At 62.4% G+C, this 113,743-nt stretch carries 99 protein-coding genes, 1 tRNA gene and 1 other RNA gene (2 of these 101 only partly in view); 43 read left to right on the top strand and 58 right to left on the bottom strand.

Going from position 1 to position 113,743, the window contains the following annotated elements; genetic code table 11:
- From LMJ30_RS09670 to LMJ30_RS09645, 6 genes are all read right to left on the bottom strand, one after another.
- On the bottom strand, positions 1-440 hold the 5' portion of the coding sequence (locus LMJ30_RS09670) for an ABC transporter ATP-binding protein (protein ID WP_229432140.1). 283 nt of this gene lie to the left of the window's left edge; only the first 440 of its 723 coding nucleotides appear in the window; it begins with the start codon at positions 438-440; its stop codon lies off the left edge, out of view.
- 1 nt (position 441) lies between these two features.
- Complete coding sequence (locus LMJ30_RS09665) at positions 442-1,212, bottom strand: ABC transporter ATP-binding protein (protein ID WP_229432139.1); 771 nt, start codon at positions 1,210-1,212, stop codon at positions 442-444.
- Between the two features lie 15 nt (positions 1,213-1,227).
- Complete coding sequence (locus LMJ30_RS09660; RefSeq protein WP_229432138.1) at positions 1,228-2,436, bottom strand: ABC transporter permease subunit; 1,209 nt, start codon at positions 2,434-2,436, stop codon at positions 1,228-1,230.
- A 24-nt stretch (positions 2,437-2,460) separates the two neighbouring features.
- Positions 2,461-3,390 (bottom strand): branched-chain amino acid ABC transporter permease, encoded by a 930-nt coding sequence (locus tag LMJ30_RS09655; protein ID WP_229432137.1) that lies wholly within the window; start codon positions 3,388-3,390, stop codon positions 2,461-2,463.
- Between the two features lie 287 nt (positions 3,391-3,677).
- Entirely contained in the window at positions 3,678-4,625 is a 948-nt protein-coding gene (gene ispH / locus LMJ30_RS09650; protein ID WP_229432136.1) for a 4-hydroxy-3-methylbut-2-enyl diphosphate reductase, read from the bottom strand.
- Positions 4,626-4,635: 10 nt separating this feature from the next.
- Complete coding sequence (locus LMJ30_RS09645) at positions 4,636-5,091, bottom strand: FKBP-type peptidyl-prolyl cis-trans isomerase (protein WP_229432135.1); 456 nt, start codon at positions 5,089-5,091, stop codon at positions 4,636-4,638.
- An 85-nt stretch (positions 5,092-5,176) separates the two neighbouring features.
- Here LMJ30_RS09645 and radC point away from each other — a divergent pair, with 85 nt between their 5' ends.
- The 3 genes from radC to rpmG all read left to right on the top strand — a co-directional run bounded on the left by radC (position 5,177) and on the right by rpmG (position 6,442).
- The gene (radC, locus tag LMJ30_RS09640) at positions 5,177-5,851 is read left to right on the top strand and encodes a RadC family protein (RefSeq protein ID WP_229432134.1); all 675 of its coding nucleotides are present in this window, start codon (positions 5,177-5,179) and stop codon (positions 5,849-5,851) included.
- Between the two features lie 172 nt (positions 5,852-6,023).
- The gene (gene rpmB / locus LMJ30_RS09635) at positions 6,024-6,260 is read left to right on the top strand and encodes a 50S ribosomal protein L28 (RefSeq protein ID WP_131429746.1); all 237 of its coding nucleotides are present in this window, start codon (positions 6,024-6,026) and stop codon (positions 6,258-6,260) included.
- Positions 6,261-6,271: 11 nt separating this feature from the next.
- Complete coding sequence (gene rpmG / locus LMJ30_RS09630; protein WP_197422130.1) at positions 6,272-6,442, top strand: 50S ribosomal protein L33; 171 nt, start codon at positions 6,272-6,274, stop codon at positions 6,440-6,442.
- Between the two features lie 234 nt (positions 6,443-6,676).
- Here the strand turns inward: rpmG and LMJ30_RS09625 are convergent, their stop codons facing one another.
- The 5 genes from LMJ30_RS09625 to LMJ30_RS09605 all read right to left on the bottom strand — a co-directional run bounded on the left by LMJ30_RS09625 (position 6,677) and on the right by LMJ30_RS09605 (position 11,729).
- Positions 6,677-7,882 (bottom strand): DesA family fatty acid desaturase, encoded by a 1,206-nt coding sequence (locus LMJ30_RS09625; protein WP_229432133.1) that lies wholly within the window; start codon positions 7,880-7,882, stop codon positions 6,677-6,679.
- Between the two features lie 126 nt (positions 7,883-8,008).
- Positions 8,009-9,283 (bottom strand): mechanosensitive ion channel family protein, encoded by a 1,275-nt coding sequence (locus LMJ30_RS09620; RefSeq protein WP_229432132.1) that lies wholly within the window; start codon positions 9,281-9,283, stop codon positions 8,009-8,011.
- An 8-nt stretch (positions 9,284-9,291) separates the two neighbouring features.
- On the bottom strand, positions 9,292-10,596 hold the full coding sequence (locus LMJ30_RS09615) for an RsmB/NOP family class I SAM-dependent RNA methyltransferase (RefSeq protein ID WP_229432131.1): 1,305 nt from the start codon (positions 10,594-10,596) through the stop codon (positions 9,292-9,294).
- 13 nt (positions 10,597-10,609) lie between these two features.
- Positions 10,610-11,227: a phosphoribosylglycinamide formyltransferase gene (purN, locus tag LMJ30_RS09610; RefSeq protein WP_229432130.1), complete on the bottom strand. Its 618-nt coding sequence runs from the start codon at positions 11,225-11,227 to the stop codon at positions 10,610-10,612.
- A gap of 103 nt (positions 11,228-11,330) precedes the next feature.
- Positions 11,331-11,729, bottom strand: a complete 399-nt coding sequence (locus tag LMJ30_RS09605; protein ID WP_229432129.1) for a barstar family protein — start codon at positions 11,727-11,729, stop codon at positions 11,331-11,333.
- Positions 11,730-12,121: 392 nt separating this feature from the next.
- Here LMJ30_RS09605 and LMJ30_RS09600 point away from each other — a divergent pair, with 392 nt between their 5' ends.
- The 6 genes from LMJ30_RS09600 to LMJ30_RS09575 all read left to right on the top strand — a co-directional run bounded on the left by LMJ30_RS09600 (position 12,122) and on the right by LMJ30_RS09575 (position 16,976).
- Complete coding sequence (locus tag LMJ30_RS09600) at positions 12,122-12,631, top strand: glycine zipper 2TM domain-containing protein (RefSeq protein WP_307729292.1); 510 nt, start codon at positions 12,122-12,124, stop codon at positions 12,629-12,631.
- A 95-nt stretch (positions 12,632-12,726) separates the two neighbouring features.
- A complete protein-coding gene (locus LMJ30_RS09595; protein WP_229432127.1) occupies positions 12,727-13,509 on the top strand; it encodes a spermine/spermidine synthase domain-containing protein in 783 nt (260 codons plus the stop codon).
- A 27-nt stretch (positions 13,510-13,536) separates the two neighbouring features.
- Positions 13,537-15,360, top strand: a complete 1,824-nt coding sequence (gene tfpB / locus LMJ30_RS09590; RefSeq protein ID WP_371872992.1) for a type IV pilus assembly ATPase TfpB — start codon at positions 13,537-13,539, stop codon at positions 15,358-15,360.
- Positions 15,361-15,426: 66 nt separating this feature from the next.
- A tRNA-Lys gene (locus tag LMJ30_RS09585) sits at positions 15,427-15,502 on the top strand.
- 287 nt (positions 15,503-15,789) lie between these two features.
- Positions 15,790-16,497, top strand: coding sequence for a hypothetical protein (locus LMJ30_RS09580; protein ID WP_229432126.1), 708 nt, complete (start codon positions 15,790-15,792; stop codon positions 16,495-16,497).
- Between the two features lie 5 nt (positions 16,498-16,502).
- Positions 16,503-16,976 carry a hypothetical protein gene (locus LMJ30_RS09575; protein ID WP_229432125.1) on the top strand — a complete coding sequence of 158 codons (474 nt, stop codon included), beginning with the start codon at positions 16,503-16,505 and terminating at the stop codon, positions 16,974-16,976.
- Positions 16,977-16,979: 3 nt separating this feature from the next.
- On the opposite strand, the gene LMJ30_RS09570 is transcribed toward LMJ30_RS09575, so the two are convergent.
- Together LMJ30_RS09570 and LMJ30_RS09565 are read right to left on the bottom strand one after the other, a co-directional pair.
- A complete protein-coding gene (locus tag LMJ30_RS09570) occupies positions 16,980-17,234 on the bottom strand; it encodes a DUF2164 domain-containing protein (RefSeq protein ID WP_229432124.1) in 255 nt (84 codons plus the stop codon).
- Positions 17,235-17,300: 66 nt separating this feature from the next.
- Positions 17,301-19,634 (bottom strand): DNA polymerase II, encoded by a 2,334-nt coding sequence (locus LMJ30_RS09565; protein ID WP_229432123.1) that lies wholly within the window; start codon positions 19,632-19,634, stop codon positions 17,301-17,303.
- Positions 19,635-19,725: 91 nt separating this feature from the next.
- On the opposite strand from LMJ30_RS09565, the gene LMJ30_RS09560 reads away from it, so the two are divergent.
- Positions 19,726-20,436: a hypothetical protein gene (locus LMJ30_RS09560; RefSeq protein ID WP_229432122.1), complete on the top strand. Its 711-nt coding sequence runs from the start codon at positions 19,726-19,728 to the stop codon at positions 20,434-20,436.
- On the opposite strand, the gene LMJ30_RS09555 is transcribed toward LMJ30_RS09560, so the two are convergent.
- Entirely contained in the window at positions 20,437-20,976 is a 540-nt protein-coding gene (locus LMJ30_RS09555) for a hypothetical protein (RefSeq protein WP_229432121.1), read from the bottom strand.
- A 142-nt stretch (positions 20,977-21,118) separates the two neighbouring features.
- On the opposite strand from LMJ30_RS09555, the gene LMJ30_RS09550 reads away from it, so the two are divergent.
- Together LMJ30_RS09550 and LMJ30_RS09545 are read left to right on the top strand one after the other, a co-directional pair.
- Entirely contained in the window at positions 21,119-21,508 is a 390-nt protein-coding gene (locus LMJ30_RS09550) for a cupin domain-containing protein (protein ID WP_229432120.1), read from the top strand.
- Positions 21,509-21,530: 22 nt separating this feature from the next.
- Complete coding sequence (locus LMJ30_RS09545; RefSeq protein ID WP_229432119.1) at positions 21,531-22,046, top strand: hypothetical protein; 516 nt, start codon at positions 21,531-21,533, stop codon at positions 22,044-22,046.
- A gap of 63 nt (positions 22,047-22,109) precedes the next feature.
- Here LMJ30_RS09545 and ypfJ read toward each other — a convergent pair whose 3' ends face one another.
- The 4 genes from ypfJ to LMJ30_RS09525 form a co-directional block, all read right to left on the bottom strand.
- Positions 22,110-22,985 carry a KPN_02809 family neutral zinc metallopeptidase gene (gene ypfJ, locus LMJ30_RS09540; RefSeq protein WP_229432118.1) on the bottom strand — a complete coding sequence of 292 codons (876 nt, stop codon included), beginning with the start codon at positions 22,983-22,985 and terminating at the stop codon, positions 22,110-22,112.
- A gap of 79 nt (positions 22,986-23,064) precedes the next feature.
- Positions 23,065-24,285, bottom strand: a complete 1,221-nt coding sequence (locus tag LMJ30_RS09535) for a permease (protein ID WP_229432117.1) — start codon at positions 24,283-24,285, stop codon at positions 23,065-23,067.
- 70 nt (positions 24,286-24,355) lie between these two features.
- Positions 24,356-24,667: an ArsR/SmtB family transcription factor gene (locus LMJ30_RS09530; protein ID WP_229432116.1), complete on the bottom strand. Its 312-nt coding sequence runs from the start codon at positions 24,665-24,667 to the stop codon at positions 24,356-24,358.
- A gap of 45 nt (positions 24,668-24,712) precedes the next feature.
- Complete coding sequence (locus tag LMJ30_RS09525) at positions 24,713-25,276, bottom strand: cysteine hydrolase family protein (RefSeq protein ID WP_229432115.1); 564 nt, start codon at positions 25,274-25,276, stop codon at positions 24,713-24,715.
- Positions 25,277-25,390: 114 nt separating this feature from the next.
- On the opposite strand from LMJ30_RS09525, the gene LMJ30_RS09520 reads away from it, so the two are divergent.
- From LMJ30_RS09520 to LMJ30_RS21760, 5 genes are all read left to right on the top strand, one after another.
- Complete coding sequence (locus LMJ30_RS09520) at positions 25,391-26,299, top strand: LysR family transcriptional regulator (protein WP_229432114.1); 909 nt, start codon at positions 25,391-25,393, stop codon at positions 26,297-26,299.
- A 205-nt stretch (positions 26,300-26,504) separates the two neighbouring features.
- The gene (locus LMJ30_RS09515) at positions 26,505-26,942 is read left to right on the top strand and encodes a hypothetical protein (protein WP_229432113.1); all 438 of its coding nucleotides are present in this window, start codon (positions 26,505-26,507) and stop codon (positions 26,940-26,942) included.
- A 90-nt stretch (positions 26,943-27,032) separates the two neighbouring features.
- Complete coding sequence (locus LMJ30_RS09510; RefSeq protein WP_229432112.1) at positions 27,033-27,815, top strand: YdcF family protein; 783 nt, start codon at positions 27,033-27,035, stop codon at positions 27,813-27,815.
- Between the two features lie 9 nt (positions 27,816-27,824).
- On the top strand, positions 27,825-29,252 hold the full coding sequence (locus tag LMJ30_RS09505; RefSeq protein WP_229432111.1) for a right-handed parallel beta-helix repeat-containing protein: 1,428 nt from the start codon (positions 27,825-27,827) through the stop codon (positions 29,250-29,252).
- A gap of 73 nt (positions 29,253-29,325) precedes the next feature.
- Positions 29,326-31,029 carry an FKBP-type peptidyl-prolyl cis-trans isomerase gene (locus tag LMJ30_RS21760; RefSeq protein WP_307729290.1) on the top strand — a complete coding sequence of 568 codons (1,704 nt, stop codon included), beginning with the start codon at positions 29,326-29,328 and terminating at the stop codon, positions 31,027-31,029.
- Here the strand turns inward: LMJ30_RS21760 and LMJ30_RS09490 are convergent.
- The 8 genes from LMJ30_RS09490 to LMJ30_RS09455 all read right to left on the bottom strand — a co-directional run bounded on the left by LMJ30_RS09490 (position 31,022) and on the right by LMJ30_RS09455 (position 40,597).
- The gene (locus LMJ30_RS09490; protein WP_229432110.1) at positions 31,022-31,801 is read right to left on the bottom strand and encodes a slipin family protein; all 780 of its coding nucleotides are present in this window, start codon (positions 31,799-31,801) and stop codon (positions 31,022-31,024) included. The genes LMJ30_RS21760 and LMJ30_RS09490 overlap by 8 nt on opposite strands.
- 14 nt (positions 31,802-31,815) lie before the next feature.
- Positions 31,816-33,189 (bottom strand): NfeD family protein, encoded by a 1,374-nt coding sequence (locus tag LMJ30_RS09485; RefSeq protein ID WP_229432109.1) that lies wholly within the window; start codon positions 33,187-33,189, stop codon positions 31,816-31,818.
- A 102-nt stretch (positions 33,190-33,291) separates the two neighbouring features.
- The gene (locus LMJ30_RS09480) at positions 33,292-34,077 is read right to left on the bottom strand and encodes an HDOD domain-containing protein (protein ID WP_229432108.1); all 786 of its coding nucleotides are present in this window, start codon (positions 34,075-34,077) and stop codon (positions 33,292-33,294) included.
- A 186-nt stretch (positions 34,078-34,263) separates the two neighbouring features.
- Positions 34,264-35,376 carry a BON domain-containing protein gene (locus LMJ30_RS09475; protein WP_229432107.1) on the bottom strand — a complete coding sequence of 371 codons (1,113 nt, stop codon included), beginning with the start codon at positions 35,374-35,376 and terminating at the stop codon, positions 34,264-34,266.
- An 84-nt stretch (positions 35,377-35,460) separates the two neighbouring features.
- The gene (locus LMJ30_RS09470; protein WP_229432106.1) at positions 35,461-36,120 is read right to left on the bottom strand and encodes a hypothetical protein; all 660 of its coding nucleotides are present in this window, start codon (positions 36,118-36,120) and stop codon (positions 35,461-35,463) included.
- Complete coding sequence (locus LMJ30_RS09465; protein WP_229432105.1) at positions 36,113-36,805, bottom strand: hypothetical protein; 693 nt, start codon at positions 36,803-36,805, stop codon at positions 36,113-36,115. Before LMJ30_RS09465 ends, LMJ30_RS09470 begins: the two co-directional genes overlap by 8 nt.
- 168 nt (positions 36,806-36,973) lie before the next feature.
- Entirely contained in the window at positions 36,974-38,641 is a 1,668-nt protein-coding gene (locus tag LMJ30_RS09460; protein ID WP_229432104.1) for a methyl-accepting chemotaxis protein, read from the bottom strand.
- A gap of 249 nt (positions 38,642-38,890) precedes the next feature.
- Entirely contained in the window at positions 38,891-40,597 is a 1,707-nt protein-coding gene (locus LMJ30_RS09455; RefSeq protein ID WP_229432103.1) for a DUF8614 domain-containing protein, read from the bottom strand.
- 157 nt (positions 40,598-40,754) lie between these two features.
- Here LMJ30_RS09455 and LMJ30_RS09450 point away from each other — a divergent pair, with 157 nt between their 5' ends.
- On the top strand, positions 40,755-40,940 hold the full coding sequence (locus LMJ30_RS09450; RefSeq protein WP_229432102.1) for a hypothetical protein: 186 nt from the start codon (positions 40,755-40,757) through the stop codon (positions 40,938-40,940).
- A gap of 191 nt (positions 40,941-41,131) precedes the next feature.
- Here the strand turns inward: LMJ30_RS09450 and lpdA are convergent, their stop codons facing one another.
- From lpdA to aceE, 3 genes are all read right to left on the bottom strand, one after another.
- Positions 41,132-42,934, bottom strand: a complete 1,803-nt coding sequence (gene lpdA, locus LMJ30_RS09445; protein ID WP_229432101.1) for a dihydrolipoyl dehydrogenase — start codon at positions 42,932-42,934, stop codon at positions 41,132-41,134.
- 13 nt (positions 42,935-42,947) lie between these two features.
- A complete protein-coding gene (aceF, locus tag LMJ30_RS09440) occupies positions 42,948-44,276 on the bottom strand; it encodes a dihydrolipoyllysine-residue acetyltransferase (RefSeq protein WP_229432100.1) in 1,329 nt (442 codons plus the stop codon).
- Between the two features lie 117 nt (positions 44,277-44,393).
- Complete coding sequence (aceE, locus tag LMJ30_RS09435) at positions 44,394-47,090, bottom strand: pyruvate dehydrogenase (acetyl-transferring), homodimeric type (RefSeq protein ID WP_229432099.1); 2,697 nt, start codon at positions 47,088-47,090, stop codon at positions 44,394-44,396.
- Positions 47,091-47,317: 227 nt separating this feature from the next.
- Between aceE and folD the strand changes: the two genes are divergently transcribed.
- The 6 genes from folD to LMJ30_RS09405 all read left to right on the top strand — a co-directional run bounded on the left by folD (position 47,318) and on the right by LMJ30_RS09405 (position 53,180).
- Positions 47,318-48,163, top strand: a complete 846-nt coding sequence (gene folD / locus LMJ30_RS09430; RefSeq protein WP_229432098.1) for a bifunctional methylenetetrahydrofolate dehydrogenase/methenyltetrahydrofolate cyclohydrolase FolD — start codon at positions 47,318-47,320, stop codon at positions 48,161-48,163.
- A 40-nt stretch (positions 48,164-48,203) separates the two neighbouring features.
- Complete coding sequence (locus LMJ30_RS09425; protein ID WP_229432097.1) at positions 48,204-50,288, top strand: M3 family metallopeptidase; 2,085 nt, start codon at positions 48,204-48,206, stop codon at positions 50,286-50,288.
- A gap of 25 nt (positions 50,289-50,313) precedes the next feature.
- Entirely contained in the window at positions 50,314-50,967 is a 654-nt protein-coding gene (locus tag LMJ30_RS09420; protein ID WP_229432096.1) for a glutaredoxin family protein, read from the top strand.
- Positions 50,968-50,971: 4 nt separating this feature from the next.
- Complete coding sequence (locus tag LMJ30_RS09415; protein ID WP_229432095.1) at positions 50,972-51,397, top strand: DNA polymerase III subunit chi; 426 nt, start codon at positions 50,972-50,974, stop codon at positions 51,395-51,397.
- Complete coding sequence (locus tag LMJ30_RS09410; RefSeq protein WP_229432094.1) at positions 51,394-51,756, top strand: DUF2486 family protein; 363 nt, start codon at positions 51,394-51,396, stop codon at positions 51,754-51,756. The genes LMJ30_RS09415 and LMJ30_RS09410 overlap by 4 nt, the downstream gene beginning before the upstream one ends.
- A gap of 281 nt (positions 51,757-52,037) precedes the next feature.
- On the top strand, positions 52,038-53,180 hold the full coding sequence (locus LMJ30_RS09405) for a branched-chain amino acid ABC transporter substrate-binding protein (RefSeq protein ID WP_229432093.1): 1,143 nt from the start codon (positions 52,038-52,040) through the stop codon (positions 53,178-53,180).
- Positions 53,181-53,281: 101 nt separating this feature from the next.
- Here the strand turns inward: LMJ30_RS09405 and LMJ30_RS09400 are convergent, their stop codons facing one another.
- Positions 53,282-53,590 (bottom strand): c-type cytochrome, encoded by a 309-nt coding sequence (locus tag LMJ30_RS09400; RefSeq protein WP_229432092.1) that lies wholly within the window; start codon positions 53,588-53,590, stop codon positions 53,282-53,284.
- Positions 53,591-53,781: 191 nt separating this feature from the next.
- Between LMJ30_RS09400 and LMJ30_RS09395 the strand changes: the two genes are divergently transcribed.
- Positions 53,782-54,009, top strand: a complete 228-nt coding sequence (locus tag LMJ30_RS09395) for a TIGR04438 family Trp-rich protein (protein ID WP_229432091.1) — start codon at positions 53,782-53,784, stop codon at positions 54,007-54,009.
- 342 nt (positions 54,010-54,351) lie between these two features.
- Here LMJ30_RS09395 and ilvD read toward each other — a convergent pair whose 3' ends face one another.
- The gene (gene ilvD / locus LMJ30_RS09390; protein WP_229432090.1) at positions 54,352-56,034 is read right to left on the bottom strand and encodes a dihydroxy-acid dehydratase; all 1,683 of its coding nucleotides are present in this window, start codon (positions 56,032-56,034) and stop codon (positions 54,352-54,354) included.
- A 126-nt stretch (positions 56,035-56,160) separates the two neighbouring features.
- Between ilvD and LMJ30_RS09385 the strand changes: the two genes are divergently transcribed.
- Both LMJ30_RS09385 and lgt read left to right on the top strand, forming a co-directional pair.
- A complete protein-coding gene (locus LMJ30_RS09385; RefSeq protein ID WP_229432089.1) occupies positions 56,161-57,066 on the top strand; it encodes a LysR family transcriptional regulator in 906 nt (301 codons plus the stop codon).
- Positions 57,060-57,869 (top strand): prolipoprotein diacylglyceryl transferase, encoded by an 810-nt coding sequence (gene lgt / locus LMJ30_RS09380; protein ID WP_229432088.1) that lies wholly within the window; start codon positions 57,060-57,062, stop codon positions 57,867-57,869. The genes LMJ30_RS09385 and lgt overlap by 7 nt, the downstream gene beginning before the upstream one ends.
- Before the next feature lie 107 nt (positions 57,870-57,976).
- Here the strand turns inward: lgt and LMJ30_RS09375 are convergent, their stop codons facing one another.
- The 7 genes from LMJ30_RS09375 to LMJ30_RS09345 form a co-directional block, all read right to left on the bottom strand.
- On the bottom strand, positions 57,977-58,780 hold the full coding sequence (locus LMJ30_RS09375; protein WP_229432087.1) for a sulfite exporter TauE/SafE family protein: 804 nt from the start codon (positions 58,778-58,780) through the stop codon (positions 57,977-57,979).
- Positions 58,781-58,893: 113 nt separating this feature from the next.
- Positions 58,894-60,522, bottom strand: coding sequence for an ATP-binding protein (locus LMJ30_RS09370; protein ID WP_229432086.1), 1,629 nt, complete (start codon positions 60,520-60,522; stop codon positions 58,894-58,896).
- Positions 60,523-60,578: 56 nt separating this feature from the next.
- Positions 60,579-62,048 carry an ATPase domain-containing protein gene (locus LMJ30_RS09365; protein ID WP_229432085.1) on the bottom strand — a complete coding sequence of 490 codons (1,470 nt, stop codon included), beginning with the start codon at positions 62,046-62,048 and terminating at the stop codon, positions 60,579-60,581.
- Positions 62,049-62,197: 149 nt separating this feature from the next.
- Positions 62,198-62,665: an EVE domain-containing protein gene (locus LMJ30_RS09360; protein ID WP_229432084.1), complete on the bottom strand. Its 468-nt coding sequence runs from the start codon at positions 62,663-62,665 to the stop codon at positions 62,198-62,200.
- Between the two features lie 88 nt (positions 62,666-62,753).
- A non-coding RNA gene (gene ssrS, locus LMJ30_RS09355) (6S RNA) lies at positions 62,754-62,934 on the bottom strand.
- 46 nt (positions 62,935-62,980) lie between these two features.
- Entirely contained in the window at positions 62,981-63,292 is a 312-nt protein-coding gene (locus LMJ30_RS09350) for a cell division protein ZapA (protein ID WP_229432083.1), read from the bottom strand.
- A complete protein-coding gene (locus tag LMJ30_RS09345) occupies positions 63,289-63,471 on the bottom strand; it encodes a DUF904 domain-containing protein (RefSeq protein ID WP_307729289.1) in 183 nt (60 codons plus the stop codon). Before LMJ30_RS09345 ends, LMJ30_RS09350 begins: the two co-directional genes overlap by 4 nt.
- Positions 63,472-63,842: 371 nt before the next feature.
- On the opposite strand from LMJ30_RS09345, the gene groES reads away from it, so the two are divergent.
- Complete coding sequence (gene groES / locus LMJ30_RS09340) at positions 63,843-64,133, top strand: co-chaperone GroES (RefSeq protein WP_223469673.1); 291 nt, start codon at positions 63,843-63,845, stop codon at positions 64,131-64,133.
- A 48-nt stretch (positions 64,134-64,181) separates the two neighbouring features.
- Positions 64,182-65,831, top strand: a complete 1,650-nt coding sequence (gene groL, locus LMJ30_RS09335) for a chaperonin GroEL (RefSeq protein WP_229432081.1) — start codon at positions 64,182-64,184, stop codon at positions 65,829-65,831.
- A gap of 100 nt (positions 65,832-65,931) precedes the next feature.
- Here groL and LMJ30_RS09330 read toward each other — a convergent pair whose 3' ends face one another.
- On the bottom strand, positions 65,932-66,522 hold the full coding sequence (locus LMJ30_RS09330; RefSeq protein WP_229432080.1) for a hypothetical protein: 591 nt from the start codon (positions 66,520-66,522) through the stop codon (positions 65,932-65,934).
- Between the two features lie 175 nt (positions 66,523-66,697).
- Between LMJ30_RS09330 and LMJ30_RS09325 the strand changes: the two genes are divergently transcribed.
- From LMJ30_RS09325 to LMJ30_RS09305, 5 genes are all read left to right on the top strand, one after another.
- Complete coding sequence (locus LMJ30_RS09325; RefSeq protein ID WP_229432079.1) at positions 66,698-67,108, top strand: GntR family transcriptional regulator; 411 nt, start codon at positions 66,698-66,700, stop codon at positions 67,106-67,108.
- A 9-nt stretch (positions 67,109-67,117) separates the two neighbouring features.
- Positions 67,118-68,035, top strand: a complete 918-nt coding sequence (locus LMJ30_RS09320) for an ABC transporter ATP-binding protein (RefSeq protein WP_229432078.1) — start codon at positions 67,118-67,120, stop codon at positions 68,033-68,035.
- A gap of 10 nt (positions 68,036-68,045) precedes the next feature.
- Positions 68,046-69,899, top strand: a complete 1,854-nt coding sequence (locus LMJ30_RS09315; RefSeq protein WP_229432077.1) for a hypothetical protein — start codon at positions 68,046-68,048, stop codon at positions 69,897-69,899.
- Positions 69,900-69,937: 38 nt separating this feature from the next.
- Complete coding sequence (locus LMJ30_RS09310) at positions 69,938-71,983, top strand: alpha/beta hydrolase family protein (RefSeq protein ID WP_229432076.1); 2,046 nt, start codon at positions 69,938-69,940, stop codon at positions 71,981-71,983.
- Positions 71,984-72,049: 66 nt separating this feature from the next.
- Entirely contained in the window at positions 72,050-72,529 is a 480-nt protein-coding gene (locus LMJ30_RS09305; RefSeq protein WP_229432075.1) for a hypothetical protein, read from the top strand.
- Positions 72,530-72,532: 3 nt separating this feature from the next.
- On the opposite strand, the gene LMJ30_RS09300 is transcribed toward LMJ30_RS09305, so the two are convergent.
- Complete coding sequence (locus tag LMJ30_RS09300; RefSeq protein WP_229432074.1) at positions 72,533-74,365, bottom strand: glucokinase; 1,833 nt, start codon at positions 74,363-74,365, stop codon at positions 72,533-72,535.
- A gap of 31 nt (positions 74,366-74,396) precedes the next feature.
- Positions 74,397-76,037, bottom strand: a complete 1,641-nt coding sequence (locus LMJ30_RS09295; RefSeq protein ID WP_229432073.1) for an alpha-glucosidase — start codon at positions 76,035-76,037, stop codon at positions 74,397-74,399.
- A 289-nt stretch (positions 76,038-76,326) separates the two neighbouring features.
- Between LMJ30_RS09295 and LMJ30_RS09290 the strand changes: the two genes are divergently transcribed.
- Positions 76,327-77,886: a POT-type proton-dependent oligopeptide transporter gene (locus LMJ30_RS09290; RefSeq protein WP_229432072.1), complete on the top strand. Its 1,560-nt coding sequence runs from the start codon at positions 76,327-76,329 to the stop codon at positions 77,884-77,886.
- A 140-nt stretch (positions 77,887-78,026) separates the two neighbouring features.
- Positions 78,027-80,753 (top strand): alpha-1,6-glucosidase domain-containing protein, encoded by a 2,727-nt coding sequence (locus tag LMJ30_RS09285; RefSeq protein ID WP_229432071.1) that lies wholly within the window; start codon positions 78,027-78,029, stop codon positions 80,751-80,753.
- On the opposite strand, the gene LMJ30_RS09280 is transcribed toward LMJ30_RS09285, so the two are convergent.
- Together LMJ30_RS09280 and LMJ30_RS09275 are read right to left on the bottom strand one after the other, a co-directional pair.
- Positions 80,713-81,351 carry a DUF6064 family protein gene (locus LMJ30_RS09280; protein WP_229432070.1) on the bottom strand — a complete coding sequence of 213 codons (639 nt, stop codon included), beginning with the start codon at positions 81,349-81,351 and terminating at the stop codon, positions 80,713-80,715. The two genes, LMJ30_RS09285 and LMJ30_RS09280, sit on opposite strands and share 41 nt — an antisense overlap.
- On the bottom strand, positions 81,348-82,271 hold the full coding sequence (locus tag LMJ30_RS09275) for an aldo/keto reductase (RefSeq protein WP_229432069.1): 924 nt from the start codon (positions 82,269-82,271) through the stop codon (positions 81,348-81,350). The genes LMJ30_RS09280 and LMJ30_RS09275 overlap by 4 nt, the downstream gene beginning before the upstream one ends.
- 210 nt (positions 82,272-82,481) lie before the next feature.
- On the opposite strand from LMJ30_RS09275, the gene LMJ30_RS09270 reads away from it, so the two are divergent.
- Complete coding sequence (locus tag LMJ30_RS09270) at positions 82,482-83,375, top strand: LysR family transcriptional regulator (RefSeq protein WP_229432068.1); 894 nt, start codon at positions 82,482-82,484, stop codon at positions 83,373-83,375.
- A 44-nt stretch (positions 83,376-83,419) separates the two neighbouring features.
- Here LMJ30_RS09270 and LMJ30_RS09265 read toward each other — a convergent pair whose 3' ends face one another.
- From LMJ30_RS09265 to LMJ30_RS09250, 4 genes are all read right to left on the bottom strand, one after another.
- Positions 83,420-85,276, bottom strand: coding sequence for a glucokinase (locus LMJ30_RS09265; RefSeq protein WP_229432067.1), 1,857 nt, complete (start codon positions 85,274-85,276; stop codon positions 83,420-83,422).
- 215 nt (positions 85,277-85,491) lie between these two features.
- Positions 85,492-87,156: an alpha-amylase family glycosyl hydrolase gene (locus tag LMJ30_RS09260; protein WP_229432066.1), complete on the bottom strand. Its 1,665-nt coding sequence runs from the start codon at positions 87,154-87,156 to the stop codon at positions 85,492-85,494.
- A gap of 30 nt (positions 87,157-87,186) precedes the next feature.
- Positions 87,187-88,818, bottom strand: coding sequence for an alpha-D-glucose phosphate-specific phosphoglucomutase (locus LMJ30_RS09255; protein ID WP_229432065.1), 1,632 nt, complete (start codon positions 88,816-88,818; stop codon positions 87,187-87,189).
- An 82-nt stretch (positions 88,819-88,900) separates the two neighbouring features.
- Positions 88,901-90,226 (bottom strand): MFS transporter, encoded by a 1,326-nt coding sequence (locus LMJ30_RS09250; protein ID WP_371873009.1) that lies wholly within the window; start codon positions 90,224-90,226, stop codon positions 88,901-88,903.
- A gap of 355 nt (positions 90,227-90,581) precedes the next feature.
- Here LMJ30_RS09250 and LMJ30_RS09245 point away from each other — a divergent pair, with 355 nt between their 5' ends.
- Positions 90,582-91,859, top strand: coding sequence for an MFS transporter (locus LMJ30_RS09245; protein WP_229432063.1), 1,278 nt, complete (start codon positions 90,582-90,584; stop codon positions 91,857-91,859).
- 21 nt (positions 91,860-91,880) lie between these two features.
- Entirely contained in the window at positions 91,881-92,735 is an 855-nt protein-coding gene (locus LMJ30_RS09240) for an alpha/beta hydrolase (protein WP_229432062.1), read from the top strand.
- Positions 92,736-92,862: 127 nt separating this feature from the next.
- Here the strand turns inward: LMJ30_RS09240 and LMJ30_RS09235 are convergent, their stop codons facing one another.
- The 3 genes from LMJ30_RS09235 to LMJ30_RS09225 all read right to left on the bottom strand — a co-directional run bounded on the left by LMJ30_RS09235 (position 92,863) and on the right by LMJ30_RS09225 (position 99,142).
- Positions 92,863-94,647: a DEAD/DEAH box helicase gene (locus tag LMJ30_RS09235; protein WP_229432061.1), complete on the bottom strand. Its 1,785-nt coding sequence runs from the start codon at positions 94,645-94,647 to the stop codon at positions 92,863-92,865.
- A 170-nt stretch (positions 94,648-94,817) separates the two neighbouring features.
- A complete protein-coding gene (locus LMJ30_RS09230; RefSeq protein ID WP_229432060.1) occupies positions 94,818-96,314 on the bottom strand; it encodes a tryptophan halogenase family protein in 1,497 nt (498 codons plus the stop codon).
- A gap of 83 nt (positions 96,315-96,397) precedes the next feature.
- Positions 96,398-99,142 (bottom strand): TonB-dependent receptor, encoded by a 2,745-nt coding sequence (locus LMJ30_RS09225; RefSeq protein ID WP_229432059.1) that lies wholly within the window; start codon positions 99,140-99,142, stop codon positions 96,398-96,400.
- 670 nt (positions 99,143-99,812) lie between these two features.
- Here LMJ30_RS09225 and LMJ30_RS09220 point away from each other — a divergent pair.
- Positions 99,813-101,657: a glycoside hydrolase family 13 protein gene (locus LMJ30_RS09220; RefSeq protein WP_229432058.1), complete on the top strand. Its 1,845-nt coding sequence runs from the start codon at positions 99,813-99,815 to the stop codon at positions 101,655-101,657.
- A 10-nt stretch (positions 101,658-101,667) separates the two neighbouring features.
- Positions 101,668-104,574, top strand: a complete 2,907-nt coding sequence (locus tag LMJ30_RS09215; RefSeq protein ID WP_229432057.1) for an MGH1-like glycoside hydrolase domain-containing protein — start codon at positions 101,668-101,670, stop codon at positions 104,572-104,574.
- Positions 104,575-104,660: 86 nt separating this feature from the next.
- On the opposite strand, the gene LMJ30_RS09210 is transcribed toward LMJ30_RS09215, so the two are convergent.
- The 8 genes from LMJ30_RS09210 to LMJ30_RS09175 all read right to left on the bottom strand — a co-directional run bounded on the left by LMJ30_RS09210 (position 104,661) and on the right by LMJ30_RS09175 (position 112,255).
- On the bottom strand, positions 104,661-106,172 hold the full coding sequence (locus LMJ30_RS09210) for an ATP-binding response regulator (RefSeq protein WP_229432056.1): 1,512 nt from the start codon (positions 106,170-106,172) through the stop codon (positions 104,661-104,663).
- An 18-nt stretch (positions 106,173-106,190) separates the two neighbouring features.
- On the bottom strand, positions 106,191-107,573 hold the full coding sequence (locus LMJ30_RS09205) for an ATP-binding protein (RefSeq protein ID WP_229432055.1): 1,383 nt from the start codon (positions 107,571-107,573) through the stop codon (positions 106,191-106,193).
- A complete protein-coding gene (locus LMJ30_RS09200) occupies positions 107,570-108,544 on the bottom strand; it encodes an ATP-binding SpoIIE family protein phosphatase (protein WP_307729288.1) in 975 nt (324 codons plus the stop codon). The genes LMJ30_RS09205 and LMJ30_RS09200 overlap by 4 nt, the downstream gene beginning before the upstream one ends.
- 38 nt (positions 108,545-108,582) lie before the next feature.
- Positions 108,583-108,999 carry an ATP-binding protein gene (locus tag LMJ30_RS09195; RefSeq protein ID WP_229432053.1) on the bottom strand — a complete coding sequence of 139 codons (417 nt, stop codon included), beginning with the start codon at positions 108,997-108,999 and terminating at the stop codon, positions 108,583-108,585.
- Between the two features lie 43 nt (positions 109,000-109,042).
- Positions 109,043-109,405 carry an STAS domain-containing protein gene (locus tag LMJ30_RS09190; RefSeq protein WP_131428948.1) on the bottom strand — a complete coding sequence of 121 codons (363 nt, stop codon included), beginning with the start codon at positions 109,403-109,405 and terminating at the stop codon, positions 109,043-109,045.
- Between the two features lie 4 nt (positions 109,406-109,409).
- On the bottom strand, positions 109,410-110,276 hold the full coding sequence (locus tag LMJ30_RS09185) for an STAS domain-containing protein (RefSeq protein ID WP_229432052.1): 867 nt from the start codon (positions 110,274-110,276) through the stop codon (positions 109,410-109,412).
- A gap of 136 nt (positions 110,277-110,412) precedes the next feature.
- A complete protein-coding gene (locus LMJ30_RS09180; RefSeq protein WP_229432051.1) occupies positions 110,413-110,928 on the bottom strand; it encodes a GNAT family N-acetyltransferase in 516 nt (171 codons plus the stop codon).
- Between the two features lie 55 nt (positions 110,929-110,983).
- Complete coding sequence (locus LMJ30_RS09175) at positions 110,984-112,255, bottom strand: amidohydrolase family protein (protein WP_229432050.1); 1,272 nt, start codon at positions 112,253-112,255, stop codon at positions 110,984-110,986.
- 197 nt (positions 112,256-112,452) lie between these two features.
- Between LMJ30_RS09175 and LMJ30_RS09170 the strand changes: the two genes are divergently transcribed.
- Both LMJ30_RS09170 and LMJ30_RS09165 read left to right on the top strand, forming a co-directional pair.
- Positions 112,453-113,133 carry a phasin family protein gene (locus tag LMJ30_RS09170; protein ID WP_229432049.1) on the top strand — a complete coding sequence of 227 codons (681 nt, stop codon included), beginning with the start codon at positions 112,453-112,455 and terminating at the stop codon, positions 113,131-113,133.
- Between the two features lie 102 nt (positions 113,134-113,235).
- A protein-coding gene (locus tag LMJ30_RS09165; RefSeq protein WP_229432048.1) for an ABC transporter ATP-binding protein crosses the window boundary here: on the top strand, positions 113,236-113,743 show its beginning. 1,244 nt of this gene lie beyond the right edge of the window; 508 of the gene's 1,752 nt are visible here — the first part of the coding sequence; its start codon is at positions 113,236-113,238; its stop codon lies off the right edge, out of view.

Genomic DNA, 113,743 nt, shown 5'->3' with positions numbered 1-113,743 from the left:
TGCTGCTCGCCGCCCGACAGGGTGCCGGCCAACTGCGAGGCACGCTCCTTCAGGCGCGGGAACACGGTGAACCACTTTTCGATATCGGCTTCAATGCCTGCCTTGTCGTTGCGCGTGTACGCGCCCATTTGCAGGTTTTCATAAATCGACATGCGGGTGAACACGCCGCGGCCTTCCGGCACCATCGCCAGCTTCTGTTCGACCAGCTGGAACGAATGCTTGCCCTTGAGCGGCTGGCCCATGTAGCTGATCACGCCTTCCACGCTGCAATCCGGCAGGGTGCCGGTGACCGCCTTCAGGGTCGTGGTTTTGCCCGCGCCGTTGGCGCCGATCAAGGTGACCAGCTCGCCCTTGTTCACTTCGAGGTCGATGCCCTTGACTGCCTTGATGCCGCCGTACGCAACCTTCAGGCCCTGGATCTTGAGAATGTTTTCGCTCATATTAATGGCCCGTTCCGAGGTAGGCTTCAATCACAGCCGGGTTCTTCTGGATGTCGGCTGGTAAGCCTTCGGCGATCGGCTTGCCGTATTCCAGCACCGTGATGCGGTCGCACAGGCCCATCATCAGCTTGACGTCGTGCTCGATCAGCAGCACCGTCTTGCCTTCGTTCTTGATCTTCACCAGCAGTTCGCGCAGCGCCAGCTTCTCGGTCGCGTTCATGCCGGCCGCCGGCTCGTCCAGCGCCAGCAGCTTGGGCTCGGTGGCCAGCGCGCGCGCGATCTCCAGGCGGCGCTGGTCGCCATAGGACAGGAACTTCGAGGTGCGCTTGGCAAAATCGCCGATGCCCACGAAATCGAGCAGCTCTTGCGCGCGGCGGCGGATCGCCGCCTCCTCCTGGCGCGCCGCCTTGTGGCGGAAGATGGCGCCAAACACGCCCTGGTGGGTGCGCACATGGCAGCCGACCATCACGTTTTCGAGCGCGGTCATCTCGCCAAACAGGCGGATGTTCTGGAAGGTGCGCGCGATGCCGGCCTTGGCCACCTCATGTGGCGCGGACGGCGAATACGGCTTGCCGTCCAGTTCGAACGTGCCCGTGTCCGGCTGGTACAGGCCGGTAATCACGTTGAAGAACGTCGTCTTGCCGGCCCCGTTAGGCCCGATCAGGCCGTAGATCTGGCCCTGCTTGATCTGGATGCCGACGTCCGTCAGCGCTTGCAATCCCCCGAAGCGCTTGTTCACGCCGGAGATGTTCAACAGAATCTGTTCGCTCATGTGTCGTCTTCCTAATCAGGCCGGAAACGCGTCTGGCTTGTTGGTCTCGGCGGCTTGCGGCCGGTCTTCGTGCTTCGGCGATGGCCACAGGCCGGCCGGACGCAGCAGCATGATCAGCACCATCGCCAGGCCGTACAGCAACAGGCGCAGCACTTCGGCTTCGATCAGCACTTTTCCGAATACGGCGTTCTGGAATGGCTCGACAGTGTGGCGCAGCACTTCAGGCAAGGCCGCCAGCAAGATGCCGCCGACGATTACGCCCGGAATGTGGCCGATACCGCCCAGCACCACCATCGCCAGCACGGCGATCGATTCCATCAGCGAGAACGATTCCGGCGACACAAAGCCCTGGAACGAGGCGAACATCGCGCCGGCGACGCCGCCGAACGATGCGCCCATCGAAAACGCCAGCAGCTTGACGTTGCGGGTGTTGATGCCCATCGCTTTCGCCGCGATCTCGTCTTCGCGGATCGCCACCCAGGCACGGCCCAGGCGCGAGTGCTGCAGGCGCGCGGTCATGAAGATGGTGGCAATGCACAGGAACAGGAACAGGAAGTAGTAGGCATTCACTGACGGCATCGCATAGTCGCCGATAAACACCGTTGCCTTGGAGCCCGCCTCGCCCGCCAGCGACACGCCAAAGATGCGGATCGGGTCGATCATGTTGATGCCCTGCGGACCGTTGGTGAAGTTGATCGGGTCGTTCAGGTTGTTCATGAAGATACGGATGATCTCGCCGAAGCCCAGGGTGACGATGGCCAGGTAGTCGCCGCGCAGTTTCAGTGTCGGCGCGCCCAGCAGCGCACCCATCAGGCCGGCCATGGCGGCTGCCAGCGGCACGATGAACCAGACCGACAGGTGAATCCCGGTTTCGGTAATTTCCGGCCCCATCACGGCAACCAGCCATTCCCCAAGCACGGGATACTGGTAGACGATCGATTCGAGCAAGGCGGCAAACTGCGGCGACGCCAGCAAGCCGGTCAGGTAGGCGCCCACAGCAAAGAACGCGATGTAGCCGAGGTCCAGCAGGCCGGCAAAGCCGACCACGATGTTCAGGCCCAGCGCCAGCATGATGTACAGCAGCGCGATATCGACAATGCGTACCCAGGAGTTACCGAAATTCTGGGCAACGAACGGGAAGACCAGCATCAGCGCCAGGACGATGGCCATGCTGGTGTACGCCTTGCGCGGGTTGTGTTCGACGTCGAAAGAGAGAAGTTTCATCTTGATTTCCTTATCCGGTTCGATTCAAGCGCGGTCAGCGACGCGTTCACCCATGATTCCGGAAGGCCGGATCGTGAGCACGATAATCAAGACTACAAAGGCGAAAATGTCCTGGTAGTGGCTGCCAAGGAAACCGCCGGTCAGGTCGCCGATGTAGCCGGCGCCCATCGCTTCGATCAGGCCGAGCAACACGCCGCCGATCATCGCGCCGTAGATGTTGCCGATGCCACCCAGCACAGCGGCCGAGAACGCCTTCAGGCCGGGCAGGAAGCCCATCGCAAACTGGATCGACGAGTAGTTGGCGCCCCACATCACGCCGGCGACCGCGGCCAGCGCGGCGCCGATGGCGAAGGTGGCGACGATCACTTTATTCGAATCGACACCCATCAGGCCGGCAACCCGCGGGTTCTCGGCGGTGGCGCGCATGGCGCGGCCCATCTTGGTTTTTTCAACCAGCAGCACCAGCGCGCCCATCGACAGGGCAGCCAGCGCAAGCAGCAATACCTGGGTCTGGGAAATCACCGCGCCACCGATCGCGATCGGTTCGGTCGACAGCAGTTGCGGGAAAGGCAGCGGGTTGCGGCCCCAGATCATCATGGCGAAGGTGGTGAGGAGGGTCGAGACGCCGATGGCGGTAATCAGGGGAGCGAGGCGGGGGGCGTTGCGCAGGCGCCGGTAGGCGACACGTTCAATGATGATATTGACCAGCATGCAGACCGGAATGGCGCCGGCGATGGCAATGGCCAGCTGCACTGCCCCGGGCAGGCCCGGCATGAATACATCAAGGAGTTTCAGGATCGACAGGCCGACCATGGCGCCGATCATCAGGACATCGCCGTGCGCGAAGTTGATCAGGTTCAGAACCCCGTACACCATGGTATAGCCCAGTGCCACGAGGGCGTACATACTGCCGAGCACCAGACCATTGATAATCTGTTGGATAAAGGTATCCATGGTTTTGCTTGCCTCTTTTATTATAGATCTAATAAAAACGGCACCCCGGAGAGAACTCCGCAGTGCCGCTCATGGCCTGACGCGCTTCACAAACGCCGCATCCCGACCGGGATTACACGTGTTTCATGTTTCCGCTGCAACCGCACCCTATCCTATGCGCGAACGACGCCAGCGCACCGGACAGCAAAAATTCCGAGCGCCATCATCATAGCGAGGTTTTGTAAAAACTAACACCGGAAAATCAACAGTCCACAAAATATTCTATTGGCAACTGTTGGCATTCCCAACTAAACGATGTTGACCTTACTGCCGTCGAGGCCTTTTGGCAGCGGGAAGGTGACGTTTTCCTCGACGCCTTCCAGTGCGCGCACGCTGCGCGCGCCCAGTTCCTTGAGGCGGTCGATGACGGCCTGGACCAGCACTTCCGGAGCGGAGGCGCCGGCGGTGACACCGATCCGGATCTTCCCTTCAAGCCATTTCGGATCGATCTGGGCTGCATTGTCGACCATGTACGCCGGCGTACCCATCTTGTCCGCCACTTCGCGCAGGCGGTTCGAGTTCGAGCTGTTCGGGCTGCCGACCACGACAACCACATCCACCTGCGGCGCCATGAACTTCACGGCTTCTTGGCGGTTGGTGGTGGCGTAGCAAATGTCGCCTTTTTTTGGCTCGATAATGTTCGGGAAGCGGCGCTTGAGTGCTTCGATGATGTCGGCAGTATCGTCGACCGACAAGGTGGTCTGCGACACGTAGGCCAGCTGGTCAGGGTTGGCGACCTGGAGCGTTGCGACATCGGCCACCGTCTCCACCAGGTGCATGCCGGCGTCGGTCTGGCCCATCGTGCCTTCCACTTCAGGATGGCCGTCGTGGCCGATCATCACGATCTCGCAGCCCTGCTTGCGCATCTTGGCCACTTCGACGTGCACCTTGGTGACCAGCGGGCAGGTTGCATCGAAGATCTTCAGGCCGCGGCTTTCCGCTTCGGCGCGCACGGCTTTGGAAACGCCATGGGCGGAGAACACCAGGGTATTCCCTGCCGGTACGTCATCGAGGTCTTCGATGAAGATCGCGCCCTTGTTGCGCAGGTCGTCCACCACGTAGGCGTTGTGGACAATTTCGTGGCGCACATAGATCGGCGCGCCAAACTGTTGCAGCGCGCGCTCGACGATTTCGATGGCGCGGTCCACGCCGGCGCAAAAACCGCGCGGCTGGGCCAGGAGAATTTCGTTTTCCATGATGTTCCTGTTACAAGACCGAGATCAGGTTAACTTCGAATTTGAGGGTCTGGCCGGCGAGCGGGTGGTTGAAGTCGAAAATGCAGCTTTCCTCGCCGAGTTCGCGCAACACGCCGGCAAAGCGGCCGCCGCCCGGCGCGGCGAAGTCGACCAGGTCACCGACCTTGTAGTCGGCGTCCGGCGCCGAGTTTTCGTCCAGCGTGGCGCGCGAGACCGCCTGCACCAGGTCCGGGCTGCGCTCGCCGAAACCCTGTTCCGGCGCCAGCTCGAAGGTCTTGTGCGTGCCTTCTGGCAGGCCCAGCAGGCAAGCTTCGAGCGACGGGGCCAGCTGGCCCTGGCCCAGCATCAGGGTCGCCGGGTTCCCGCCGAAAGTAGTAATCAGATCAGTACCGTCCATCGACGCGAGCCGATAATGCAGCGTGAGGTAGGAAGACGCGTTGACAACTGGTGCGGATGGGCTGGACATATTAAGAGCAAAAATAGGGAATCCCATATTGTAAGCCACCGCGCCCGCGGCCGCCTCATCTACCGCCACTTCTGACAGGAACCAGATGGGTATCAAAGACTGGCCCGAGCACCTGCGTCCGCGCGAACGCCTGATCAGGGACGGCGCCCCTGCCCTGTCCGACCAGGAACTGCTGGCGGTGTTCCTGCGCGTTGGCATCAAGGGCAAGAGCGCGGTTGACCTCGGTTGCGACCTGATCGCCCGGTTTGGCTCGCTCGGCGGCATGTTCAACGCCAGCTTGCGCGAGTTCGCGACGGTGCCGGGGCTGGGGGCGGCCAAATACGCGCAACTGCAGGCAGTGCTGGAACTGGCGCAACGGACGATTGCCGAGCAACTACGGGCCGGCGACCTGCTGGGGTCGCCCACGGCGGTGCGCAATTACCTGAGCATGATGATGGGTAGGCAGCATCACGAATCCTTCGTCGTGCTGTTTCTGGACGTGAAAAACCGCCTGATCCAGAAGGAGGAGATGTTCACCGGCACGCTGACGCACACCAGCGTCTATCCGCGCGAGGTCGTCAAGAAGGCGCTGTCGTACAACGCTGCCAGCGTCATGCTGGTTCACAACCATCCTTCCGGCGTGGCGGAGCCAAGCGAGTCCGACCTGATGCTCACGCGCGCGCTGGTGCAGGCGCTGGCCTTGGTCGATGTCCGGGTGCTCGACCACTTTGTTGTGGCCGGACCACAGGTTCATTCCTTCGCAGAACATGGCCAGATGTGACAGCTGGCTGTTGAGAAACCCCAGCAAATCAAGGGCATTGCTTCGATTTTACAATTGTTAAATCCTGACGATAGCGTATGACACCATTGTTTTTCACAAGTCATTGATTCAGTGATGGTTTTCACGCTATACTCTCGTTTTTCCAATTTTGGATATTTTCAAGGAGTGCGCTATGGCACGTGTTTGCCAAGTTACTGGAAAGGGCGTGATGGTTGGTAACAACGTATCGCACGCTAACAACAAGACGAAACGCCGTTTTTTGCCTAACCTGCAAAACCGCCGTATTTTTGTAGAATCGGAAAACCGCTGGGTGTCCCTGCGTTTGTCCAACGCCGGTCTGCGTGTGATCGACAAGCTGGGCATCGACGCCGTCTTGACCGACATGCGCGCTCGTGGCGAAAAAGTCTAAATTAGGGAGCAATCATGGCAAAAACTGGCCGCGACAAAATTAAGCTGGAATCGACTGCAGGCACGGGTCACTTCTACACCACCGACAAGAACAAGCGCACGATGCCTGCAAAAATGGAGATCATGAAGTTCGATCCTAAAGCACGCAAGCACGTGATGTACAAGGAAACCAAGATCAAGTAATACTGATCTGGTACCTGGTTCGAAGAAAGCCGCAGACGCAAGTTTGCGGCTTTTTTGTTTGTGGCGACAGCATTGCGGCGCGCACAAAACGGCGGATGACGGGCTGCGCCCTCTTCCGCCCTACGATTGATCCGCGAACAGTAGGGCAGATAAGCGCAGCGCGCATCCGCCGAGGTGCCCCAAAACGCAAAAGCGGCTCCCTCGGGAGCCGCTTTTCATTTAAGCGCAGTTCAGTTAAGCGTAGCTACGCAGCCTCAGCGAGAAGTCCTGCAGCGACTTGATCCCCGACGCTTCCGCACGTGCGCACCAGTCCTGCAGCTGATGCAGCAGCTGGTCGCGCGTGAAGTGCGAACGCTCCCAGATCGCGCCCAGTTCCACGCGCATGTTGTGCATGGTCTCCAGCGCCTTGCTATGCTGGAACAGCTCGCTCAGCTGCTGCTTGTGCGGCGCTTCCAGCTTGCCTGGCTCGCGCTGCATCAGCTTGCGGCTCGACTTCAGGAAACGCGGCTCGGCCTTGTGCTTCAGGTGCTCGACTTCTTCACGCCATGCATGCTTGACCGACTTGGCGTACTTGGCCATGACATCATAGCGGTTGGCGATCACCGACTGCAACGTGTCGAAGTCAGCCACCAGTTTGCCGTGCTCGAAGGCTGGCTTCGGCGCCACCTTCTTGACCTTGGCCATGCCAACGATTTCCAGCGCGCGGATGTAGCCCCAGCCGATGTCGAACTCGTACCACTTCGACGACAGCTTGGCCGAGGTGGCATACGTGTGGTGATTGTTGTGCAGCTCTTCGCCGCCAATCAGGATACCGAACGGAATGATGTTGGTCGCCGCATCGGCGCAGTCATAGTTGCGGTAGCCCCAATAGTGGCCAATGCCGTTGATGATGCCGGCCGCGGTGATCGGGATCCACATCATCTGAATCGCCCAGATCGTCAGGCCGATCACGCCGAACAGCGCAACGTTGATGACCAGTTGCAGTACCACACCCATCCAGCTGTACTTGGTGTAGAGGTTGCGCTCGATCCAGTCGTCAGGCGTGCCGTGGCCATACTTCTGCATGGTCTCGAGGTTTTTCGACTCGGCGCGATACAGCTCGGCGCCTTCGAAGAACACTTTCTTGATGCCGCGGGTTACCGGGCTGTGCGGGTCTTCTTCGGTGTCGCACTTGGCGTGGTGCTTGCGGTGGATCGCCGCCCATTCCTTGGTCACCTGGCCAGTGGTCAGCCACAGCCAGAAACGGAAGAAGTGGCTCGGAATGGCGTGCAGCTCCAGCGCGCGGTGCGCTTGGTGGCGGTGAAGGTAGATGGTGACGGCAGCGATCGTGATGTGGGTGACGATCAGCGTGTAGATTACAACTTGCCAACCGGTCAGGCCAACCAGGCCGGTCGAGAGAAATTCAAGCACTGCATTGACGATGTTGCTGAACAAATTCATTCCTGCTCCAAAATGGTGGATGTTCCCACCACGCAGCATTTATTTCACAACGTGCAGGGAACCCACATTTTACGCTGATCTACTGACGCACGGAACGATTGTCACCAATCATTTCAAATGCTTTGATCAGGTCTTATCAGGAACACTCGCATTTTTCGGGAATGAGACGCCTTCTGCTTGCAAGAGCGACCATATCTTGAGGTTTGCCTCCGACAGCACGCTACCGCGCGTGTCCGGATCGGCCACCCACATCCCTACTTCAAGCTCGAAGCCGTTTGGCGCGAAACGGTTGAGCATGGCCGCCGGGGCCGGTGACGCCATCACTCTTGGCAGCGACGCGACGGCCGCTTCGAGCTTGGGCAACAGTTCATCGAGCCTGGCGTCGAAACCCACAGTCATCAGGGTAACGACCCGGGTTTTCTTGTCCGACAGCGAAGAATTAACGACCGCGCCCGAGACCAGCATTTCGTTCGGCACCATCGAGTCGGTGCCGTCCAGACTACGCAACACGGTATAGCGCGTATTGATGCGCGCAACCTTGCCGTTATATTTGTCGACGGTGATCGTATCGCCAATCGCCAGGCTGCGCTCCAGCAAAATCACGAAGCCAGATACATAGTTGCTGGCGATCTTTTGCAGGCCAAGGCCAAGACCGACGCCAAGCGCGCCGCCAAACACCGACAGTACAGTGAGGTCGATACCCACCATCGACAGGCTGACCAGCACGGCAACCAGGATCAGCACCGCGCGGCTCATGCGCGCCATCGCAACCCGCAAGGAGGTGTGCAGTCCTTCAACGCGCATCAGCCGTTCTTCGAGCGCAGTGCCGGCCCACAGCGCGAGCATCAGGAAAATGGCAACCGAGACTGTGGCCTGGAGAATCGTCGCCAGCGATACCTTGTTGCGCCCCAGTGGCAAGATGGTGCCTTCGAGAAAGGCAAACACCTCCGGCCACAGGCCGGTCAGGTACAGCGCGACGGCAAGCCACACCAGCAGCGCGAATATTTTTTCAAACGTGAGAATGGTGGCGCCGATCTGCCCATGGCGGGAAAACACGCGGCGCAGCAGGTAGAACGCCAGGCGGATCACTGCCAGCGAACCGAACACCGGCAAGGCCACGCGCAGCAGGTGGACATTGTGCAGGAAGGGTTTCAGAACCAGCGTCGCCACAAAGATCAGCGCCGCAATCAGCAAGGGCGCCAGCACGTGCCCGAAACTGGCCACGCCCGCGCGCACGACGCCGCCACGGCCCTCTTGCGCGCCCTTTCCGATATTGCTGCGGATCAGCCGCGCGAGGAACCAGCCCAGGCCCGCGCATGCCGCGATGGCCGCAGCCTGCCACAGCAGGTGCGGATCGCGGATGTCGGTGAGCAGGTCGTTAAGCAGGTTCGACAGTGGCATCAGCTGACTTATTCTTCTTCGGCGTCAGCCTCATCGGCAGCGGCAGGCGCAACCGGCTTCACCATTTTCTTGCGCTCCATGACTGCAGCAAAGAAACCGTCCGTCTGGTGCTTGTGCGGCAACAGCTTCAGGTAGTCGCCCATTTCCAGGTCGATCTTCTGCTCGGCCAGCACTTTGCTCATCGGCACCAGCTCGAAGTCATCGTGCGCGGCCAGGAACTGCTCGACGACACGGTCGTTCTCTTCGTCCAGCAGCGAACAGGTCGCGTAGACCAGGCGGCCGCCGCCCTTCAGCAGGCGCGCGGCGCCGTCGAGGATCGCGATCTGTTTGTCGTGCATCTCGGTGACAGCTTCCGGCTTCTGGCGCCATTTGACGTCAGGATTGCGGCGCAAGGTGCCCAGGCCGGAGCATGGCGCATCAACCAGGACGCGGTCCACTTTACCCGCGAGGCGCTTGATTTTAACGTCGCGTTCGTGCGCGATCTGGACCGGATGCACGTTTGACAGGCCGCTGCGCGCAAGGCGCGGCTTCAGCTTGGCAAGGCGCTTCTCGGACACGTCGAACGCGTACAGGCGGCCGGTGTTGCGCATCAGCGCGCCCAGCGCCAAGGTCTTGCCGCCTGCGCCCGCGCAGAAGTCGACCACCATCTCGCCGCGCTTGGCGCCGACGATCTGCGACAGCACCTGGCTGCCCTCGTCCTGCACTTCGATCGCGCCGGACTTAAACAGTGGCAGGTTTTGCAGCGATGGCTTCTTGTGTACACGCAGGCCCAGCGGCGCAAACGGCATTGGCTCGGCGGCGATCGGCGCCTGCGCCAGTTCGTTCATCACATCGTCGCGGGTGGCCTTGATGGAGTTGACGCGCAGGTCCAGCGGCGCTGGCTGGTTCAATGCTTCCGCGAGGGTCACGGTTTCTTCTTCGCCATACTGCGCGACGAATTTCTCGTACAGCCAATCCGGCAGGTTCGAACGCTTTTGCGCCGGCATCAGCGTGCGGTCGATTTCCTTGATGCGGGCGAGGAACTCAACCTCCTCCTCCGACAGGCCACCCAGGGAATCAGCGCCGACCGCTTCGGCCAGGCCGAGGATGGCCAGGCGGCGCATGCCGTTGCCCGAACCGGCGAAATCGGTGAAGAAGGATTTGTTACGCAACACTGCGTACACGCCTTCGGCAATGGCGCCGCGCTCGCGGCCGCCCAGGCGTGGGTGATCCTTGAAGTAGCGCGACAAGGTGGTGTCGGCTGGCGCCGAAAAACGCAAAATCTCGCGCAGTACTTCTTCGGTATTGGCCAGGATCGCTGGTGGCAGTCTCATGTATTTCCTTCGTTTAAATATTTACTGTGTCGGCGATGCGAACGTCGCCGCCGACGATGCTGAGCCGGTCCTCGACGAACAGTCGGATGGCGTACGGATACAGCTTGTGTTCTTCAAGCAGCACTCTCGCGGAGAGCGTGTCTTCGGTGTCGCCGGGCAGCACCGGCACCCTGGCCTGCGCCACGACCGGGCCGTGATCAAGCTCGGCGGTGACAAAATGCACGGTTGCGCCATGCTCTGCAACACCGCTGTCGATGGCTGCCTGGTGCGTGTGCAAGCCAGGGAACAGCGGCAGCAGCGACGGGTGGATGTTCAACATCCGGCCTTCGTAATGCTCGACAAACGGTGCGGTCAGGATGCGCATAAAGCCGGCCAGCACAACCAGGTCGGGCGAAAAACTGTCAATGACTTCCTGCAGCGCTGCATCGAACTCGGCGCGCGTGGCGAAATCCTTGTTCGGCACCACGGCGGTGGCAATGCCATGTGCCTGGGCGAATTCAAGCCCTTTGGCATCGGCTTTGTTGCTGATCACGGCCGCGATGCGTGCCGGCCACTGTTCTGAACGGGCTGCACGCACGACCGCTTCCATGTTGCTGCCGCGACCGGAAATAAGGATGACAATGTTTTTCATAGCGCGCATTGTACCCCGGCGAACAGGCCGAACCAAGGAAACGGGCTAAAAATGATGCGGCGCAGCATACACTTCGCCGCAATGGCGAACTGCCCTTGCAGGCTTACTCGAAAGAGTAGAATACCCTGAACGGGACCTTTTTCTCGGCCCAGAAGTCGGCCGCATCGCGGAACACGTCGAGCAAGGTCTCGCGGGCTTCCTTGTCGAATTTCTGCGTATTCGGCAATTGCTCGATGACCACGATAAAGCCGGGCTGCGGGCCTGCCTTGTGGATTGTTTCGGTGAGCGAGCCACGCAACGCTTCGAAATTCTTGCTGGCCGGCTTAGGAAAATGGAAGTTCTCGCCAATGCGCGCGCACACCTGCTGTTTGGTCAGGGTGTCGGCGCAGTGAGCGTACAGAAAGTGCTGCCCCAGGCGAGCGGCTTCCTCCTGCAGTTCCGTTACCCGGAACGCACGAATGGACTGCACTAGGTTAGGCGGCACTCTAATTAACAAACTCATTTTTCCCTCAAGTCGACCTGATGAACGGGGTGTTTTTTCTTTTTTCGATGCTGATGCGCTTCGCGTTTGCAGGTGCAAACACTTGTCTCCTAGGTTGGTTGCCACGCGCCAATATATCCCTGAATCATATAAGGGTAACGTTTTGTGGTAGTTGAATCAACCCGAATGTGATTAACCGCACTATATTTGTGAAAATATAGAAAGATTTCCGTGCAAAAGCATCAACTGGGCCGTATCCGCGGCGGGCAGATCAGTTAGCGGTCTGTTACATCTTGTTGCCACATGGATCAATTCGACGCCGCGCGCCGTATTACTATTAGAGCTGGAGCAGTACCAATGCAGTCCCACACCGAATTCAGACGAGGTACCAGATGAACTTGCAGACGAAATTGATGATGACCGTACTTGGCGTATGCGCGTTGCCGCTCGCGCAAGCCCAGGTCGCGGAGTTTGAAGACTACGGCAACGTGGTCCGCGTCAAGCCGCGTGTCGAGCAGATCCGCGAGCCGCGCCAGGAATGCCGCACCGAATACGTGCAAGTCCCGGTCGCCCAGCAGCAGCAACGTGGTACGGGCGGCGCCATCCTCGGCGCGATTGCCGGCGGCCTGCTCGGTAACCAGGTCGGCGGCGGCTCCGGCCGCGCCGCCGCGACGGCGGTTGGCGTCGTTGCCGGTACGATGGTGGGCGACAAGGTGCAGAACGATGGCCGTCCGGTACCGCAGCCTGGTTACCAGGAACAGGCGGTGCGCCAGTGCCGTACGATCGAAGCGATCGAGTCGCGCACCAACGGCTATGAAGTGACGTACGACTACCGTGGCCGCAGCTATACCACCGTGATGCCGCGTGATCCGGGCAACCGTGTCCGCCTGCGCGTGTCGGTTGAGCCAGAGATGAATCAGTAAGAAAAGCGGAAATCGTAGGGCGTACCCGCCCTACGATTTCCGGCTATTCGATGTTCCGCCCAAGCTATAATGCGCCGATCTCCCCAGGCCGCATTATGCTCATCAAACGCAAATCCATCGAACAAGTCGAATCCTCGCGCAAGCCAGCCCGCAAACCCAAGTTTGCTCCAGTAACCCTGTCCGAACAGGACGGCGTCCGCTACCTGCACTTCGGCACCGAATGGGTGCAAGGCGCCATGCGCATCCGCAAGCCTGACTGGCCGGAACTCGAATACGCCCAGCAAATGATGGCCTGGATGCTGTTCATCGAACAGCCGCGCAAGATCGTCCAGCTCGGCCTCGGATCGGCCACCCTCACCAAATTCTGCTACCGCCAGTTTCCCGAAGCGACAGTTACCGCTGTCGAGCTGAACGAATCGGTCATCACGATTTGCGCATCGATGTTCAAGCTGCCGCCGAACGATGAGCGGCTGGACGTGGTCCAAATGGATGCGTTCGACTTCGTCAATGACGAAGCCAACCACGGCCAGTACGACGTCATCCAGTGCGACCTGTATGACGCCACCGCGCGCGGCCCTGTCCTCGACACCCCAGAGTTCTACCAGGCCTGCAACGCGTGCCTGGGCGACCGCGGCATCATGACAGTGAACCTGTTCGGTGACCACCCAAGCTTCGCCAAGAACATCAAGGCTATGAAGTTCGCCTTCGATGAGGTAATTTGCCTGCCAGAAGTGCATGATGGTAATGTGGTTGCGATCTGCTTCAAGCAGCGCCCTGCCCTCGACCTCGAGGCCTTGCAGGCGCGCGCGGCGCAGATTGTGGCAACAACGAAGCTGCCGGCCAAATCGTGGGTCAAGGGGATCCAGGCCGCAGAATAACAAGCAGCGCCAGCACGGAGAGACGGCTTGAACGCAGACGTGAAACCAATAACGGCAACAGCATCGCCGGGCGGCCCAAGGCCGCATCGCTCGCTCGACCTCCAGACGATCTTCTCGTGGCTGCTTGCCGACGGCATCGTCGAGAAAGCCAAGGTCAAAGCCAGCTTCACGCAAGCACAAGGCATCCTGAAAAACGCGGTCGGCTCGATGCACCCGCTGTCGAGCATTGCCCAATGCAAGCTGATCTCGGCCCAACCGCCGCACCGCCTGCTCACGCTTGACCTGCTGAGCGAATACACCGCCAGCAAAGTCGGCCTGCCGTTCGTGCGCATCGACCCGCTGAAAATCGACTTCACCAAAGTGGCCGACGTGATGTCCGCCAGCTACGCGGCGCGCTTTAACATCCTTCCGCTGGAACTGACGGCAACGACCTTGACCGTGGCCACCGCCGACCCGTTCGTGACCGAATGGGAAGCGGAGATCGCCAAGATCTCGCGCCGCAAGATCCAGCTGGCGATGGCCAACCCGCTCGACATCGCGCAATACATTTCGCAGTTCTTCAGCCTGGCCAAGTCGATCAAGGACGCCAACAAGACCACCGGCCAGGACCTCGCGCTGCGCAACAACTTCGAACAGCTGGTTGAACTCGGCAAATCGAACAAGCAGGTTGATGCCAACGACCAGCACATCGTCAACATCGTCGACTGGCTGTGGCAGTACGCCTTCGAGCAGCGCGCCTCCGACATCCACCTCGAACCGAAACGCGACATGGCGGTCATCCGCTTCCGCATCGACGGCGTGCTGCACCAGGTCTACCAGGTGCCGGCGGTGGTGATGATCGCGATGACTGCGCGCATCAAGCTGCTGGGCCGCATGGATGTCATTGAAAAGCGCCGCCCGCAGGACGGCCGCATCAAGACGCGCACCAGCGGTGGGCAGGAAGTCGAACTGCGCCTGTCGACCATGCCGACCGCCTTTGGCGAAAAACTGGTGATGCGTATTTTTGACCCGGAAGTGGTGGTCAAGACGCTGCCTGAACTCGGCTTCCCGCTGGACGACGCGCGCCGCTGGGACGAGCTGACGGCGAAGCCGCACGGCATCATCCTCGTCACCGGCCCGACCGGCTCGGGCAAGACGACCACGCTGTACACCACGCTCAAGGCATTGGCCACATCGGAGGTCAACGTCTGCACCGTGGAAGACCCGATCGAAATGGTGGAGGCCTCCTTCAACCAGATGCAGGTACAGCCCGGCATCGACCTGTCGTTTGCCGACGGCGTCAAGGCGCTGATGCGGCAGGACCCGGACATCATCATGGTCGGCGAGATCCGTGACCTGGGCACCGCCGAGATGGCGATCCAGGCTGCGCTGACCGGGCACCTGGTGCTGTCGACCCTGCACACCAACGACGCGCCATCGGCGGTGATGCGCCTGCTGGAACTTGGCGTCCCCTACTATCTGCTGGAGGCGACACTGATCGGCATCATGGCGCAGCGCCTTGTGCGTACCCTGTGCCCGCACTGCAAGGCGCCGGACGGCCACATCAATGACGACGTGTGGGAAAGCATCGGCGGCGCGTGGAAGATTCCCAAGCCGCAGACCGTGTACCGCCCGATCGGCTGCCCGGAGTGCCGGCAGACCGGCTACCGCGGCCGTACCGGCATCTATGAGCTGCTGACCATCACCGAAGACTTTACCAAGCTGATCGGGGAAGACACCGACCTGCCCGGGCTGCGCCAGCAGAGCGTTGCGGATGGCATGAAGCCGCTACGCATCGCCGGGGCGCACAAGATCATCGAGGGGGTGACAACGGCCGATGAAGTGCTGAAAGTCACCGCCGCGTTGACCTGATTTTCGTTGTAATGCAACAAGACCCTAGCGCAAACGAAAAACCCGCGCTATAATCTTGCCTCTTTCGGGTCGTTAGCTCAGCTGGTAGAGCAGCGGACTTTTAATCCGTTGGTCGCAGGTTCGAATCCCGCACGGCCTACCACGAATGCGCAGTAAGCAATAAAGCAGTTACGAGAAATCGTAACTGCTTTTTTGTTTTGTGAAGCTGATTTGTTCGTTTAGCTATTTGTGCCTTAAACCCGCCCCTCATTCCGCACAAGCGCGCAAGGGCCGCGCTTGAATAAATCATCGAAGTCCGATGCGCTTCTGCGGCGAATCAGACCCTTACTTCTTCTCGAATGTCCTGTAGCCTGAATAATGCGCTAAAGCAACCCGCTGTCCGGCAACATCCGTACTGTAGACCTTTAAGTACAACACGGAGGAATTGCTATGCAACTTGCAGGGAAGCCAGCGGACCGCACGGCCTTCGAAAATGAAATCAACTCGCTGGAAGCGCAGACGGCGAACCTCGGTGCGCATCTCACCGTCGATTCCTCGGCCCGCCTTGCCTACACGCGTGAAATCAAACGAATGGCCGACAACCTGCGTGAACAGGCTATGCGCGAGCGGATAACTTGGGCGCAAGCGGCGCAGCAAGCGCAAGAGACACGCAACCTTGTCATGGGCGTTGTGAGAGCACGAAGCAGTCCGGTCGGTCGAGCAATGGCACAGAAGCTGAAGGCAAATGGTAAAACGCTTAACGAGATCATTGCGATGCAAACGATCAGGGCACATGGCAAGGCAGTCTCGTTCTCGACGCTTTCGGTTTCGCAAAAAAACTTAATCTATGCATCCATAGTAACGTCCGCAGCTAAATCAAATGTAGCAGTCACGAACGTCATGTCGCGCCTTTCTTCCGCAGGAAGAGGCTTGCTAGGTCTCTCGTTAGCGCTCTCCGTGTATGACATTGCGACCGCAGACGACAAGGTGGCGGCGACAAAACGGGAGATAATGACAACCGGGGCGGGTATTCCAGGCGGAATGGCGGGAGGCGCCATAGCAGGATTGGCGTGCGGGCCAGGCGCACCGGTATGCGTGGCTGTTGGTGCGTTCGCGGGCGGAGCGCTGGCGGCCTTTGGAGTCACATCCTTGTGGTAAAGCCGATGAAATTAATATCGCCTTCGGAATTCTCGTTGAAGCTGGTCCGGCCGTTAAGCGATCAGACCATGCCCCAAAGTGAGATCGTCATTCGCGGCGAACCCACGGGCACGCTGATCGATGGCGCAATTCTTGAGGCAACGGTTGGCTGGGATGGATGCTATCTTGCCTTCGCTACAGACGACATTCCTCATGAAGATACGCTGAGAATCTACCTGTTTGACTCCCACCTCAAACTGATCGACTCTGCAACGCTCGGCGGGATGTATTCGACTGGTTCATTTAATCACTTGGAACTGTCGCCGCCCAATATGCTTAGTTTCGCGTTTATCGGCGACACCACTTGGGTACTCGAGCTACTTGGCCGCGAGGAACTGGCGCTTCCATTTATCGGAGACCCTGAGGGAGTAAGCCGCCCATTTGCGTTCCACAGACGTTTCAGGATATATGGCCAACCGAAACCCGAAACCGGGTCTTAAATATCATCGATTCTTCTGCCAGTACGCGAACTCAGTCTCGTAGCAATTCGTCTCCAGCTCCGCGACCTTGTCCTGCATAACCTTCTGCGCATCGAGCACCGCCTGGTTGTAGATCGACGGCCCAATCTCACGCAAACAGAAATCAAGCAGCAGCTGCGCTTTCAGGTTGCCGATTTCTTCGTCGAAGTTGTTTGAGCAGTAGCGCTGCAGCGATGTGAGCAGGCGCTCTTCAGTTTCCTTGCTTAGTTTGATGGCCATGAATGTTCCGGGAAAAGTGAGCCAGCAGCTTACCACCGCTGCCCCGGTTCAAAATAGACATAAGCTTCAAAACAGGCTTTGCTGCCGGCTGGTCAGCGTCGAGAAATCATCATCGACAAACGGCAAAATGGCGTCCGCCACCGGCTGCAGCTGGCGCGTCAGATAGTGGTCGTAGTCGATAGCCGAGCGCCGCACCTCCAGCGGCTCCGGGCCGGCCAGCGTAATCACATAGCGAATCCAGCCGCCATTCTGGTATTGGAGCGGCCTTCCCTGCTCCCGGTTATATTCGTCGGCGATGCGCGCCGCGCGCACGTGGGGAGGAACGTTGCGCTCGTAGTCGTCCAACGGCCTGCGCAGGCGCTTGCGATATACCAGCAACTCGTCCAGTTCGCCGCTCGCCGTGCGGTTCGCATAGTCACGCACATAATCCTGGTAAGGCTCGCCTTTGAATATCTTCAGGTACAGCGCCTGCTGGAACTGCTGCGCCAGCGGCGTCCAGTCGCTGCGTACCGTCTCCAGACCCTTGTAAATCATTTCCTCGCTGCCGTCGGCACGGAGGATCAATCCCGCATAGCGCTTCTTGCTGCCCTCGTCCGAGCCGCGAATGGTCGGCATCAGGAAGCGCCTGTAGTGAGTTTCGTATTGGAGTTCAAGCGCGCTTTCGAGACCGAATTCGTCGCGCAGGTGTTCCCGCAACCACGCGTTCACATGGCGTACCAGCTCGCGGCCAATATGCCCCGCTTGTTCATCGGTATGCGCGTGCTTCAGCGAGACAAAGGTGGAATCTGTATCCCCATAAATGACCTCATAACCCTGGTCTTCGATCAGCTTGCGCGTCAGGTGCATGATCTCCTGGCCGCGCAAGGTAATCGATGATGCCAGGCGCGGATCGAAGAACCGGCAGCCGCTCGATCCGAGTACGCCGTAGAACGCATTCATGATAATCTTCAGCGCTTGCGACAATGGCTTGTTCTTGTCACGCTTGGCCTGGTCACGGCCATCCCATATCTGTTTCACGATCGCCGGCAGGCAGTGTTTGGTCCGCGAAAAGCGCGCTCCGCGGAAGCCCTCTACGGTGTCCTCGTCTTCGGCACGCGAACCTTCAACCAGCCCGACCGGGTCGATCAGGAAAGTGCGGATAATCGACGGGTACAGGCTTTTGTAATCGAGTACCAGCACCGAGTCGTACAGCCCCGATTTCGAATCCATCACATAACCGCCGGGACTGTTTTCGCCGGCGATGTCGCCCAGGTTCGGCGCCACATAGCCCTGCCGGTGCATCATCGGCATGTAGAGGTGCTCGAATGCCGCCACGGAGCCGCCGCTCCGGTCCACCGCGAGACCTGTCACACTCGCGCGTTCAAGCAGGAATGTCAGCAGCTCGGTCTTTTCGAAGATGCGGGTAACAAGCTCGCAGTCCTTCAGGTTGTACTTCGCCAGCGCTGGCTTGTCCTCCGCAAAGCGGCGGTCGATTTCCGCCATCCGCTGGTAAGGGTTATCGATGGATTTTCCTTCGCCGAGCAGCGTTTGCGATACGTGCTCCAGGCTGAATGAGGAAAAACTCCAGGTGGCCGATCTAAGCGCCTCAATACCGTCGATGATCAGGCGCCCGGCAACGCCAGCAAAGTAATGCTGTTGCCTGCCATGTTCGCGCCATTCCATTTCGCTGCCGTCGCGTCCTAAACGCAGTGGCACTTTATTGCGCTCGGCATGTCGTTGAAGGACGCGAAGGTCGAACTGCACCACGTTCCATCCGATGATGACATCGGGATCGTGGCGCTGGAACCAGAGGTTCAGCTTTTCGAGCATCGCGGCATGGCTGTCGCAATACTCGAGGTCGAAGTCGAGTTCTTCGTCGCCGCCATTCGGTGGACCGAGCATGTACACCTGCCGCTGCCCGCAGCCTTCCAGCGCTATCGAATACAGCTCGCCGTGCGCGGTGGTTTCAATATCGAGCGATGCAAGGGTCAGGCGCGGGCGGTAGCCAGGCGCCGGTTTTAACTGGCCATGCCCGTTGAACCAGACAGGGGCGGTGATAAACCGCTCCATCAGGTAGCGTTCGGGCGGGCGCACATCGGATTCGTAGACGTCGATACCGTAGTCGCGCAGGCGCTTGGCCAGCTTTAATAACTGGCGATACTGCGTGCAATACAGTCCCACCACAGGACGATGATGGAAATCGCTCAGGGAAAGCGGACGCAGTTCGTATGATTTCTCGTCGCGCAAAACCAGCTCGGCCTGTTCGCGCTGTTCGGCCGGGATAAACGCTACCGATGGATGCGGCGCGAGCCGGACCTGGCGCGGCCCGTTATCGGTCGCAAGCCAGAAGTCGACTTCGGTGCCGGCAGCGGTATCGCGCCAGTGCCGGGTTAAGAGAAATCCCTGCTGTAATTGGTCCAACGTCCTGCCTTTAATTTGAGGGGAGAATGCGCGAGCTTGCGGTAGGCCTCATACTGCACGTAATGTTACCTTCGTAGCCGTGAAAAGAACAATGACGACAACCGACCTTCCCTTCCGCGCAACCACAGCACAAGCATGCGACTGGCTGGAGCAGCAGACCGCTTCGCCATGGACCCTTGCGCGCCTGATCGAAAACGGCCTGACTCCCTACGTCTGGCTCGACTACGACGCCGCCCACCCTGATTTATTCGGCGAGGCCAACGGAGGCTATGCCGCGCCGATCTTCTTCGAAGGCGATACCCAGCGGCTGGCAAACGGTAGCGACGATGTCCTGATCACGATGACCAAGGACGCGTACAAAATCGTCGCCACGCTGCCGCCCCCGGGTTTTAGACGCTCGCTCGACGAACTGCGTTTCCTTAAAAAAGATCTTGAGCGCCTGGCGAACCAGTTAAAGCGCGACGCCGAGCCAAAACCGGTAAAGGCCGAGACAGCCCAGGAGTCGCGTGACGGCATCAACACGGAGCAGGTACTGGCCGCTTTTGGCAAGCTGGTGCGCATCGACCTGGCGCAAGCTCTCGCCGGTGGCGGCGGGATCTTTGGCGATGAAGGCGCCCGGGTAAATGGCAGCACCCGAAAATCCAAGAAGCATGCGCTCTGGAATCCGGTCACTCTGGCGCTTGGCCTTAACGACGTTTACCGCGTGCCGCTATCGCATCTGCGCAAGGCGTTCAAGGCGCACGAGTTCCTCGAAGACTGGGATGCGGAATGGACGCACACCCTCGCGCTCTTGGGCAAATAATCAGTCAGCAGGGTCCAGGACGAAAATCGCCCACGCCTTCGCCGGCGTCTTTTCGGTTGGCTTTTCCACCTGCACTTGCGCGCAGTCTTCAGCAGCCAGGCTACGCCAGTTTGGAATGCCCGCATTGGAAAATGCCGCCGTCGCTTTCGACCCCAGGCTGAGGTCCAGCGCCAGCCGTGCATTGCGCGGCTCGGTCTTGGAATAATTCACGCCGCGCAGTTCAAATCCGAAGGCGGCCAGCCACGATTCCCACGAGCCCGATTCCACGCCGGCGACGATACGCTTCAAAATTTCTTCGAGCGACAAGCCTTTCTTGACGACACCCCGCAGAACCGCAAGCGATGGCGCGTAGAGGGGATTGGCGCCCTGCTTGCCGGCGCCGTGGTCGGCAATCGCCTTCAATTCTTTCGAGAACGCCGCGTCGCGTTCGGTGTAATCGCGCATGCGCGAATAGAACCCGGCGTCGAGGAAAGGATTTTCTGGCCTGCCCCCTGGCGTATCGAAGGTTTTCTTGGCGGGAGCTTGTTTGTTGTTGGTCATGACGAAGGCCTCAGTGTGAAGGCCGTAGTTTAGCACCCCGACCTTTCCGTAGCGCGTGTGCCGCGGCCGTCGCGCCCTGCTGGATTGGCATTTTTGAATTATGATGAATCAGTACACACATTCACCTTCTGGGAGATAAAACATGTCGGGCTACAGCATCAATATCGAAGAAAAAACCCTCGCGAGCGACAATTTCCGCGAGGTCTTGTACACCACCGAGCGCAGCCAGCTGGTCATCATGACCTTGAAGGCGGGCGAGGAAATCGGCATGGAGCACCATACCGGCCACGACCAGTTCATCCGCGTTGAAGAGGGCGAAGGCGTTGCCATTCTCGACGGCGAACGGCATGAGCTGACGGATGGCGTCGCGGTCGTCATTCCGGCTGGCACTGAACACAATGTCATCAACACCTCTAAGGATACGTCGCTACGGCTGTACACGCTGTACACCCCGCCTGAACATCCTGACGGCATCGTGCACAAGACCAAGGCTGAGGCCGACGAGTACGAGAAGCACCACCACGAAGAATAATCGCGTATATCGGCCTGCAACCGTGAAGATCATCCAGAAACTTTTTTCGCTCGGCTACGTGCTGGTCGTTGCGCTGTTCTTTGTCTGCGCCGTGGCGCTGATCGTGCTTGCGGGCAGCGAGCTGTGGGGAGCGCTGCGACCGGACATGGAGATGGGGGTGCGGTCGCGCTTTAACCTGATCCTCGAGGCGATCGGCTTGCTGACCATCGCCGTGGCCGCAATGGAGCTCGGGCAGACCGTGCTGGAAGAAGAAGTCCAGCGCTCGGCCAACATCTCCGCGCCGACCCGGGTGCGGCGTTTCCTCTCGCGCTTCCTGATTGTGGTCGTGGTATCGCTGTCCATCGAATGCCTGATTTCAGTCTTCCAGTTCGTACAAGTCAGGCCGGAGCTGTTGCCGCATGCCGCGTCGATTGGCGTGGCGGCCGCGGTGATCCTGGCGGCATGGGGTGCGTTTGTCCGCCTGAATGTAGATGCCGAAAAGCTTGAGCCCCACGCGATGCGCGCGGCCCAGGCTGAGGACAAGACAGTCGAAACCTGAAGTAAAAAAACGGCGGATAAACCAAGTTTATCCGCCGTTGCCTTGTCCGCCCTGCGCCAGCGCTTAAAGCTGGCGTGCCGAGAACGTATCGCAAGCCTCAACCTGCCCCGTCTCAATACCTTTCTTGAACCAGCGTGCGCGCTGTTCGGACGAGCCGTGCGTGAACGAGTCCGGCACCACCTGCCCTTGCGAGCGGCGCTGCATGGCGTCGTCGCCGATCGCGCTTGCCGCATGCAGCGCGGCCTCCACGTCGCCTTGTTCGAGGATGCCGCGTGAACGGTTGGCGTGGTGCGCCCACAGCCCTGCGTAGCAGTCGGCCTGCAGTTCCATGCGCACCGACAGCTGGTTGGCCTGGGTCTGCGACATGCGCTGCTGCGCCGCGCGCACCTTCTCCGACGTGCCAGTCAGGGTTTGCACGTGGTGGCCAACCTCATGCGCAATCACATATGCCTGCGCAAATTCGCTCGATACCTGGAAGCGCTGCTGCATCAGCTCGTAAAAGCTGAGGTCGATATACACCTGCTGGTCGGCCGGGCAATAGAACGGCCCGCTCGCGCTCTGGCCGGTGCCGCACGCCGTCGGGGTCGCCCCCGAAAACAGGATCAGCTTCGGTTTCACGTAGCTCGCGCCCTGGGCGCGGAAAATCTCGCTCCAGGTGTCCTCGGTATCGGCCAGCACGGTCGACACCATCGCAGCCTTGCGGTCCGATGCTGGCGGCGCCGGTGCCGGGCCCTGCTGTACTGGGGCGACCTGGCCGGAGCCCCCGCTGAGCATGTCCAGCATGGTCAGCGGGTTGACGCCGAATACTGCCGAGCCGATCAGCGCCAGCACGATGGTGCCGATGCCGATCGATTTGCCGCCGAACCCGAAGCCGCCGCCTCCTCCGCTGCCGCGGCGGTCTTCCACGTTATCGCTCTGGCGATTGCCTTCCCATTTCATAATATTCTCCAGCGTTGTTTTGTAAATTCGATAAGAGACTCTACGCTGGATCGAAAAAAGTTGGCGCAACGCAGGGCGTTTAGCGGAATGCGAGCAAGGCGCTATAGGCGTAGCCCGCGCCAAGGGCGCCGAACAAGGCCATGCCGATATACAGCGCAAACACGCGCGGCCGGACCAGCGCCCACACAGCGGTCGCCGCGGGGATGCTGGTGACCGCGCCGCCGATCAGGAAAGCCAGTGCGACGGCAGGGTTCATGCCCAGGTCCATCAGTCCGCGTACCAGCGGGACCGCGGCATAGCTGTTCAGGTAAGAAGGAACGCCCAGCAAGACCGCGAGCGGGATGGCGCCGGCATTATTCCCAAGCAGCGACACCACTTTTTCAGCCGGCAGGTAAGCGACCATCAGGCTTTCGAGCAGGAAGGCGATCACCATCCAGCGCAGCAGGAACCAGCCGTTGGAAGCGGCACCGGCCACGAAGGCGCTGCGCGCCGCGCTATTGGCAAAAATATTCCAGTCGGGACGCGCACCCGCCGCGGCCGGCGGGCAGCAGCTTGCCGGACCCGAGCGCAGCGCCTGGCCGACCAGCCCGCGCGACACAAACACATGGGTGATGATTCCGCCAAATGCACCCAGCGCCACCGCCGCCAGCGTTTTGACGATCGCAAATTCAAGGCCCAGGCTAGCCGCGATGATGCCGAACATTTCCGGGTCCATCAACGGCGAGCTCATCCAGAACGCCATGACGCCGGCCAGCGGCACCCCGGCGCCGAGCAAGCCGGCGATCACCGGCACCACCCCGCAGGAACAGAACGGCGACAGCGCGCCGAAGAAGGAACCCATCACGATCATGCGCGCCGGACTGCCGACAAAGACGCTGGCGATCAGCGCGTCGGCCTTGCTGGCCTTGGCATAGGCGGCCACCGCTACCGACAAGGCCAGCCACGGCGCGATGCCCAGCAGCGATTCACCTGTAAAGGCGAGCGATGCAGGCAGCTGCTGCGGAGCGATCAGCGCGATGGCCAGCATGATCAGTCCGGCGGCAAGCAGTGGCTTGTCGAGCTTGTTCCATAGCGCGCTCAAAGGGTTGGCGCCGTCGCCGGACGCGGCTGGCGCAGGGCAGCAGCCGCCGGTGCTGGCCGTCAAGCGCGGTGCAGGCGCGCAGCAGCCGCCGGATGCGGCGGGCTGGGCGGCGGCACGCGGCGCCGGTGCGCAGCAAGAAGCAGCTTTCGCGGCAGCGGCATGTGCTGCGGTGCTGGCAACGCCAGCGCGGGCGGAAGATCTCGCGAGTATCGGTTTCATAGTTATATACCTAATTTTGTGGTTATATTGATCGGTAAAAAATGCGGATTGGACCGACGCCCTCCCCGCATTATTTGGCGCCAAATACCGGCAGCGTGACGCCCTTGCAGCAGTCTTGCTTTACAAATTGCAGCACCTCGTCCAGCGCCTGGTAGTTGGCGCGGCACCGCACCATCCGACCTTCCTTTTGCTGGGTGACCAGGTCGGCCGCCACCAGCTCGCGCAGGTGGAATGCCAGCGTGGATGCCGGGCGGCCGGTCACCGCCTGCAGTTCGCCGACGGTCATGCCGTCATCGCCAGCCTGTACCAGCAACTGGAAGAGTTCGAGCCGGTGTTCGTGGCCGAGGCCGGCAAGGCGTTTTGCGGAGGTGGCGAGGTTCATGAAATAACTATATACCCACTTTTATAGTTCTGTCAAACAAAATATTCAATCCAGGCTGTTGAGGACTTCGGCGGTGGTTACCACGGTGGCGAACTCCTTGTGCAGGCTGGCCAGCGCGCTGTCGTGCATCTGGCCTGCACTGAAATAGCTGCCATCCGGGCCGTGGCGGTCGAAGGTGGCGGCCGCGTCGCCGGCCAGCCAGGTGTCGAAGCCGAAGTTGCCGGCCATGCGGGTGGTCGTCGAGACGCAGTGGTCGGTCGTCAAGCCGGCGATCACCAGCGTCGATGCGCCCGCGCTGCGGAGGCGCTGCTCCAGGTCGGTGCCGATGAAGGCGCTGTTGACGTCTTTGTAGATCACCGGCTCGCCGGCGACGGGCTGCGCTTCGGGCTTGAACGGGTAGCCCGGTTTGTCCGGGTGGAACAGGCTGTACGGGCGCGGGGAACGGTGCTGGATGTGGATCACCGGGCGCCCCGTCGCGCGCCAACCGGCCAGCAGGGCGGCAATGTTTTGCTCGGCGCGCGGATTGTTGCGCTTGCCCCAGCTGGGGTCGTTGAAGGCTTGCTGGACGTCGATCAGGATCAGTACGGCATCGGCTGGCAGTGGGTGCATGGTGCGGTCCTTGATGAAATGAGTGAGCCGCCATGGTCCGGCCAAAGCCTGTACAGCCACAACCGAAATGCCAGATAATTACCGTTGAGGTATGAAAAATTTCGATGGGATCGCATGAAGCTCAGCCAACTCAAGATGTTCGTCGCCGTCGTCGAGAACGGCAGTTTCAGCGCCGCGGCCGCGCAGCTCGATTGCACGCAATCGCGCATCAGCCACGCGGTCGCCGGCCTGGAACGGGAACTCGGGGTGCGGCTCTTGCTGCGCTCGCATGACGGCGCGGCACTGACCGACGCCGGCCACCGGGTGCTGGACAAGGCGCGCCAGATGCTGCGCATCGAGGCCAGCCTGCTGGAAACCGCGCGCGACTGCGGCGCGCTGTCCGCGCATGTTCGCATCGCATGCTTCCGCAGCGTCGGCACCCACCTGCTGCCGCACGCGCTCGAGGCGCTGGCGCGCGAGTACCCGGGCATCCGCATCGACATCGACGACAGCTGCGAAGAGCGCGACGAGGTAACGCAAGCGGTGCACGAAGGCCGCGCCGATATCGGCATTGCCCACCTGCCTGCCAGCGCCGACCTGGTGGCCAGGCCTTATGTCAACGATGCCTACGCGCTGGTGGTGCCGGCCTCGTTCAGGCTCGACGCGCCCGTCGCCTGGCACCAGCTCGACGCCCTGCCCTTCATCGCGCTGGCTTGTTCCGGCGCCGCGTCGATCCTGGCGCGTTGCCGCGCGGCCGGTTTCAGCGCGGAGCCAAGCCGGATCATGTCAAATGACACGAGCATCGCGGCCCTCGTCGGACGCGGCCTTGGCTATTCGATCCTGCCGCGGCTGGCGGCTTTTCCCGCGCCCGACGATGTCCGTATCGTCGACCTGCCGCTGCCCGCGCGCCGCGAGTTCGCTCTGGTAGCCCGGCCTGAGGCGATGCGCTCGCAAGCGATGCAGGTCGTCACGCGGTTCCTGCGCGACCAGCGCATCCTCGCAAAAACCAAAGCGTTCAGGGCCGGTATCGTTTCCTTCGATTAGCGCGCCGCAATCTCCCCCTTCCGCAGTGCCGATTCCGACCTATAGTGCTATTAGACGGGGGCGCCTGCATGCCTTCCGCCTGGCGAGCAATCTACCCTTGCACCATTGTTGAACCTGAGCCCCCGCGGCTGCCATGTTCAGACATTCCGCTCGCCGAGTGCCTAAGCGACGACAGCCTCGCCGGTAACGGTTCTGGAGGTACGTCATGAAAACCCTGCTACTTGCCGCAACCCTTGCTGCCCTTGCCTTGCCTGTCGCGGCCCAGGCGCCACCAGATCTCGGGCAGGTCACCATCACGCGCGATGCACCGCGTACCATCGAGCTTCCCGCCAACTACAGCCGGATGCGCGCGGGAGAATTTGACAACCTACAAGGCACGTACGACCTGTCCAACGGCGATACGATGGCCATGATGAAAAGGATAAACCGCAAGTTCATCAAGGTCGGCGACGGCCCGCGAACGGAAGTCATTGCGGTCGGGGACTATGATTTTGTGTCGATGGACGAGAAGTACCGCGTTGTGCTGTCGGAACCGGTGTTCGGCGAGGTGACGGGCTACCTGCTGATCGATACGCGCAAGGACTCGCGCGCGCTGTCGCAAAAACCGCCTGAAGTCGTGCCGTTCCGGTTCGCCCTGAACTGAAACGGCTCGGGGCCGGCGCCGGCCCCGGTTTTTTCGCCCCCCGTTCGATTGATTTTGTTGGAGAACAACGTTGCCATTTAAAATGGCAACATGAACACAGACCTGCTCGTCTCAACACTGACCCACGTCGTCCTGCTGCCGCCGGTTTGCCTGCTGCTCACCGCCGCCGCCGGCCTGCTTGTCAGCCGCCGCAATCGCCGCGCCGGCCGGGCGCTTACCGGCATGTCGCTGGCCTTGCTCCTGGTATTGTTCACCAATGCGGGCGCACGCCTGCTGATGGCCCCGTTGGAACGCCTCGCGCCGCCGCTTGACCTGGCGCGCATCGATGGCGCCGGCGCCATCGTCGTGCTTGCCGCAGGCAGGCTCGAACATGCGCCCGAATATGGCGGCCACGACATTCCCGACCTCACTGCGCTGGCGCGCCTGCGCTACGGTGCGCACCTGCATCACAAGACCGGCCTGCCCCTGCTTGTGACAGGCGGCCAGGGCACGCCGGACGGACGCCATGAGCCGAAGGCACGCAGCATGGAGCGCGCCTTGCGTGAAGACTTCCGCACGCCGGTGGCCTGGGTCGAGGATGCGTCGACGACGACTGCCGAGAACGCCGCATTCTCGGCGCGCATCTTGAACACCAGCGGCGTGCAGCGCATCTTGCTGGTCACCGACGCGTTGCACATGGCGCGCGCCCGCCGCGTCTTCGAACGCAACGGCCTGCAGGTCATTCCCGCGCCGACCATGTTCTACGGCGCAGGTCCATTGATGCCGCTCGACTTCGTGCCAAGCGCATCGGCCCTCCAGAAATCCTATTACGCAAGCTACGAGCTGGCAGGCCTCGCGTGGTACCGCCTGCGCGAAGCGATTGGCAGCAACTAAGAAAACCCCATGCCCAAGAAATCCCGGCGCCGTCCGCGCCCCATCAAAAAAATCGCCATCGCCCTGTTGCTGATCGTGCTGTTCATTGCCGCCGCCATCGCGTGGACGCTGGAAAGCATGGCGCTGCCGCCGCGCCAGTTCGGCCCGCACATCGAAAGCCGCCTGGCGGGCAACGGCTTCACGCAACTGGGCGCCTGGTTCGCGCGCACCTTCAGCAGCCTCGACCGCAGCGAACCGCTGGCAGGGCTGCCGGCCCTGCGCGTCGGCGCACAGGCTGCCACCGTAGGCCCTGCGCCTGCTGGCAACGTCGTCCCGGTGGACAACGCCGACGCCGCCATCAAGGCCATCGAGAAAGCGCAGCCAGGCGATGTGATCACCTTCGCGCCCGGCACCTACCATTTCAATGGCCGCCCTTACCTGGCCACCAGCAGCGCCAGCGGCGTCACCGTGCGCGCAGGCCTGCCGGGCAGCGTGATGCTGGCATTCGGCCTGCCGGGCGGCTTCCTGGTCGCCTCGCCCAACTGGACGTTTGAAAACCTGCAGATCCGCGGCGCCTGCACGACCCATGACGGCTGCGACCATGCCTTCCACGTCATTGGCAATGGCAGCGGTTTCGTCGCCCGCAACAACACGGTGACCGACTTCAACATGCCGTTCAAGATCGGCGGCAATGGCAGCGCGTATCCCGACAACGGCGTCATCGAACACAATACGATCAGCAACCGCAGCGCCCGCGACACCGTGCGCAGTGTCGGTGCGATCGACGTGGTCGCCGCCAGCAACTGGACGATCCGCGCCAACCTCGTCAGCGACTTCGCCAAGGCAAAAGGCGACCTGGCCAGTTTCGGGGTGCAGGCGCGCGGCGGCGGCAAAGGCAACCGCATCGAGCGCAATGTGCTGGTTTGCGAGAACCGCCTGCGCGGCGCGCCCGGACAACGCATCGGCCTGTCGCTGGGCGGCGCCGGCAGCATCGCGGCGCATTGCCGCGGCAAGCGCTGCGTGCCCGAACAAGACGGCGGCGTGATCGATTCGAACCTGGTCGCCTCGTGCTCGGACGAAGGCCTGCACCTGAACCGCGCCGCGGCAACGACCATTACCCACAACACCCTGCTCGACACCGCCGGCATGGCGGTGCAATGGGCGGAAAGCGCAGCGGACATCCACGGCAATATCGTCGACGGCCGCATCGTCGCCAAGGATGGCGCGACAGTGCGCGAGGACGACAACCTCGACACCGGGGTGACCCGCTTGTTCATGGGCGCGCACCCGCTGCGCGAACTGTTCGCCGCCTCGGCCAGCCTGGACCTGCACTGGCGCGGCGAAGCGCCGCGGCGCGATGCGTTGCCGGCCGCAGGCGCCGACCTGTGCGGAACGGCCCGTCCGGCCGAACCCGCTTACGGCGCCTTCGAGGATTTCGCGGCCTGCCTTACAAATTAGCGAAGATTGGCGACAGGCGCCCCGGTATAATCTTTCGGATTACCAAGACCTTTTCGCTGACCGAAAGCCCGTCATGACCAAGCCGATCAAGTATGCAGCACTGTGTTCCCTGTCCGCCCTGTTAGCCGCATGCGGGTCTGACCGTGGCGCCGATGTGCAGGTAATGTCCACCGCCTCGCGCGTGTCCGCCAACGTCGCCGCCCAGGCCCAGCCGGCCAGCGCGTATCACAACGTGGTGCAGCATATTTACGTTGGCTACTTCGGCCGTCCGGCCGATGCCGGCGGCCTCGCCTTCTTCGCCCAGCACCTGAGTAACCTTGGCGCGCCGACCAATATCGTCGACCTCAACACCGCCTATGGCAACAATGCCGAACTGCGCGCGGTGATCGACGGTTTCGGCAACAGCGCTGAATCGCAGGCGCTGTACGCGGGCGACAACAGTGTTTTCATTGAAGCGGTGTACCGCAACCTGTTCGGCCGCGCGGCGGAAGCCGGCGGCAAAGCCCACTGGATCAACGCCATCAATACCGGCGGCATGACGCGCGCTAACGCCGCGATGTGGATCATGGTCGGAGCGCAGGGCACCGACCGCGACGTGATCAATAAAAAGACTTCGGTGGCGGGCAACTTTACGGCTTCGCTGAACTCCGCGGAGCGCCAGGCGTCTTATTCGGGCCTGGCCGCCAACGTCGTCGTGCGCGACTTGCTCGGCACTGTCACCCTGGCTACCGACACCGCCGCCTTCCAGCCGAACATCGATGCCGCCTTTGCCGCCCTGGGCCGTCGCGGCGCGCAAGGCATGTATGCCGGCAAGCTGACGGCCAATGGATCGCAGATCAATTCGCTGATCCTGGAGGATGGCCAGTTCTGGACCTTCTACACCGCCGACCGCAGTGGCACCTACAATCCGGGCGCGTTCCTGCAAGGCACAGGGAGTGTCTCCAACGGGGTCTTCAGTTCTCCCGACGTGAAAGACTTCGGCAGTGTTCCCGCCAATCCGGGCAGTGTGACGGCGAGCTACTTCGCAGGCACCGCCCTGAACGGCGATGTCGGAACGCCGACCGGAGCCGTGGCCTTCACTGCCACCGGTATCGATACGGCCGCTTACAACTACGACGCGCCAGCGAACCTGGCACAAATCGCCGGGTACCATAGTGTTGGCGGCGGCGTGCTGGGCAATCACCTGCTGGACATTGCCGCCGACGGATCGTTCTCCGGCGCCTCCTTCCGCTGCGCCTACACGGGCAGGCTTTCGCCACGCGCGGCAGGCACGAACGTCTTCAACGTGACATGGACCTTTGGCGCGGGCACCTGTCCGCTGTCGGGCAAGACCGCCAGCGGCGTAGCGTTTTCCTATCTTGTTAAAAACGGCAGCAAGCGCAACATCCTGATTGCCGCAACCGACGCGGAACGCAGCGTGGGCTCCATGCTCGTCAGTTCCGGACTTGAAAAAACCGACGTGCTGGTCGGCACCGGTGCCACGGCCGTCGCCGGCAAGGAAATCGTCGTCCATTACACCGGCTGGCTGTACGACCCGAGCGCCCCAAACCAGCGCGGCGCAAAGTTCGACAGTTCGGTAGGCGGCACGCCATTCACGTTCCCGCTCGGCGCGGGAAGGGTCATCACTGGCTGGGACCACGGCGTTCCGGGCATGAAGGTGGGCGGCAAGCGGACGCTGGTGATCCCGCCGGAGCTCGGCTACGGCTCCCGGGCCACAGGTGCGATTCCGCCGAACTCCACGCTGATCTTCGACGTCGAACTGCTGCTCGTCAAGTAGCACGCGGCCGGTCCGGCGCCACCCGGCCGGCAATCAACTCGAACAGTTCAATCGGCATTGGGAACACCACCGTCGATGTCTTGTCTGTCGCCAGGGTGGTCAGGGTCTGCATGTAGCGCAGCTGCATCGCCCCTGGCTGCCGGGCCAGCACTTGCGCTGCCTGCATCAGTTTTTCCGATGCCTGCAGCTCCCCTTCCGCATGGATCACCTTGGCGCGCCGTTCGCGTTCCGCCTCGGCCTGGCGCGCAATCGCGCGCACCATCGACTCGTCCAGGTCGACATGCTTGATCTCCACATTGGCCACCTTGATGCCCCAGGCGTCGGTCTGCGCGTCAAGCACCTGCTGGATGTCGATGTTGAGCCGTTCTCGCTCGGCCAGCATGTCGTCGAGCTCGTGCTTGCCCAGCACCGAACGCAAGGTCGTCTGCGCCAGCTGGCTGGTCGCTTCCAGGAAATTAGCCACCTGGATGATTGCGCGGGCCGGGTCCATCACGCGGAAATACAGCACCGCGTTGACCTTCACCGATACGTTGTCGCGCGAGATCACGTCCTGTGTCGGTACGTCGAGCACGATGGTGCGCAGGTCGACCCGCACCATTTGCTGGATCACCGGAATAAGCAGGATCAGGCCGGGCCCCTTGACCCGCCAGAACCGCCCCAGCTGGAACACCACGCCGCGCTCGTATTCGCGCAAGATGCGCACCGACATGCCGAACAGCGTGGCCACGATCAAAAACAATAGCCCGGCGCCAAAACCGATCTCGAAAATCATGCTTGTTCTCCTTGTTATTGATAGTCCGCCGGCACCACGTCGAGCAGCGGCCCCCGCTGGCCGACCACGCGCACGACTTGCGCCCGCCTGAGCGGCGTGGTGCTGGCGATGCGCCAGGTTTCGCCGCGCACGTTCGCCCAGCCCTCGCCGCCACTGGTGGCGTCCAGCACTTCGGCGACACTGCCGACCAGGTCTTCCGGCCCGCCATACACGGCGCGCCGCCGCGTCTTGAGCGCGATGCTGGCGGTGGCGGCGATGAGCACGGCGCTGATGACGGCCACGGTGGCCACCAGCCCCAGCGGCAGGCCGTAGTCGGGCAACTCGGTATCGATCAGCATCAGCGCGCCGGCAACGAAGGCGGCCACGCCGCCAAGGCCAAGGATGCCGAAACTGGGAAGGAAGGCTTCGCCGATCATGAAAGCGACGCCCAGCAAAATGAAGGCCAGCCCCGCGTAATTGACCGGCAGCAGCTGCAAGCCGTACAGCCCGAGCAGCAAACACAGCGCACCGATGACGCCAGGCGCCACCGCGCCGGGGCTCATGAATTCAAACATCAGCCCGTACACGCCGAGGGTCATCAGGATCAGTGCGATGCTGGGATTGGTCAGCGCCGACAGCGCCCGCGTACGCCAGTCGGGCTGGCTGGCGTTGACTGGCGCGGCGGCGGTGTCGAGCGTGACCTCGCGCCCCAGCACCGCTACCTTGCGCCCGTCGAGCGCCTTGACCAGCGCCGGCACATCGGCCGCCATCAGGTCGATCACCTGCAGCTTGAGCGCCTCCTCGGCGGGCAGGCTGAGCGATTCGCGCACCGAGCGCTCGCCCCAGTCAGCGTTGCGCCCGCGCATTTGCGCCAGCCCGCGTATGTAGGCGGCCGCGTCGTTCATCTGTTTGCGCGCCATCGAGCCGGCTGTGCTGTCGTCCTTGGCGGCGCCGTCCTTGTCCGGCGGCGGCCTGGGTCCGCCGCTGTCGGGGCCGATGCCGACCTGGACCGGCGTGGCTGCGCCGATGTTGGTGCCCGGCGCCATCGCCGCGATATGGCTGGCGTACAGGATGTAGGTGCCGGCGCTGGCCGCGCGCGCGCCGCCCGGCGCGACATAGCTTGCCACCGGCAGCGGCGACGTCAGGATGGCCTTGATGACGTCGCGCATGGCGGTATCGAGTCCGCCCGGCGTGTCAACCTGCAGGATGACCAGCTGGTTGCCCTCGCGCGCCGCGCGCGCGATGCCGCGCACCACGTAATCGGCGTTGGCCGGCCCGATGGCGCCGTCGATGGTCAGCACGGCAATGGGCGCGGCGGCGCGGGCGGCAGGCGCGCACAGGAAGATCAGCAGGAAAACCACCAGCGCACGCATGCAGTCTGCACCGGCCAGGCTGGAACGTCGGAACATACCTTCTCCGGACAGGACAGGTGTCCTTTTGTCGGGTTAGAAAGCAAGCGGGGGATTAGGTTCCGGCCATGCGGCCGGACGGTGCTGGCGAGCGTGGTCCGCTCAGACCAGCAGCGCGGTACTCATCGACCTGACCTCGTCGGCCGATTCCTTGAGTATACTCTCGAGCGTGTCACCGTCAAGGACGAAATCAAGCACCGAATCCTCGTGGCGCGGCATGTCCTCGAGCGGCGCGGCCAGGGGCGAGGCCACCGGCGAGAACTGGTTGGCGAGGATCAAGGTGTCGAGCAAGGTGCTTGGCGGCATGCTCAGCCATGCATCGCGCAGCGCTTCGATGGCGCTGCGCACCGGATCGGGCACGGACAGCTTTTTCAGCGCTTCGCGGCTGACCACCTCTTCGCACAGCTCGGACCATTTTTCCGGATCATCGTCCAGCAAGCCCGGGAATTCGTCGGCGCGCGACAACAGGTAGAAGCCGCCGACCTCGTGCATGATGGCGGCAAACACCGCGGTGTCGGGATTGACGAAGGTGACGCGCTTGGCAATCACCTGCGATAGCGCGGCAACATGGGCGGTGTGCTCCCACAGCTGCTCTGCCTTTGCGCGGATGGCCGGATCGACGATCCGGGCGCCAAACTGGCGCACGACCAGGCTGGCCACCAGCGTCTGCAGGCTGCGGTAGCCAACCCGCATCACCGCGGCGCGCGCATTGGTGATCGGGGCGTCGCCGTTCGGGTTGAAGGCGGCGGAATTGGCCAGCGCCACCGTGCGGGCCGCCAGCTGCGGCTCGGACAGCACCAGCTTGATCGCGTCCTCGATGTGGCAGTTGGGATCGTCCAGCGCGAGTTGCAGGCGCAGGGCGGCATTCACGCTGGTGGGAAAGGTCATTTCCCCGCGGGCGGCCTGTGCGGCGATGTATCCAAAGGCTTCTAGTCTGTTCACGGGAAAAATTATACCCCGCCGCACCGCCGCCGGTGACCAAAGGTTTTCTTTTCGGCGCCGATTTAGGCCGGAAATGAAAAAAAGGGAAGCTCGCGCTCCCCTTTTGTGTCGCCGGCCAGGAACCGGACTGGATTACTTCACTTTCAGCGAGTTCTTGACGTTGGTGACGCCCTTGACGCCTTTTGCCAGGCGCACTGCCTTGTCGGCCTCCGCTTTCGACGACACGAAGCCGCTCAGGTTGACCACGCCGTTTTCAGTGTCGACGTCGATGGCCAGCGCTTTCAGCTCAGGCTCCGCGAACAGGTCGGCCTTGATCTTGGTGGTGATCACGGCGTCCGCCACGTTTTCCTTGGTTTCGGCAGCGACGTTCCTGGTCTTGGCCGCAATCGTCTCGCCAGCGCGCTCGGTTTTCACGGCTGCGGTTTCCGCCATGCGCTCGGTCTTGTCGCCCATGCGCTCGGCGGCACGTTCGGTCTTCACGGCAGCGTTCTCGGCCATGCGCTCGGTGCGCTCGCCTGCACGTTCCGCAGCGTTTTCGGTGCGCTGGGCAGCGGTACCTGCAGCCACGGCCGCGCGGTCGGTCGCGTTGTCTGCGCGGGCTGCGGCGCGGTCGGTCGCATTGTCGGCACGGGCTACCGCGCGTTCGGTGGCGTTTTCGGCGCGGTCTGCTGCGCGCTCGGTGCGGTCAGCGATGGTTTTGCCTTCGTGCTGGATCAGGCAGCCGGTGTTTGGCTGGCCGGCGATCTGGGCGCACTTGTCGACAGCGGCTGCCTTGGCAGGGTCGCGCGTTTCGGTGGTGGTGACCGGGCTGGCAGGGTTGGTGCTGGCGACCGCCATGTTGCGGTCAGCCTTGGCGTCGGCCAGTGCTGCGGTGTGCACGGTATGCGCGGTCGAAATGCAGCTGTCCTTCTCGCCGCCGGTCATCGCGGCGCACTTGGCCTTGGCCAGTGCGTAGTCCGCATTCGCCAGCGCGGTGCGCGCCTTGGTGCGGTCCTTCTGGGTATTCTTGTATTGCGCGACAGCATCTGCTTCAGCACGGGCGCGCGCAACTTTAGCTTCTTCAACGCAGACCTGGCGGGCGGCGCCGCTCATGCCAGTGCAGTTCGCGGCAGCGGCCTTGTAGTCGGCGGCGGCCTTTTGGGTCATGTTTTTGTAGCTGGCCGGATCGCTAGGCGCATCGGCGGCGTAGACGGAAAAACTGGCGCTGATGGCCGTTGCCAGCAGAGTTGCGGTAAGAGCTTTCATGGTGGTGTCCCTTCATGTGTATTGTTGGTACACGATTTAACGCCCGTTCTCGCAAGCGTTCTGTGCGAGAACGAACATAAAGGGTTATTGATATCTCAACATTCGCTTTTTTGCCAAGGCAAAAATATTCCCCTCGGCATCAATCGCGCCATCGCGGCGGGCGCCGTCCAGCCAGGCCAGGGTGTCGTGCTTTGGTTCCAGGAAGCGCCGGCGCACCTGCTGGATCTGGCCGACCATGGCGTCGTAATGCTCAGGATGGTAGCGCGCCAGCCAGGCGATTTCGGTCATGTCGGCAAACACTTCCTCGGTGCGGATGCGGCGCGCGAACCAGCTGCGCACCGGGCCGATCCATGAAACCACGGGCAGCAGTTTTTCGTTGTGCGGATAGCCGTTGAGGCGGCGGTAGCAATGCCCGACTTCATGCATTGCCGCGCCTTGCAGGAACAGGTCGAGCAGCGCGGGATCGATCATTGCTTCGAGGCGGCGCGCGGTCGGGTTGTCGCGCGCCGACACCACCAGCGTGCAGCGGCCGTCCTCGTTCCATACACCGATCGGCGTGTGGCCGGACAAGCCGTTGCCGCGCTCGACTTCCAGCACGATGTCGAGGCCGTGCGCCTTGCCGAACGCCACCGCGTGGCGGGCAGCGGCGATCCATTGCTGTTCGCTGGCCTCGGCTGCCAGCGCAGGCTGGCCGGCGCACAGCAGCGCCAGCGCCGCACAGGCCGCGCGCCATGCCTTATTCATCTTCCAGCAGGCCGCGGCTCCAGGTCGCGCGCACATCTTCGAACGGGTTGTCGGTGGAAGCGAAAACCTTGGCGTCTTTGGCAAGCTTGACCCACGCCCATGTATCGTGGGAAGTGCGCACTTCCGGGCTGTGGCCGCGCACCGATTCCAGCCAGCCATAGACTTCGGCGTACTGATCCGGGTGCTTGTGCTTGGTCCAGGCCAGCGCGACCAGGTCGGCGTAGCCTTCCTCGCGGCGGTTCTCGCGCAGGGCCTTGGATTCTTCCAGCAGCGATTTGTCGTCGGCAAACTCTTCGCCTACTTCGGTGAAGCCCGCCGGCAGCGTGTGCCACACGCCCTGCGCATAGCGCCAGCAATGCCCGAGTTCATGGGCGGCCATCGCTTCGATCAGCAGGCGGTGTTGCGATTCCGGGACATGTTTCAGCACGCTTTCGGCATCGGGGTTGCCGCGCATCGACAGCACCAGCTTGCAGCGGCCGTCGACAAATCCCATCGCAAACGGCACCGTGCCCGGACGCGCGTTTGGCTGGATAACAACATCAATGGGAAGGTTGATCCGCTTGGAATAAGCGAGGACCGGGGACGCGGCCTTGAGCCAGCGGATTTCCTGCGCGGTCAGGTCGGCTGACGCGAAGGAAGGAGAAGAGAACAGGTACAGCGAAGCGATCATGATTGTCTTCAGCATGGCGGGCTCCTACAGGTCCATAAATGCCTATCGGCAATTCTATAGCCTGCGACAGCCCCCGCTGGAAGTTTATTTCTGCGTAGAAATAAAACAGCAACCTTGTCAAAAAGCGATTTGAGAAACGATCGGCGGATCCGGGCCGCGCCCCTATCCGCCCTACCCTGATGCTTAGTAGTGAGCGATCTTCTGTACTGCCTGCGGCGCGCGGCCGGCAGGGCGCTTTGGCGCCGCCTGCTTCGTCAAGGTGTGCACCGTTGCCGACTGCGCGGCGTCCAGCTTGAAGATACTGACCACCTGCTCCAGTGCCTGCGCTTCGTCCTGCAGCGAGGCCGCGGCGGCAGTGGCCTGTTCCACCAGCGCCGCATTGCGCTGTGTCGCTTCGTCCATATGCCCGATCGCCTGGTTGACCTGCTCGATGCCCGCGGTCTGCTCCTGGCTCGCCAGGCTGATCTCGTTCATGATGTCGGTCACGCGCTTGACGCTGGTGACGATCTCGTCCATCGTGGCGCCGGCTTCGTCCACCAGTTTCGCGCCGACTTCAACGCGCTCGACCGAGCTGCCGATCAGGCTCTTGATTTCGTGCGCGGCCGCAGCAGAGCGCTGCGCCAGGTTGCGCACTTCGCTGGCGACCACGGCGAACCCGCGGCCCTGTTCGCCCGCACGGGCAGCTTCCACCGCGGCGTTCAGGGCCAGGATGTTGGTCTGGAACGCGATGCCATCGATGACGCCGATGATGTCGACGATCTTCTTCGACGATTCATTGATCGACGCCATCGTGTCCACCACCTGCGACACCACCGCGCCGCCCTTGACGGCGACTTCCGACGCCGACACGGCCAGCAGGTTGGCCTGGCGCGCATTGTCCGCATTCTGGCGCACGGTGCCGGTCAGTTCTTCCATCGACGAAGCCGTCTCTTCGAGGGTGCCCGCCTGCGCTTCGGTGCGCTCCGACAGGTCGACATTACCTGCGGCGATCTCGGTCGACGCAGTGGCGATGGCGCTGGTGCCAGTGCGCACCTGGGCGACGATGTCGACCAGGCTGTCGCGCATGCCCTTCATGGCAAACAAGAGGCTCGATTTGTCGCCGTGCGCGGTATCGATATTGACCGCCAGGTCGCCGGCGGCGATGCTGCCTGCAATCGCTGCCGCGTAGGCGGGCTCGCCGCCAAGCTGGCGCAGCACGCCGCGGCTGATGAACCAGGCGGCGGCCGAACCGAGCGCAATGCCGATCGCGCACAGGACCAGCATCCACATCTGGAACGAGTGCGCCAGGTCGGTCGCATAGCCCGCCTCGGCCTTGTTCATCTTTTCTTCAAGGTCGATCAGGCGGTTGATGCTCGCGAGCCATTCGACGAAGGCCGGCGCCGCTTGCGTGGCGAGCAGCGCGGTCGCTTCCGCCGTGTTGTCGGCCAGGCGCAGTTCAATCACGCGGGCCACCAGCGGCTGGGTCTTGCGTTCACTCTCCTTGATGCCCGCCAGTGCGGCCTTTTCTTCTTCCGAGATATCGGTGCGGCCCTGGAACATGGCGTCCAGCGGACCGGCGGAGTCGGTGTAGTTCTGTTCCAGTTTCTTGATCAGGTCGAGATGGGGCTTGGTGGCGGCAGCGTCGCCGGCCAGCACCACGTCGCGCAGGGCGATCGCGCGGTCGTGCACGCTGCCGCGGAAATTGATGGCGTAGCGCTGTTTGACATTGTTTACGTCATTGATGCGGTTGAGGCTGTCGTCGATGTTATTGACGCGCATGGTAGCAAGCGCGCCTAGGATCAGCATCAGCACAAAGACACCGCCAAAGCCAAGGGCCAGGCGGGTTCGGATCGTTAAACCGGAAATATTCATTGTCGTGGACAGTAGAGATAGACCCGGAAAGACGTCCGGACGCTGTTGCTACCAGTTCCGACGAGCAACAACAGAACTCTAGCATAAAGACATGACCCATGTGCAACGCCTATTGAAAATAAGCAACTGATTTGCACACTCTATTAATAAACTACTATGACCTGATTTTTCTGTTCAGGACATTGCCGTTAAATGTAAAAAAAGCGGGTATCGGCGCAAGCCGGATACCCGCTTCGGCCAGGAGCCTGCTTACTTACCGGCCAGTGCTTTCGCTGTCGTAAAAGATGGACGTATATCGTTCGGCACCTTCTTCATCTTGTCCAGCGCCTTCTGGACATCCGGGCGGATTACCACGTACCTGGCCATCATCGCCTTCGCGCGTGCGTAGTCGCCGGTTGCCTCGATCATCAGGAACTCGCGGTTGAGCTCAGTGACGGCCTGGCGGATCTTTTTGAAGTCGACCGAGAACGTGCCGTCGCCGTGCGAAATGAAGCCGCCGTTATCGAGCAGGTAGTTCAGCTGGATGGCCATGCCGCGCGCATGCGAATCGGTCAGGCCGAAGTGCAGCGTGCGGAATGCCGACGCGAGGAAGGTGTTATGCAGCTTGCGCTCGGCCGCCCCGCCCTGCCCCAGCGTGTCCTTCAAGAGGCCCTTGTCCATCATGTACATCAGCGCCCACAGGCCGGTGACGTCGGCCTTGGCTTCCTCGATGGTCGAATAAGTCTCCTTCAGGTCCTGGCGCGGCGTCGAGTCCTTGCCATCCACTTTGGTCGCGTGCGGGCCCAGGCCGTGCATGATCTCGTGCGCGAGGATATGCGTGAAGAAGGAGTCGAAATCGAGATCCTTTTGCGCTTCGGGACGCAGCACCAGCCTGGCGATCGGCGTCAGGGTCGACCTGAACTTCGCTTCCTGCACATTCTTCAGCATCACGCGCTTGGAGCCGCGCTTGCTGATGATGCGCTCGTCGTTCGGCAGGTTGTAGGCGGCCGTCTGCACGCCCATGTTCCCGTCGCCCGCGCCGTATACCTGGTTCACCACCACCATCGGCGCCATCGCGCCCACTTTCGGATTGCGATAGCGCCGGTCGATCGGAAGGTTATCCTCCAGCTCCTGCATGTACTTGCCGAAGAAGTCGAGCTTGCGCGTCTCCTTGTCGTCGCGGATGTTCACGTACGCTTCGAATGCGGCCTTGTAGCCAAACAGTTCGTCGTTGTAGGTCTCGTAGGGGCCGATCGTGATATCGACCGGCGAATCGAGATCCATCCATGCAAAGTCCGACTCGAGGTAGTCGTTCGACAGGAAGGCGTCCGCGCGCAGGGTCAGGAATTTCTTCAGCGAGGCGTTGTCGGTCAAGCCAGCCGCTTCGCGCAACAGCCTGGCCAGCTTTTCGAGTTCGGGACGGTATTCGTCTGAGTACTTCACCACCTTGAACTTACCGTCAGGGCCGGTGCGGATCGTCGTGAAGAACCATTGCGCATCCTGCTTTTCCTGCGGCGGCAGTGCGTTCATCCACGCCTCCAGCGCCTCCTTGGTTGCGCCCTCAGGATAGAAGTTCGCGCCGGGCGGCTTCTGTGCCGGGATCGCGATGCCTTTGTACTGCGGCGGCATGAAGGACTTGTTTTCGTCGAGGTGCGACCACGGCCCTTTGTTAAGCCAGAAGTAGTCGAGCCGCGCCTTGCCCAGCGGCGTGGTGTCCTTCTTCAACGCCTCCAACAGCGCCTCGTTATGCGCCCAGCGCTGGCGCAGCTGCAGGGTGTCGATGACTTTTGCGGCCTCGATCAGCTTGGCGATGGCAGCCCTGTCGCCTGCTGACAGATGCGAGGTGTCTGCACGCATGTCAACCTGCTCGAACCGCTTGGCCATTGTCGTCAGTTGCGCTGCGGTCGGCGCCGCGGCCGCGGCGCATGCATTGCCGATTGCTGCCGCCAGCATCAGGGGAAGGAGTAGAGTCTTCATGGGTCCTTTGGATAAAAGATCGCGAGAAACCAATTGTAATCTCAATGTGCGCTATCGCACTGATCGCTGGCACGCGTTCGGGCATGCTGACGCCTTTAAGGGACGTATTTTCAAAATCTAATAATAGGCGCGGGTAACCGCACCGTAGGGAGGCAGTATGAGCAAGTCCGCACGTTACGAATGGCGCGATCAGCAAGCGTCGCTGAATGACAGGTTAAAAGGGTTCCTGCAAAATCCGGGAACCGACCAGATGGAAGCAATGGTCGCAGAGATGCGCGCGTACGCCGATGCCGCGCGCTCGGGCAGTATCGATATTCCCACGCGTTCGACAATCTACAACTAAGACAACGACGACAGCCTGCGCTGTGTGGCGTCCGGCCAGGACGCATCAATGAAAAACGGGGGCGGACAATGTGTCCGCCCCCGTTTTTTGTTGTACCGTTACCGATGCCCCGTCGTTCCCGCGGAGGCGGGAACCCATACGTCACTTGAATAGCCAGCTCAGTATGGGCTCCCGCTGTCGCGCGAGCGGCGTTAGCGCTTGCGCGGTGGCGGCAAGTCGGTGCACACACCTTCGTATGCTTCCGCCGCCATGCCGATCGATTCGCCCAGCGTTGGATGCGGGTGGATCGTCTTGCCGATATCGACGCCATCGGCGCCCATCTCGATTGCCAGCGCGATCTCGCCGATCATGTCGCCTGCATGGGTGCCGACGATGCCGCCGCCAACAATGCGATGCGTCTCCGCGTCGAACAGCAGCTTGGTGAAGCCTTCGTCACGGCCGTTCGCAACCGCGCGGCCGCTGGCGTTCCATGGGAAGTGGCCCTTTTCCAGCTTGATGCCCTTGGCCTTGGCTTCGTCTTCGGTAATGCCAACCCACGCCACTTCCGGATCGGTGTACGCCACCGACGGGATCACCTTCACATCGAAGAAGGCCTTCTCGCCATGGGCGGCTTCCGCAGCCACGTGCGCTTCGTGCACCGCCTTGTGCGCCAGCATAGGCTGGCCTACCAGGTCGCCGATAGCGAAGATATGCGGCACATTGGTGCGCATCTGGCCATCGACCGGAATGAAGCCGCGGTCGGTGACGGTAACGCCAGCCTTGTCGGCGCCAACCTTGCCGCCGTTCGGGCTGCGGCCCACTGCCACCAGGACCATGTCGTAGATCTTCGGCTCTGGTGCGGCAACGCCGGCTTCCGCCGCCTCGAACGTGACCTTGATACCTTCAGGGAGCGCTTCCACGCCCACCGTCTTGGTCTTGGTCATGATGTTATCGAAGCGCTTCTCGTTGAACTTCTGCCAGACCTTGACCATGTCGCGGTCCGCGCCCTGCATCAGGCCGTCCATCATTTCGACCACGTCGATGCGCGCGCCCAGCGTCGAGTACACGGTTGCCATCTCCAGGCCGATGATGCCGCCGCCGATGACCAGCATGTTCTTCGGTACCTGGCGCAGCTCCAGCGCGCCGGTCGAATCGACGATGCGCGGGTCCTTCGGCACGAACGGCAGGTTCACGACAGCAGAGCCTGCGGCGATGATCGCCTTCTGGAACGCGACAACCTTCTTGCCGCCGTCTGCCGCAGTGACTTCGATGTGGTTCGGGCTGATGAACTGGCCGACGCCATGCACCACGTTGACCTTGCGTGTCTTGGCCATGAAATTCAGGCCGCCGGTCATCTTCTTCACCACGCCATCCTTGTAGGCGCGCAGTTCGTCGATGTTGATCTCCGGCGCGGCAAACGATACGCCGTGCTTGGCCATGCCCTTGGTCTCGTCGATGACGGCCGCCACGTGCAGCAGCGCCTTGGACGGGATACAGCCCACGTTCAGGCACACGCCGCCCAGCGTTTCGTAACGCTCGATCAGCACCGTGTTCATGCCCAGGTCCGCCGCGCGGAATGCCGCCGAATAGCCGCCAGGGCCTGCGCCCAGCACCATCATTTCGCATTCGATGTCGACCTTGCCGGTGTAGCTGCCAGCCGGGATAGCCGCGGCCGCAGGCGCAGCTGGCGCAGCGGCGGGAGCCGGAGCCGCTTGCGCCGGCGCCGGAGCGGCGGCAGGTGCGGCGGCGGCCGGAGCGTCGGCCGCCGGAGCGCCGGCCGACTCTTCCAGCGTCAGCATCAGCGAGCCTTCACCGATCTTGTCGCCGACCTTGACCTTGACTTCCTTGACCACGCCAGCGTGGGTCGAAGGGATCTCCATGCTGGCCTTGTCCGATTCGACCGTCACGAGCGACTGGTCGACCTTGATGGTGTCGCCAGCCTTGACCATGACTTCGATGACTTCGACTTCCTTGAAGTCGCCGATATTTGGAACTTTAACGTCGATAGTGCTCATTCGCCCGATCTCCTTAAAGCAGTGACTTGCGCAGGTCGGCCATGACTTCGGCCAGGTATGCGGTGAAGCGTGCGGCCATCGCGCCGTCGATCACGCGGTGGTCGTACGACAGCGACAGCGGCAGCATCAGGCGCGGCTGGAATGCCTTGCCGTCCCATACCGGCTTCATCGACGACTTGGACAGGCCAAGGATCGCCACTTCCGGTGCGTTGATGATCGGCGTGAACGCCGTGCCGCCAATGCCGCCCAGCGACGAGATCGTGAAGGTCGCGCCCTGCATGTTGGCCGGGCTCAGTTTGCCTTCGCGCGCCTGGCCGGACAGCTCGCCCATTTCGGTCGCGATCTGCGAGATCGATTTCTTGTCGGCGTCCTTGATGACAGGGACCACCAGGCCGTTCGGCGTGTCCGCCGCGAAGCCGATGTTGTAGTACTGCTTGAGAATCAGGTTGGCGCCGGTGCCGTCGATCGATGCGTTGAACGCCGGGTACTTCTTCAGCGCGGCGACGCTGGCCTTGATCACAAACGCCAGCATGGTCAGCTTGACGGTGGACTTGGCCTTGGCCAGTGCGGCGTTCGAATCGACGCGGAACTGTTCGAGGTCGGTCACGTCGGATTCGTCGAACTGCGTCACGTGCGGGATCATCACCCAGTTGCGATGCAGGTTCGGGCCGCTGATCTTCTTGATGCGCGACAGCGGCAGCAGTTCGGTCGGGCCGAACTTCGAGAAGTCGAGCGACGGCCATGGCAGCAGGTCGAGGCCCACGCCGGTGCCGCCGCCTGCGGCAGCTGCGCCATTGCCTGGCGCGCCGCTGGAGAGGACGCCCTTGACGAAGTTCTGCACGTCTTGCTGGGTGATGCGGCCTTTAGGACCGCTGCCGGGCACGCGGGTCAGGTCGACGCCCAGTTCGCGCGCGAACTTGCGGATCGACGGCGACGCGTGGGCTTTGCCGTTCGAGACTGGCGCTGGTGCGGCTGCAGCCGGTGCTGGTGCTGGCGCAGGCGCTGCAGCAGGTGCTGGTGCAGGTGCTAGCGCAGCGGCGGCAGGCGCCGGTGCGGCCGGAGCGGCTGCAGGTGCCGCCGGCGCCTCTGCTGCTGCGCCGCCTTCGGCAGCTTCGAGCGTCAGCAGCAGCGAGCCTTCGGCCACTTTGTCGCCTACCTTGATTTTGATTTCCTTGACCACGCCAGCATGGCTGGACGGGATCTCCATGCTTGCCTTGTCGGATTCGACCGTGGCCAGCGACTGGTCGACCTTGATGGTGTCGCCCGGCTTGACCATCAGCTCGATCACTTCGACTTCCTTGAAGTCGCCGATATCCGGGACTTTAACTTCCACTACGCTCATATCGTTGCTCCGTTCTTATTTGATTAGCCGCGTCGTTCCCGCGAAGGCGGGGACCCATGCTGAGCGTGCTACTCACCTTCAGCATGGGTTCCCGCTTTCGCGGGAACGACGGGGTTTTTATTGAGTCACCGGATTTGGCTTGTTCGGATCGATGCCGTACTTCGCTACCGCGTCAGCGACAACCGATGCGGCGATCGTGCCCTCTTCCGCCAGCGACTTCAGCGCCGCAACGGTAATGTAGTAGCGGTTCACTTCGAAGAACTCGCGCAGCTTGACGCGGCTGTCCGAGCGGCCGAAACCGTCGGTGCCCAGCACGCGGTAGGTGCGGCCCTTCGGCATGAACGCGCGGATCTGCTCTGCGAACAGGCGCATGTAGTCGGTCGTCGCAACGATCGGACCACTGGTCTTGTCCATCAGCGACGTCACGTAAGGAACACGCGCCGTAGCGGTCGGGTTGACCAGGTTCCAGCGTTCGCAATCCTGGCCATCGCGCGCCACCAGGGTCAGCGACGGTGCGGACCAGATATCGGCCGCGATGCCCCAGTCCTTCAGCAGCAGTTCGGCGGCGAAAATGGACTCGCGCAAGATGGTGCCCGAGCCGATCAGCTGCACGCGCTGCTTGGCATTCGCATCGCCTTCCTGGAGCAGGTACATGCCCTTCAGGATGCCTTCTTCGCTGCCAGGCTTGAGGCCCGGATGCGTGTAGTTCTCGTTCATCAGCGTGATGTAGTAGAACACGTCCTGCTGTTCGGCCACCATGCGGCGCAGGCCGTCCTGCACGATGACTGCGACTTCGTGCGCGAAGGTCGGGTCGTACGGCATGCAGTTAGGGATGGTCGCCGCCATGATGTGGCTGTGGCCATCTTCGTGCTGCAGGCCTTCGCCGTTGAGCGTGGTGCGTCCTGCGGTGCCGCCCATCAGGAAGCCGCGCGCGCGCATGTCGCCTGCCGCCCAGGCCAGGTCGCCGATACGCTGCATGCCGAACATCGAGTAGAAGGTGTAGAACGGGATCATCACGCGGTTGTTGGTCGAGTACGACGTCGCCGCTGCGATCCACGAGCTCATGCCACCCGCTTCGTTGATGCCTTCCTGGAGGATCTGGCCGGCCTTGTCTTCGCGGTAGTACATTACCTGGTCCTTGTCGACCGGCTCGTACAACTGGCCCTGCTGGTTGAAGATGCCGATCTGGCGGAACAGGCCTTCCATGCCGAAGGTGCGCGATTCATCGACCAGGATCGGCACGATGCGCTGGCCCAGGTTCTGGTCGCGCAGCAGCGTCGAGATGATGCGCACAAACGCCTGCGTGGTCGAGATTTCGCGGCCTTCCGCGGTGGCGTCGAGCACGTTCTGGAATGCCGACAGTTCCGGCACTGGCAGGACTTCTTCAGCTTTCTCGCGGCGCTGCGGCAGGTAGCCGCCGAGCGCCTTGCGGCGTTCGTGCAGGTACTGCATTTCCGGCGAATCGTCGGCAGGCTTGAAGAACGGGATGTCCTTCAGCTTGTCGTCCGGGATCGGGATGGCGAAGCGGTCGCGCATTTCGCGGATTGCCTCGTCGTCCAGCTTCTTGGTCTGGTGCGCGGTGTTGCGCGCTTCGCCAGACTTGCCCATGCCGAAGCCCTTGACGGTCTTCACCAGCAGCACGGTCGGGCTGCCCTTGTTGTCCTGCGCGTTCTTGAACGCGGCGTAGATCTTGTGCGGATCGTGGCCGCCGCGGGTCAGGCGCCAGATGTCGTCGTCGGTCATGTTGGCGACCATCTTCAGCAGCTCAGGGTGCTTGCCGAAGAAGTGCTTGCGCACGTAGGCGCCGTCCTTGGCCTTGTAGTTCTGGTATTCGCCGTCGACGGTTTCCATCATCACGCGCTGCAGGATGCCGTCCTTGTCCTTGGCCAGCAGGGTGTCCCAGCCCGGGCCCCAGATCACCTTGACCACGTTCCAGCCGGCGCCGCGGAAGTCCGCTTCCAGTTCCTGGATGATCTTGCCGTTGCCGCGCACAGGGCCGTCAAGGCGCTGCAGGTTGCAGTTGACGACCATGACCAGGTTGTCGAGGCGCTCGCGCGAGGCCATGCCGATCGCGCCCATCGATTCCGGCTCGTCCATCTCGCCGTCGCCGCAGAAGACCCAGACCTTGCGGTTCTCGGTGTCGGCGATGCCGCGCGCATGCAGGTACTTCAGGAAGCGCGCCTGGTAGATCGCCATCAGCGGGCCAAGGCCCATCGACACGGTCGGGAACTGCCAGAAGTTCGGCATCAGTTTAGGGTGCGGATAGGACGACAGGCCTTTGCCGTCGACTTCGCGGCGGAAGTTCAGCAGCTGTTCTTCGCTGATGCGGCCTTCGAGGTAGGCGCGCGCGTAGATGCCTGGCGAGGAGTGGCCCTGGATGTACAGCAGGTCGCCGCCGTGGCCTTCGCTAGGCGCTTTCCAGAAGTGGTTGAAGCCGATGCCGAGCATGTTTGCCAGCGAAGCGAACGACGAGATGTGGCCGCCCAGGTCGCCGTCGGCGCGGTTGGCCTTGACCACCATCGCCATCGCGTTCCAGCGCATCCACGAGCGCAGGCGCTCTTCGAATTCCAGGTTGCCTGGGCAGTGCTCTTCCAGGTGGGCGGGGATGGTGTTGACGTATGCGGTGTTGCTGGAGAATGGGATGGTGGCGCCGCGGCGGCGGGCCAGGTCGACCAGGCGCTCCATCAGGTAGTGCGCGCGCTCTGGGCCTTCGTTTTCGATGACCGCTTCGAGCGCATCGAGCCATTCCCTGGTTTCGAGCGTATCCGGATCGTTGGCGGCTTGTGCCGTCAACTGGTCGAGTTGAGCTGACATTGGTGCGTCTCCTTTGTTAGTGCCCCACCCGATCCCGGGATCGCTAGTCGGACGTTTTTGCTAAGTGTTTAAAAATACCATTAATTAGTATGGAGATTCTAACAGCACTATTGAAGATTTTCAAATTGCGGAAGATCGTTTCATATTGTGGAATCTACGTATTCCCGTCGGGCGCGAGATAGCGCCGACGCCTTATAATCCGTATTTTCCCTGCCCTATTGACAATCATGCCTGCTCAACTGATCGACGGAATCGCCCTCTCCCAACAACTGCGCGCGGAAATTGCCCAGCGCGCCGCCGCGCTGGCCGCCAAGGGCAAGCAGCCCGGCCTCGCCGTCATCCTGGTGGGGGAAGATCCAGCCAGCCAGGTCTATGTGCGCAACAAGGTCAAGGCCTGCGGCGACGTTGGCTTCCACTCGGTGCTCGAAAAATACGACGCCGACCTGAGTGAAGCGGCCCTGCTCGACCGCATCGCCTCGCTCAACGCCGACCCGTCAATCCACGGTATCCTCGTACAGATGCCGCTGCCGAAGCACATCAACCCGCACAAGGTCATCGAAGCGATTTCGACCACCAAGGACGTCGACGGCTACTCGGTGTTGTCGGCCGGCGAGCTGATGACCGGCCTGACCGGCTTCCGCCCATGCACCCCGTACGGCTGCATGAAGCTGATCGAAAGCACCGGCATTGACCTGCGTGGTAAACACGCGGTGGTCATCGGGCGCAGCAACACGGTCGGCAAGCCAATGGGCCTGCTGCTCTTGCAAGCCAACGCCACCGTGACCATATGCCATAGCGCGACCCCGGACCTGGGCTACTTCACCCGCCAGGCCGACGTGGTGGTCGCCGCCGTCGGACGCCGCAATACGCTGACCGCCGACATGGTCAAGCCAGGCGCGGTCGTCATCGACGTGGGCATGAACCGCGACGACAACGGCAAGCTGTGTGGCGACGTCGATACCGCGGGCGTGCGCGAAGTGGCCTCCCACATCACCCCGGTACCGGGTGGCGTGGGGCCGATGACGATTACGATGCTGCTGATGAATACGGTGGAAGCAGCGGAACGAACTTAATTAGCGCGGCAAGGCCGCGAACAACGAACTGGAAAAAGACATGACGACTACTACTGCAAACCCACTCCTCGACTTTTCCGGCCTGCCGCGCTTTGATCAATTCAAGCCCGAACACGTAACCCCGGCGATCGATGAACTGATCGCCAAGGCCAGCGCGGTCGTTACCAGCCTAGAAGCGCCGGGCGAGCACGTCACCTGGGAAAACTTCGTCGTGCCGCTCGAAGAATCGACCGAGCGCCTGGGCCGCGCCTGGGGCATCGTCAACCACCTGAACAACGTGGCCGACACGCCCGAACTGCGCGCCGCCTACAACGAAAACCTGCCGAAGGTGACCGAATTCTGGACCGCGCTGGCCCAGAATGAAGCGCTGTTCGCCAAGTACAAGGCGATTGCCGCCAGCCCTGAATACAACACGCTGTCCGACGCGCGCAAAAAGCTGGTCGGCAATGCGGTGCGCGACTTCCGCCTCGGCGGCGCCGAGCTGCCGGCCGAGCGCAAGGCGCGCTTCGCCGAGATCCAGGAACAGCAGGCGGCCGTATCGACCCGCTTCTCCGAGAACGTGCTCGACGCAACCAACGACTACAAGCTGCTGGTCGAGAGCGAGGCCGACCTCGCGGGCGTGCCCGATGATGTGAAGCAGGCCGCGCGCGCGGCCGCTGAAGCCGACGGCAAGACCGGCTTCCAGTTCACGCTGCACTTCCCTTCGTACTTCCCGCTGCTGCAGTTCGCCGACAAGCGCGAACTGCGCGAGACCATCTACCGCGCCAGCGCCACCAAGGCGTCGGAACAAGGCACCTTCTTCAGCGAGATGGAAAAGTGGGACAACAGCGAAAACATCTCGACCCTGCTCAAGCTGCGCAATGAAGAAGCGCGCCTGCTCGACTACCGCAACTTCGCCGAAGTGTCGCTGGTGCCGAAGATGGCGCAAAGCCCTGAGCACGTGATCGAGTTCCTCGAAGACCTGGCCAGGCGCGCGCGCCCGTACGCCGAGAAGGACCTGGCCGAACTGCGCGCGTTTGCAAAGGACGAACTGGGCATCGACAAGCTCGAAGCCTGGGACGTGGCCTACGCATCGGAAAAGCTGCGCGAGCAGCGCTACGCGTTCTCGGCGCAGGAAGTGAAGGAATACTTCCCGGAGCCGAAGGTCATCGACGGCCTGTTCCGCCTTGTGCAAACCCTGTTCTCGGTACAGATCAAACCAGACACCGCGCCAGTGTGGCATCCGGATGTGCGCTTCTACCGCATCGAGCGCGACGGCCAGCTGGTCGGCCAGTTCTACTTCGACCTGTACGCCCGTGCCGGCAAAGGCGGCGGCGCATGGATGGACGACGCGCGCGGCCGCAAGCTGGACACCGGCGGCGTGGTGCAGACGCCGATCGCCTACCTGACCTGTAACTTCACGCCGCCAGCAACCGTCGACGGCCAGCTGCAGCCATCGCTGTTCACGCACGACGAAGTGACCACCTTGTTCCACGAATTCGGCCACGGCCTGCACCACATGCTGACCGAAGTCGAAGAGCTGGGCGTGTCGGGCATCTCCGGCGTCGAGTGGGATGCGGTCGAACTGCCATCGCAGTTCATGGAAAACTTCTGCTGGGAGTGGGACGTACTGCAGCACATGACGGCGCACGTGAAGACTGGCGAACCGCTGCCGCGCGCGCTGTACGACAAGATGCTGGCCGCGAAGAACTTCCAGTCCGGGATGCAGACCCTGCGCCAGGTCGAGTTCTCGCTGGTCGACATGCACCTGCACTACGACTACGACCCGGCCAGCGCGCGCAGCGTGCAGGAACTGATCAACGAAGTACGCGAGAAGTTCTCGGTGATGATGCCGCCATCGTTCAACCGCTTCCAGCACTCGTTCGGGCATATCTTCTCAGGCGGGTACGCCGCCGGTTACTATAGCTACAAGTGGGCAGAAGTCCTGTCCGCGGATGCTTACGCCGCGTTTGAAGAAGCGGTGGAAGCGGGTGGCGGCAAACTGTCGGAAGAAACCGGCAAGCGCTTCCAGCGGGAGATCCTGGCGATGGGCGGCTCGCGCCCGGCGCTCGAATCGTTCAAGGCCTTCCGCGGCCGCGAACCGAACATCGACGCCCTGTTGCGGCATAGCGGCATGAAGGCCTGATGGGCCTCACGCTGCGGGAGACGGTATGAAAGTGGCAAAGATGGTTCCTGCGGCGGTTGGCGTTGTGCTGCTCCTGGCTGGGGCGGGCGCCAGCGCGCAGATCTACAAATGGGTCGATGCGAAGGGCGTGACGCATTACAGCGACACGCCGCCTGCGTCTAAACAGGCCGAGGTCAAGGCGTATGGCGGCAAGGCCGCAACCTTGGTGCCGCTGCCATACGAACTGGCCCGCGCTGTGCGCGCGGCGCCGGTGACGCTCTACACGATCGCAAAATGCAAGGCCTGCGACGACGGCCGCGCCCTGCTGAAAGCGCGTGGCGTTCCGTTTTCCGAAAAGACGGTGACCACCGCGGCCGACCAGGAAAAGCTGAAGGAGGCAGGCAGCGACGGGCAGTTGCCGCTGCTGCTGGTGGGCCGCAGCAAGCTGCTTGGCTTCCAGCTTGAAGCCTGGAACAGCGCGCTCACCAACGCCTCCTACCCGGCGACGAGCATGCTGCCGTCGCGCTACCGTTATGCGGAGGCTGTCGCCGCTGCTCCCGTGGCGGCGGGACCGTCGCCCGAAGAACTTGCGCGTGAAGCGGCGCGTGCTGCGCAATCCGAAGCTGCGGCTACGGCTGCGCGCGACGCCGAAGCCCGCGAAAAGAAAAAGACCAACACAGCGCCAGCCTTCCAATTCTGACCACATGACACGCATCGACTTCCACACCAATATCCCCGACAAGCTCACTTACGCCTGCCGGCTGGCCCGCAAGGCCTATGCGGCGAACGGCAAGCTGGTGCTGCTGGCGGAGGACGCCGCGCAGGCCGCGGCGCTCAATGAAGCGTTATGGACGCTGTCCGAAACCGACTTCCTGCCGCACGTGCTGGCTGGCGACGCGCTCGCGGCGCGGACGCCGATTATCGTCACCGATAATGAAGAAGCCGAGCTGCCGCATGCGGACATGCTGGTGAACCTGACGCGGCGGGTGCCATCGACGGTGGACCGGTTCCAGCGCGTGTTCGAGATTATCTCCACCGATGAAGAAGACGCCGCGGCGGGGCGCAAGCGCTATGTCGCGTACAAGCAGCAATCCTATCCACTGACCCATTTTGTCGCAGGACAGACATGAGCAACCAGGTTTTCGACGCCAGCATTCCGGTACTGACCGAAGTTTTCGAAGACAAGGCGCAAGCGCCTGTGCAGGATGCCCTGCACGCGGACCTTGAGCAGCGCGCCATTGACACCTGGAGCGAGCCGGAGTGGACGCTGCTTGAGCGGCGGCTGTCCGAGCGGATTTTGCAGCAGCTGCAGGGCCGGGTCGACTTCGTGCTGGAGCAAAGGCTCAAGGACAGCATGGAAGAAGTGCTGCGGCACGCGGTAGCGGGGCTGACGGCGGAGATCCAGCAGGGGCTGCAGCAAACGATCGAAAAGATCGTGGTGCGGGCCGTGGCGCAGGAGCTCGCGCACCTGCAAACCCTCAAGAAGTAAAAGCCAGCACCCTCTTGATGTAGGGCGGACAAGCGCGAAGCGCGCCTCCGCATGCATGCCCCCGGCGGAGGCGCTGCCGCTGCCCCATTCCGGGCTTTCAACTACTTACAAATCCCGCCAAATCCCGGTGCACCGCGCCCTGCCTCGGTGCGTTAACCCGTCAAGGCCAATTAAATTTAAGTTTAGCCTTTGCTAAGCTTTTAATTTGTTGTACCTTTTGCCTACGCAAAAATTCATAAAGGCGTCACGAACGCCTGTTTTCTACCACTTGGAGGAAGTATATGCAGTTCACGACGAAACTCATTCCACTCGCCATTGCGATCGCCTTTGCCGGCTCAGCCAGTGCCCAGGAAGTCGTCCGCATCGGCCACGTTGGCCCGATCTCCGGCGCCAGCGCGCACCTCGGCAAGGACAATGAAAACGGCGCAAAGATGGCGGTTGAGGAATTGAACGCCAAGGGCTTCACCCTGGGCGGCAAGAAAGTCAAGATCGAACTGCTGCTGGAAGACGACGGCGCCGATCCAAAGCAAGGCACCGCAGTGGCCCAGAAACTGGTCGACGCCAAAGTAAATGGCGTAATCGGCCACCTGAATTCGGGCACCACGGTTCCGGCATCGAAGATCTATCACGACGCCGGCATCCCACAGATCTCGCCGTCGGCAACCACGCCGCAGTACACCAAGCAAGGCTTCAAGTCGGCATTCCGCGTTGTCGCGAACGACAACAAGCTCGGTGGTACGCTGGGCGCCTACGCCGTGGACACCCTGAAGGCGAAGAACATCGCCGTGATCGACGACCGCTCGGCCTACGGCCAGGGCGTGGCAGACGAATTCGTTAAAGGCGCGAAGAAGAAGTTCCCTGGCGTGAAAATCGTCGGCAAGGAATTCACCAACCCGAACGCAACCGACTTCACCGCCATCCTGACCTCGATCAAGGCCAAGAAGCCTGACCTGATCTTCTTCGGCGGCATGGACGCAGTGGGCGGGCCGATGCTCAAGCAAATGAAGGCGCTGGGCATCCAGGCCAAGTTCATGGGCGGCGACGGCATCTGTACCGAAGCGCTGTCGCGCCTGGCGGGCGACGGCCTGGGCGAAGGCAACGTGACCTGCGCCGAAGCTGGCGGCGTCAAGGGCCCGCAGGAGAAGGTGATGGCCGACTTCCGCACCCGCTACAAGGCCAAGTACAACGCCGACGTGCAACTGTACGCACCGTACGTGTACGACGCTGTGATGGTAATGGCGACCGCGATGAAGAACGCCAACTCGGCCGATCCTGCCAAGTACCTGCCTGAACTGAAGAAGATCAAGTACCAGGGCGTCACCGGCAACATCGAGTTCGATCCGAAAGGTGACATCAAGAACGGCGCGCTGACCCTGTTTACCTACAAGGGCGGCAAGAAGACCAAGATGGACGTAATCTACTAATCGCACCAGCCTCGCCGGGGACCTTGTTCCCGGTGAGGAAACGATAGACGTAAAAAAAACGCACCGATGGTGCGTTTTTGTTTTGGCGGACTGGAGAAGATTTACTTCTGCGCCATGACCCATTTGACCAGGGTCTTCGCCTCGGCTTCGCTCACCTGCGGGTTAGCTGGCATTGGAACCGCGCCCCAGGCGCCCGCGCCGCCCTTCAGCACTTTGGCCGTCAGCTTCGCTTCCGCATCTTTCTGGCCGGCGTACTTGGCCGCCACATCCTTGAACGCAGGGCCAACCAGCTTGTTTGCAACCGCGTGGCAAGCCATGCAGTTCTTTGCCTTCGCCAGGTCTGCACTCGCCATGGCGCTCGAAGAAGCCAGCGCCGACATCGCCACAACTACCAACAGGGACCGTTTCATTTATTTCTCCAAGATAACAAAAACCACAAACGGCATTTTACCGCGTAATTCACACGCTCACAGGCGGGACTCTCATTTCCTTAACGCAGGAGCCGCCGCCCCGGTTGACGCCGTGTTGCACCAAGGACACACCAAAATTCCCACGGTCTCGGCGAAACTTTGTAAGATGCTCCCCAGAAAAGGAGTTTCCCATGCCACTCATCATTCTCATCGTCCTGCTGGTAGGCCTGCGCTATTTCGAAGTCTGGCGATTCGCCGAGATCTCGTGGTGGTGGATTGTTGGCCTGATGGTGGTTGCGTTCATTTGGTTCGAGTACATCGAGAAGCTGCTCGGCCTGGACAAGAAAAAGCAGCACAACATCGACGAACAGCGCCGCAAGGACCGGGTCAAGCAAAGCTTCGACAAGACCCGCAAGTAAGTTTTTCCAGAATCGGGGTCAGACCCCGATTTTGGAAATATTCCTCCAACTTCGGGGTCTGACCCCGATTTTGGAAATGTTCCTTTAACTTCGTGGTCTGACCCCGATTTTGGAAATGTTCCTTTAACGTCGGGGTCTGACCCCGATTTTGCGACCCGGGGGACGGACTGGGTCACGCGTAACTTCGGGGTCAGACCCCGATTTTGGAAATGTTCCTTTAACTTCGTGGTCTGACCCCGATTTTGGAAATGTTCCTTTAACTTCGGGGTCTGACCCCGATTTTGCGACCCGGGGGACGGACTGGGTCACGCGTACCCCGAATTGAGTAAGCGAAGGTTTTTGTTAGCCGGTGACGGCGCCTTTGCTAGCGGTCGATGTCAACGCGGCAAACTTCGCGAGCACGCCACGGGTGTAGCGCGGCGCTGGTTGCTTCCATTCGGCGCGGCGGCGGGCGATTTCTTCGTCGGGAACATTCAGCTGGATCAGCAGCTGGTGCGCGTCGATCGTGACCGAGTCGCCCTCGTGTACCAGTGCAATCGTGCCGCCGTCGAACGCTTCCGGCGAGACGTGCCCCACCACCATCCCCCAGGTGCCGCCCGAGAAGCGCCCGTCCGTGATCAGCCCGACCGAGTCGCCCATGCCCTTGCCGATCAGCGCCGAGGTCGGCGCCAGCATTTCCGGCATGCCCGGCCCACCCTTCGGTCCCAGGTAGCGCATTACCAGCACGTCGCCTGGCTTGATCTGGTCGGCGAGAATCGCTTCCATCGCCGCGTGTTCGTCGTTAAACACGCGCGCCGGACCGGTGATCGCCGGGTTCTTCAGTCCGGTGATCTTGGCCACGCAGCCTTCCGGCGACAGGTTGCCCTTCAAAATCGCCAGGTGCCCCTCGGCATACAGGGCCTTGTCCAGCGGGCGGATCACGTCCTGGTTCGGGTTGAGCGCCGGCACATCGGCCAGTTCTTCGGCAATCGTGCGGCCAGTGATGGTCATGCAGTCGCCATTGAGCAAGCCGCCGTCGAGCAGCAACTTGAGCACTTGCGGGATGCCGCCGGCCTTGTGCAGGTCGGTGGCCACGTATTGCCCGGACGGCTTCAGGTTGCAGATGACCGGGACTTTGCGGCGCATGCGCTCGAAGTCGTCGATGCTCCATTCAACTTCCGCCGCGTGCGCAATGGCGAGGTAATGCAGCACCGCATTGGTCGAACCGCCGGTCGCCATGATCAGCGCCACGGCATTTTCAATCGATTCGCGGGTGATGATGTCGCGCGGCTTGAGGTCGCGCTTGACCGCTTCCACCAGCACGCGCGCCGACTCGGCCGCGGAACCGACTTTTTCGTCGTCGGGATTGGCCATCGTCGACGAGTACATCAGCGACATGCCCAGCGCCTCAAACGATGAGGACATGGTGTTTGCCGTGTACATCCCGCCGCAGGAGCCTGACGACGGGCAGGCATTGCGTTCGATGCCGTCGAAATCTTCCTTCGACATGCGCCCGGCCGTAAACTCGCCGACCGCTTCGAACGAGGAAACGATGGTCAGGTCCTTGCCCTTCCAGTTGCCCGGCTTGATGGTGCCACCGTAGACGTAAATCGCCGGAACATTGGTGCGCGCCATCGCGATCATCCCCCCCGGCATGTTCTTGTCGCAGCCGCCAATCGCCATCACGCCGTCCATCCATTGCCCGTTGACCGCGGTTTCGATGCAGTCAGCGATCACTTCGCGCGAGATCAGCGAATACTTCATGCCTTCGGTGCCCATCGACATGCCGTCCGAAATCGTCGGCGTACCAAATACCTGCGGGTTGGCGCCGGCTTCACGAACCGCACTGATGGCGATATCGGCAAGTTTCTGCAAGCCCGAGTTGCACGGGGTGATGGTCGAGTGGCCGTTGGCGATGCCGATCATCGGCTTGTCGAAGTCGGCTTCCTTGTAACCCAGCGCGTAATACATTGAGCGGTTCGGACTGCGGGCGACGCCTTCGGTGACGTTGCGGGATCGGCGGTTGTAGCGCGGCGTGTCGGCCATGGTGGACTCCTGTTTTCTGATCTTGTCAGAATGCCTCCGACACAGAGGCAAGTCAAATACCGAATGCAGTGCTCTGTGATACTGTACGCATATCACAGAAGCCAAAACGAAACGAAAAGCATATCAATGAACCTGGAGCTACGCCAACTCCGCTATTTCGTCGCCGTCGCCGAAGAACTTCACTTCGGCAAGGCGGCGGACCGGCTTCACATGACGCAGCCGCCCCTGTCGCAAGCCATCCACGCGCTGGAGGACATGCTCGGCTCGCCCCTGTTCGTGCGCAACCGCCGCGCCGTAACGCTTGCGCCCGCCGGCGAGGCATTGTTGCCGGAGGCGCGCCGCATGCTCGCGCAAGCGGCCGAGATCCCCGGACTGGTGTCGCGCGCGGCCGGCGGCGAATCGGGCCGCCTGTCGCTCGCGTTCGTGTCGTCGGCCGACTACAGCGTGCTGCCGCCCTTCCTGCGCAATTACCGTGCAGCGTATCCGCAGGTCCAGATTGTGCTGCAGGAGGCGACGTCCGATATCCAGGTCGACGACTTGCTGCGCGAGCGCATCGACGCCGGCCTGATCATCCCTCCGTTGCCCGAGAAAGCCTTGCCCCTCCTCGACTACCTGAAAGTCCTCGACGAGCCGCTGGTCCTGGCCGCCCCCGTCGGGCTCGATGCCTTGTGCTCGCCCGGCCCCGTCTGGCTAAAGGACTTGCCGCGGATGCCTTTGATCATCTTCCCGCGCCCAATCGCCCCGGCCTTGCACGACGCCATCCTGGCGGTGTTCCGCGCCGCCGGCATCACGCCCGAAGTCGGGCAGGAGGCGATCCAGATGCAGACCATCGTCAGCCTCGTGTCGGCAGGCATGGGGTTGGCACTTGTGCCACAATCCGTGAGCAACCTGATGCGCCCCGGCGTAGAATACCGGGCGCTGCATGACCCCACGCCGCTGGTGGAAACCGGCCTGGCGTGGCGCAGCGACAACGCATCCCCCGTGTTGCAAGGATTCCTCGACTTACTAAGAAAGAATATAAAGACATGCTGACCCATCCGATGCCGGATCCCGTAGCCCTTCAACTCGGCCCCGTGGCCATCCACTGGTACGGCCTGATGTACGTGGTGGCGTTCGGCCTCTTTTTGCTGCTGGGCCGGGTGCGCGTCAAGCAACCGCACATTGCCGCGCAGGGCTGGAAGAACGAGGACCTCGACGACATGCTGTTCTACGGCATGCTAGGCGTGGTGATTGGCGGCCGGCTTGGCGAAGTGCTGTTCTATCAGCCGCAACATTTCTTCGCGAATCCCATCGAAATCTTCAAGGTCTGGAAAGGCGGCATGTCTTTCCACGGCGGCTTCATCGGCGTGCTGGTCGCCATGTCGCTTTGGGCGCGCAAGTCGAAACGCAATGTGCTCGACGTGTATGACTTCATCGCCCCGCTGGTTCCGCTTGGCTACGCGGCCGGCCGAATCGGCAATTTCATCAATGCAGAACTTCCTGGCCGCCTGGCCGATCCGAGCTTGCCGTGGGCAATGCTGTGGCCCGGCGTGGAAGGTCCGCGCCATCCGTCGCCGCTGTACCAAGCGCTGGTCGATGGTTTGCTGGTGTTCGTACTGCTGTGGATGTATTCGCGTAAGGCGCGTCCGCGTCTGGCTGTCGGCGCGATGTTCACGCTGCTGTACGGCTGCGCGCGCTTCTTTACAGAATACTTCCGCGTGCCGGACTGGCAGGTGACGGTGGCCGGCGTTCCGATCACCTCGGGCCAGATGCTGTCGCTGCCGATGATCGTCGCAGCGATTGCGATGCTGGTATGGGCCTACTCGCGTGAGGGCAGGCAGCCGGTCCGGGCCTGACACTACATAGTCGGCGGATGACGCGCTTGCGCGCTCTTCCGCCCTACTATCGCAACCGTTTTTGTAGGGCGGAAAAGCGCGCAGCGCGTCATCCGCCGAATGCGCGGCTAGGCGAAGGCCTTCCACAACATATACGCCGCGAGCGCATACAGAATCACGGCAAATATCCGCTTCAGCTTCGCCACCGGCATGTTGTGGGCGGTGCGCGCGCCAAGCGGCGCCATGGTCACGCTGGCCGCCGCAATCACCACCAGCGCCGGCAGGTAAATATACCCGAGCGAATATTGCGGCAAATTCGCCTCGCCCAATCCAAAATACACATTCGACAGCGTGCCGGCCAAAGCAATCGGAAACCCGAGCGCCGCGCTCGTGGCCACCGCGTTATGAATCTTGACGTTGCACCAGCTCATAAACGGAACCGAAATAAATCCGCCGCCCGCACCGACAAGTCCGGCCACGATGCCGATAATGCCCCCTGCCGCAAACATCCCCGGCGCCTTCGGCAAATCACGCGAAGCCTGCGGCTTTTTATTCACCAGCATCTGGGTCGCGGAGAATGCCACGAACAGTGCAAACACCAGCGCCAGCGCCGACGTATTCAATTGCTTGCCGATCCAGGGCCCGATCCATGACCCGATCAGGATGCCCGGCGCCAGCATGCGCACCACGGGCCACCGCACCGCACCGTGCAGGTGATGCGCGCGCACCGATGACAGCGAAGTGAACATGATGGTCGCCAGCGACGTGGCGATCGCCATGTGCACCACCAGGTCCGGCGGAAAACCGCGCGCCGTAAAAATCATCGTAATAAACGGCACCAGCACCATGCCGCCGCCTATCCCCAGCAGTCCGGCGGCATAGCCACCGGCCGTTCCCATCAACAGCAATATTCCGATTAGTTCCAAATCCATCGGGCCCCGCTTTCCGGCGCCGCCGCTGTGCAGACTGTTGTCATATGATGCGTTTCCAAGAAGAATGCATCACATTCTACGCCTTGCAGCCGGCGTGCGGACACTGGGCGGGGTCAGCGCGGCCGCGACCGCTGGCCCATCCGCGCGATTTCCCGCAGCAGCGCAGCACTGATATGCGCGCCCGAGTAAGGCTTTTGTACAAAGCCCACGTCGAGCGACTGCAGGCGTTCGGGTGATGAGATATACCCGCTGGCCAGCACCACCGGCAGGTCGGGACGCGCGCGCCGCAAGGCAGCTGCCAGTCCGATGCCGTCCATCGAGCCCGGCATCATGACGTCGGAGAGCACCGCGTCGACCCCGTCCAGGTCGACCTCCAGCGCCTCGTCGGCGTTGGCCGCGGCGATCAGCTTCATCCCGAGCACGTCGAAAATGCCGGCGGCAACTTCCGCCACCAGCGGATCATCCTCGACGCACAGCACGGTCAGGCCATGTAGCCGAATGCTGCCTGCTGCCAGGTCGTCCAGCTGCGGCGCCGGCGCCGTTGCCGCCGTGGCGCCGTCACGCCCGATGCAGCGCGGTAAAAGAATCGACACTGTGGTGCCATTCGGATCACTTTGGATGAAGGCATGCCCGCCGCTCTGGGTAGCGAAACCCTGTACCTGCGACAGGCCAAGGCCGGTGCCCTTGCCCATGGCCTTGGTGGTGAAGAAGGGTTCAAACGCCTGCCCCAGGGTGGCCTTGTCCATGCCGCAACCCTGGTCGCTCAAGGCGATGCAGACATAGTCGCCGCGCAGGCTGGCGGTGTCGCGGTTGCCTGCTTCCGGCAACGTGCAGTTCCTCAGCGAGAGCGTGATCTGGCCGCCATCGGGCATGGCATCGCGCGCGTTCAGCACCAGGTTGAGGACTGCCATTTCCAGCTGGGTCGCATCGGCGCGCACCGGCCACAGCCCGTCCGGCACCTCGATCGTCAAACGGATTTCGCGGCCCACCGTGTGGCGCAGCAACACGGCCATGTCCTGCATGCGCTCGTTCAGGTCCACCGCGCTGGCGCTGAGGGCCTGGCGGCGTCCGTACGCCAGCAATTGCTGGGTCAGCTTGGCGCCGTGTCCGCTGGCGCGCTCAATGCTGTCCAGCGTGCGCTGGAGACGCGGGTCGGGCGCCGCCGCAGTAAGCGCGCGCAGCAGCTGCACGCCGCCGGACACGACCTGCAGCATGTTGTTGAAGTCGTGCGCGATGCCCCCGGTGAGCCGGCCCAGCGATTCCAGCCGGCGCGATTCCAGCAGCGCAGCCTCGATACGCTTGCGCTCGTCAACCTCGCGCGCCAGCGCGGCGGAGCGCTCGTCCACGCGCCGTTCCAGCTCTACCGAATAGCGGCCCAGCTCAGTGAGCTGGTCGCGCAGCTTGAACTGCAACTGGCGTGAATGCAGCGCCGAGCCGACCGCCATCGCCATGGCTTCGCGCGCGATGGGACGGCTGATCACGGTGACATTGCCCAGCTGGGCAAGCCGCTTGAGCCGTTCGCCATGGCCGGCGCGCGCCGAGGCGGCGAGCACGATCACCGGAATGTTCGACCAGGCCGGCTGGGCGCGGATCCGCGCCAGCAACAGGCGCGCGTCGCACTGCGCCAGCCCTTCTTCGGTAATCACGAGCAGCAGGGCATCGTCGTTGACCGCGCGGTACAACTGCTCCGGCGAGCCGCACACATGCGCGGCGACTTCGCAGCCTTCCAGTACCGACGCCAATACGGCGGCATCGCGCCCCCGCGGCGCATAGACGAGGCCCCGTGGCGCGCAGGGTGTCACCGCTGCAGCGGCGCGCCGATGGCAGCGTCGCCCGCAACGCCTGTCATCAGCCCTTCCGTCACATCGATACGCTGTCCCACCTCGACGCCATCTTCGTTCAGGCGGAATGCGCAAATGTCGTGGCTATGCCGCCCATGGCGTTTTTTGATAACCGAAATGGCCTTGTGCACCACCCCGCCGCGCTCATAAAAGCGCAGCGAAATCATATTGTCGGTGATGATGGTCAGCGCATCCGGTTCGCGCGAGGTATCGAGGTTGGCGGAGTGCGCGCCAACGATAATCGACATGACCCCCATGTTCGACAAATACGAGAACAATTCATTCATCTGCAGCAGTAATGCGCGCTCTTCCCGGATAACGTCGAGATAGGAATTGATACTGTCGATAATCACCAGCCGCACGCCGTGGTCTTCCACATGGCGGCGCACCCGCCAGATAAAAGCGCCGGGAGAAATGCGCGAGGGGTTGATGCGGTTGATGAAAAAACCGCGCGGTTCGTCCCTGCCCTCGTCTTCCGCCATGTGCGACACCATTCGCGAGCGCAGCGTCAATTCCGACTCGTCGAACGTGAAATAGGCGACTTTTTCGCCGCTGCGCACCAGCGACATGGCGTATTGCAGCGCCAGCGTCGATTTGCCCACGCCGGACGGCCCCAGGATCATCGTCGAAGTGCCGTAGCTGAGCCCGCCGCCCATCAGCTGGTCGAGTTCGGGTACGCCGCTGGCGACTTCGATTTCTTCATACGCGCGGTGATGTTCTTCGGCGATCAGGCTCGGGAATACCAGCACCTCGCCGGCGGTGATCGCAAAATCGTGCCAACCGCTCTGGAAGTCGCCGCCGCGCAGCTTCGCCACCCGCATCACGCGCCGCGCCGAGCCGAAGGTACGCTCGCGCATTTCGAGGCAGATCGCGCCATGCACGGCGCTTTGCAGTTCGAATTCGCGCACGTCGGAAGTAAGGTCGTCGAGCAGCAGCACCGTGGGGCCGAGTTTTCCCAGCGCATTGCGCAGCGTGACCACCTGGCGCCGGTAATGCAGGCCGTCGTGTGCCACCAGCCGGATTTCGGCCATTGAATCGATGACCAGCCGCTCCGGATTGTGCTGCTTCACCAATTCCAGGATCTTGTGCACCAGGCGCGATAACTCGGTATCGCTTGGCAGCAGGATGGTTTGCTCCTCGTGCTCGCCTTCGTCGATCGGCGCGAGTTCTTCGATCTGGACGCCGTCCAGCGACCAGCCGTGATTGCGCGCGGTCGCCAGCAATTCGGCACGCGTTTCCGACAAGGTGATGTACAGGCAGCGCGCGCCACTTTGCGCGCCTTCCATCAGGAAGCGCAGGCCGAGCGTGGTTTTGCCCGTGCCCGGGCGCCCTTCCACCAGGTGGATGCGGCCCTTTAGCAGGCCGCCGCGCAATACGGAATCTAGTTCGGGTATGCCGGTCAACAACCGTGCTTCGTTCGTTCCCACGATGGACTCCGTCATGACTGCATCAGTAAAATAAAAAACCATGGCTGGCGCCAGCCTGCCGACGCCAAAAATTGCAACTTATTCTACCGTTGTCATTTAACCCTTGCCCGCACAGTTGAACAGGGTGCCACCGTCCTGGCCCATTTGCCTCAAACTTTCTGCTTCAAACGGGCGGCGACAGCCTTCCACTGCGCCGCAGTCACCGGCGTAATCGACAACCGGCTGCCCTTCTGCAGCAGTACCATGTCTTCCAGCTCCGGCATGGTGCGCATTTCCGACAGCGGCAGGTAGCTGCCCCCTTCCACCGCCGTGACGTCCACCGATATCCAGCGCGGCTGTTCCGGCGTCGCTTTCGGATCGTAGTAATGGCTTTTCTTGTCGAACTGGGAGGCGTCGGGATAAGGGCCGCTGGCCACTTCCGCGATACCGGCCACGCCTGGCACCGCGCAGCTGGAGTGATAGAACAGCACGCCGTCGCCAACCTTCATCTGGTCGCGCATGAAATTGCGGGCCTGGTAATTGCGCACGCCGAACCACGCGACCGTTTTCTGCGGGGCCGCCAGCACGTCGTCGAAACTGACTTCGTCCGGTTCCGATTTCATCAACCAATACGCCATCTGCACTCCCGAATTGAAGCGGCGCGAAAAATCGCGCACCCATAAAAAAAACGGTTGCGCACCGAATGCTTGCAACCGCTTTTGGAATAAGAGCCCCGCCTGTGCCGTTTTTGCCGGCATCCCGAACCTGATGGTTCAAGGTGGTCACAGTTAGTTCAATTTCGGGTTCGTCGGACTAGCGACGCTCACGCCCATCGAACAAAATTCCGCAACCGATGCACATAAATGGTTCAAGGAATATATGGCAATCGCGAACACCGCAGGGTGGAACGAAGTTTACTCCGATGTGTCGCGGTGTCAAACGAATTTGGGCTCTTAAAAAAGATTTTCTTGCGGCGTGAGGGCGCTGTCTAACACTGTGTGCATCGCGCTCAGTTTCTGCTTGACTTCCAGGATCGACATGTCCGAAAGCGGGCCTTGCGGCGACTTCACCGACAGGAATTCGGCCGCGACGCTGATCGCCGCCATCACCGCGATACGGTCATTGCCCTTTACCTTGCCCGAGTCGCGCAGCGCGGTCATCTTGGCGTCCAGGTAGGCCACCGCTTCCTTCAGCGTGGCCTGCTCGCCTTCCTTGCATACCAAACGGTACGGCGTGCCCATGATGGTGACGTCGAGGTGGATCATTGGGCGGCCTCTTTGGTGGTGGCTTCATCGCTGGCGTCGGGCGCGGGCAACTGGGCCAGCAGGGCCTCGACCCGGCGCTGGGCTTCCGACAGGCGCTCCATGAAGGCTTCGTTCTCGCGGCCAAGCAAGGTATTGGTCTGGCGCAGCAGGGCGTTTTCGCGGCGGAGCGACGTCGTCATCTCGGCGAGCCGGTCGATTTTGTCGGATAGGTCTTGGAATTCGGAAATCATCCCGTAACTATAGGGGTGTCGGGGAATTTCCGTCAACAGATTCAGGACGTTAGCCGCGTTAATTCATGCGATCTGTACGGCAACATGGCGGATTAAGCGAACTCGACGTTTGCGCCAGATCAAGGCTGTTAGTTAAATAAAACACATAGCTCCTTGAAAACCACCATGACCGTCCCTATAATTAGCACTCGTTAGTAGAGAGTGCTAACAACTCTTTCTGGCCGTTGCATTCCCTGGAACGGCACATTTACGACAGGAAGCGGCAACAGCGCCGCTTCTGCTGATAGTAAGTCAAACCATTGAAAACTAAGGAGTTTTGCATGAACCTTCGCCCTTTGCACGATCGCGTAATCGTCAAGCGTCTCGACCAGGAAACCAAAACTGCGTCCGGCCTGATCATCCCTGATGCAGCCGCAGAAAAGCCGGACCAAGGCGAAATCCTCGCCGTCGGCAATGGCAAAGTGCAGGAAAACGGCAACGTGCGTCCGCTGGAAGTCAAAGTCGGCGACCGCGTACTGTTCGGCAAATACTCGGGCCAGAGCGTCAAGGTTGAAGGCGAAGAACTGCTCGTGATGCGCGAAGAAGACATCATGGCCGTGCTGGTCAAGTAATCAGCCCGCACCGTTTGACCCACCATCGAATTTAACGGAGAAACAAACATGGCAGCTAAAGATGTAGTGTTCGGCGACGCAGCGCGCGCCAAAATGGTTGAAGGCGTCAACATCCTCGCCAACGCAGTCAAAGTCACCCTGGGCCCGAAAGGCCGCAACGTTGTGCTCGAGCGTTCGTTCGGCTCCCCTACCGTCACCAAGGACGGCGTGTCGGTTGCGAAAGAAATCGAACTCAAAGACAAGCTCATGAACATGGGCGCGCAGATGGTCAAGGAAGTTGCTTCGCGCACCAGCGACAACGCCGGCGACGGCACCACCACGGCAACCGTCCTGGCCCAGGCAATCGTTCGCGAAGGCATGAAGTTCGTTGCTGCCGGCATGAACCCAATGGACCTGAAGCGCGGCATCGACAAGGCAGTTGCTGCTACCGTCGAAGAGCTGGCCAAGATCGCCAAGCCATGCACCACCACCAAGGAAATCGCCCAGGTTGGCGCAATTTCGGCTAACTCCGACTATTCGATCGGCGAGCGCATCGCTGAAGCAATGGAAAAAGTCGGCAAGGAAGGCGTGATCACCGTGGAAGACGGCAAGTCGCTGAACGACGAGCTGGACATCGTTGAAGGTATGCAGTTCGACCGCGGCTACCTGTCGCCGTACTTCATCAACAACCCGGACAAGCAAGTTGCCATCCAGGACAGCCCGTTCATCCTGCTGTGCGACAAGAAGATCTCGAACATCCGTGACCTGCTGCCAATCCTGGAACAAGTTGCTAAAGCTGGCCGTCCACTGCTGATCATCGCAGAAGACATCGAAGGCGAAGCGCTGGCAACCCTGGTTGTCAACAACATCCGCGGCATCCTGAAGACCTGCGCAGTCAAGGCGCCAGGCTTCGGCGACCGTCGCAAGGCAATGCTGGAAGACATCGCTATCCTGACCGGCGGCCAGGTAATCGCTGAAGAAGTTGGCCTGACCCTGGAAAAGGTCACGCTGGCAGAACTCGGCCAGGCCAAGCGCGTTGAAGTCGGCAAGGAAAACACCATCATCATCGACGGCGCTGGCGAAGCATCCTCGATCGAAGCACGCGTCAAGCAGGTTCGCGTCCAGATCGAAGAAGCAACCTCGGACTACGACCGCGAAAAGCTGCAGGAACGCGTTGCCAAGCTGGCAGGCGGCGTTGCAGTGATCAAGGTTGGCGCAGCCACCGAAGTCGAAATGAAGGAAAAGAAAGCACGCGTTGAAGACGCACTGCACGCAACCCGCGCTGCTGTTGAAGAAGGTATCGTTCCTGGCGGCGGCGTAGCCCTGCTGCGCGCTCGCGCCAACCTCAACATCAAGGGCGACAACCCTGACCAGGACGCTGGTATCAAGATCGTCCTGCGCGCAATGGAAGAGCCACTGCGCATGATCGTCCAGAACGCCGGCGAAGAAGCTTCGGTCGTTGTTGCAGCTGTACTGGCTGGCAATGGCAACCACGGCTACAACGCAGCCAACGGCACCTACGGCGACATGGTCGAAATGGGCGTGCTGGACCCAGCCAAGGTCACCCGCTCGGCACTGCAAAACGCAGCGTCGATCGCTGGCCTCATGCTGACCACCGATGCAATGGTCTGCGAACTGGCGGAAGACAAGCCAGCGATGGGCGGCATGGGCGGTATGGGTGGCATGGGCGGCATGGGCGGCATGGACGGCATGATGTAATTAGCCGGACAAGGGCGCGCAGCTTCTGGCGCCCTGCTCCCAGCACCAATAAAAAAGCCTGCAAGCTTATGCTTTGCAGGCTTTTTGTATTATTGGCCGTTTAAGATGTCCGTGCCGAACGGCGCGGTGCGCGCTTCACCGTCCTGCGCAATCCCACATTCAGCACCGCTGCCGCCAGCATCCCCGCAATCATCAAATGCGGCACACCCGGCTCCGGCACTTCGCCGTAAGTCACGTCATCCATCACATAGCCACCCGGGATGCCCACGACAGTCACCATGTCGACTAATCCCTTATAACCGGCCGACAGATAGCGCGACGGTCCATTCCCAAACAGCTCCAGCGTGCGCGAAGAATGCACCAGCGCGCCATCGTTATACAGGTTGAACGAGACGTAGTAATACCCGGCGAACCACGCGCCCCTGAAAATCTGGTCGCTTTGAAGGAAGGTGAAACTCGTTTCGGCGGCCTCGCTGAAAATGCGGGTCGGGCTGGTATGCGCGTTGAAGGGCGGGAAGGAAGAGCTGAGGAAATACCAGCCCTGCTGCCACGCGATGTCGCTGTACAGGCTGGGCAGGGGACCGCTACCGCGCAAGCTGTCGAAGTTCACTACTTCTGCGCTGGCGGGTGCCGAAGCCAGTGCGGATGCCGCAAATAGTCCGGCGATCAGTTTCTTGGAGATCTGTTTCACGGAGGCACTCCTATAAAAAAGACACGTCCATTATCTTCTTATCTATTGTTTGCGCGCGCTCAATAGCTTGATCCAGCGCAAACTCAGGCATTGGCACAGCATCCAAAAATGTGTTGACCGTGAAAAACTGCAGTGTTACTGTACTAACCGTAATAGTACAGTATAGGACACCACCATGACCCGCCGCGCCGCCCTGATGCTGCAAATCGCCACTGGCGATCCCCGCCCGATCAACCGCCAGATCGTCGATGGGGTGCGCCGCCTGATCGCCAGCGGCGAACTCGATGTCGGCGCCGCGCTCCCCAGCGTGCGCGGCCTGGCCCAGCAACTCACGGTCAATCCGAACACGGTTGCCAAGGCCTACAGCGAGCTCACTGCCGAAGGATGGCTGGAGTCGCGCGCCGGGCTCGGCGTGTTTGTCGCCGTCCCGCGCCAGCGCCTGTCCGATGAAGAACGCAGCCGCCGCCTCGACGACGCCGTGCAGCGTTTCGTCGGCGACGTGGTCGGCCTGGGTTACCCGGCCAGCGCCATCGTGGACAGGGTGGCGGGCGAACTCGAACAGTGCTTTCCCAAAAAAACCGCCTGAGGAATGACCATGAGCGATTTCGTCATCGAGACCAGCCAGCTGTGCCTCCAGTACCAGCGCAAGATGGCGCTCGACCATCTCACGCTGAACATCCCGCGCGGCGGCACCCACGCCATCGTCGGCGCGAACGGCGCGGGCAAGTCCACGCTGTTCCGGGTGCTGCTCGGTTTTGAGACGCAGGACTCCGGCGCCGCGCGCATCCTCGGCCACGACAGCACGCAGCTGCCGCATGCGCTGCGCGGGCGGATCGGCTTCGTCAACGAGGAGCACACGCTGCCCGGCTGGATGCGCGTCGATGAAGTCACCGCCATGCAGCGCCGCCAGTACCCGCAATGGAACCAGCAGCGCCACGGCGAGGTGCTACGCCACTTCAACGTGCTGCCCGACCAGAAAGTCGCCCAGCTCTCGCGCGGCGAACGCGCTGGCGTCAACCTTGCGCTGGCGCTCGCGCAAAGCCCCGACCTCCTGATCCTCGACGAGCCGACGCTCGGCCTCGACGTGGTCGCCAAACGCGCCTTCCTCGAAGCGCTGATGTTCACCAGCGTGGGCGACGGTTCGACCATCATCTACTGCTCGCACCAGATGGAAGAGATCGAGCGCGTGGCCGACAACCTGGTCATCCTCGAACGCGGCACGCTGCGCCACATGTCCGCGCCGTTTGAATTCTGCGAAAAGGTGCAGCTGTGGGTGGCCGAATTCCCGTTCCGCGATCCGGACACCAGCCACCTCCCCGGCGTGCTGCAAATCCAGCGGCTTGAAGGGCTGACCCACTTCGTCGTCTTCGACCAGGACGACGACTTCGGCGCGCGCCTGCGCCTGCTGGGCGCGCGCAGCGTTCACAACATGCCGGTCAGCCTGGACCGCGCGGTGAACAGCTTCCTCGCGCGCGGCCATGTGTCGAACGCGCCCGCCCAACTCGCAGCCTGAAAGGCGAATCATGAGAGACCTGTTGTTGAGCGAATGCCGGCGTTTCAGGAACGCGGCCCTGATCTTCGCCGGCGTCCACCTGCTGCTGCAGCTGTTCGTCCACCGCATGACCGACCTGCTGCAAAGCCGCTGGGAACTGCACCTGCTGGTGCTCTCGGTGTACATGCTGGCCGGCCTGGCGTTCGCGCTGTACCAGTTTGGCAGCTATCGCCAGGGCGGCCGCTGGATATGGCTGCTCCACCGCCCGCTGCCGCCGCGCGCGATCTTTGCCGCTGTCGGCCTGGCCGCCAGTGCGCTGATCCTGTTCGCGGTAGGCCTGCCAGCCCTTCTGGCAGTAGCTGGCAATGACCTGCTCAGTTCACGCACCGTCGACGCGCGCCACTATGTACTGGTGCTGCACCTGGTGATGCTGACGTTGAGCGCATGGCTGGCCGGCAGTTACGTCATCCTCAACCGCAGCCGCAGCGCCATCGTCATCCTGCTGGTGCCTGTCCTGCTGGTGGGGCACCTTGCGTCCGGCTTCACGATGCTGCTGCCTGCGGTGCTGTGCGTCGCGCTGCTCGCCTTTACCGCCTCGGGCGCCTTCAAGCCGGACCGCATGGTCCCGCCTTCCAACCCGGCGATGGTTGCCGCCACGGCGGCGCCGCTGATGCTCGGGTTTTATTTCGTGCTGCTGTGGGGCGGTTCGCTGGTGTACCAGAACGCGCAGATCGCGCTGGGTATCCACCCCCTCAACATCCCGGCTCCGCCGGCCGGCGGCTTCACTGAATCGACACGCGCGGAAGGCAAGGATCTTTTCCTGCTCGGCCTTTCAGCCTCGCACGACCCGCGCGCGCCGCAGTGGCGGCGCCAGGTGCCGCTGCTCGATGTCGCCAACTTTGAACCGTCGGGCAAGCAGTTCCCTGTGCGTCACCAGGTCAGTAACCTCGACACCTTGCAATGGGTGGACGGCAAACGCCGCATCGAATGGACCTTCAGCCACGACACCATGCGTTTCCACGGCCGCGACACCTTCACGTCGCATGATCGCGGCACGCTTGGCCTGCGCGGCATCGGCGACAATCAACCCTTCCCTGCGGTGCCCATCCTGCCCGAAGGCGATTACATACTGACCCCGCAGCAGCTGTACCGGTTTGACGCCGACAGCGGCGCCATCGACCAGCTGATCTCCTTGCGCGCACCTGAAACGCTGGCGCGTACGCCAAAACTGGTGGGCGAACGGCTGTACGTGATTACCAATTACCGGCTTATCGCCTACCAGCGACCAGCGGAAGACGCCGCTGGCCCGCTACAGGAAGCCTACAGCGTCAAGCTACCCGGCGCCTTCAGCGACCTTGACCGCATCGACATCGCCGGCCTGCTGGACGGGTCGCTGATCTCGTTCAGTTTTGGCAGGTCGATGATCGACGGCGCGGGCGAAGCGGCGCAGACGATCATGCTTGTCGATGCTTCGGGCCGCGCAAGCGTCGTCGCGAAGCGCCAGCTGGCGCACGATTTCACGCCCCTGTTCGAGCATCATGCATGGCTGGTATCGCCAGTGCTGCATGCGGTGCACGCCCTGCCGGACGCACTGCTCGATACCGGCGGCATCCGCGATGACGGCCAGTCCGGCAATGCGCGGCAGCTCTGGTACCCGCGTCCGCCGCTGGCGCAGGCGGCGGCAGCCCTGCTGTCGGCGCTATCGGCGGCCGGTGCATGGTTCTGGCTGCGCCGCTCCAGGGTTGCGCCGAAGCGCAAGGCAGCGTGGATCGCAGCATGTCTTCTGCTTGGCCCGCCAGCCCTGCTCTGCCTGATGGTGCTGCAGGGACGGCCACCGCGACGAGTTGCCACCCAGGCATCGCCAACCGCCGTAGTGGCGGCTTGACACACCCGGAAATCCAACCATAACAACAAGGAGTCACCATGTTATCCCGTCAAATTGAACGGGCAGGCCCCGTTCGCGCCATCGTTTTGGCCCTCCTGGCCGCGGCATCGTTCGCGCATGCAGCCCCATTACCGGAAACGCGCTCGCTGAAGGAAGCGATCGCACGTAACGCCGCGCTGCCTGCGGCGCCCCACATCGGCGACGACGACTTCAGCCGCCGCTCGCGGCTGCGCGACGTCAAACTGTCTCCCGATGGCGCATTCGTCAGCTTCGTCGAAATCGACGGGCAATCGCTGCACCTAAACCTGATGGATGCGCGGACGCGGACAAAGAAGCGCCTGCTGACCACCACCGGGCGGCAGGAAGTCCACTGGGCCGGGGACAGCAAGGCGCTATTCATCGACAGCGGCGACGGCTTGTCCGTGCTACCCATCGAGGGCGCCGCTGGCAGCAAGGTCGCGGCATTCGACCGCAAGCTCGGCCAGCAGTTCGTGGCGGTCGACCTGGCGCGCCCACGCGCGGCGCTGGCTGAGGAATTCGACCGGGCCACAAAGGTCTACCGCCTTTCGCGCGTTGGCGCCGACGGCGAGCGCGAGCTGCTGTACGAAGGGCGCAAGCTGGATGAGTTTTTACTGGACGAAGCGGGGCAGCTTGCCTTCATCCGCACGCTCGATGAAAAGTACGACCAGATCGTATCGCGCAAGGTCGGCGGCAAATGGATCGAGGTGACTCGCTGCAAGCGGCTGCGCGCATGCAACCTCGTGTCCGGCGACCAGCAGCATTTAAAGATGGTGGTGAACCATGCGGACGACCGCAAGGCTTTCGTCCAACTCGACCTCGCAAAGCAGGTCCGCCGCGTACTGCACACCGATCCCGCAGCAACCAGCGACCTGCGGACCGTGGTTACCTCGCCGACGTCGCAGCAGCCGCTGTTCGCGCTCTACGACATGCCGCAGCGCCGCCTGTACGGGCTGACGCATTCGGCAAAAACGGCCAGTGCCGACATCACGCGCCGCTTCCCGGACAACACGATCAGCATCGGCGCGAGTGAAGCAGCCGGCCAGTGGCTTCTGTCGGAACGCGGCGCACGCCTGCAGCAGGAGCGCTTCTGGCTGTACGACCGCAAAGCGCGTACCTTCAGCGAAATCCTCGCGGACGAACGCCAGCTTGGCAACCCGCTGCCCGAACAGCACCTGGCCGCAAAAATCCCCTTGCGCTACCGCGCCTCCGATGGCGCGGTCGTCCACGGCTACCTGAGCCTCCCGCCGGGCAAACCTGCCGCCAGCGTGCCGATGCTGACCATGGTCCACGGCGGGCCGTGGACCAGCTTCGACAACAACTACACGGCACTGGTGCAGCTGCTGGTCAACCGCGGCGTGGCGGTATTCCAGCCGAACTTCCGCGCCTCGACCGGCTACGGCGACAAGTACATGCTCGCGCCGAAGGCGGACTTCGGCAACGGCCGCGCACAGGCGGACATCATCGAAGGCGTGCGCTGGCTGCTCGCCAACGGCGTTGGCGACAGCAAGCGCCTGGCGATCATGGGCGATTCTTTCGGCGGCTATGCCACGCTGCTGGCGCTGACCAATGAACCTGACCTGTTCCAGTTCGGTATGGCGACTGTCCCTCCCCCGGACTTTGCGCGCACGCTCAAGCTGGCAAGCGATGCGGGAGACGTGATGGGTGCGGGCGGCGTGCCGTTCTCGGTGACGCTGGCCGAAATGGGCATCCACCTCGGCGATACGGCCGCGATGAAGCGCATCGCCGATGCCGCACCTGCCGCGCATCCCGGCAAGGTCACCAAACCGCTGCTGCTGATCGCTGGCGGCAAGGACGACAAGGTTGAAATCGCGGCCGTGACCGATTACGTCGCGCGCCTGCAGGGGTTGGGAAAACCGGTCAGCCTGCTGGTCGACCCGGACGAAGGACACAACCCGCGCAAGCCGATTGTCCGCCAGGCGTACACCCACCTGCTCCAGCAGATGCTGCACAAGCACCTTGGCGGGCCGGCGGTCAGCGCGCCCTCGCCCGAACTGGCAAATTACCTCGACCAGGCGATGAAGGCCAGCGCGGCGCTGAAGTAGACCTCGTGATTGCCCCCGCCAACCCTTTGGTTTAGTATGGCCGCAACTATAAAAAGGGGTGTCGACATGCTCAAGCAGGAATCGTCCAAACAACGCGTCAGGGGTGCGGCGCTGGCCGCAGCCATCGCGCTGGCCTCGGTGCTGGGCGGCTGCCGCGAGGCGCCAGCGCCGGCGGCGCCAACCACTGTCGCGGCCGATCCTGCCGCCAACCGCACCCGCGAACAAGCGATGAGCGCGTTGATGGCCCTGCCGGAGCTGCAGGCCTGGTCAAGCCAGCTGGAGAAAGCGTCAGGCGGCAAAGTGCGCGGCGCACTGATCGAATACGACAGCGCGCCACGCGTCATCAAGGGCAAGAACTACTGGCAGTTCAGCTTCGTGGAAAACGGCAGCGACGCCGCGCACCCATGGGAGAGCTTCCTGGTGTCCAAGCAGGACGACGAGATCCTGGTGGAAGACTTCGGCACCGATACCCCGATGACGCTTGAACAATGGCGCAAGGAGAAGCGCCCGATGGAGCGCACTTCGGGCGAGATGATCGGCGAATAGCGCTCAGCTATCGAGGTGCGAGATCATCATGCGCCGGTGATCCGCCTCGACCAGTTCCTTCCCATTGCTGTCGAGCGAAATCCCGACCGACACAATATCAATCAATAGTAGTTGGAGCATCCGCGAGATCATCGACAGGAAGGTCGTACTGTCCTCGGCATGGTCAACCGCCAGGCACACGCTGGCGCGCCTGGCCAGCGGCGAACCGCTGCTGGTTATTGCAATCACGTCGGCGCCCGCGGCGCGGGCAGCATCGACCGCCTCCAGTAGTTCCGGCAAACGCCCGGAATTTGAAATCGCAATCACCACATCCCCCGCCTTGAGCAGGCCCGCGGCAAGCGTGAACAGGTGCGAATCGCCATAAGCGGACGTCGGAATGCGGAAGCGGAAGAACTTGTGCTGGCCATCGAGCGCCACCACGCGTGAATTACCCATCGCGTAGAACTCGACCCGGTTCGCCTTGCTCACCAGTTCAATGGCGCGGTCGATCGAACGCACGTCGAGCTGGTCGCGGAACTTCAGGATCGCTGACACGGTATTGTCGATTACCTTTGCCGACAGGTCGTGTGTGCTGTCACCGGTGCGCACCTGGCTGTGCCGTACCGGGATCGCACCGGTCAGGCTGCTGGCGAACTTCAGCTTGAAGTCGGCCAGGCCAAGGAAGCCCAGCGAGCGGCAAAAGCGGATGACGGTGGGCTGGCTGACGTCGGCAAAGCGCGCGATCTCCGCGATCGGCTCGTTCAGGACGAGGCGCGGCTGCTCCAGCACCAGCTTCGCCACGCGCTGCTCCGCTGGCGTCAGCTCGTGCTGCAAGTGGCCGATGCGCTCCATCAGCGTGTTCGCGCCGCTGCGGCCGCGCAGGTGCTCCGACAGGATCGTGGCGACACCCCGCAGCGCCGGGTGCGGCGTGGTGATCACATAGGTTGGGATACTGGCCAGGTAATCCGAAAAGCGGCCTTTTGCTTCGAAGCGTGCGCGAAACGACGAGGTCGCAAACCACTCGCCCATGCGCGGCACGATGCCGCCGCCGATAAAGATGCCGCCAAAGGCGCCGAGGGTCACCGCCAGGTTTGCTGCGGCTCCGCCCAGCATGCCGCTGAAGCAGTCGAGCACTTCAAGGCACAGCGGATCGCGCTCGTCGAGGGCGCCGGTGATGATGTCGGGCGAGGTGCGCGGCGCGGCCTTGACGCCGTTGCGCTGCGCCAGGGCGCGGTAGATGATCTCCATGCCGGGGCCTGAGATCAGGCGCTCGTTGGACACGTGCGACCACTCCTTCCACGCGTACTGCAGGATGGCGAACTCGCGCTCGTTGGCGGGCGCGAAGTTCATGTGCCCTCCTTCGCTGCCCAGGGTGACGAAACCGTCGACTGTCGGGATCACGGCGGACACGCCAAGGCCGGTGCCGGGTCCAAGGACGCCGACGACAGCGTTGGCGCCAGCGGTGCCGGGGCCGACCTGCATCAGGTCTTCGGGCTTGAGGCTCGGCAGGGCCATGGCAAGCGCGGTGAAGTCGTTGACGATCAGGAGCGTATGCAGGCCGAGCTCACGGCGCACCGCGTCGGTGGAAAACTCCCACGCGCGGTTGGTCATGCGGACCTGGTCGCCGTTGATGGGGTTTGCGACCGCGAGCGCGGCGTGGTGGAGCGTGACGCCTGCGTGGTCCGCGAGGTAGAAGCGCAGCAGCGCGACGATGCCATCGAAGTCATCGCAGCGCAGGACGCGCACCGACCCGAAGATGCCGGGAGCGGTTTCGAGGGTGAGGCGCGCGTGCGTTGCGCCGATGTCAGCCAGCAGGCGCGGGCCGTCAGCGAAGGCGGTACGTGGAAGGCTGGTCATTTGGTAGCGTCCTTAGCCCTACACACAAAGATCAATTGACCGTTCCAAACCATCCACCGTAAGCCGGCAGTGTGACCTTCGTCCCAACCACACTGCCCTGCAGCCCGTGGCCGGTCATTTCAACCGCACCAGCAACCGCCGGCAAATCCACCTCGACCGGCTTCGCTCCGAGGTTGAACACCGCCACCACGCCCGGATGCCCGGCCAGGTCGCGGCGCAGCGCCAGCACCGGTTCCGGCGCATCGAAGAACACAATCTCGCCGCGCGTCAGCTGCGGCGTATTGCGGCGCCACTTGATCAAACGACGCGCGAAGTTGAGCGGCGACTCAGGGTCGTTCTCCTGTACCGACGCCGCCACCGCGATGTGCGGCTCGGCCACCGGCAGCCACGGCTTGCCGGTCGTGAAGCCGGCGTTCGGCTTCTCGCTGGTCCATGGAATCGGCGTACGGCAGCCGTCACGGCCCTTGAACTCGGGCCAGAACGTGATGCCATACGGGTCCTGCAGCAGTTCGAACGGTACGTCCGCTTCAGTCAGCGCCAGCTCGTCGCCCTGGTACAGGCAAGGCGTACCCTTGAGGGAGAGCTGCATCGCCAGCACCAGCTTGGCCAGCGCAGGCGTCGGGTTGTCGCCGCCCCAGCGCGTCATCACGCGGATCGCGTCGTGGTTACCGACCGACCACGAGGCCCAGCCGCCCTTGACGCGCGCTTCGAATTCTTCGACCTGCGTGCGGATGTGGGCCGCCGAGAACTGCGGGGTCAGCAGGTTGAAGCTGTAGGCCATGTGCAGCTTGTCGTTGTCGGCGGTGTACTCGGCCATCACGCCAAGCGCGTCGTCCGCGCCTACTTCGCCAATCGCCACCGCGCCGAATTCGTTCAGCAGCGTGCGGATCTTCTGCAGGAAGGCCAGGTTTTCGGGCTGGGTCTTGTCGTACACGTGCGCCTGCATGCCGTACGGGTTCACGTCGGTGACGGTAGCGGTATCGCGTTTGGTAGCGGCCGGGTTGCTGCGCAGTTTGGTGTCGTGGAAGTGGAAGTTACACGCATCCATACGCACGCCGTCGACGCCGCGCGCGAGCCAGAAGCGCAGCGCATCGAGGTGCGCCTGCTGGACTTCCGGATTATGGAAGTTCATGTCCGGCTGGCTGGCCAGGAAGTTATGCAGGTAGTACTGCTTGCGGCGGCTGTCCCACTGCCACGACGAGCCGCCGAAAACGGACAGCCAGTTGTTGGGCGGGTTGCCGTCCGGGAGCGGGTCGGCCCATACGTACCAGTCGGCCTTCGGATTGTCGCGGCTCTTGCGGCTCTCGACGAACCACGGGTGGACTTCAGCGGTGTGCGACATCACCTGGTCGATCATGATCTTGAGGCCCAGGCTGTGCGCCTTGGCGATCAGGGCGTCGAAGTCGGACAGTGTGCCGAACATCGGGTCGACGTCGCAGTAGTCGGAAATGTCGTAGCCAAAGTCCTTCATCGGCGACTTGAAGTACGGCGACAGCCAGACAATATCGACGCCCAGGCTCGCAATGTAGTCGAGCTTCGAGGTAATGCCCGGCAGGTCGCCAACGCCATCACCATTGGAGTCAAGGAAGCTGCGTGGATACACCTGATAGATGATTGCTTCACGATACCAGGTGGGATTTTCGGCGGATTGCTGGGCGAGGTCTTTGTTCATGGCTGGGTCCGGTGAAATGCGAGACAGGAATTTGTACACAATATACATGACTTATCGACGTTTTACAATTTCCCACCGAGTCACCCTTCTTCGTACATACCTTTTAAAATCAACTACTTAACAAAAATCGACGGGCATAACTTTTGCAGATCAGTAGTCAAACTACAGCTATGTTTAAGGCTCAACAATTATCTGTTGCCAGCATTTGCGCTTCCGCTTAGCATCGCGTCTGTTAAAAACATTCGGAGCGAAAATGTCGCAGGCAGAAATTCAAAGCGGGACGGGGAAAATGCCCCGGCAAATCCCGTTCATCGTCGCAACCGAAGGGTGCGAACGGTTCAGCTTCTACGGGATGCGGAACATCCTCACCCCGTTCCTGATCAGCACCCTGCTCCTGTTCATGCCGGAGCCGGAACGCGCGGGCGAAGCCAAGCATGTGTTCCACACCTTCGTGATCGGCGTGTACTTCTTCCCGCTGCTCGGCGGCTGGCTGGCCGACCGCTTCTTCGGCAAATACGACACCATTTTCTGGCTCAGCCTTGTCTACTGCGCGGGCCACGCCTGCCTGGCGATCTGGGACGACAACCTGAATGGCTTCTATTTCGGCTTGTTCCTGATTGCGCTCGGTTCGGGCGGCATCAAGCCGTTGATCTCCTCGTTTGTCGGCGACCAGTTCGACCAGACCAACAAGGGCAAGGCGAAGATCGTGTTCGATGCGTTCTACTGGATGATCAACTTCGGCTCGTTCTTCGCCTCGCTGCTGATGCCAATCTTCCTGAAAGACTTCGGCCCGTCGATCGCGTTCGGCATCCCCGGCATCCTCATGTTCATCGCCACGATGGTGTTCTGGTCGGGCCGTAAAAAGTACGTCAACGTACCGCCGGCGCCAGCAGATCCGAATTCGTTCACCCGTGTGGCGCGCACCGCCCTGCTTGCCGCAAAGCCGGGGCAGTCGCGTCCCGGCCTGGTTGTCGCAGGCATCGCTGCAGTCGGCGCCCTCGCTGCACTCGCCATGAGCCCGCAGTGGGGCTTTGTCATCGCCGCGTGTACCGCGGTAGTGCTGCTGCTGGCAGGTGGCGGCATCGGCACCTCGATGCAGCTCGAGCGGGCGCGCGGCATTCACCCTGACGAAGCGGTCGACGGCGTGCGCGCAGTGCTGCGCATCCTGATCGTGTTCGGCCTGTCGACGCCGTTCTGGTCCCTGTTTGACCAGAAGGCCTCCACCTGGATCGTACAGGCCCAGTCGATGGTGCCGACGGTGGCCGCATTCGGCACGGAGTTCACCATTTTGCCTGCGCAGATGCAGGCGTTGAACCCGCTGCTCGTGATGATCCTCATCCCGTTCAACAACCTGGTGCTGTATCCGCTGATCCGCAAGGTTGGTATCGAACCGACCGCGCTGCGCCGCATGACGGTAGGTATCGTGTTCTCGGCGCTGTCATGGATCGTGATCGGCATGATCCAGGTTGCGATGGACGGCGGCGAGCCGATGTCGATGGCGTGGCAAATCCTGCCATACGCGCTGCTCACATTCGGCGAGGTGCTCGTCTCTGCGACCGGGCTTGAATTCGCCTACAGCCAGGCCCCGGCCTCGATGAAGGGCGTGATCATGGCGTTCTGGTTCCTCGCCACCACCGTCGGCAGCCTGTGGGTCCTGATCGTCAACCAGGCGGTCAAGAACGAAGCTGTCCTCGCGCAGATTGCAAACAGCGGGGTCGGCGTGATGGCCTTCCAGATGTTCTTCTTTGCCGCCTTCGCGTTTGCGGCAGCCATTGCATTCGGCCTGTACGCCATGCGCTACCGCATGGTCGACAACTACCGCGTCGACACCAAGGTCGCCACGGCCTGATCCAAACCGCCCCTCCCGTCCTGGGAGGGGCATTTAAATCCACGTAGTAAAGCTACAAAGATTGCGCTACCATGGAGGAAGCAGGACGCCTTGCGTCCATACAGCCTGTAATTTTATAACAACCATTCTTCGAGACAGCCATGCGCCCCATCTCCCGCCAAGTCCTAGTCCGATTGTCCCTCGCCGGTACCGCTGCCTGCGTTTCCGGCGCAGTACATGCCGCCGCACCGATCGAGGCGTGCGACGCGCCCTCATTCCAGACCGTGGTCCAGGCTGCGCCATCACAGTACGATGCGCGCGCGGTGTGGCTTAACGCAGGCCTGGTCAAGTGGCCGGGCGCCGATGCAGCCGGCAGCTTTAAGCTCTACCACTCACCCACAGCCGCGATCAGCGCAATGAAGGGCGCGAAGGTAAGCGGCGCGGCAGGCGCGCTGACGCTGGCCGTATTCAAAGGCAGCGTTCCAGCGGCAGCCAGCAGCCGGTTCAAGTATGTAGCGCAGGGTCCGGTGCTCGCGGTAGCGAAAAAAGACATGGCGGCACTGCCCGGACTGCACCGCCAGCAGCTGGTGCTGGTGCATGAAGCGGCTGACGGCACGGTTATCGCCGCTACCCGCATCCAGTCCGCCGGCGCACTGGATGAACTGTATGCCGCCGCCGCGAAGGTGGGCGACCTCGGCGCGACCGTTGGCAAGGGCCGCACATCCTTCAAGCTGTGGGCGCCGACTGCACGCGATGTATCGGTCTGCACCTTCGACAATGGCAGCGCGCGCGCGACCGCCATCGTACAAATGAAGCGCGATGCAAAAAGCGGCGTGTGGAGTGCGTCGAAGCCAGCCGACATGAGCGGCAAATACTACAAGTACGCGGTGGACGTGGTCGTCGACGGGGTGGGAGTTGTCCGCAACATGGTCACCGACCCGTACTCGGTCAGCCTGACCACCGACTCGAAGCGCAGCTACATCGCCGACCTGTCGGCGCCAGGGCTCAAGCCAAAGGGCTGGGACAGCCACAAGGCACCGGCAACGGTGAAGGCGCAGACCGACATGGCGATCTACGAACTGCATGTGCGCGACTTCTCGATCAACGACGACAGCGTGAGTGCCGCCAACCGCGGCAAGTACGCCGCGTTCGGCGAGTTCAAATCAAACGGCATGAAGCACCTGGCTGCCCTCGCGCGCTCCGGGATGACCGACGTGCACCTGCTGCCGGTGTATGACATCGGCAGCGTGCCCGAGCAAGGATGCGCGCAGCCTGCGCCTACGGGCGCACCGGACAGCGATGCGCAGCAGGCGCTGGTCCAGAAGACGGCGGAAACCGATTGCTTCAACTGGGGCTACGACCCGTACCACTACAGCGCGCCGGAAGGCAGCTTCGCCAGCGACCCGGCTGACGGCGCAAAGCGCATCATCGAGTTCCGCGACATGGTCATGAACCTGCACCGCACTGGCCTGCGCGTCGGCATGGACGTCGTCTACAACCACACCTTCGCTTCGGGCCAGAAAGAAAAGTCGGTGCTCGACCGGATCGTGCCAGGCTACTACCACCGCCTGAACGCCACCGGCGGCGTCGAGCAGTCCACCTGCTGCGACAACACCGCAACTGAAAACCTCATGATGGGCAAGCTGATGGTCGACTCGGCCGAGCTGTGGACGCGGGAATACAAGATCGATTCGTTCCGCTTCGACCTGATGGGCCACCAGCCACGCTCGGTAATGGAACAGCTGCAGAAGCGCGTCGACAAGGCCGCGGGCCGGCATGTTCAACTGATCGGCGAAGGCTGGAATTTCGGCGAAGTGGCGGACGGCGCGCGCTTTGTGCAGGCGTCGCAGCTCTCCCTTAACGGCAGCGGCATCGGCACGTTCAGCGATCGTGCGCGCGACCACGTGCGCGGCGGCTCGGCCGGCGACTCGGGCGACAAGATGCTCAAGCTGCAGGGCTATATCAACGGCCTGGTGTACGACCCGAACGCCACGACCGAGAAACGCCCGGCAACGGACCTGTTGAACAGCGCAGACATGGTTCGCGTTGGCCTGGCTGGATCGCTGCGCACTTACCCGCTCACGACCTACAAAGGCGAGAAGAAGACGCTTCAGGAAATCGACTACGGCGGCCAGCCTGCAGGCTACGCCAGCCAGCCTGGCGAAGCGGTCAACTACGTCGAGAACCACGATAACCACACGCTGTACGACATCAACGTCTTCAAGCTGCCGGTAGCGACCAGTACCGAAGACCGCGCGCGCGTGCAAATGCTGGGCGCCGCCATCAACGCCTTCAGCCAGGGCGTGGCGTACTACCACGCCGGCATCGACACGCTGCGCTCGAAGTCGCTCGACCGGAACAGCTTCAACTCCGGCGACTGGTTCAACCGCATCGACTGGACTTACCAGGACAACTACTTTGGTACCGGCCTGCCGCGCGCGGAAGACAACGGCAAGGACTACGCGCTGCTCAAGCCGCTGCTGGCTAACGCCGCGCTCAAGCCATCGCCGGCGGACATCGCCTACGCGCGCGACGTCTTCCGCGACCTGCTTGCGATCCGCGCCAGCAGCACGCTGTTCCGCCTGCGCACGGCGGACGACATCAAGCAGCGCCTGCGCTTCTTCAACACCGGCCCGCAGCAGGAACCGACTGTCATCGCCGCGCACATTGACGGCAAAGGCTACGCGGGTGCGAACTTCAAGGGTGTGAGCTACTTCATCAACGTCGACAAAGTGGCCCATAAGGTGACCGTGGCTGAAGCCAAGGGCAAAGCCCTGCGCATCCACCCGGCGCACAAGTCGGACAAGCGCGTGGCGGAAGCGAGCTACGACAGCGCCACCGGCACCTTCAGCGTTCCGGCCCGAAGCGCAGTCGTCTTCGTAGAGTAAGCATCAACGCCAGCACAGCGATCAGCGGCAATACCCAGGCGCCGGCAACGTCCATCGTCCACAGGGTAGCGCCGCTGACAGCAGTCCATAACAGGGGAACGGGCCAAAGCGCCCAGTGAACACGCGCTGACAGCCCTAGAACCACAAGCGTGACTGCGACAGTGGGGTCGGGCGCGATGCCGAACATTTCGGCCTGCTGCCACGGGCGTCCGCTGGCCAGCGCCAGCAGCGGGTAGCCGAACAATGTCCCTATCAGGAGGCCGAAAGCAAAGCGGTCGTACGTGGCCATTAGTCTCCCAACGAACACCAACAGCACTCCCTGGATTGCGAAGCCCGCCGCGAAATACGGCGCAGCCGTATTGATCGTCGCGTATCGCTCGGCATGGAACGCCCATGCTACCCAGATCCAGCACAGTCCCATTACGACCGGCGCTATGCGTCCGCCGCGCCACGCCAAAATCACCAGCGCAATGCCCATGGCGGCAGCTAGCAAGTGCATCGGCCACACGTCCAGGTTATACAGCTCGATGAGCCGGTAGTAGGTCCGCGCCGAAAACATCAGGAAGTCGGACAGCGTGTACGTCGCCCACGCGCTCACAGCAGGCGTCCGATGTGAGCGCTGATAAGGTTGCGCATTGCCGCATCCGGCATGGGCCCTGCTCCCGCAGCCATGTTCTCCCGCACATGCGCCACCTGCGACGTAGCCGGGATCGCGCAGGTGATATCAGGATGCGACACGATGAACTTGAGCAGCACCTGTGCCCAGCTGGTGCAGCGGATCTCCGCTGCCCATGCCGGCAAGGGATGGCGCCGCAGTGCCTCGGTCAACTCGCCCTGCCGGAACGGCCGGTTGGCGATCACGGCGATCTTGCGTTCTCGCGCCAGCGGCAGGATGCGACGCTCCACCTCACGGTCGAGCGCGTTGTACGTCACCTGGACAAAATCGATCGGCTGGCTGGCCATGATCTTGAGGATGTCGGCGTGGCGCCGCCCCTCCGAAGTGGTGATGCCGACATAACGTAACTGGCCGGCTTTCTTCATCGCGAACAGCATGGGCAGATGCTGTTCCCACGCGAGCAGGTTATGCACCTGTAGCAGGTCGAACCTGGGCACATGCCATTTGCGGCGCGAATCAGCGATCTGCTCCGGACCATTCGAACTGGTCCACACTTTGTCGGCCGAGAACAGCTGCGATGGATTGCCCAGCTTTTGCAAGCCATCGCCGATCACATCCTGCGCCGACCCGTACATCGGGGACGAATCGATCATCCTTCCGCCCGCTGCAAAGAACTGGCGCATGACGGCCGCGCATTCCGCGCGCGCGGCAGCGTCATTGCCGACGTTGAAGGTAATCCAGCTGCCAAGGCCGATCACGGGCATGGCCTCGCCCGACGATGGAATGCGATGCGTCAGCAGTGGTGCTGGCGCAGTAGCGCGCAGGGGCATCGCCGCAGCGCCACCCAAAGCCAGCAACGACTGCAGGACCTGGCGCCGACCTGGGGAAAGCGTTTGTCGCATCTGATATGCCTTCAGGGTCGCGGAGGTGCAATACCCGCGTTATCCGCATGACACCACAAATCAGTCGGGCGTTCAAGGACGCCACGTTCTTCTCCACAAATGGAGGCAATACGGCTTTATGAACTCACATCATGAGTAGGGCACCGAATTGTGCAATACTCATCATAAGCAGACATCAATCGAAAGTTCTAAGCGACAGGACTCGTCCAAATGGCCCGCGACAATATCAGTGACATCCTCGTTTTTATCGCAGTGGCCAGGGAGCGCAGCTTCACCCGCGCTGCAGCCAGGCTCGGCGTGACGCAATCATCACTCAGCCACACCATCCGGGCGCTCGAAACCCGGCTGGGCGTCCGGCTGCTCACGCGGACCACCCGCAGCGTCTCGCCCACCGAGGCCGGCGAGCGCTTGATGCAGAATGTAGCGCCCCGCTTTGAAGAAATTGAAGCCGAAATCGCAGCCGTCAGCGACATGGGCGATAAGCCCGTTGGTACCGTCAGGATCACGGCCATCGACCACGTCATCGACAGCGTCCTGTGGCCCCGCCTGGCGCCTCTGCTGCCGCAATATCCGGACCTGCGGGTGGAGATCAATTCGGACTACCGCATGGTGGACATCGCGGCGGAACGCTATGACATCGGCGTGCGCTACGGCGACCAGGTCGACAAGGATATGGTCGCAGTGCGCCTTACAGCCGACGTCCCGATCAGCATCGTCGGCTCGCCTGCCTATTTCGAGCACAGGCCGATTCCGTCTTCGGCGCAAGACCTCATGAAGCACAATTGCATCACGCTGCGCCTGGCAAGCAGCGGCGGGATCTACGCGTGGGAGCTCCAGGACGAGGGACGTGAAATGGAAGTGCGTGTTCGCGGACAGGCGGTGTTCACCAGCGCTTACCAGATGCTCCATGCGGCGCTCGATGGCGCCGGCCTCGCCTTCATCCCGCAAGACATGACGGCGCCTTATGTGCGTCAAGGACGCCTGGTGAGCGTGATGGAAAATTGGTGCCCGACTTTCCCGGGGCTGCATGCTTACTATCCGAGCCGCCGCAACTCATCGCGGGCACTTGGACTCGTGATTGACGCGATCAGGTACAAGGCCTGAACTGCAATCGGGGTCACGCGATGACCCCGATTTCCTGGAACGTGTCAGACGTCAGTGTGCGAGATAAGCAGGCGCTTGTTCTCTGCTTCGCCCGCGGTCTCGCCGCCTTGCGCGCCGAGCGAGATGCCAACCGAGATGATATCGATGAGCAGCAGCTGGAGAATGCGCGAGATCATCGACAAGAAGGTCGTGCTGTCTTCGCTGTGGTCCACAGCCAGGCAGATCGTCGCCTTCTTCGCCAGCGGCGACTTGCTGCTGGTGATGGCGATGACATCCGCACCCGCCGCGCGCGCCGCATCGACTGCCGCCAGCAACTCAGGAAGCTTGCCCGATGTGGAAATCGCGATCACGACGTCGCCCGGCTTCAGCAGCTCCGCGGCCAGTGTGAACAAGTGCGAGTCGCCATACGACGATGTCGGAATCCGGAAGCGGAAGAACTTGTGCTGGCCATCGAGCGCCACCACGCGTGAATTCCCCATTGCGTAAAACTCGACCTTGTTCGCCTTGCGCAGCAGGTGAATGGCGCGGTCGATCGACACCACGTCGAGCTGGTCGCGGAACTTTAAAATCGCCGACACCGTATTGTCGATGACCTTCGCGGACAGGTCGTGCGTGCTGTCCGAACGGCGCACCTGGCTGTGGCGCACCGGGATCGTACCCGTCAGGCTGCTGGCGAATTTCAGCTTGAAGTCGGCCAGGCCGAGGAAGCCGAGCGAACGGCAGAAGCGGATGACGGTCGGCTGGCTGACGTCGGCCAGGCGGGCGATCTCCGCGATCGGCTCGTTGAGCACCTTGCGCGGATGCTCAAGCACCAGGGTTGCCACGCGCTGTTCGGCTGGCGACAGTTCATGCTGCAGGTGCTGCACGCGCTCCATTAAGGTGTTCGCGCCGCTGCGTCCGCGCAGGTGTTCGGACAAGATCGTCGCGACGCCATAGAACGCAGGGTTAGGCGTCATGATCACGTAGGTCGGGATCTGCGCGAGGTAGTCGGTAAAGCGGCCCTTGGCTTCAAAGCGCGCGCGGAACGGAGACTTGGCGAACCATTCGGCCATGCGCGGCACGATGCCGCCGCCGATGAAAACGCCGCCGAAAGCGCCCAGCGTCACCGCCAGGTTGGCTGCAGCGCCGCCCAGCATGCCGCTGAAGCACTCAAGCACCTCGATGCACAGCGCGTCGTTCTGCTCCAGCGCGCCGCTGATGATCTCTGGCGATGTGCGTGGCGTGACGTCCATGCCGTTGCGTTGTGCGAGCGCGCGGTAGATGATCTCCATGCCCGGACCGGAGATCAGGCGTTCGTTCGAGACGTGCGACCACTCCTTCCACGCAAACTGCAGGATCGCGAATTCGCGCTCGTCGGCCGGTGCGAAGTTGACGTGGCCGCCTTCGCTGCCCAGCGTAACGAAACCGTCGAGGGTCGGGATCACGCCCGACACGCCAAGGCCGGTGCCAGGTCCGAGCACGCCGATGACGGCGTTATCGGCAGGCGTGCCGCCACCGACCTGCATCACATCGTCGCCCGATAAGCCGGGCAGCGACATCGCCAGCGCGGTGAAGTCGTTCACGATCAACAGCGTGTTCAGGCCAAGCTCGCGCCGCACTTCGTCGGTGGAGAACTGCCAGTCGCGGTTGGTCATCCGGATCAGGTCACCGCTGATCGGATTGGCCAATGCGAATGCCGCATGGTTGATGCGGGTGCCGGCGTGGTCGGCCAGATAGGAATGCAGCAGCGGCACGATGCCGGCGAAATCGTCGCACTTGAGCACGCTTACCGCGCGCAGCACGCCGGGTGCGGTTTCCAGTGCCAGGCGCGCGTGGGTGGCGCCGATATCGGCCAGCAGTCGCGGGCCATCCGCATACGCTGTGCGGCTGTACTTCTGTTCGTTGTCGAGGTCTTTGGTCATCACTATCAGTAAAAACTGGATGCCGACTAGGATACCTCATTGTATGAAATGCACCAAAACTTGAATTTCGAAAAGCAATTCACGTTCGGGGTCAGACCCCGGGTACGCATCCGTCGATGCGAGGCGCGTTGACGCAGGCACGCGGATGCGCGCTGCGCGCTTATCCGCCTACGGTTTCATTTTGGAACAGCGGGGTCAACGTGACCCCGAAGTTCTTATTTGCCGATGAGTATGACGCCCTTGCTTGCCGTGAAGGCGACTTTTCCGCCCCTTACCACAGCGCGCTTGCCGGAGTAGTAGTCGCGCACGATCTCGCCGTCTTTGAAGACGCCGGCCACAGTGACCGGCACCGCTTTGCCGCCCGCTACGTCCAGCGCGACGACGACCTTGTCGCGCAGGTCGCCGCGCTCGAGCGTGCGCGAGAAGGTGTATGGGCCGTCCGCCAGCTTTTTGTGGACGCCGGCGCCGACCGCTGGATGCGCCTGGCGGAATGTGCCGAGCTTTGCCCAGTGACGCTGCACGTCGGCCACACGGTAGCCGTCGCGCCTGGCGTTGGCCGCGAGGTCCTTCCAGTTCATGAAGGTGCGCAGGTTGGCGTCGCCTTCCGCGCCTTCGTGCTTGAGCACCCGCGCGGTCTCGTCGCCGTAGTAGATCTGCGCCGCGCCTGGCGCAAGCAGCAGCATGTTGGCGGTCTCGTACGGCTTGGCGCGCAGCGGGTCGAACGGCTGGCCGTCGTCGTGGGAACTCATGTAGTTCAATACCGAGAACCCCTTGAGCGGGCCATTGAGCTGTTCGGAGTAGGTCGAAAATACCTTTTCGTAGCCCTGCGCCGCGTCGCTCTTCAGGCTGAAGTTGATCAGGTTGTCGAAGCCGTTGGCGAAGAAGTCGACGTAGCTGGCGCCGCCCATGTCGAATTTACGGGCATGGCCGATCGAGTAGTTGTAGACCTCCGCCGTCATGAAGAACTTGTCGTCGCCCGGCTTCTTGGCTGGATTGGCGCGCTTCCAGTCTTCGTACGCTTCGCTCGCCACCTTCTTCAGTTCGAGCCAGATTCCAGGTTCCGTGTGCTTGGCCGTGTCGCCGCGGAAGCCGTCGAAGCCGTATTTGCGAACCCAGTCCGCATGCCATTTCATCAGGTAGTAGCGCGGCGCACGCGGATAGCCGGTGCGCGCGAAGAACTCGTCGAGCTCCTTCACTTCACGCTCGTAGCGCCCTTCCTTCTTCCACTTCTCGGCCAGCTGCGGCGGCAGCGCCACCGGGTTGTTGCTGTCGGTGCGGATGTCCGGCAGGTTCTTCACCAGCGTGCACTGGATCGTGGTGACTGCATCCTTGTAGGTGCAGGTCGGGCCCGTACGCACCCATTCGTCAGGCCACACGGGGTCGAGCTCCGTCACTGGCCCAGTGTGGTTCATGACCACGTCGAGCAGTACACGGATGCCGTGCTTGTGGGCGGTGTCGACCAGCTTCCTGACATCCGCTTCGGTGCCGAGGTTGGCATCCACCTTGGTGAAGTCCTTGGCCCAGTAGCCGTGGAAGCCGTACGATTTGCCGGTGCCTTCATCAGTGCCGGCGTGGATCTGCTCAACCGGCGGCGTAATCCAGATGGCATTCACGCCCAGCTTGGTGAAGTAGCCTTCCTCGATCTTCCTGGTCACGCCGGCCAGGTCGCCGCCCTGGTAGCCGCGCATCGGCGCGCTGTCCGCCTTGCGGCCGTAGGCCAGGTCGTTGGCCTTGTCGGCGTTGTTAAAGCGGTCCGTCAACAAAAAATATACCGTCGCGTTCTCCCATAGGAAGGGCTTGCCCGAAGGTGCGGCTGCGGCAGGCTGCGCCAGTGCGCCGAGTGCCAGTGCCAGGGAAACGGCGAGTGCGGTAGTTTTCATTGATAGCGTTCCTGTTGATGTGGGTGGGGTTCAGGTAATGACAGTCGGCCCTTCACGGCCAGTGTGTGCTCGCAGTCCGGCGACGCTGTCGGCAATCGCCGCCAGTTCCGCCAGCGCTTGCTGCCTTGGTATCGCATGGTTGGCGGGGTCCGCTTCGTACCGTTCAAGGTACAGGCGTATGGTTGCGCCTTCCGTCCCGGTGCCGGACAGGCGGAACACGATGCGCGAGCCGTCCGTCATCACGATACGCACTCCCTGGTGCGAGGCGACCGACTGGTCGACCGGGTCGGTATAGATAAAGTCGTCGGCAAAATCGACGCTGTAGCTGCCGATTGCCATGCCGGCCAGTCTGGGCAGCATGGCGCGCAGATGGGTCATCATCGTGGTGGCGGCAAGCGCATCGACTGCTTCGTAGTCGTGGCGCGAGTAGTAGTTGCGGCCGAAGCGCGCCCAGTGCTCGCGGACGATGGCCTCGACCGGCTTGCCGCTGGCGGCGATCAGGTTAAGCCAGAACAGCACGGCCCATACCCCGTCTTTTTCACGGATGTGGCTCGAACCGGTGCCGTAGCTCTCCTCCCCGCACAGGGTGACCATGCCTGCGTCGAGCAGGTTGCCGAAGTACTTCCAGCCGGTCGGGGTTTCGTAGCATGGCACGCCCAGTGCCAGCGCCACCCGGTCCGCCGCCGACGACGTCGGCATCGAGCGTGCGATGCCTGCAATACCGTCGCGGTAGCCCGGCGCCACGCGCGCGTTGGCGGCGATGATGGCAAGGCTGTCCGACGGCGTTACCGCAATGCCCCGCCCGACGATCATGTTACGGTCAGCATCGCCATCCGAGGCGGCGCCGAAATCAGGCGCATTGGGGCCATCCATCAGCGCGATCAGCTCAGCGGCGTTGACCGGGTTCGGGTCGGGGTGGTGGCCGCCGAAGTCTTCCAGCGGGACGCCGTTGATGACCGTGCCCGCCGGCGCGCCAAGCATGCCTTCAATGATGGTGCGTGCATACGGGCCGGAGACCGCGCCCATGCCGTCGAAGCACATGCGAAAGCCGCTGGCGAACAATGCCCGGATCGCGTCGAAATCGAACAGCTCCTGCATCAGTTGGGCGTAGTCGGCGACCGGGTCGATCACTTCGACTTCCATCTGCTCGATGCGCACAACCCCGGGCCGGTCCAGGTCCACCGGCCCCGCGTCGCTGATGCTGTAGGCGTCCAGGACCAGGGTATTGCTGTAGATGGCTTCGGTGATGCGCTCGGGTGCAGGCCCGCCGTTGCTGCTGTTGTACTTGATGCCGAAGTCGCCGTGCGGGCCGCCGGGGTTGTGGCTGGCCGAAAGGACGATGCCGCCGAAAGCGCCGTACTTGCGCACCACGCAGCTCAGCGCGGGCGTCGACAATATGCCGCCCTGCCCGACCAATACCTTACCGACGCCGTGCGCGGCGGCCATGCGCAGGATGACCTGGATAGCCTGGCGGTTGAAGTAGCGCCCGTCGCCGCCCACAACCAGGGTCTGGCCGGCGAAGTCGACGAGGGTGTTGAAGATGGCCTGTACGAAGTTCTCAAGGTAGCCAGGTTGCTGGAACTCGGCTACCTTCTTGCGCAGGCCGGAAGTGCCGGGCCGCTGTCCGGCAAAGGGGATCGTGCTGATCGTCTGGATGGTCATTCTTGTCGTCCTGTCGGCGTGGTCTTATGTTGGCAAGACGATACGACAGGACGAAAAATGACGGCGCATGGATAGTGGCGCTTTACTTCGCCGCCGGGGCCTTGTCGGTCACGAACAAGGTAAGGATGCCGGCGAGGACCATGCACGCGCCGCCCAGCATCAGCGTCTTGACCGTGTGGCCGCCAAAGAACTGGGTGGTCACCCATCCAAGCAGCAGGCCGCTGACGATCTGCGGGATCACGACGAAGAAGTTGAACAGGCCCATGAAGTAGCCCATGCGCTTGGCCGGCAGTGCGCCCGCCAAAATCGCGTACGGCATGGTCAGGATGCTGGCCCACGCGATGCCGACGCCGATCATCGGGTAGATCAGCGTGTACTTATCGGTGATCAGGAAGATGCTGGCGAGGCTGAGGCCACCGATGGCCAGGCAGGTGGTGTGCACGAACTTGCGGCTAGTAGCGCGCGCGAATACCGGCAGGATAAAGGCTGCCAGCGCCGACACGCCGTTGTACACGCCGAACATGATGCCGACCCAGTTACCCGCGTCCTGGTAGCCCGCCGACTGCGCGTCGGTGGTGCCCCAGACATTGTCCGCCACCGCGGTGCCGGTGTAGATCCACATCGCGAACAGCGCGATCCAGGTGAAGAACTGGACCAGCGCCAGCTGCACCATCGTCTTCGGCATCTTGGCAAAGCCGCCGAGGATCTCGGTGATGGCGTTGCCGAGGCCACCGGAGGCCTTGCGCTCGGCGCGGAACTGCGCCAGGTCTTCAGGCGGCGCTTCCTTGGCCGTGAAGACGGTCCACATCACGGACAGCAGGTAGACCAGCGCGCCGATGTAGAACGAGTAGCGCACGGTATCCGGGATCATGCCGTCGACCGGCACGTTACTGACCGCGAAGTAGTCGGAGAAGATCGTCGGCAGCAGCGAGGCCACAACCGCGCCGCAGCCGATGAAGAAGGTCTGCATCGCAAAGCCGGCGGTCTGCTGGCTGGTATCGAGCTTGTCGCCGACGAAGGCGCGGAACGGCTCCATCGACACGTTGATCGCGGCGTCCATCATCCACAGCACCGCGACGGCCATCCACAGGCTGGTCGAGTTAGGCATCATGAACAGCGCAATCGACGCGAAGATCGCGCCGAGGAAGAAGAACGGGCGGCGGCGGCCCCAGTACGGGTGCCATGTGTTGTCGCTCAGGTAGCCGATCACTGGCTGCACCAGCAGGCCGGTGACCGGCGCGGCGAGCCAGAACAGCGGCAGGTCGTCCGGCGAGGCGCCGAGCGTCGAGAAAATGCGGCTGGTATTGGCGTTTTGCAGCGCGAAGCCGAACTGGATGCCGAAAAAGCCGAAGCTCATGTTCCACAGCTGCCAGAAGCTCAGGCGCGGCTTGAGCGTTGATAGTTCCATCTTCATTACGTTGTCCCCAAATAGACCTGCCCAGTTCCGGGCCTTTGATTCGATTGCCGACCACCTGCTTGCCGCGAGCGATGCCACCTTACCTTGCCGCTGCATCATATCCGATCATGTGTTGCAGAAAACACGCGTCCGGATCATTCCGGCGCCAATTGCAACGGCACAATGCGTACTGAAGATCGGTTCGGCCTGACAGGAAATGTGGATGGGCGGGGTGGCGGGTATTTGTAGCAAAATAACATGGCGATTTCTAAGTGTCAATCCAATCTGCTTCATAGTAGAATGACCAGAGAATGACAATAAAAAGTTTCTTTTTGTAGTCAAATAACAAAATATAGATGGGGACAACATGCTTGACATGCAAAAGCGCCTGAGCAATTCCTTCTTCGCGATCATTGGCCTGCCGTCAACGGCCATGGGTTTCGCCCTGTGCATCCAGATCTCGGCGCTCAGCTGGCTGCTCAGTACCAAGTACAACCTGGCGATCCATGAAATCGGCATCGTCTGGGCCGCAGGCCCGCTGGCCGGCATTCTCGGCCAGGTCATCATCGGCTTCATCAGCGACAAGACATGGTTCTGGGGAGGGCGCCGCCGGCCCTTCATCATGATCGGCGGCGCGCTGGCCGCGCTGATGGTGTTCCTGCTGCCGCGCATCGACATGGTCAGCGAGGTGCTTGGCATCGGCAACCTGCTGGTGGTCGCTGTCATCGTCGCGCTGACCCTCGACCTGTCGATCAATATCGGCTTCAATCCTACCCGCTCGCTGATCGCCGACGTCACCCCCGACGGCGAAGCGCGCACGCGCGGCTTTACCTGGATGCAGACGATCTCCGGCTTCTGGGGCGTGATGGCCTACCTGATCGGCGCCTTCATCGATAACTATGCGCTGATCTCGGTCGGCGTGGTGCTCGTGTTGGCGTTTTCGATCGTGCCGATGTTCTTTGTCGAGGAGCCTCGCGTGCTGGCCGCCCCAAGCGAAACCGCAGCGGCCACCGGCACCGAATGGGGCCAGCTGTGGCGCATCTACTTCGCCCACGGCTTCTCATGGATCGGCGTGCAGGCCATGTTCGTCTATATCATCGCCTTCATCCAGCAGCACATCGTGCCGGCCGGCGTCACTGCCGCCGAAGCCTCGGCACAGTCCGGAAAAGTGATCGCGATCTCGTTCGCGGTGATGAACGTGGTCGGCTTCGTACTGCCGGCGCTGGTGCTGGCGCCGCTGGCAGTAAAGTTCGGACGGGTGCGCACGCAGGCCGCCTGCGTCACCATCATGGCGCTGGCCTATTTCGGCATTGCCTTCATCGCGCGTACGCCATCGATGCTGTACCTGATGATGGCGCTGGTCGGCATCGGCTGGGCGGCGATCGTCAGCCTGCCGTTCGCCATCATGAGCGAGAAAGTGGACAAGAGCCGCATGGGTTACTTCATGGGCCTGTTCAACCTGTCGGTGGTGATTCCACAGCTGATGTCGACCGGGATTGGCTTCGTGCTGAACCGCTCGGCCGACAAGGGTGTGCTATTCGTGATCTGCGGTGCCTGCCTTGCGGTGTCGGGCGTGCTGTGGATGCTCGTGACTGAAAAGCAGCAGGCCGGCGCAGCCGCGCCCGCCCTCGCCGCGTCCCATTAATCACAAGAGAAAGCGAAGACGATGAAATCCCTGGTCAAGCCATTCATGCCGTTCCTCGCGGGCGCGCTGTTGTCCGCCCCCGCGATTGCCGCCGACACCGCGCCCGGCGCGCGCCCTTCCACCGCGCTTCCAGGCGTGAAGCTGCTCGCTTCCGAACTCGATATGCCCGGTCTCGACCGCAAGCGCCAGGTACGCCTCTACCTGCCGCCCGGTTATGCGACGTCGGGCAAGCGTTACCCGGTGCTGTACATGCACGATGCGCAGAACCTGTTCGACAACGCCACCTCGTACTCGGGCGAATGGAAGGTCGACGAAACGATGGATGCGCTGTCCAAGTCGGGCAAGCTTGAACTGATCGTGGTCGGCATCGACAACGGCCAGGCAAAGCGCATGACGGAACTGAACGCGTGGAGCAGCCCGCGCTTCGGCGTGGCCGAAGGCGAACAGTACATGGACTTTATCGTCAAGGTGGTCAAGCCGCTGATCGACAAGGACTACCGCACCCTGCCCGACCGCGCCAATACCGCGATCATGGGCAGCTCGATGGGCGGCCTGATCTCGCACTACGCGATCAACCAGTATCCCGATGTGTTCAGCAAGGCAGGCGTGTTCTCGCCAGCCTACTGGACCGCAATGCCGGTCTACGACTTTGTCGCGGCCAAACAGGTGCCGAAGGACGCGCGCGTCTACATGCTGATGGGTAGCGAGGAAGGCGAAGCCATGGTGCCGGACGCGCAGCGCATGGCTGCGCTGATGACGAAGACGGGCCACCCGGCCAACAACCTCACGTTCAAGGTCGTGCCGGGCGCGAAGCATAACGAAGGCTTCTGGAGCGGAGAGTTCCGCGAAGCGGTGTTGTGGATGTTTGCGAGGTAATCCGCGACCCTGTAGGGCGGATAAGGCCAAAGGCCGCATCCGCCGGTCCCGCCACCGACCAGAACGGCGGATGCGGCCTCCGGCCTTATCCGCCCTACGAAGTACGAACGATCAGCGCCCGTTCCTGTTAGGCGTCAGGACCCTTGCGGTGCGGCTTCTTGAACTTCGGGCCGCCCGGCTTCGGGCCACCTTCCTTGCGTGGACCGGCTGGCTTTTTCACCGCAGGCTTTTCGCCATCGCGCGTGATATTGAGCTGCTGGCCCGCCACCCACACCTTCTTCAGGTGCTCGATCAGGTCCGGCGACAAATCCGCAGGCAGGTCGAGCGTGCTGTAGTCGTCGTAGATTTCGATGCGGCCGATATGCCGCGACTCGATGCCAGCTTCGTTGGCGATCGCGCCGACGATATTGCCCGGCTTGACGCCATGCGCGTGGCCGACTTCGATGCGGAAGCTGCCCATGCCCTCTTCCTGCGGACGTGCCACACGCTCACGGTCACGCTTGAACGGCGCTGCCGCCGAAGGCGAATCGGAGCGCGGTGCGCGTGGCGACGACTGCTGCTCTTCCTTCCAGGCCGCAGGTGCGCGGTCCTGCTTTTCCAGCAGCAGCGGGATATCGCCGCGCGCCAGCTTGGCCAGCGCCGCCGCGATTTCGATCGCCGGCACATTCTGCTCGCTCTCGTACTCTTCGATCAGCGAACGGAACACGTCCAGGCCGCCAGCTGCCAGCGTTTCCGCGATCTGGTCCTTGAACTTCGCGATACGCACGTCGTTGACGGCCTTGATGGTTGGCAGCGTCATCAAGGTCACCGGCTGGCGCGTCGCGCGTTCGATCGCCTTCAGCAAGCCGCGCTCGCGCGGGGTGATGAACAAAATCGCTTCGCCGCTGCGGCCAGCGCGGCCGGTACGGCCGATGCGGTGGGTGTAGCTTTCAGGGTCCGACGGCACGTCGTAGTTGATCACGTGGCTGATGCGCTCGACGTCCAGACCGCGCGCGGCGACATCGGTCGCCACCAGGATGTCGATCTTGCCCTGCTTAAGCTGCTCGATGGTGCGCTCGCGCTGCGTTTGCTGCATGTCGCCGTTGATGGCGGTGGCGGCGAAGCCGCGCGCCTGCAGCTTGGTCGCCAGTTCTTCAGTACCGAGCTTGGTGCGCGCGAAGATGATCATGCCGTCGAACGGCTCGGCTTCCAGGATGCGGGTCAGCGCTTCGAGCTTCTGCATGCCGCTTACCAGCCAGTAGCGCTGGGTGATGTTTTCGGCGGTGCCGGTCTTGGCGGCCACGGTCACTTCGGCGGCGTCGCGCAGGTAGGTCTTGGCGATGCGCTTGATCGGCGGCGGCATGGTGGCCGAGAACAGCGCGGTCTGGCGCGATTCAGGGGTCTTTTGCAGGATCTGTTCGACGTCGTCGATAAAGCCCATGCGCAGCATCTCGTCGGCCTCGTCGAGCACCAGCGTTTTCAGCTTCGACAGGTCGAGCGAGCCTTTTTCAAGATGGTCGATGACGCGGCCCGGGGTGCCGACGACAACGTGCACGCCGCGGCGCAAGGCCGACAGCTGCGGGCCGTAGCTCTGGCCGCCGTAGATCGGCAGGACGTGGAAGTCCTTGATGTGGGTGGCGTACTTCTGGAACGCCTCGGCGACCTGGATCGCCAGTTCGCGGGTCGGCGCCAGCACCAGCGCCTGCGGCGTCTGCTGCTTGATGTCGATGCGCGACAGGATAGGCAGCGCGAACGCCGCGGTTTTACCGGTACCGGTCTGGGCCTGTCCGAGCACGTCGCGATTGGCCAGCAGCAGCGGGATGGTGGCGGCCTGGATCGGCGATGGCGTTTCGTAGCCAACCTCTTTCATGACCTTGAGGACGGCGGTCGAAAGGTTCAGGTCGGAAAACAACGGAAGGGGGGTGTCGGACATTGGAGGTACTCGCTAAATGGTGCTAAACCTCCAGTTTACTCTGTTGTAAGGTTGGGCGGGGCGCAAACTGGATGAATGGGTGCTCATTGGCAAGCTATTTGCATGCAAATGCTGGCTAATGCAACAGTATGCAGGCGGATGCGGCCCCTGGCCTTATCCGCCCTGCTCCGTCAGCGCTTGCCTGCCGCCTTCACCGCGTCAACAAACTCCGCATGCGCCGGCATCACGTTCACGCATTTCTTGATGACGGACGAAGTTTCTTCCAGGTACGCAGCCACTTCCCGCTCGTCGATCAGCTCCACCAGCGGATGATGGCGGCGCGGCTTCAGGCCCTGCCCATGCATCACCTGCAGCCAGCCCACTTCCGAGAACAGTTCGTTATTGTCGCGGATGATACGCCCGTGCGCCTGGTACAGTTCCATCTTGCGGCGCAAGGTTTCCGGGATCTCCATCGTGCGGCAGTAGTCCCAGAACGGCGTGTCGTTGCGCGTCGTCGCGTGGTAGTGCAGGATCAGGAAGTCGCGGATGCGCTCGACTTCGAAGTCCGACTGGCGATTGAACTCGTCGATATCGGCCTGGTCCAACCCTTCATCAGGGAAGAAGGTGATCAGGCGCGCCACTGCGCTCTGGATCAGGTGGATGCTGGTCGATTCGAGCGGCTCCATAAAGCCGGACGACAGACCTACCGCAACCACGTTCTTGTTCCAGGTTTTCTTGCGCTTGCCAGCAGCAAAGCGCAGCAGCTTCGGCTCGGCCAGCGCCGCGCCGTCGAGGCTGGACATCAGGATCGACGCCGCTTCGTCGTCGCTCATGAACTTGCTGGAGAACACGTGCCCGTTGCCGGTGCGGTGCTGCAGGCCGATGCGCCACTGCCATCCGGCCGGCCGCGCGGTGGCGCGGGTGTACGGCAGCAGGTCCGGGCCCAGTTCGCACGGTACCGCATAGGCGCGGTCGCATGGCAGCCAGTGGGTCCAGTCTTCGAAGCCGGTTTTCAGCGCCTGCTCGATCAGCAGGCCGCGGAAGCCCGTGCAGTCGATAAACAGGTCGCCCGCGATCTGCTCGCCATTTTCCATGACGATGGCGGCAATACAGCCGTCCGCGCGCAGCACGGTATCGACCACCTTGCCTTCGGTGCGCGCCGCGCCATGCGCCTCGCTGAACTTGCGCAGGTAGCGCGCGTACAGGCCGGCGTCGATGTGGAAAGCGTAGGTAATTTCGGACAGGGGCGAATTGGGCATGTCCAGCGCCGGACGCATAAACTTGCTGCTGCGCGCCGCCATCCGGTTGATCGAGTACGCCTCGATGTCCGGCGCCTTGCCCTCGGCGTGCATCTTGAGCCAGTACTGGTAGAAGTCGAGCGTCTCCAGGTTGCGGCCGAAATTGCCGAAGCCGTGCATGTAGTTGTCGCCGATCTTGCCCCAGTCGACGAATTCGATGCCGAGCTTGAAGGTGGCGCGCGTTTCACGCACGAACTCGTCTTCATTAATCCCCAGCACCTCATTAAAACGGCGAATCATCGGAATCGTGGACTCGCCCACGCCTACGGTGCCGATCTCGTCCGATTCGACCACTCGGATCGCGCACTTGCTGCCAACCACCTTGGACAGGGCCGCGGCCGCCATCCAGCCGGCCGTGCCGCCGCCGACGATCACAATATTTTTCATCATGTTTCGTGCCTGATTTCGAAATCAATAAAAAAACCCCTCCCCAGGATAGCCTGGAAAGGGGTTTCTATCCGTCAGCCTACAGCTTACAGCTTGTAGTTCACGCCGAACAGGACAGTCTTGCCGTACTTAACTTCTTCGATGATGTTGTCCTTCGTCTTGCGATAGCGCTGGAAGGTTGCATCGGTCAGGTTGTTCACCGACAGGCTGAACGACAGGTTCTTCAGCGGACCGTCCTGGAACTCGTAACCCAGCTGCAGGTCGACGATACGCTCAGCGGCGATGTAGGTCGGGGTACGGTCGCCGGTGAAGGTCGACACTTCGCCGACGAAGTCGGAACGATAGCGGTTAGCTACGCGTGCCGAGAAACCATGCTTCTCGTAGTACAGCGTCAGGCTGCCGACCTTTTCCGACAGGCCTGGCAGAGGCATGTCGCTGCCCGAACCACCTTCAGCCGTGTCAGGCAGGCTGACCGAACTGGTGGTGTAAGCCGCGTTGGCAACTGCGCCGAAGCCGTCCAGGTACTTGCTGACCATGTTGAATGGCAGCGATGCGGTCGCTTCGATACCCTTGATGTTGCCGCCCGAACCGTTGATCGGTGCGGTGAACTCGCCGATCTTCGATGCCAGCACCGGGGTGCCAGGGGTGATGAACGGGCTGAAGTCGTAGGCGCGGGTGGTCGAGATGATGTAGGTGTCGAGCTTCTTGTAGAAGCCGGCCAGGCTCATGTAAGCCTTGCTATCCCAGTAGCGCTCGTACGACAGGTCCAGGCCCTTGGCGCGGAATGGGTCGAGCTCAGGATTGCCGCCGCTGCCGGTGTAGATGCCCTTCTGGGTATCGACGCCGAAGCCGTTGCTTGCACGCATGTCGTTCATCGTTGGACGAGCCATGATCTTCGACAGCGACAGGCGCAGCGACTGCTGGTCGGCGATATCCAGGATGAAGTTGGCGCTAGGCAGCACATCGGTGTAGCTGGTGCCTGCGCTGTATGGCGCTGCCGGACGATCCGAATCGCTGGTGCCGCCGGCCTTGTTGACCGAGTAAGCCGTCGAGTCCTGCTTGGTGTTCAGCACCTGCAGGCCAACCGCGCCGCGCAGCGGGAAACCGCCCAGGGTCGAGTCGATGTTCATCTTCGTGAAGACGGTGGTGATCTTCTCGTTGACGATCCAGTCCTTGTTGTAGATGTCCGGATGCAGCTTTTGCTTCAGGTCATAGATGTCGTTCATGCTTGCAACGGCATCGAACACTGGAACCAGGATGCCGGTGTCGCCAGCGACGCCGGTGCCGGTGCCTGGAATCGCAGCGGTAGCCGAACGGCCGCCGCCCTTGACAGCCAGCAGTGCTTCGGTGAATTCACGCTGCTTCGAACGGTCCGAATAATTCACGCCCACGTCGACGTTGCTGAAGAACATGCCTTCAGGCAGGTCGCGCTTGGCCGAGAAACGCACAGCCTTGATCTTGTCTTCCACCATTGGTGCTTTGGTGTAGCCAGCCTGGATGTCCGAACCACCCCAGCCTTGTACGTCGGTCAGCTTGGTGATGTTGCGGTCCGAGTAGTTCAGGCCGGTGCCGAATGCGTGGCTGCCTGCGGTGAACGAGACGGTGTCAAGCTGGTTGACGCTGCTGGTGCCTGCGTAGGTTTCGGTGTTGCGGCCGTCGCGGTTGGCTTCGTTGTAGCTGAAGTCAGCCTGCGCAGTCCAGGTTGGGCTGACGCGGAACTTGGTGTTCCAGCCCAGCGACAGCATGTCGTCGATGCTCTTTTCCGCATCGTTACGGATGATCGCACGCACATTGTTAAACGCGCCGCTGGTAGCGGACCCGCCGGCAACGGTGGCGTTGACCAGCTGGCCTGGACGGTCGTACGGGCTGTCGTTGCCAACCCAGCTGTCGTTCAGCGGAGCCTGGAAGCCATAGGTGACCTTGTTGCGGTCGTATTCCGAGTAGAACACGTCGAGGGTCGAGTTGAAGTCGCGGTTCGGGCGGAACTGGACAACTGCCATCAGGCCGTCGCGGGTCTGCTCTTCCTTGTTGGTGAACGCGCCGAAGCCGTTGTAGGGAACCTTGACGGTCTGGCCGTTGAACTGGGCTTCGCCGCCGCCCCACGAGTCAAACTTGGTGGTCGAGCCGCTGGTGCCTTCGAGGCGGGCAAAGCCGAGCGCCAGGCCGATCTTGCGATCAGCGAACTGGTCGATGTACGACACGCTGAAGCGGTTGCCCTGGCCTTCGCTGTCCAGTCCTACGCCGTTCTTCTCGCGGCGGTAGTTGACTGCAACGGTGCGCTTGCCGAAGTCGAGCGGACGCACGGTTTGCAGGTCGACGGTGCCCGACAGGCCCTGGCCAACCAGCGCGCCGTCAGGCGTCTTGTAGATGACGACGCCGGCCAGCAGTTCTGCCGGGTACTGGTCGAATTCCACGCCACGGCTGTCGCCGGTCGACACTTGTTCGCGGCCGTTCAGCAGTGCGGTGGAGAAATCTGGGGACATGCCGCGGATCGATACGGCAGAAGCACGGCCACCGGAGCGCTGTGCGGTCACGCCTGGCAGACGGGCGATCGACTCTGCGATGCTCTGGTCTGGCAGCTTGCCGATGTCTTCAGCGGAAATCGCTTCAACGATCGAATCCTGGTTTTTCTTAACCGAAATTGCAGCTTCGATACCGCGGCGGATGCCGGTAACGACAACGGACTGCACCGGGGTTGCCTGGGCGGCAGGTGCTGCTGCCTCTTGCGCAAAGGCCGAACCAGCCATTGCAGAAACGAAAATGGCGCAACCAGCTGCCACTGGGCTCAGCCTGAATGCTACCTGGCCAGCCGTGTTTGTTAACTTATTCATTTGTCCCCTCGTTCATCAGTACTACACAATTCCCGTTTCTTGGCAGCTTATTTACGGGATCCATTAATTAACCCAGCGGTACTACATGCTCGATAATAATTTTGTACTAAAACTAGATGCACTGTCAACGACAGTTGTATCGCACTACCAAAATGCCACAATTTTACTAAAACTCCCGTAGCTAAAGGGCGAACACGTTGTATTTCGGGTACAAAGCGCGCATATGCATGATGTAGTACGACTACATTTCGCATTATTTGCACTACTTGGGGCCTTGGCTGCACCATTCCGGTGCGAAACTTTTCTATGCGGACAATATTTACGCTGGCGCTTTCGGCGTCCGTTTCGCAGTGTCAAGGCCGCTTTTCAGCCGATGTACTTAAACTAGCCTCCGGCCTGACTCGCGCGTGACCAGTCCGCTGGCGTTAATTGAAGGGCGTTTCATTCTGTAGTATGCTCGAATGACAAAAAATAGTGTAGTCGAACTACGCAAACGTGAAACAAAGCAACAAGACAGCCAGTGGCTGTAGCAGTTGTCGATAAAAAGTGGGACAACTTGACCCGTTTCCCTCTCTCACTTTTCAGGCCGCAGCGCAGCCCTTCACGTTTGGAAGGCTGCGCTGCCTGATCCACAACAGAACAACGAAACAACTAATCGACGGAGAACGCGATGAAGAGCTTTACCCTTTCCCTGCTGGCTGCGAGTGCATTGCTGGTTCCCGGCGCCGCCATCGCGAAGGACTACCGCATCGAGCACATGGAACCCCCGTTCTGGTGGGCTGGCATGCAGGAGAAGAAGGTCCAGCTGATGGTGCACGGTAAGCAGATCGCAAACCTCGAACCGGTCCTCAGCTATCCGGGCGTGCGCATCGCCACGGTCACCCGCGTCGCCAACAAGAACTACCTCTTCGTTGACCTGGTCATCGAACCTGGCGCGGCCCCGGGCAAGTTCGATATCACGTTCAAGGATGGCGCCGACAGCGTCAAGTACACATACCAGCTGCTGGCGCGCGAAAAAGGCTCCGCCGCGCGGGTGGGCTTTAACAGTACCGACGCGATCTACCAGATCATGCCCGACCGCTTCGCCAACGGCGACCCGTCCAACGACAGCCTGGCGCCGATGGCCGACAAGCTCAATCGCGCCAATGGCGGCGGACGCCACGGCGGCGACCTGAAGGGCATCTTGAACAGCCTCGACTACATCGCCGGCATGGGCTTCACGCAGCTCTGGCCAACGCCCGTCGTCGAGAACGACATGCCTGCCTACTCGTATCACGGCTATGCGGCAACCGACCATTACAAGGTCGACGCGCGCTATGGCAGCAACGAGGATTACCGCAAGCTGACGCAGGAGGCGCGCAAGAAAGGCATCGGCATGATCCAGGACGTGGTGCTGTCCCACATCGGCCTTGGCCACTGGTGGATGAAGGATATGCCGACGCCCGACTGGACCAACCACGGCGGCAAATTTGTCCCTACCATGCACCACCGGGTCGCCGTGCAGGACCCGTATGCATCGAAAGAGGACGCAGCCAACTTCACCACCGGCTGGTTCTCGACCGGCATGCCGGATATGAACCAGACCAATCCTCTGGTCGCCAACTACCTTATCCAGAACAATATCTGGTGGATCGAATACGCCGGCCTGTCGGGCCTGCGCATCGACACCTACGGCTACTCCGACAGCACCTTCCTGACCGAGTACACGCGCCGGCTGATGGCCGAATACCCGAACCTGAACATGGTCGGCGAGGAGTGGCACAAGTCGCCGGCAGTGGTATCGCGCTGGCAGAAGGGCAAGGTCAACTTCGACGGCTACACCAGCTCCCTGCCAAGCCTGATGGACTTCCCGATTGCCGAAGCGATGCGCAGCGCGCTCGCGAACAAGGACACCGGCTTCACCGACGTGTATGAAACGCTGTCGCAGGACTACCTCTATCCGGACGCCGGCAACCTGGTCCTGTTTGAAGGTAACCACGACATTTCGCGCCTGTTCAGCGTCGTCGGCGAAGACCTCGGCCTGTACAAGATCAACCTGGCGTTCGTGATGACGATGCCGCGCATCCCTCAGTTCTACTATGGCACCGAGATGCTGATGACCAGCGCGACCGGCGAGCGCAATGACGCCAGCTACCGCGAAGACTTCCCTGGCGGTTGGGCCGGCGACAAGGTCAACGCATTCACCGGCCAGGGCTTGAGCGCGCAACAGCGCGAAGCGCAGGCCTTCGTCAGGAAACTGGTCAACTGGCGCAAAGCGCAGCCGGTCATCCACCACGGGAAAACGATGCACTTTGGCGCGGAGCACGGCACCTATGTGTACTTCCGCTATGACGGCCAGAAGAAGGTCATGGTCGCGCTGAACAAGGGCGCGAAGGATGCAGTGCTGCCGACCGCACGCTTCCACGAGATGCTCAAGGGCGTGAAATCGGGCGTCGACGTCATCAGCGGTAAAACGTATGCGCTCGATAGCGCGCTCACGCTGCCTGCCAAAACAGCACTCATCCTCGAAATCTGAGAACACCGCCATGACCAACAAATCACGCTGGATCATCGCCGCCCTCCTCGCCTGCGGCACTGCCGCGGGCGCGCAAGGGCCGGTGGGCAAAGACCTGTTCATCCGCGGCGCCTTCAACGGCTGGGGAACCGATAATGCGATGGTCTACAAGGGCAAGGGCGTGTACGAAGCCGACATCCTGATCAGCCCGGGCAACCACGCGTTCAAGGTGGGCAGCAAGGACTGGAGCGCGGAATGGGTGATCGACCCGAACGCCAGCGTCAAGGTGGCGACCGATACCGACTACCGGATGGACACCAGCGCCGGTCCCGAGGACTACCTGTTCGTCAAAACCACCGCGCCCTATAAATTCAGCGTGGACGTGTCGGACCCGAAGGCGCCGAAGCTGCGCGTGACGCGCCTGCCGAATCCGGCCGTCGCCGCCATCAACCCGCACAAGGGCCACCAGCAGCAGACGGCGGTGGCCTACCCGACTTTCGACGGCAAGCAGGAGACAGTACGCTTCTCGGTACAGGACGCAGCCGCGCCGCTGCGCACCTACGCGCAGTCGACCACGATGCAGCTGCGCGATCCGGGGCCGCAGTACGCGGTCTACAGCGAACCGGAGGGCCTGCCGGTATCGCGCACCGGCAACCTGGCCTTCGACGCGCTGTTTGCGCTGGCCGCCACCGAGATGCGGCAGGATTCGGTCAGCGAGATCAAGGACGGCAACTACAACGGCGGCGCCGCCATCCCTTGCGAGTGCTTCGAAACCGGCGAGAAGTGGCACTACGTATGGACCCGCGACCTGTCCTACGCGGTCGACCTGGGTTTGGCGATGCTGGACCCGGCGCGCACCCGTAATTCGCTCGACTTCAAACTGTCAGCGTTCCGCAAAGGCCTCGCCCGTGCGCAGCAGGTGGCAGGGAGCGCGGATGGCCTGCAGGTCATCCAGGATACCGGCAGCGGCGGCAGCTGGCCGGTCAGCACCGACCGCGTCACCTGGGCCTTCGGCGCCGAGGAGGCGCTCAAATCGCTGCCGGCGGCCGAGCGCAAGCCGTTCGCCGCGCGCGCGCTCAAGGCGCTCTCGAACACCATCGAGAACGACCGCATCGCCGCCTTCGACAAGGCGAGCGGCCTGTACACCGGCGAACAGTCCTTCCTCGACTGGCGCGACCAGAGCTACGCCGCGTGGATCGTCAACGACCTGTCATCGATGGCAAGCTCGAAATCGCTGTCGACGAACGTCGGCCACTACAAGGCGCTGACCCTGGCAGCCTCGCTCGCGGCGGAGCACGGCGACGATGCGCGCGCAAGGAAGTACAAGGGCTGGGCGCGCGAGCTGAAAAGCGCAATCAACGCGCGGCTGTGGCTTCCGGGCGCAGGCATGTACAGCAGCTTGAGCGCCGGTCATTTTGACGGTGCGCCGATGCACAAGTTCGACTGGCTCGGGCAGTCGCTCGCCATCGTCACCGGCATCGCTGACGGCGCCAAGGCGCGCAGCATCCTGGCCCGTTACCCGCACGGCCCGATGGGCGCCCCGGTCATCTATCCGCAGCAGCAAGGCATGCCGGTGTATCACAACCGCGCGATGTGGCCGTTCGTCACCGCCTATGGCCTGAAGGCCGCGGCGATGGCCGGCAATGCAAGCGTCGCCGACGCCGCCTATGACACGCTGATGCGCGGCGCCGCGGTCAACCTGTCGAACATGGAGAACCTGGAGTGGCTGTCCGGCCAGCCGCTGCTGCTTGACGAAGCCAACCCATCCCTGATCGGCCCAGTCATCAACTCCCGTCGCCAGCTGTGGTCTGTCGGCGCCTACCTTGGCATGGTGGTCGAAAACGTGTTTGGCGTGTCGATGGAGCCCGGAGGCATTCGGGTTCAGCCTTTCATCACCGCCAAACTCCGGCGCGAGGCGTTCGGCAAAACCGATGCGATCGCGCTGCATGGCCTTCGGCTGCACGGCAAGCAGGTCGATGTGCGGGTCGAGCTGCCGCCAGCGTCCGCCGCCGGGGGCTATTACGAGGTCGCAAAAGTGACCTTGAACGGCGCGCAGGTATCGCAGCAGATCCGCCTCGACCAGCTCAAAGCCGCGAACACGATTACCGTCACCCTGGGCGCGCTGCGTGCCGGTGAATCCGCAATCCACCGCGTCAGCGCCGACCCGTACGCGGAATCGCCCGCCGTCTTCGGTCCGCGCGAGCCGGTCATTTCGAGCCTGGCTGCCGCAAACGGCCAGGCGGTGGCGATCGACATCGGCGCGGGTGGGAATCCTTCCGGCACGGTGTACAACGTCTACCGCGACGGCAAGCTGGTCGCGGCCGGGCTGGCGGCGGGAACCTGGCGCGATCCGGGCGCGACAAAGGGCAGCTGCTACGCGGTTGAAGCCCAGTTCGAAAAGTCGGGCAACCGTAGTCACCACAGCGCGCCGCGCTGCGTCGATGGCGGGCTGCACATTCCTGTGACCGATGCGCGCGTGAAGGCGAGCCTGGGCGTGCAGGGACAGAACGCGCGCTTCGCCGCGCCGCACATCAAGGGCTGGGGCAAGCCGGGCGACCGCTTTGCTGTCGATGGAATCAAGGTCGACAGCGCAGGCAGGTATCGCGTGCAGGTCCAGTATCACAACGCCGCCAACCAGATCAACCTCGGGATCAGCGGCGGCGTGAAGTGGCTGGCGGTGAAGGACGCGGCGGGACGCATTGCGGCGCAGGGCGTGGTTCAGCTGCCGCATGCGCGCGTGGAGAAGGAAAATACGCCGCTGGTGTATTCGACGCCGCTCGAAGCGCGGCTAAAAGCTGGCACGTACCGGCTGGAGCTCAGCGACTTCTACAACATGAGCTACCTGGAGAGTAACAGCACCTTCAGCGCGGCAGGCGGCGTCGAAGGGCCGTCGAACGTGTTCGATATTTACGGCATTCGAATCCTGAAGTCGAACTAGGAACGTCGTTCCCGCAGGAGCGGGAACCCATGCTGAGGCTGATATTCAGGCGACGTATGGGTTCCCGCCTGCGCGGGAACGACGTGTTATCGGGTGTGGAGATTGAGCGAGGTGACTTTGGCGAAGTCGATCGGCTTGACCACATGCTCGTCGAAGCCGGCATCCATCGCCAGCTCCCGGTCGCGTGCCTGGCCATAGCCGGTCAGCGCGATCAGCACCGCCGTATCCATCCCCGGCAGCTTGCGCATTTGCGCCGCCACTTCATAGCCCGTCATATCCGGAAGGCCGATATCCAGGAAGACAAAGCGCGGATGGAAGTCGGCCGCCCGGGCCAGGGCTTCCCGGCCCGAATAAGCGGTGATCACGTCATGGCCGTCGATCCCCAGCAGTTCCGCCAGCGTATTGGCCGCGTCGGCGTTATCGTCGACCACCAGGATACGCGTTGCCGCCGTACCCTGGCGCGGGTCAAGCGCCTTTTCATCGTTGCTGCGGTCGTAGGGATAGGCCGGCAGCCGCACCTCGAAGACGCTTCCCTTGCCGAGGCCCGGGCTGGTCGCGGTCACGGTGCCGTCATGCAGCGCCACCAGCGAACGCACCAGCGACAGGCCGATGCCCAGCCCGTCCTGCACGCGGTCGCGCGCATGCCCGTCCTGCGCGAATAGGCCGAAGATGAAGTCGATGTTCGCTTCCTCGAGGCCGATGCCGTTGTCGCTGATGCGCAGCACCGCTTCGTCGTCCTCAACTTTCAGGTCGAGTCCCACGACGCCGCCCGGCGGCGTGAACTTGGCCGCGTTGTGCAGCAGGTTGCCGATGATCTGGCACATGCGCACATGGTCGCCCTTGATCCACACGTCGTTCTCGGGGAGCGACACGTTCAGGGTATGGCGGCGGCTCTCGATAATGCCCGCTACCGATTCGCGCGCGTTGGCCACGGCGCTTTTCAGTTCAACGCGTTCCTGGTGCAGCGTGATCTTGCCTTGCGAGATGCGCGCCACGTCCAGCAGGTCATCGACCAGGCGCACCAGGTGGTCGGTGTGGCGGGCGATGGTCTTGCGGGCGCGGTCCTGCGCTTCCGGCACCGACGGCTCCAGCTTGCACAGCAGCTCGACCGAGCTGCGGATCGGCCCGAGCGGGTTGCGCAGTTCATGCGCCAGTGTTGCCAGAAATTCGTCCTTGCGGCGGTCGACGTCGCGCAGTTCGCGTTCGACAATCGCAAGGCGCAGCAGCGCCTTGACGTTCGCAACCAGCTCCTCCGGCTCGATCGGCTCGAACAGGTAGTTGTCGGCGCCGCCTTCCAGTGCGCGGATCTTGTCGGCCACGCCGATGTACGAGGCGGACGTCTGCAGCACCAGGATCGCCTTGGTGTCAAGGTCCGACTTGAGCTTGCGGCAGACATCCATGCCGTTGATGTCAGGCAGTTTGGTATCGAGCAGCACCAGGTCGGGACGGTTCTCGCGCGCCATCGTCAGCGCCATGTTACCGGTTGCAGCTTCGATCACCTTGAACCCTGCCCGGATCAGGATGCGCGAGCGCGCATACCGCGCGGCGTCGCTGTCATCGACAATGAGAATGACGGAATTAAGCAGGTTCGATAGCATGGACTGGCTCATGGCGGATTAAGTTGATACGGGCGCGAATTGATCGCCGTGCCTTGCAGTATATACAACAGGGATGATCGCATAGAAGACCGAGCCCTTGCCCGGCGTGCTTTCGACCCTCACCGACCCGTTGAGCAGCGCTGCGAGATTGCGGCACAGGGACAGCCCGAGTCCCGTGCCCTTGGTCTTGGCCTGCAGGTGGTTGGCCACCTGGCCGAATTCTTCGAAGATGATCTGCAGGTGCTCGCTGTCGATGCCCACACCGGTGTCGCTGACCGAAAACTGCACGCAGCCTTTGGCGGGCAGCGCCTCGGCGTGCACCACGATCTCGCCGCGCTCGGTAAATTTCAGCGCGTTCGAAATGAAGTTGCGCAGGATCTGCGAAAGCTTGCCCTCGTCGGTGTTCATGGCCATGCCTTCAGGCGGTTCGTCGAAGACCAGCGCCACGGCCCCGCCGTCGTCGAGCAGCGGGCGCAGCATGCCGCGCAGTGCGCGGAACATCTCGCCGACATCGAACTCCTCGGCGCGCACGTCGACCTTGCCGGCTTCGATCTTGGCGATGTCGAGCAGGTCGTTGACCATGTCATTAAGCGACACCGAGCCTTGCAGGATGAACGACACCTGCTTTTCCTGTTCGGGCGTCAGCTCGCCATCGACCCGGTTCAGCAGCAGGGTCGCCAGCGCGCGGATCGAGCTTAACGGCGTGCGGAACTCATGGCTCATATTGGACAGGAAGCGCGATTTCATTTCGTCCGCGCGGCGCAGGTGCTCGGCTTTTTCGTCCAGCTCCGCGTACAGTGCGACGACGCCGCGGTTGGTGTCTTCCAGTTCGCGGGTCAGCTGGATCAGTTCTTCCTGCCTGACTTTCAGTTCGTCGAGGGCGCCCAGCAGCTCCTGGTTTTGCTGGCGCAGTTCGTCGAGCATGTCGGGCGGCTGCGACACGCGCATGGCCGCCACTTCTCCCAGCGTCGCCGAGGTGACGCGGCGCGCATCGGGCGGCAGCATCTTGCGCAGGACGATGGTCGTGCCCTTGCCAGGGGTCGTATCGATCTCGCAGCTGTCCATCAGGCGGCGCGCGCCGAGGATGCCGAGGCCCATGCCGGTCTGCGACTGATAGCGGCCGGACAGCACGACGTCGAGGTGCGGGATGCCGGGGCCGCGGTCTTCGATGCGAATTTGCAGGGCCTGTTTTGCACCCTGCTGTTCAACCGAAAAATCGACCCGGCCCGCACCCGCATAGTTAAACACATTGCGCGCCAGTTCCGACACCGAGGTGGCGATGCGCACCTGGTCTTGCACGCCAAAGCCGCACATGCGCGCCACTTCGCGCGCGCGCTGGCGCGCGTTGACGACGTCGACCTCGGTCGCGATGTTGATCGTGACGATGCGCAGGCTGCTCATGACACCGGGTGTTCGCGAATGACGACCACCGATGCGTCGTCGCGGCCGCGCAAGAAATCGCGGTAGATGACAGCGGCGATCACCGAGGCATGGTTGAATGACAGGCCCGGATACGCACCGAGGTCCCAGCGCGTGTTGATGCCGTCCGAGTGCAGGATCAGCAGCGACGAACTGTCCCACGGCTGTTCGAATTCCTGCACCTTGCGCAGGTTGCTGCCCACGATGCCGTTGTGCGACAACAGGTGGCGGCGCGGGCCGTTGCTGATGATGCTGGCAGCGATATTGCCTACGCCTGCAAACAACAGCTTGCCGTCGTAGGCGTCGATGTCGGCGATGGCGAGCGCAGCGCCGCGGGTCGAGCGCAGGGCGCCGTGCGCGTCTTCGATGCGCACGCCAGGCGGGCCCCTGTCGAAATCGAGCGAGACGCCGACTGCCGCAGTCGACGCCAGCGCGGCCTCGGGGCCGTGGCCCAGCCCATCGGCCACCACCACGCTGATGCCGCCGCGCCGGAACGAGACGCCCCAGTTATCGCCGCATTCATCTTCGCCCGGTATCGGCAGGCAGACGGCGCCGACTTCCCAGCCCGTTTCCGGCACCGGTCCGTCGGCGCACCAGACGGTCATCATCACCACCGTGCCCCTGCCCGGCGCCGAGTAGATATCGAAGCTGTCGGCCTGGCGCCGGATGGCCCCCAGTCCGACGCCGTAAGTGCCCGCAGTCGAAGTGCCGTCGGCCATCAGCAGGTCGACGCTCGCCATGCCGGGACCAGAATCGATCGCCAGCACTTCGATGCCGCAGTGACCGTGGGTGACGATCGGACGCAGCAGGATCTCGCCTTCGCGCGCATGCTTGACGATGTTGGTCGCAGCCTCGGTCACGACCAGGGCCAGCCGGCCGGCGCGGGTCTCGTCAAAACTGAGCCGGCGCGCCATCTCCGCAGCGGCCCGCCGGGCGGCCGCTATTTCGCTCAACTCCCCGACGTGGAAAGTTGAATGTACTGCGGATTGAGTCAAAACGGTTTCCATTTCGTGATTGTTACGCGGGTACCGTTTCCCGGGCTGGATTCAAGGTTGAACTCGTCGGCCAGGCGGCGGGCGCCCGACAGTCCGAGGCCCATGCCGCCGCCGGTGGTATAACCGTCGGTCAGCGCCTTGGCGATATCTTCGATGCCGGGACCTTCGTCGACAAAGCTGATCGACAGTCCACGGCGTCCGTGGTTATTGACGACATTGAGTTCGGCGTGGCCGCCGCCGCCGTAGCGCAGCGTGTTACGCGCCAGTTCACTGGCCGCCGTCACCATCTTGGTCTGGTCGATCAGCGAAAAGCCCAGCGCCACCAGCTGGTCGCGGACCAGTTTGCGCACCCTGACCACGTCCTCATCGGAAGTGAGCTGTGCGACTACATCACCCGTGACGGCTGCATTCATGGGAGTGCTCCCAGGCCGGCAAGGTGGGTCATGCGGAGCTGGTTCAGTCCCATTCGCTTTCCTGCTGGAGCAATTTGACGCCGCGCTCGACGTTGAGCGCCGTGCTGACGCCTTCGAGCGTCAGTCCAAGCTCCACCAGGGTGATCGCAACGGCCGGCTGCATCCCGACCAGCACCGTGCGCGCGTCGAGGATCTTGGCCATCGCCGCGGTATTGCTGATCATGCGCCCGATGAACGAGTCCACGATGTCGAGCGCCGAGATATCGATCAGTACGCCGGTGGCGCGGTCCTTGACGATGCGGGTCGTCAGGTCGTCCTGCAGGGTCATCGCCAGCCGGTCGTGCATGTCAACCTGGATGGTCACCAGCAGCAGCCGGCCCATCCTCAGAATCGGTATGCGGTCCATGATCTCAGTGTCCCGACTGGCCGTGGCTGATGGTCGAGCCGGTGCGCTTGAGCGCAACAACGAACGCATCGGCCAGGGTGGCCTTGGTCAGCACGTCTTCCAGGTTGACGCCGAGGTGCACGATGGTTTGCGCGATCTGCGGGCGGATGCCGCTGATGATGCAGTCCGCGCCCATCAGGCGTGCGGCGGCAATGGTTTTCAACAGGTGCTGCGCGACCAGGGTGTCGACGGTCGGCACGCCGGTGATGTCGATGATGGCGATCGATGCGCCGGTTTCGACGATCTTCTGCAGCAGGTTTTCCATCACTACCTGGGTGCGCGCGCTATCGAGGGTACCGATCAGCGGCAGCGCCAGGATGCCCTGCCACAGCTGGACGACCGGGGTCGACAGCTCAAGCAGCTCCTGCTGCTGGCGCAGGATGACCTGTTCGCGCGCTTTCTGGTACACCTCGATGGTGTACAGGCCGAGGCGGTCGAACAGCGAGCCGGTGGTCGACATCGCATCGACCAGCAGCGCCGGTTCGCTCGCCAGCTCATTGCGCAGGTAGCCGAACAGCGGCTCCTTCAGTGCAAAGATGAAGTGCGCGGTTTCGATCGACGAGAAGCCCTGGCGCACGCGCGCGTGCGAAATCTCGGCCAGCATGCGGCGCGTTTCATCCCAGGCAGGGGCCTCGATGTCGGCGCCGGCGCCGTTGCGCAGCGCTTCACTGAGCAGGTTGAGGAAGGCCGCGCCTTGCTGGCGCAGCTCCGATTCGGCGTTCTTATCGCGGCGAAGCATACGGGACATCATGCCGGAGAACCAACCCTCCAGCAGTTCAGCTTCGTGCTTGGTGATGATCGCTGCTAATTGAACGCTTTTATCGTTGCTCATACGGGTCCTTTTGTTGATCTGTGTGGACATTCAGGAAATCTCTTGGGCGCAGGAAATATTAATTCACCCAGCTCGCAAGTATAGCGGACATACCAACCAACTGTTGCACAATTGAATCGGGCTGTTAACAAAAGTATTATTTGAGAAACACCCGCGAATAAAGCCTAGTGCCGGTGTCCTCTGCGGTCAGGTGCACCACCCGTTCGAAGGCCAGGCCAAGCTTCTCCAGCAGGCCGATCGAGGCGACATTGCCGGGCGAAACAATCGCCAGCAGCCGCGGCAAGCCGATCTCATCGCGCGCATGCGCCACCACCGCCTGCCCCGCCTCGTACGCATAGCCCTTGCCGCAATGCTCGGGAAGGAAGGCGTAGCCGATGTCGACATGCTCGAGGGTGTCGCGTTTGATCAGGCCGCTCATGCCCAAAGGTTCGCCACTCGCCTTGTCCTCGACCAGGTAGATCGAATGACCAAGCCTGCCCTGCATGGCCATCGGTCCGTCAACGATTGCCTGCGCGGCCGCTTCGACGGTGCGGATGCCGCGGTCGCCGATAAATGCGATGAAGCCCGGCGTATTGACCAGGGCGAGATAGAAAACAGCGTCGTTCTGGTCCAGCGTGCGCAGGCGCAGGCGCTCTGTTTCAAGGATCTTCATAGGCGGCGGTTTGGGTTGGTGGAACCGCAAAGTCTAGCACCGACTCCCGTGCTTGTTACCGCCCCAGCCTGAAATCGATGTCCCGTGGCCGCCCCGGCAAGGCCAGCGACGCGCGCGCACGCGGCGCCTCGCTGACGACCTGGCCGCGCCGCAGCACCAGCCTGCGCGCCGCGCGCAGACGGATCGCCTCCACCGTGCTGCCGGCGTCGAGCAGCACCAGGTCGGCGTGGCAGCCCGGCGCCAGGCCATAGCCTTCCAGTCCGAGGATGCGCGCCGGCGTCTCCGTCACCGCCAGGAAGCACTGGTGCATCGCTTCCTTGCCCGTCATCTGCGCCACGTGCAGGCCCATGTGCGCCACCTCCAGCATGTCGCCCGAACCGAGTCCGTACCAGGGGTCCATCACGCAGTCATGGCCGAACGCGACGTCGACGCCGGCGGCCAGCAGTTCCGGCACCCGCGTCATGCCGCGCCGTTTCGGATAGCTGTCGTGGCGCCCCTGCAGCGTGATGTTGATCAGCGGGTTGGCGATCGCCGCCACGCCCGATTCGGCAATCAGCGGCAGCAGCTTGCTGGCATAGTAGTTGTCCATCGAATGCATCGATGTCAGGTGCGAGCCCGCCACCCGGCCATGCAGCCCGAGGCGGTGGGTCTCGGCCGCCAGGGTCTCGATATGGCGCGACATCGGGTCGTCCGACTCGTCGCAATGCATGTCCACGCGCAGGCCCTTGTCGGCCGCGAACTCGCACAGCAGGCGCACCGATTCGGCGCCCGCCGCCATCGTGCGTTCAAAATGGGGAATCCCGCCCACCACGTCCACGCCCATGGCGATGGCGCGCTTCAGGTTGCCGAATGCGGCGGGGCTGCGCAGCAGCCCGTCCTGGGGGAAGGCAACCAGCTGCATGTCGAGGTAAGGCGCCACGCGGCGGCGCACGTCGAGCAGCGCCTCCACCGCCAACAGCCGGTCGTCGCAGACATCGACATGGGTGCGGATGGCCAGCAGGCCGCGCGCCACCGCCCAGTCGCAGTACTGCATCGCGCGCTCGACCAGTGCGTCCTGCGTCAGCTGGGGCTTCAGTTCGCCCCACAGCGCAATCCCCTCGAGCAGGGTGCCGCTGGCGTTCACGCGCGGCAGTCCGTAGCTGAGCGTGGCGTCCATGTGGAAGTGGGCGTCGACGAAAGGCGGCGTGACCAGGTCGCCTTCGGCGTCGATCTCGCGCGCCCCGCTGCACGGCAGGCGCGCTCCGACGTCGGCGATGCGCGCGCCATCGATGGCGATATCGGCCTGGCGGCCGTCTGGCAGGGTGGCATTGCGAATCACGAGATCCATCTGGCTATCCTTATGGCTGGGTCGGCTCGATTGTAGCGGTTCCTAGCCCATGCGCGCCTTGGCAGCATTGATATTGATCAGTGATGCTGCATCGCAAGATTTCTTTAGGAAACTAGCACCATAAAGAGCTTTTCAAGGCGGCACTTCGTAGATACACTAATCAATATTGCAGCGCGTCATAAACGAAAGGAAACCCCATGAGTACTCTCCCAGAACAGTTTTCCGCAGCAAGCAAATCCCAGATCCACGCCCAGCTCGACTTCCTGGAGTCGTTTGGCGCCCGTGCATTCGATGGCGCCGCGCGCCTGATCGCCCTGAATATCGATACCAGCCGCGCCGCCGTCGACAGCTCCTCGGCCGCGCTCAAGCAGCTGGCCACCCTGCGCGACCCGCGCGACCTGCTGGCCCTGGCCAAGGGCCCACAAGATTTCAGCAAGATGGTGGCCTACGGCAGCCAGTGGCTCAGCATCATGGCCGACGTCCAGGCCGGGCTGTTCAAGGCGGCAGCACCATCGCCCCTCGCGTTCGCACCGCAGGCAGCGCCGGCGCCAGGCGTGGCCGCGCAAGCACCCGTGGCCGAACCTGCGGCTGCACCTGCAGAGGGCATTGAAGAACACGCGCGTTCGGTCAAGCCAAGCAAAAAGCCGGTGGTGGCAGCCAGGCCGGAAGCCGCTTCCGGGCCGGCGGCGGAAGAAAAGCCGATCGCGAAGGCTGCCGGCAAAGTGGCCGGCAAGCCGCTCGATATCAAGCCTGCCGCGGCGCCGCTCGACACCGACGGCGCCCACGTGCTGCCGCAGGTGAAGCCGGTCGAGGCCAGCCCTCCGCCAACGGTGTTCGAGCAAAACCTGCTGACGCCCAAACGCGGCAAAAAGCGCTGACCGGGCCGGGCCGGGCGCTCGCTGCGTCCGCTTGCCAAACGGTGTACATTGACGGGCTTCGGCCCGTTCTTTGTTTTACGGGCCAATCTCCAGGGATTGTGCATGACTTTATCTAAGCTGATCGGCGGGTTCGTCCGCCGTCATTGGCGCGCCTATGCTTCGTCGGCAGCGATGCTGTTCGGCGTGGCCCTGTTCACCATCCTGATACCCCGCAAGATCGGCGCGATGATCGACGGCATGGCAGCGCAGCGCCTGGGCAGCGGCGACCTGCTGATGGGGCTCGCGCAGCTGCTGGGCATGGGCCTGGCCATCTACGCGCTGCGGGTGGCGTGGCGGCTGCGCCTGTACTCGGCAGCCTACCAGCTCGGCGTCGAGCTGCGTACCCGCCTGTTTGCGCGGCTGGCCGCGCAAGGCCCGGCGTTCTACCAGAAGCAGCGCACGGGCGACCTGATGGCGCTCGGGACCAACGACATCGACGCCATCGAAATGGCGGCCGGCGAAGCGCTGCTGGCCGGCTTCGACGGCACCCTGACCCTGGTTATGGTGCTGGGCATCATGACGCTCGGCGTCGACTGGCGCCTCGCCGCCATTGCCCTGCTGCCCTTCCCGT

The sequence above is a fragment of the Massilia agrisoli genome, assembly GCF_020831365.1.
Classification (GTDB): domain Bacteria; phylum Pseudomonadota; class Gammaproteobacteria; order Burkholderiales; family Burkholderiaceae_D; genus Telluria_A; species Telluria_A agrisoli.
This window is presented reverse-complemented; position numbering and strand designations above follow the sequence as displayed.

Bases quoted from the DNA above. Each gene is read 5' to 3' on its own strand.
- LMJ30_RS09570 (WP_229432124.1), bottom strand. From the start codon at position 17,234: ATGGCCATCAAACTAAGCAAGGAAACTGAAGAGCGCCTGCTCACATCG.
- LMJ30_RS09310 (WP_229432076.1), top strand. From the start codon at position 69,938: ATGTTATCCCGTCAAATTGAACGGGCAGGCCCCGTTCGCGCCATCGTT.
- LMJ30_RS09375 (WP_229432087.1), bottom strand. From the start codon at position 58,780: ATGGATTTGGAACTAATCGGAATATTGCTGTTGATGGGAACGGCCGGT.
- LMJ30_RS09455 (WP_229432103.1), bottom strand. From the start codon at position 40,597: ATGAAGACTCTACTCCTTCCCCTGATGCTGGCGGCAGCAATCGGCAAT.
- LMJ30_RS09485 (WP_229432109.1), bottom strand. From the start codon at position 33,189: ATGTTCCGACGTTCCAGCCTGGCCGGTGCAGACTGCATGCGTGCGCTG.
- LMJ30_RS09515 (WP_229432113.1), top strand. From the start codon at position 26,505: ATGAAAACCCTGCTACTTGCCGCAACCCTTGCTGCCCTTGCCTTGCCT.
- LMJ30_RS09360 (WP_229432084.1), bottom strand. From the start codon at position 62,665: ATGGCGTATTGGTTGATGAAATCGGAACCGGACGAAGTCAGTTTCGAC.
- LMJ30_RS09520 (WP_229432114.1), top strand. From the start codon at position 25,391: ATGAAGCTCAGCCAACTCAAGATGTTCGTCGCCGTCGTCGAGAACGGC.
- LMJ30_RS09345 (WP_307729289.1), bottom strand. From the start codon at position 63,471: ATGACGACGTCGCTCCGCCGCGAAAACGCCCTGCTGCGCCAGACCAAT.
- radC (WP_229432134.1), top strand. From the start codon at position 5,177: ATGGGTATCAAAGACTGGCCCGAGCACCTGCGTCCGCGCGAACGCCTG.
- LMJ30_RS09210 (WP_229432056.1), bottom strand. From the start codon at position 106,172: ATGCTATCGAACCTGCTTAATTCCGTCATTCTCATTGTCGATGACAGC.
- LMJ30_RS09325 (WP_229432079.1), top strand. From the start codon at position 66,698: ATGACCCGCCGCGCCGCCCTGATGCTGCAAATCGCCACTGGCGATCCC.
- LMJ30_RS09175 (WP_229432050.1), bottom strand. From the start codon at position 112,255: ATGGATCTCGTGATTCGCAATGCCACCCTGCCAGACGGCCGCCAGGCC.
- LMJ30_RS09270 (WP_229432068.1), top strand. From the start codon at position 82,482: ATGGCCCGCGACAATATCAGTGACATCCTCGTTTTTATCGCAGTGGCC.
- LMJ30_RS09320 (WP_229432078.1), top strand. From the start codon at position 67,118: ATGAGCGATTTCGTCATCGAGACCAGCCAGCTGTGCCTCCAGTACCAG.
- LMJ30_RS09395 (WP_229432091.1), top strand. From the start codon at position 53,782: ATGCCACTCATCATTCTCATCGTCCTGCTGGTAGGCCTGCGCTATTTC.
- LMJ30_RS21760 (WP_307729290.1), top strand. From the start codon at position 29,326: ATGACCAAGCCGATCAAGTATGCAGCACTGTGTTCCCTGTCCGCCCTG.
- LMJ30_RS09250 (WP_371873009.1), bottom strand. From the start codon at position 90,226: ATGGAACTATCAACGCTCAAGCCGCGCCTGAGCTTCTGGCAGCTGTGG.
- LMJ30_RS09555 (WP_229432121.1), bottom strand. From the start codon at position 20,976: ATGACCAACAACAAACAAGCTCCCGCCAAGAAAACCTTCGATACGCCA.
- LMJ30_RS09185 (WP_229432052.1), bottom strand. From the start codon at position 110,276: ATGAGCAACGATAAAAGCGTTCAATTAGCAGCGATCATCACCAAGCAC.
- groES (WP_223469673.1), top strand. From the start codon at position 63,843: ATGAACCTTCGCCCTTTGCACGATCGCGTAATCGTCAAGCGTCTCGAC.
- LMJ30_RS09645 (WP_229432135.1), bottom strand. From the start codon at position 5,091: ATGTCCAGCCCATCCGCACCAGTTGTCAACGCGTCTTCCTACCTCACG.
- LMJ30_RS09510 (WP_229432112.1), top strand. From the start codon at position 27,033: ATGAACACAGACCTGCTCGTCTCAACACTGACCCACGTCGTCCTGCTG.
- LMJ30_RS09425 (WP_229432097.1), top strand. From the start codon at position 48,204: ATGACGACTACTACTGCAAACCCACTCCTCGACTTTTCCGGCCTGCCG.
- LMJ30_RS09535 (WP_229432117.1), bottom strand. From the start codon at position 24,285: ATGAAACCGATACTCGCGAGATCTTCCGCCCGCGCTGGCGTTGCCAGC.
- LMJ30_RS09415 (WP_229432095.1), top strand. From the start codon at position 50,972: ATGACACGCATCGACTTCCACACCAATATCCCCGACAAGCTCACTTAC.
- aceE (WP_229432099.1), bottom strand. From the start codon at position 47,090: ATGTCAGCTCAACTCGACCAGTTGACGGCACAAGCCGCCAACGATCCG.
- LMJ30_RS09470 (WP_229432106.1), bottom strand. From the start codon at position 36,120: ATGAATAAGGCATGGCGCGCGGCCTGTGCGGCGCTGGCGCTGCTGTGC.
- LMJ30_RS09235 (WP_229432061.1), bottom strand. From the start codon at position 94,647: ATGTCCGACACCCCCCTTCCGTTGTTTTCCGACCTGAACCTTTCGACC.
- ypfJ (WP_229432118.1), bottom strand. From the start codon at position 22,985: ATGAAATGGGAAGGCAATCGCCAGAGCGATAACGTGGAAGACCGCCGC.
- lpdA (WP_229432101.1), bottom strand. From the start codon at position 42,934: ATGAGCACTATCGACGTTAAAGTTCCAAATATCGGCGACTTCAAGGAA.
- groL (WP_229432081.1), top strand. From the start codon at position 64,182: ATGGCAGCTAAAGATGTAGTGTTCGGCGACGCAGCGCGCGCCAAAATG.
- ispH (WP_229432136.1), bottom strand. From the start codon at position 4,625: ATGGAAAACGAAATTCTCCTGGCCCAGCCGCGCGGTTTTTGCGCCGGC.
- LMJ30_RS09420 (WP_229432096.1), top strand. From the start codon at position 50,314: ATGAAAGTGGCAAAGATGGTTCCTGCGGCGGTTGGCGTTGTGCTGCTC.
- LMJ30_RS09465 (WP_229432105.1), bottom strand. From the start codon at position 36,805: ATGCTGAAGACAATCATGATCGCTTCGCTGTACCTGTTCTCTTCTCCT.
- LMJ30_RS09215 (WP_229432057.1), top strand. From the start codon at position 101,668: ATGACCAACAAATCACGCTGGATCATCGCCGCCCTCCTCGCCTGCGGC.
- LMJ30_RS09285 (WP_229432071.1), top strand. From the start codon at position 78,027: ATGCGCCCCATCTCCCGCCAAGTCCTAGTCCGATTGTCCCTCGCCGGT.
- LMJ30_RS09240 (WP_229432062.1), top strand. From the start codon at position 91,881: ATGAAATCCCTGGTCAAGCCATTCATGCCGTTCCTCGCGGGCGCGCTG.
- LMJ30_RS09525 (WP_229432115.1), bottom strand. From the start codon at position 25,276: ATGCACCCACTGCCAGCCGATGCCGTACTGATCCTGATCGACGTCCAG.
- LMJ30_RS09225 (WP_229432059.1), bottom strand. From the start codon at position 99,142: ATGAATAAGTTAACAAACACGGCTGGCCAGGTAGCATTCAGGCTGAGC.
- LMJ30_RS09195 (WP_229432053.1), bottom strand. From the start codon at position 108,999: ATGAATGCAGCCGTCACGGGTGATGTAGTCGCACAGCTCACTTCCGAT.
- folD (WP_229432098.1), top strand. From the start codon at position 47,318: ATGCCTGCTCAACTGATCGACGGAATCGCCCTCTCCCAACAACTGCGC.
- LMJ30_RS09600 (WP_307729292.1), top strand. From the start codon at position 12,122: ATGATGACCGTACTTGGCGTATGCGCGTTGCCGCTCGCGCAAGCCCAG.
- LMJ30_RS09295 (WP_229432073.1), bottom strand. From the start codon at position 76,037: ATGAACAAAGACCTCGCCCAGCAATCCGCCGAAAATCCCACCTGGTAT.
- LMJ30_RS09400 (WP_229432092.1), bottom strand. From the start codon at position 53,590: ATGAAACGGTCCCTGTTGGTAGTTGTGGCGATGTCGGCGCTGGCTTCT.
- LMJ30_RS09265 (WP_229432067.1), bottom strand. From the start codon at position 85,276: ATGACCAAAGACCTCGACAACGAACAGAAGTACAGCCGCACAGCGTAT.
- LMJ30_RS09665 (WP_229432139.1), bottom strand. From the start codon at position 1,212: ATGAGCGAACAGATTCTGTTGAACATCTCCGGCGTGAACAAGCGCTTC.
- LMJ30_RS09315 (WP_229432077.1), top strand. From the start codon at position 68,046: ATGAGAGACCTGTTGTTGAGCGAATGCCGGCGTTTCAGGAACGCGGCC.
- LMJ30_RS09190 (WP_131428948.1), bottom strand. From the start codon at position 109,405: ATGGACCGCATACCGATTCTGAGGATGGGCCGGCTGCTGCTGGTGACC.
- LMJ30_RS09655 (WP_229432137.1), bottom strand. From the start codon at position 3,390: ATGGATACCTTTATCCAACAGATTATCAATGGTCTGGTGCTCGGCAGT.
- LMJ30_RS09575 (WP_229432125.1), top strand. From the start codon at position 16,503: ATGAAATTAATATCGCCTTCGGAATTCTCGTTGAAGCTGGTCCGGCCG.
- LMJ30_RS09475 (WP_229432107.1), bottom strand. From the start codon at position 35,376: ATGAAAGCTCTTACCGCAACTCTGCTGGCAACGGCCATCAGCGCCAGT.
- LMJ30_RS09460 (WP_229432104.1), bottom strand. From the start codon at position 38,641: ATGAATATTTCCGGTTTAACGATCCGAACCCGCCTGGCCCTTGGCTTT.
- LMJ30_RS09170 (WP_229432049.1), top strand. From the start codon at position 112,453: ATGAGTACTCTCCCAGAACAGTTTTCCGCAGCAAGCAAATCCCAGATC.
- LMJ30_RS09560 (WP_229432122.1), top strand. From the start codon at position 19,726: ATGACGACAACCGACCTTCCCTTCCGCGCAACCACAGCACAAGCATGC.
- LMJ30_RS09350 (WP_229432083.1), bottom strand. From the start codon at position 63,292: ATGATCCACCTCGACGTCACCATCATGGGCACGCCGTACCGTTTGGTA.
- LMJ30_RS09450 (WP_229432102.1), top strand. From the start codon at position 40,755: ATGAGCAAGTCCGCACGTTACGAATGGCGCGATCAGCAAGCGTCGCTG.
- aceF (WP_229432100.1), bottom strand. From the start codon at position 44,276: ATGAGCGTAGTGGAAGTTAAAGTCCCGGATATCGGCGACTTCAAGGAA.
- LMJ30_RS09625 (WP_229432133.1), bottom strand. From the start codon at position 7,882: ATGAATTTGTTCAGCAACATCGTCAATGCAGTGCTTGAATTTCTCTCG.
- LMJ30_RS09245 (WP_229432063.1), top strand. From the start codon at position 90,582: ATGCTTGACATGCAAAAGCGCCTGAGCAATTCCTTCTTCGCGATCATT.
- ilvD (WP_229432090.1), bottom strand. From the start codon at position 56,034: ATGGCCGACACGCCGCGCTACAACCGCCGATCCCGCAACGTCACCGAA.
- LMJ30_RS09550 (WP_229432120.1), top strand. From the start codon at position 21,119: ATGTCGGGCTACAGCATCAATATCGAAGAAAAAACCCTCGCGAGCGAC.
- LMJ30_RS09605 (WP_229432129.1), bottom strand. From the start codon at position 11,729: ATGAGTTTGTTAATTAGAGTGCCGCCTAACCTAGTGCAGTCCATTCGT.
- LMJ30_RS09205 (WP_229432055.1), bottom strand. From the start codon at position 107,573: ATGAGCAGCCTGCGCATCGTCACGATCAACATCGCGACCGAGGTCGAC.
- LMJ30_RS09620 (WP_229432132.1), bottom strand. From the start codon at position 9,283: ATGCCACTGTCGAACCTGCTTAACGACCTGCTCACCGACATCCGCGAT.
- LMJ30_RS09660 (WP_229432138.1), bottom strand. From the start codon at position 2,436: ATGAAACTTCTCTCTTTCGACGTCGAACACAACCCGCGCAAGGCGTAC.
- LMJ30_RS09290 (WP_229432072.1), top strand. From the start codon at position 76,327: ATGCCCCGGCAAATCCCGTTCATCGTCGCAACCGAAGGGTGCGAACGG.
- LMJ30_RS09230 (WP_229432060.1), bottom strand. From the start codon at position 96,314: ATGATGAAAAATATTGTGATCGTCGGCGGCGGCACGGCCGGCTGGATG.
- LMJ30_RS09260 (WP_229432066.1), bottom strand. From the start codon at position 87,156: ATGAAAACTACCGCACTCGCCGTTTCCCTGGCACTGGCACTCGGCGCA.
- LMJ30_RS09595 (WP_229432127.1), top strand. From the start codon at position 12,727: ATGCTCATCAAACGCAAATCCATCGAACAAGTCGAATCCTCGCGCAAG.
- LMJ30_RS09385 (WP_229432089.1), top strand. From the start codon at position 56,161: ATGAACCTGGAGCTACGCCAACTCCGCTATTTCGTCGCCGTCGCCGAA.
- purN (WP_229432130.1), bottom strand. From the start codon at position 11,227: ATGAAAAACATTGTCATCCTTATTTCCGGTCGCGGCAGCAACATGGAA.
- LMJ30_RS09410 (WP_229432094.1), top strand. From the start codon at position 51,394: ATGAGCAACCAGGTTTTCGACGCCAGCATTCCGGTACTGACCGAAGTT.
- LMJ30_RS09490 (WP_229432110.1), bottom strand. From the start codon at position 31,801: ATGATTTTCGAGATCGGTTTTGGCGCCGGGCTATTGTTTTTGATCGTG.
- LMJ30_RS09480 (WP_229432108.1), bottom strand. From the start codon at position 34,077: ATGACCTTTCCCACCAGCGTGAATGCCGCCCTGCGCCTGCAACTCGCG.
- LMJ30_RS09580 (WP_229432126.1), top strand. From the start codon at position 15,790: ATGCAACTTGCAGGGAAGCCAGCGGACCGCACGGCCTTCGAAAATGAA.
- lgt (WP_229432088.1), top strand. From the start codon at position 57,060: ATGCTGACCCATCCGATGCCGGATCCCGTAGCCCTTCAACTCGGCCCC.
- LMJ30_RS09275 (WP_229432069.1), bottom strand. From the start codon at position 82,271: ATGCGACAAACGCTTTCCCCAGGTCGGCGCCAGGTCCTGCAGTCGTTG.
- LMJ30_RS09180 (WP_229432051.1), bottom strand. From the start codon at position 110,928: ATGAAGATCCTTGAAACAGAGCGCCTGCGCCTGCGCACGCTGGACCAG.
- LMJ30_RS09615 (WP_229432131.1), bottom strand. From the start codon at position 10,596: ATGAGACTGCCACCAGCGATCCTGGCCAATACCGAAGAAGTACTGCGC.
- LMJ30_RS09530 (WP_229432116.1), bottom strand. From the start codon at position 24,667: ATGAACCTCGCCACCTCCGCAAAACGCCTTGCCGGCCTCGGCCACGAA.
- rpmB (WP_131429746.1), top strand. From the start codon at position 6,024: ATGGCACGTGTTTGCCAAGTTACTGGAAAGGGCGTGATGGTTGGTAAC.
- LMJ30_RS09405 (WP_229432093.1), top strand. From the start codon at position 52,038: ATGCAGTTCACGACGAAACTCATTCCACTCGCCATTGCGATCGCCTTT.
- LMJ30_RS09505 (WP_229432111.1), top strand. From the start codon at position 27,825: ATGCCCAAGAAATCCCGGCGCCGTCCGCGCCCCATCAAAAAAATCGCC.
- LMJ30_RS09255 (WP_229432065.1), bottom strand. From the start codon at position 88,818: ATGACCATCCAGACGATCAGCACGATCCCCTTTGCCGGACAGCGGCCC.
- LMJ30_RS09220 (WP_229432058.1), top strand. From the start codon at position 99,813: ATGAAGAGCTTTACCCTTTCCCTGCTGGCTGCGAGTGCATTGCTGGTT.
- LMJ30_RS09305 (WP_229432075.1), top strand. From the start codon at position 72,050: ATGCTCAAGCAGGAATCGTCCAAACAACGCGTCAGGGGTGCGGCGCTG.
- LMJ30_RS09300 (WP_229432074.1), bottom strand. From the start codon at position 74,365: ATGACCAGCCTTCCACGTACCGCCTTCGCTGACGGCCCGCGCCTGCTG.